At 69.2% G+C, this 112,249-nt stretch carries 100 protein-coding genes and 14 pseudogenes (1 of these 114 running past the window's edge); 53 read left to right on the top strand and 61 right to left on the bottom strand.

Annotated features, from left to right (window positions below):
• Positions 1 to 320, bottom strand: the 5' portion of a protein-coding gene (locus tag ACF07B_RS08330) for an N-acetyltransferase (RefSeq protein WP_392178262.1). Its footprint begins 184 nt before the window's first position; only the first 320 of its 504 coding nucleotides appear in the window; the start codon lies at positions 318 to 320; its stop codon lies off the left edge, out of view.
• Between the two features lie 539 nt (positions 321 to 859).
• On the opposite strand from ACF07B_RS08330, the pseudogene ACF07B_RS08325 reads away from it, so the two are divergent.
• Positions 860 to 1,399: pseudogene (locus ACF07B_RS08325) on the top strand (winged helix-turn-helix domain-containing protein).
• Positions 1,396 to 1,923 carry a transposase gene (locus ACF07B_RS08320; RefSeq protein WP_392178261.1) on the top strand — a complete coding sequence of 176 codons (528 nt, stop codon included), beginning with the start codon at positions 1,396 to 1,398 and terminating at the stop codon, positions 1,921 to 1,923. The pseudogene ACF07B_RS08325 and the gene ACF07B_RS08320 overlap by 4 nt, the downstream one beginning before the upstream one ends.
• Before the next feature lie 65 nt (positions 1,924 to 1,988).
• Here ACF07B_RS08320 and ACF07B_RS08315 read toward each other — a convergent pair whose 3' ends face one another.
• Positions 1,989 to 2,453: a DUF4279 domain-containing protein gene (locus tag ACF07B_RS08315; RefSeq protein ID WP_392178260.1), complete on the bottom strand. Its 465-nt coding sequence runs from the start codon at positions 2,451 to 2,453 to the stop codon at positions 1,989 to 1,991.
• 217 nt (positions 2,454 to 2,670) lie between these two features.
• Entirely contained in the window at positions 2,671 to 2,997 is a 327-nt protein-coding gene (locus ACF07B_RS08310) for a hypothetical protein (RefSeq protein ID WP_392178259.1), read from the bottom strand.
• A 91-nt stretch (positions 2,998 to 3,088) separates the two neighbouring features.
• Here ACF07B_RS08310 and ACF07B_RS08305 point away from each other — a divergent pair.
• Positions 3,089 to 3,950 (top strand): annotated as a pseudogene (locus tag ACF07B_RS08305) (IS5 family transposase).
• 9 nt (positions 3,951 to 3,959) lie between these two features.
• On the opposite strand, the gene ACF07B_RS08300 reads toward ACF07B_RS08305, so the two are convergent.
• From ACF07B_RS08300 to ACF07B_RS08275, 6 genes and pseudogenes are all read right to left on the bottom strand, one after another.
• The gene (locus tag ACF07B_RS08300) at positions 3,960 to 4,280 is read right to left on the bottom strand and encodes a hypothetical protein (RefSeq protein ID WP_392178258.1); all 321 of its coding nucleotides are present in this window, start codon (positions 4,278 to 4,280) and stop codon (positions 3,960 to 3,962) included.
• A gap of 279 nt (positions 4,281 to 4,559) precedes the next feature.
• Complete coding sequence (locus ACF07B_RS08295; protein WP_392178257.1) at positions 4,560 to 5,012, bottom strand: hypothetical protein; 453 nt, start codon at positions 5,010 to 5,012, stop codon at positions 4,560 to 4,562.
• Positions 5,013 to 5,047: 35 nt separating this feature from the next.
• Positions 5,048 to 5,464, bottom strand: a complete 417-nt coding sequence (locus ACF07B_RS08290) for a hypothetical protein (protein ID WP_392178256.1) — start codon at positions 5,462 to 5,464, stop codon at positions 5,048 to 5,050.
• Positions 5,465 to 5,473: 9 nt separating this feature from the next.
• Positions 5,474 to 5,653, bottom strand: a pseudogene (locus ACF07B_RS08285) (NUDIX hydrolase); the annotation flags it as partial.
• A gap of 597 nt (positions 5,654 to 6,250) precedes the next feature.
• Complete coding sequence (locus tag ACF07B_RS08280; RefSeq protein ID WP_392178255.1) at positions 6,251 to 6,523, bottom strand: hypothetical protein; 273 nt, start codon at positions 6,521 to 6,523, stop codon at positions 6,251 to 6,253.
• 176 nt (positions 6,524 to 6,699) lie between these two features.
• Positions 6,700 to 7,008, bottom strand: a complete 309-nt coding sequence (locus ACF07B_RS08275) for a hypothetical protein (RefSeq protein ID WP_392178254.1) — start codon at positions 7,006 to 7,008, stop codon at positions 6,700 to 6,702.
• Positions 7,009 to 7,309: 301 nt separating this feature from the next.
• Here ACF07B_RS08275 and ACF07B_RS08270 point away from each other — a divergent pair, with 301 nt between their 5' ends.
• A complete protein-coding gene (locus ACF07B_RS08270) occupies positions 7,310 to 7,825 on the top strand; it encodes a DinB family protein (protein ID WP_392178253.1) in 516 nt (171 codons plus the stop codon).
• A gap of 119 nt (positions 7,826 to 7,944) precedes the next feature.
• Here the strand turns inward: ACF07B_RS08270 and ACF07B_RS08265 are convergent, their stop codons facing one another.
• The 4 genes from ACF07B_RS08265 to ACF07B_RS08250 form a co-directional block, all read right to left on the bottom strand.
• Positions 7,945 to 8,361 carry a DUF6234 family protein gene (locus tag ACF07B_RS08265; RefSeq protein ID WP_392178252.1) on the bottom strand — a complete coding sequence of 139 codons (417 nt, stop codon included), beginning with the start codon at positions 8,359 to 8,361 and terminating at the stop codon, positions 7,945 to 7,947.
• A gap of 376 nt (positions 8,362 to 8,737) precedes the next feature.
• A complete protein-coding gene (locus ACF07B_RS08260; RefSeq protein ID WP_392178251.1) occupies positions 8,738 to 9,181 on the bottom strand; it encodes a hypothetical protein in 444 nt (147 codons plus the stop codon).
• A 225-nt stretch (positions 9,182 to 9,406) separates the two neighbouring features.
• On the bottom strand, positions 9,407 to 9,748 hold the full coding sequence (locus ACF07B_RS08255; protein WP_392178250.1) for a hypothetical protein: 342 nt from the start codon (positions 9,746 to 9,748) through the stop codon (positions 9,407 to 9,409).
• Positions 9,749 to 10,016: 268 nt separating this feature from the next.
• Positions 10,017 to 10,544: a hypothetical protein gene (locus tag ACF07B_RS08250; protein ID WP_392178249.1), complete on the bottom strand. Its 528-nt coding sequence runs from the start codon at positions 10,542 to 10,544 to the stop codon at positions 10,017 to 10,019.
• Positions 10,545 to 10,883: 339 nt separating this feature from the next.
• Here ACF07B_RS08250 and ACF07B_RS08245 point away from each other — a divergent pair, with 339 nt between their 5' ends.
• Both ACF07B_RS08245 and ACF07B_RS08240 read left to right on the top strand, forming a co-directional pair.
• Positions 10,884 to 11,093 (top strand): hypothetical protein, encoded by a 210-nt coding sequence (locus ACF07B_RS08245; protein WP_392178248.1) that lies wholly within the window; start codon positions 10,884 to 10,886, stop codon positions 11,091 to 11,093.
• Positions 11,094 to 11,163: 70 nt separating this feature from the next.
• Complete coding sequence (locus ACF07B_RS08240; protein ID WP_362406998.1) at positions 11,164 to 11,814, top strand: HAD family hydrolase; 651 nt, start codon at positions 11,164 to 11,166, stop codon at positions 11,812 to 11,814.
• A 631-nt stretch (positions 11,815 to 12,445) separates the two neighbouring features.
• On the opposite strand, the gene ACF07B_RS08235 is transcribed toward ACF07B_RS08240, so the two are convergent.
• The 5 genes and pseudogenes from ACF07B_RS08235 to kdpB (ACF07B_RS08215) all read right to left on the bottom strand — a co-directional run bounded on the left by ACF07B_RS08235 (position 12,446) and on the right by kdpB (ACF07B_RS08215) (position 19,983).
• A complete protein-coding gene (locus ACF07B_RS08235) occupies positions 12,446 to 12,904 on the bottom strand; it encodes a TIGR03618 family F420-dependent PPOX class oxidoreductase (protein ID WP_392178735.1) in 459 nt (152 codons plus the stop codon).
• A gap of 334 nt (positions 12,905 to 13,238) precedes the next feature.
• A pseudogene (locus ACF07B_RS08230) lies at positions 13,239 to 14,470 on the bottom strand (IS701 family transposase).
• 1,274 nt (positions 14,471 to 15,744) lie between these two features.
• Positions 15,745 to 16,521, bottom strand: a complete 777-nt coding sequence (locus tag ACF07B_RS08225; RefSeq protein WP_392178247.1) for a GNAT family N-acetyltransferase — start codon at positions 16,519 to 16,521, stop codon at positions 15,745 to 15,747.
• A gap of 169 nt (positions 16,522 to 16,690) precedes the next feature.
• Positions 16,691 to 17,500 carry an SDR family NAD(P)-dependent oxidoreductase gene (locus ACF07B_RS08220; RefSeq protein WP_392178246.1) on the bottom strand — a complete coding sequence of 270 codons (810 nt, stop codon included), beginning with the start codon at positions 17,498 to 17,500 and terminating at the stop codon, positions 16,691 to 16,693.
• Between the two features lie 335 nt (positions 17,501 to 17,835).
• Positions 17,836 to 19,983, bottom strand: a complete 2,148-nt coding sequence (kdpB, locus tag ACF07B_RS08215) for a potassium-transporting ATPase subunit KdpB (RefSeq protein WP_392178245.1) — start codon at positions 19,981 to 19,983, stop codon at positions 17,836 to 17,838.
• 720 nt (positions 19,984 to 20,703) lie between these two features.
• On the opposite strand from kdpB (ACF07B_RS08215), the gene ACF07B_RS08210 reads away from it, so the two are divergent.
• Positions 20,704 to 22,098: a hypothetical protein gene (locus tag ACF07B_RS08210; protein ID WP_392178244.1), complete on the top strand. Its 1,395-nt coding sequence runs from the start codon at positions 20,704 to 20,706 to the stop codon at positions 22,096 to 22,098.
• 140 nt (positions 22,099 to 22,238) lie between these two features.
• Positions 22,239 to 22,355, top strand: a pseudogene (locus tag ACF07B_RS08205) (MerR family DNA-binding transcriptional regulator); the annotation flags it as partial.
• An 837-nt stretch (positions 22,356 to 23,192) separates the two neighbouring features.
• On the opposite strand, the gene ACF07B_RS08200 reads toward ACF07B_RS08205, so the two are convergent.
• The 3 genes from ACF07B_RS08200 to ACF07B_RS08190 form a co-directional block, all read right to left on the bottom strand.
• The gene (locus ACF07B_RS08200) at positions 23,193 to 24,128 is read right to left on the bottom strand and encodes a GNAT family N-acetyltransferase (protein ID WP_392178243.1); all 936 of its coding nucleotides are present in this window, start codon (positions 24,126 to 24,128) and stop codon (positions 23,193 to 23,195) included.
• A 216-nt stretch (positions 24,129 to 24,344) separates the two neighbouring features.
• A complete protein-coding gene (locus ACF07B_RS08195) occupies positions 24,345 to 24,854 on the bottom strand; it encodes a helix-turn-helix domain-containing protein (RefSeq protein ID WP_392178242.1) in 510 nt (169 codons plus the stop codon).
• Positions 24,855 to 25,013: 159 nt separating this feature from the next.
• Positions 25,014 to 26,606, bottom strand: a complete 1,593-nt coding sequence (locus ACF07B_RS08190; RefSeq protein WP_392178241.1) for a Na+/H+ antiporter — start codon at positions 26,604 to 26,606, stop codon at positions 25,014 to 25,016.
• Positions 26,607 to 26,840: 234 nt separating this feature from the next.
• Between ACF07B_RS08190 and ACF07B_RS08185 the strand changes: the two genes are divergently transcribed.
• Positions 26,841 to 29,426 carry an ATP-binding protein gene (locus ACF07B_RS08185; RefSeq protein ID WP_392178240.1) on the top strand — a complete coding sequence of 862 codons (2,586 nt, stop codon included), beginning with the start codon at positions 26,841 to 26,843 and terminating at the stop codon, positions 29,424 to 29,426.
• Positions 29,427 to 29,509: 83 nt separating this feature from the next.
• Complete coding sequence (locus tag ACF07B_RS08180) at positions 29,510 to 30,262, top strand: DUF4118 domain-containing protein (RefSeq protein ID WP_392178734.1); 753 nt, start codon at positions 29,510 to 29,512, stop codon at positions 30,260 to 30,262.
• Between the two features lie 73 nt (positions 30,263 to 30,335).
• Here the strand turns inward: ACF07B_RS08180 and ACF07B_RS08175 are convergent, their stop codons facing one another.
• On the bottom strand, positions 30,336 to 30,893 hold the full coding sequence (locus tag ACF07B_RS08175; RefSeq protein ID WP_392178239.1) for a hypothetical protein: 558 nt from the start codon (positions 30,891 to 30,893) through the stop codon (positions 30,336 to 30,338).
• 394 nt (positions 30,894 to 31,287) lie between these two features.
• On the opposite strand from ACF07B_RS08175, the gene kdpF (ACF07B_RS08170) reads away from it, so the two are divergent.
• From kdpF (ACF07B_RS08170) to ACF07B_RS08135, 8 genes are all read left to right on the top strand, one after another.
• Complete coding sequence (gene kdpF, locus ACF07B_RS08170; RefSeq protein WP_055544543.1) at positions 31,288 to 31,377, top strand: K(+)-transporting ATPase subunit F; 90 nt, start codon at positions 31,288 to 31,290, stop codon at positions 31,375 to 31,377.
• Positions 31,378 to 31,385: 8 nt separating this feature from the next.
• A complete protein-coding gene (kdpA, locus tag ACF07B_RS08165; RefSeq protein ID WP_392178238.1) occupies positions 31,386 to 33,050 on the top strand; it encodes a potassium-transporting ATPase subunit KdpA in 1,665 nt (554 codons plus the stop codon).
• On the top strand, positions 33,047 to 35,176 hold the full coding sequence (kdpB, locus tag ACF07B_RS08160) for a potassium-transporting ATPase subunit KdpB (RefSeq protein ID WP_392178237.1): 2,130 nt from the start codon (positions 33,047 to 33,049) through the stop codon (positions 35,174 to 35,176). The genes kdpA (ACF07B_RS08165) and kdpB (ACF07B_RS08160) overlap by 4 nt, the downstream gene beginning before the upstream one ends.
• 5 nt (positions 35,177 to 35,181) lie before the next feature.
• A complete protein-coding gene (locus ACF07B_RS08155) occupies positions 35,182 to 35,850 on the top strand; it encodes a potassium-transporting ATPase subunit C (protein WP_392178236.1) in 669 nt (222 codons plus the stop codon).
• Positions 35,851 to 35,974: 124 nt separating this feature from the next.
• Complete coding sequence (locus ACF07B_RS08150; RefSeq protein WP_392178235.1) at positions 35,975 to 36,658, top strand: response regulator; 684 nt, start codon at positions 35,975 to 35,977, stop codon at positions 36,656 to 36,658.
• Between the two features lie 99 nt (positions 36,659 to 36,757).
• Positions 36,758 to 39,382 carry an ATP-binding protein gene (locus ACF07B_RS08145; RefSeq protein ID WP_392178234.1) on the top strand — a complete coding sequence of 875 codons (2,625 nt, stop codon included), beginning with the start codon at positions 36,758 to 36,760 and terminating at the stop codon, positions 39,380 to 39,382.
• A gap of 120 nt (positions 39,383 to 39,502) precedes the next feature.
• Positions 39,503 to 40,258, top strand: a complete 756-nt coding sequence (locus ACF07B_RS08140; protein WP_392178233.1) for an APC family permease — start codon at positions 39,503 to 39,505, stop codon at positions 40,256 to 40,258.
• Positions 40,258 to 41,307 (top strand): amino acid permease, encoded by a 1,050-nt coding sequence (locus ACF07B_RS08135; RefSeq protein ID WP_392178232.1) that lies wholly within the window; start codon positions 40,258 to 40,260, stop codon positions 41,305 to 41,307. Before ACF07B_RS08140 ends, ACF07B_RS08135 begins: the two co-directional genes overlap by 1 nt.
• A 31-nt stretch (positions 41,308 to 41,338) precedes the next feature.
• Here ACF07B_RS08135 and kdpA (ACF07B_RS08130) read toward each other — a convergent pair whose 3' ends face one another.
• The 7 genes from kdpA (ACF07B_RS08130) to ACF07B_RS08100 all read right to left on the bottom strand — a co-directional run bounded on the left by kdpA (ACF07B_RS08130) (position 41,339) and on the right by ACF07B_RS08100 (position 49,082).
• Entirely contained in the window at positions 41,339 to 42,988 is a 1,650-nt protein-coding gene (gene kdpA, locus ACF07B_RS08130; RefSeq protein ID WP_392178231.1) for a potassium-transporting ATPase subunit KdpA, read from the bottom strand.
• Positions 42,989 to 42,990: 2 nt separating this feature from the next.
• On the bottom strand, positions 42,991 to 43,851 hold the full coding sequence (locus ACF07B_RS08125) for a potassium-transporting ATPase subunit C (protein ID WP_392178230.1): 861 nt from the start codon (positions 43,849 to 43,851) through the stop codon (positions 42,991 to 42,993).
• Between the two features lie 2 nt (positions 43,852 to 43,853).
• Positions 43,854 to 46,022 (bottom strand): potassium-transporting ATPase subunit KdpB, encoded by a 2,169-nt coding sequence (gene kdpB, locus ACF07B_RS08120; protein ID WP_392178229.1) that lies wholly within the window; start codon positions 46,020 to 46,022, stop codon positions 43,854 to 43,856.
• Positions 46,022 to 46,111, bottom strand: coding sequence for a K(+)-transporting ATPase subunit F (kdpF, locus tag ACF07B_RS08115; protein ID WP_392178228.1), 90 nt, complete (start codon positions 46,109 to 46,111; stop codon positions 46,022 to 46,024). The genes kdpB (ACF07B_RS08120) and kdpF (ACF07B_RS08115) overlap by 1 nt, the downstream gene beginning before the upstream one ends.
• Positions 46,112 to 46,252: 141 nt before the next feature.
• Positions 46,253 to 47,653: a diaminopimelate decarboxylase gene (gene lysA / locus ACF07B_RS08110; RefSeq protein WP_392178227.1), complete on the bottom strand. Its 1,401-nt coding sequence runs from the start codon at positions 47,651 to 47,653 to the stop codon at positions 46,253 to 46,255.
• Positions 47,654 to 47,662: 9 nt separating this feature from the next.
• Complete coding sequence (locus ACF07B_RS08105) at positions 47,663 to 48,079, bottom strand: SAV_915 family protein (RefSeq protein ID WP_392178226.1); 417 nt, start codon at positions 48,077 to 48,079, stop codon at positions 47,663 to 47,665.
• Between the two features lie 760 nt (positions 48,080 to 48,839).
• Positions 48,840 to 49,082, bottom strand: coding sequence for a hypothetical protein (locus ACF07B_RS08100; protein WP_392178225.1), 243 nt, complete (start codon positions 49,080 to 49,082; stop codon positions 48,840 to 48,842).
• A 58-nt stretch (positions 49,083 to 49,140) separates the two neighbouring features.
• On the opposite strand from ACF07B_RS08100, the pseudogene ACF07B_RS08095 reads away from it, so the two are divergent.
• Positions 49,141 to 49,305 (top strand): annotated as a pseudogene (locus ACF07B_RS08095) (IS5/IS1182 family transposase); the annotation flags it as partial.
• A 91-nt stretch (positions 49,306 to 49,396) separates the two neighbouring features.
• Here the strand turns inward: ACF07B_RS08095 and ACF07B_RS08090 are convergent.
• From ACF07B_RS08090 to ACF07B_RS08080, 3 genes are all read right to left on the bottom strand, one after another.
• Positions 49,397 to 49,723 carry a hypothetical protein gene (locus ACF07B_RS08090; RefSeq protein WP_392178224.1) on the bottom strand — a complete coding sequence of 109 codons (327 nt, stop codon included), beginning with the start codon at positions 49,721 to 49,723 and terminating at the stop codon, positions 49,397 to 49,399.
• Between the two features lie 34 nt (positions 49,724 to 49,757).
• Entirely contained in the window at positions 49,758 to 50,714 is a 957-nt protein-coding gene (locus ACF07B_RS08085; protein ID WP_392178223.1) for an IS481 family transposase, read from the bottom strand.
• A gap of 263 nt (positions 50,715 to 50,977) precedes the next feature.
• Positions 50,978 to 51,817 carry an IS5 family transposase gene (locus ACF07B_RS08080; RefSeq protein ID WP_392178222.1) on the bottom strand — a complete coding sequence of 280 codons (840 nt, stop codon included), beginning with the start codon at positions 51,815 to 51,817 and terminating at the stop codon, positions 50,978 to 50,980.
• Between the two features lie 487 nt (positions 51,818 to 52,304).
• Here ACF07B_RS08080 and ACF07B_RS08075 point away from each other — a divergent pair, with 487 nt between their 5' ends.
• The 3 genes from ACF07B_RS08075 (at position 52,305) to ACF07B_RS08065 (ending at position 54,510) form a co-directional block, all read left to right on the top strand.
• Entirely contained in the window at positions 52,305 to 52,967 is a 663-nt protein-coding gene (locus ACF07B_RS08075) for an adenylate kinase family protein (RefSeq protein WP_392178221.1), read from the top strand.
• Between the two features lie 75 nt (positions 52,968 to 53,042).
• A protein-coding gene (locus ACF07B_RS08070; RefSeq protein WP_392178220.1) for an IS5 family transposase occupies positions 53,043 to 53,860 on the top strand; the annotation gives its coding sequence in 2 pieces (ribosomal slippage) (positions 53,043 to 53,391 and positions 53,391 to 53,860; 819 coding nt in all).
• Between the two features lie 113 nt (positions 53,861 to 53,973).
• A complete protein-coding gene (locus tag ACF07B_RS08065; RefSeq protein WP_392178219.1) occupies positions 53,974 to 54,510 on the top strand; it encodes a 2'-5' RNA ligase family protein in 537 nt (178 codons plus the stop codon).
• A 20-nt stretch (positions 54,511 to 54,530) separates the two neighbouring features.
• Here the strand turns inward: ACF07B_RS08065 and ACF07B_RS08060 are convergent.
• A pseudogene (locus ACF07B_RS08060) lies at positions 54,531 to 55,389 on the bottom strand (IS5 family transposase).
• A gap of 41 nt (positions 55,390 to 55,430) precedes the next feature.
• On the bottom strand, positions 55,431 to 55,904 hold the full coding sequence (locus ACF07B_RS08055) for a hypothetical protein (protein ID WP_392178218.1): 474 nt from the start codon (positions 55,902 to 55,904) through the stop codon (positions 55,431 to 55,433).
• 318 nt (positions 55,905 to 56,222) lie between these two features.
• Here ACF07B_RS08055 and ACF07B_RS08050 point away from each other — a divergent pair, with 318 nt between their 5' ends.
• Positions 56,223 to 56,438: a DUF742 domain-containing protein gene (locus tag ACF07B_RS08050; protein WP_392178733.1), complete on the top strand. Its 216-nt coding sequence runs from the start codon at positions 56,223 to 56,225 to the stop codon at positions 56,436 to 56,438.
• Between the two features lie 265 nt (positions 56,439 to 56,703).
• Here the strand turns inward: ACF07B_RS08050 and ACF07B_RS08045 are convergent, their stop codons facing one another.
• From ACF07B_RS08045 to ACF07B_RS08035, 3 genes are all read right to left on the bottom strand, one after another.
• Complete coding sequence (locus ACF07B_RS08045; RefSeq protein ID WP_392178217.1) at positions 56,704 to 57,750, bottom strand: sporulation-delaying protein SdpB family protein; 1,047 nt, start codon at positions 57,748 to 57,750, stop codon at positions 56,704 to 56,706.
• Positions 57,678 to 58,157 carry an SdpA family antimicrobial peptide system protein gene (locus ACF07B_RS08040; protein ID WP_392178732.1) on the bottom strand — a complete coding sequence of 160 codons (480 nt, stop codon included), beginning with the start codon at positions 58,155 to 58,157 and terminating at the stop codon, positions 57,678 to 57,680. The genes ACF07B_RS08045 and ACF07B_RS08040 overlap by 73 nt, the downstream gene beginning before the upstream one ends.
• A gap of 122 nt (positions 58,158 to 58,279) precedes the next feature.
• On the bottom strand, positions 58,280 to 58,894 hold the full coding sequence (locus ACF07B_RS08035) for a hypothetical protein (RefSeq protein WP_392178216.1): 615 nt from the start codon (positions 58,892 to 58,894) through the stop codon (positions 58,280 to 58,282).
• A gap of 1,168 nt (positions 58,895 to 60,062) precedes the next feature.
• On the opposite strand from ACF07B_RS08035, the pseudogene tap reads away from it, so the two are divergent.
• Both tap and tpg read left to right on the top strand, forming a co-directional pair.
• Positions 60,063 to 62,185, top strand: a pseudogene (tap, locus tag ACF07B_RS08030) (telomere-associated protein Tap).
• A 4-nt stretch (positions 62,186 to 62,189) separates the two neighbouring features.
• Positions 62,190 to 62,746 (top strand): annotated as a pseudogene (gene tpg / locus ACF07B_RS08025) (telomere-protecting terminal protein Tpg).
• A 207-nt stretch (positions 62,747 to 62,953) separates the two neighbouring features.
• Here tpg and ACF07B_RS08020 read toward each other — a convergent pair.
• The 6 genes from ACF07B_RS08020 to ACF07B_RS07995 are packed head-to-tail and all read right to left on the bottom strand — an operon-like array spanning position 62,954 to position 67,820.
• Positions 62,954 to 63,721, bottom strand: a complete 768-nt coding sequence (locus ACF07B_RS08020; protein WP_392178215.1) for an SDR family NAD(P)-dependent oxidoreductase — start codon at positions 63,719 to 63,721, stop codon at positions 62,954 to 62,956.
• Between the two features lie 48 nt (positions 63,722 to 63,769).
• Positions 63,770 to 65,029 (bottom strand): MFS transporter, encoded by a 1,260-nt coding sequence (locus ACF07B_RS08015; RefSeq protein WP_392178214.1) that lies wholly within the window; start codon positions 65,027 to 65,029, stop codon positions 63,770 to 63,772.
• Positions 65,030 to 65,072: 43 nt separating this feature from the next.
• Positions 65,073 to 65,621, bottom strand: coding sequence for a cyclophilin-like fold protein (locus ACF07B_RS08010; protein ID WP_392178213.1), 549 nt, complete (start codon positions 65,619 to 65,621; stop codon positions 65,073 to 65,075).
• 20 nt (positions 65,622 to 65,641) lie between these two features.
• Complete coding sequence (locus ACF07B_RS08005) at positions 65,642 to 66,307, bottom strand: SDR family NAD(P)-dependent oxidoreductase (RefSeq protein WP_392178212.1); 666 nt, start codon at positions 66,305 to 66,307, stop codon at positions 65,642 to 65,644.
• A gap of 45 nt (positions 66,308 to 66,352) precedes the next feature.
• Positions 66,353 to 66,763 (bottom strand): cupin domain-containing protein, encoded by a 411-nt coding sequence (locus ACF07B_RS08000; protein WP_392178211.1) that lies wholly within the window; start codon positions 66,761 to 66,763, stop codon positions 66,353 to 66,355.
• A 40-nt stretch (positions 66,764 to 66,803) separates the two neighbouring features.
• On the bottom strand, positions 66,804 to 67,820 hold the full coding sequence (locus ACF07B_RS07995) for a zinc-dependent alcohol dehydrogenase family protein (protein WP_392178210.1): 1,017 nt from the start codon (positions 67,818 to 67,820) through the stop codon (positions 66,804 to 66,806).
• A gap of 212 nt (positions 67,821 to 68,032) precedes the next feature.
• Between ACF07B_RS07995 and ACF07B_RS07990 the strand changes: the two genes are divergently transcribed.
• On the top strand, positions 68,033 to 68,914 hold the full coding sequence (locus ACF07B_RS07990) for a helix-turn-helix transcriptional regulator (RefSeq protein WP_392178209.1): 882 nt from the start codon (positions 68,033 to 68,035) through the stop codon (positions 68,912 to 68,914).
• 148 nt (positions 68,915 to 69,062) lie between these two features.
• On the opposite strand, the gene ACF07B_RS07985 is transcribed toward ACF07B_RS07990, so the two are convergent.
• From ACF07B_RS07985 to ACF07B_RS07975, 3 genes and pseudogenes are all read right to left on the bottom strand, one after another.
• Entirely contained in the window at positions 69,063 to 69,623 is a 561-nt protein-coding gene (locus ACF07B_RS07985) for a histidine phosphatase family protein (RefSeq protein ID WP_168532219.1), read from the bottom strand.
• 22 nt (positions 69,624 to 69,645) lie between these two features.
• Positions 69,646 to 70,766: pseudogene (locus ACF07B_RS07980) on the bottom strand (IS630 family transposase).
• Between the two features lie 174 nt (positions 70,767 to 70,940).
• On the bottom strand, positions 70,941 to 71,486 hold the full coding sequence (locus ACF07B_RS07975) for a S1 RNA-binding domain-containing protein (RefSeq protein ID WP_392178208.1): 546 nt from the start codon (positions 71,484 to 71,486) through the stop codon (positions 70,941 to 70,943).
• An 82-nt stretch (positions 71,487 to 71,568) separates the two neighbouring features.
• Between ACF07B_RS07975 and ACF07B_RS07970 the strand changes: the two genes are divergently transcribed.
• Positions 71,569 to 71,913: a hypothetical protein gene (locus ACF07B_RS07970; RefSeq protein ID WP_392178207.1), complete on the top strand. Its 345-nt coding sequence runs from the start codon at positions 71,569 to 71,571 to the stop codon at positions 71,911 to 71,913.
• Here ACF07B_RS07970 and ACF07B_RS07965 read toward each other — a convergent pair.
• Positions 71,904 to 73,142, bottom strand: a complete 1,239-nt coding sequence (locus tag ACF07B_RS07965) for an IS701 family transposase (RefSeq protein ID WP_392178731.1) — start codon at positions 73,140 to 73,142, stop codon at positions 71,904 to 71,906. The genes ACF07B_RS07970 and ACF07B_RS07965 overlap by 10 nt on opposite strands.
• Before the next feature lie 181 nt (positions 73,143 to 73,323).
• Between ACF07B_RS07965 and ACF07B_RS07960 the strand changes: the two genes are divergently transcribed.
• The gene (locus ACF07B_RS07960; RefSeq protein WP_392178206.1) at positions 73,324 to 73,548 is read left to right on the top strand and encodes a hypothetical protein; all 225 of its coding nucleotides are present in this window, start codon (positions 73,324 to 73,326) and stop codon (positions 73,546 to 73,548) included.
• A 367-nt stretch (positions 73,549 to 73,915) separates the two neighbouring features.
• On the opposite strand, the gene ACF07B_RS07955 is transcribed toward ACF07B_RS07960, so the two are convergent.
• Positions 73,916 to 74,095: a hypothetical protein gene (locus tag ACF07B_RS07955; RefSeq protein WP_392178205.1), complete on the bottom strand. Its 180-nt coding sequence runs from the start codon at positions 74,093 to 74,095 to the stop codon at positions 73,916 to 73,918.
• 369 nt (positions 74,096 to 74,464) lie between these two features.
• Entirely contained in the window at positions 74,465 to 74,623 is a 159-nt protein-coding gene (locus ACF07B_RS07950) for a hypothetical protein (protein WP_392178204.1), read from the bottom strand.
• Positions 74,624 to 74,952: 329 nt separating this feature from the next.
• Here ACF07B_RS07950 and ACF07B_RS07945 point away from each other — a divergent pair, with 329 nt between their 5' ends.
• Positions 74,953 to 75,309 carry a hypothetical protein gene (locus ACF07B_RS07945; RefSeq protein WP_392178203.1) on the top strand — a complete coding sequence of 119 codons (357 nt, stop codon included), beginning with the start codon at positions 74,953 to 74,955 and terminating at the stop codon, positions 75,307 to 75,309.
• Positions 75,310 to 75,706: 397 nt separating this feature from the next.
• Here ACF07B_RS07945 and ACF07B_RS07940 read toward each other — a convergent pair whose 3' ends face one another.
• On the bottom strand, positions 75,707 to 76,327 hold the full coding sequence (locus ACF07B_RS07940) for a hypothetical protein (RefSeq protein ID WP_392178202.1): 621 nt from the start codon (positions 76,325 to 76,327) through the stop codon (positions 75,707 to 75,709).
• Between the two features lie 180 nt (positions 76,328 to 76,507).
• On the opposite strand from ACF07B_RS07940, the gene ACF07B_RS07935 reads away from it, so the two are divergent.
• Together ACF07B_RS07935 and ACF07B_RS07930 are read left to right on the top strand one after the other, a co-directional pair.
• Complete coding sequence (locus ACF07B_RS07935) at positions 76,508 to 76,741, top strand: hypothetical protein (protein WP_392178201.1); 234 nt, start codon at positions 76,508 to 76,510, stop codon at positions 76,739 to 76,741.
• Between the two features lie 746 nt (positions 76,742 to 77,487).
• A complete protein-coding gene (locus ACF07B_RS07930) occupies positions 77,488 to 77,676 on the top strand; it encodes a hypothetical protein (RefSeq protein WP_392178200.1) in 189 nt (62 codons plus the stop codon).
• Between the two features lie 116 nt (positions 77,677 to 77,792).
• On the opposite strand, the gene ACF07B_RS07925 is transcribed toward ACF07B_RS07930, so the two are convergent.
• The 3 genes from ACF07B_RS07925 to ACF07B_RS07915 all read right to left on the bottom strand — a co-directional run bounded on the left by ACF07B_RS07925 (position 77,793) and on the right by ACF07B_RS07915 (position 78,848).
• Positions 77,793 to 78,026 carry a hypothetical protein gene (locus ACF07B_RS07925; RefSeq protein ID WP_392178199.1) on the bottom strand — a complete coding sequence of 78 codons (234 nt, stop codon included), beginning with the start codon at positions 78,024 to 78,026 and terminating at the stop codon, positions 77,793 to 77,795.
• Entirely contained in the window at positions 78,023 to 78,250 is a 228-nt protein-coding gene (locus ACF07B_RS07920) for a hypothetical protein (RefSeq protein WP_392178198.1), read from the bottom strand. Before ACF07B_RS07920 ends, ACF07B_RS07925 begins: the two co-directional genes overlap by 4 nt.
• Positions 78,251 to 78,575: 325 nt before the next feature.
• Complete coding sequence (locus ACF07B_RS07915; RefSeq protein ID WP_392178197.1) at positions 78,576 to 78,848, bottom strand: hypothetical protein; 273 nt, start codon at positions 78,846 to 78,848, stop codon at positions 78,576 to 78,578.
• A 621-nt stretch (positions 78,849 to 79,469) separates the two neighbouring features.
• Here ACF07B_RS07915 and ACF07B_RS07910 point away from each other — a divergent pair.
• The 3 genes from ACF07B_RS07910 to ACF07B_RS07900 all read left to right on the top strand — a co-directional run bounded on the left by ACF07B_RS07910 (position 79,470) and on the right by ACF07B_RS07900 (position 81,492).
• On the top strand, positions 79,470 to 79,946 hold the full coding sequence (locus ACF07B_RS07910) for a hypothetical protein (RefSeq protein WP_392178196.1): 477 nt from the start codon (positions 79,470 to 79,472) through the stop codon (positions 79,944 to 79,946).
• A gap of 182 nt (positions 79,947 to 80,128) precedes the next feature.
• A complete protein-coding gene (locus ACF07B_RS07905) occupies positions 80,129 to 80,605 on the top strand; it encodes a hypothetical protein (protein WP_392178195.1) in 477 nt (158 codons plus the stop codon).
• A gap of 152 nt (positions 80,606 to 80,757) precedes the next feature.
• A complete protein-coding gene (locus ACF07B_RS07900; protein ID WP_392178194.1) occupies positions 80,758 to 81,492 on the top strand; it encodes a hypothetical protein in 735 nt (244 codons plus the stop codon).
• 232 nt (positions 81,493 to 81,724) lie between these two features.
• Here ACF07B_RS07900 and ACF07B_RS07895 read toward each other — a convergent pair whose 3' ends face one another.
• Together ACF07B_RS07895 and ACF07B_RS07890 are read right to left on the bottom strand one after the other, a co-directional pair.
• On the bottom strand, positions 81,725 to 82,516 hold the full coding sequence (locus ACF07B_RS07895) for a hypothetical protein (RefSeq protein ID WP_392178193.1): 792 nt from the start codon (positions 82,514 to 82,516) through the stop codon (positions 81,725 to 81,727).
• Between the two features lie 616 nt (positions 82,517 to 83,132).
• Positions 83,133 to 83,258, bottom strand: a pseudogene (locus ACF07B_RS07890) (XRE family transcriptional regulator); the annotation flags it as partial.
• A 351-nt stretch (positions 83,259 to 83,609) separates the two neighbouring features.
• Here ACF07B_RS07890 and ACF07B_RS07885 point away from each other — a divergent pair.
• Positions 83,610 to 84,125, top strand: a complete 516-nt coding sequence (locus tag ACF07B_RS07885) for an SMI1/KNR4 family protein (protein WP_384238312.1) — start codon at positions 83,610 to 83,612, stop codon at positions 84,123 to 84,125.
• A 678-nt stretch (positions 84,126 to 84,803) separates the two neighbouring features.
• On the opposite strand, the gene ACF07B_RS07880 is transcribed toward ACF07B_RS07885, so the two are convergent.
• Both ACF07B_RS07880 and ACF07B_RS07875 read right to left on the bottom strand, forming a co-directional pair.
• Positions 84,804 to 85,355 carry a hypothetical protein gene (locus ACF07B_RS07880; RefSeq protein ID WP_392178192.1) on the bottom strand — a complete coding sequence of 184 codons (552 nt, stop codon included), beginning with the start codon at positions 85,353 to 85,355 and terminating at the stop codon, positions 84,804 to 84,806.
• A gap of 460 nt (positions 85,356 to 85,815) precedes the next feature.
• Positions 85,816 to 86,415 (bottom strand): annotated as a pseudogene (locus tag ACF07B_RS07875) (IS5 family transposase); the annotation flags it as partial.
• Between the two features lie 127 nt (positions 86,416 to 86,542).
• Here ACF07B_RS07875 and ACF07B_RS07870 point away from each other — a divergent pair.
• Positions 86,543 to 87,334, top strand: a pseudogene (locus ACF07B_RS07870) (IS110 family transposase); the annotation flags it as partial.
• Here ACF07B_RS07870 and ACF07B_RS07865 read toward each other — a convergent pair.
• Both ACF07B_RS07865 and ACF07B_RS07860 read right to left on the bottom strand, forming a co-directional pair.
• Positions 87,327 to 87,695: pseudogene (locus ACF07B_RS07865) on the bottom strand (transposase); the annotation flags it as partial. The pseudogenes ACF07B_RS07870 and ACF07B_RS07865 sit on opposite strands and share 8 nt — an antisense overlap.
• A gap of 295 nt (positions 87,696 to 87,990) precedes the next feature.
• Positions 87,991 to 89,022, bottom strand: a complete 1,032-nt coding sequence (locus ACF07B_RS07860) for a ScbA/BarX family gamma-butyrolactone biosynthesis protein (RefSeq protein ID WP_392178191.1) — start codon at positions 89,020 to 89,022, stop codon at positions 87,991 to 87,993.
• Positions 89,023 to 89,304: 282 nt separating this feature from the next.
• On the opposite strand from ACF07B_RS07860, the gene ACF07B_RS07855 reads away from it, so the two are divergent.
• The 5 genes from ACF07B_RS07855 (at position 89,305) to ACF07B_RS07835 (ending at position 93,876) form a co-directional block, all read left to right on the top strand.
• Entirely contained in the window at positions 89,305 to 90,504 is a 1,200-nt protein-coding gene (locus tag ACF07B_RS07855) for a hypothetical protein (RefSeq protein WP_392178190.1), read from the top strand.
• 32 nt (positions 90,505 to 90,536) lie between these two features.
• On the top strand, positions 90,537 to 91,271 hold the full coding sequence (locus tag ACF07B_RS07850; RefSeq protein WP_392178189.1) for an SDR family NAD(P)-dependent oxidoreductase: 735 nt from the start codon (positions 90,537 to 90,539) through the stop codon (positions 91,269 to 91,271).
• 686 nt (positions 91,272 to 91,957) lie between these two features.
• Complete coding sequence (locus ACF07B_RS07845; protein ID WP_392178188.1) at positions 91,958 to 92,614, top strand: ScbR family autoregulator-binding transcription factor; 657 nt, start codon at positions 91,958 to 91,960, stop codon at positions 92,612 to 92,614.
• Between the two features lie 370 nt (positions 92,615 to 92,984).
• On the top strand, positions 92,985 to 93,638 hold the full coding sequence (locus tag ACF07B_RS07840; protein WP_392178187.1) for a ScbR family autoregulator-binding transcription factor: 654 nt from the start codon (positions 92,985 to 92,987) through the stop codon (positions 93,636 to 93,638).
• Between the two features lie 4 nt (positions 93,639 to 93,642).
• A complete protein-coding gene (locus tag ACF07B_RS07835) occupies positions 93,643 to 93,876 on the top strand; it encodes a CbrC family protein (protein ID WP_392178186.1) in 234 nt (77 codons plus the stop codon).
• A 382-nt stretch (positions 93,877 to 94,258) separates the two neighbouring features.
• Here the strand turns inward: ACF07B_RS07835 and ACF07B_RS07830 are convergent, their stop codons facing one another.
• Positions 94,259 to 95,137 carry a metallophosphoesterase gene (locus tag ACF07B_RS07830; protein ID WP_392178185.1) on the bottom strand — a complete coding sequence of 293 codons (879 nt, stop codon included), beginning with the start codon at positions 95,135 to 95,137 and terminating at the stop codon, positions 94,259 to 94,261.
• Between the two features lie 587 nt (positions 95,138 to 95,724).
• On the opposite strand from ACF07B_RS07830, the gene ACF07B_RS07825 reads away from it, so the two are divergent.
• From ACF07B_RS07825 to ACF07B_RS07780, 10 genes are all read left to right on the top strand, one after another.
• Positions 95,725 to 96,666, top strand: coding sequence for a BTAD domain-containing putative transcriptional regulator (locus ACF07B_RS07825; protein ID WP_392178184.1), 942 nt, complete (start codon positions 95,725 to 95,727; stop codon positions 96,664 to 96,666).
• A 99-nt stretch (positions 96,667 to 96,765) separates the two neighbouring features.
• On the top strand, positions 96,766 to 97,893 hold the full coding sequence (locus ACF07B_RS07820) for an SRPBCC family protein (RefSeq protein ID WP_392178183.1): 1,128 nt from the start codon (positions 96,766 to 96,768) through the stop codon (positions 97,891 to 97,893).
• Between the two features lie 455 nt (positions 97,894 to 98,348).
• The gene (locus ACF07B_RS07815) at positions 98,349 to 99,614 is read left to right on the top strand and encodes a hypothetical protein (RefSeq protein WP_392178182.1); all 1,266 of its coding nucleotides are present in this window, start codon (positions 98,349 to 98,351) and stop codon (positions 99,612 to 99,614) included.
• Positions 99,608 to 100,843, top strand: a complete 1,236-nt coding sequence (locus ACF07B_RS07810) for a 4'-phosphopantetheinyl transferase family protein (RefSeq protein WP_392178181.1) — start codon at positions 99,608 to 99,610, stop codon at positions 100,841 to 100,843. Before ACF07B_RS07815 ends, ACF07B_RS07810 begins: the two co-directional genes overlap by 7 nt.
• Before the next feature lie 122 nt (positions 100,844 to 100,965).
• Positions 100,966 to 103,068: a condensation domain-containing protein gene (locus tag ACF07B_RS07805; protein ID WP_392178180.1), complete on the top strand. Its 2,103-nt coding sequence runs from the start codon at positions 100,966 to 100,968 to the stop codon at positions 103,066 to 103,068.
• Between the two features lie 517 nt (positions 103,069 to 103,585).
• The gene (locus ACF07B_RS07800; RefSeq protein WP_369486431.1) at positions 103,586 to 103,795 is read left to right on the top strand and encodes an acyl-CoA carboxylase subunit epsilon; all 210 of its coding nucleotides are present in this window, start codon (positions 103,586 to 103,588) and stop codon (positions 103,793 to 103,795) included.
• 380 nt (positions 103,796 to 104,175) lie between these two features.
• On the top strand, positions 104,176 to 105,039 hold the full coding sequence (locus ACF07B_RS07795; protein WP_392178730.1) for a BTAD domain-containing putative transcriptional regulator: 864 nt from the start codon (positions 104,176 to 104,178) through the stop codon (positions 105,037 to 105,039).
• Positions 105,040 to 105,265: 226 nt separating this feature from the next.
• The gene (locus ACF07B_RS07790; RefSeq protein WP_392178179.1) at positions 105,266 to 106,081 is read left to right on the top strand and encodes a phosphopantetheine-binding protein; all 816 of its coding nucleotides are present in this window, start codon (positions 105,266 to 105,268) and stop codon (positions 106,079 to 106,081) included.
• A 123-nt stretch (positions 106,082 to 106,204) separates the two neighbouring features.
• Positions 106,205 to 107,056: a 4'-phosphopantetheinyl transferase family protein gene (locus ACF07B_RS07785; RefSeq protein WP_392178178.1), complete on the top strand. Its 852-nt coding sequence runs from the start codon at positions 106,205 to 106,207 to the stop codon at positions 107,054 to 107,056.
• Positions 107,057 to 107,320: 264 nt separating this feature from the next.
• Positions 107,321 to 108,142, top strand: coding sequence for a BTAD domain-containing putative transcriptional regulator (locus ACF07B_RS07780; RefSeq protein WP_369486588.1), 822 nt, complete (start codon positions 107,321 to 107,323; stop codon positions 108,140 to 108,142).
• Positions 108,143 to 108,263: 121 nt separating this feature from the next.
• Here the strand turns inward: ACF07B_RS07780 and ACF07B_RS07775 are convergent, their stop codons facing one another.
• Positions 108,264 to 108,512 carry an acyl carrier protein gene (locus ACF07B_RS07775; RefSeq protein ID WP_362395477.1) on the bottom strand — a complete coding sequence of 83 codons (249 nt, stop codon included), beginning with the start codon at positions 108,510 to 108,512 and terminating at the stop codon, positions 108,264 to 108,266.
• A 798-nt stretch (positions 108,513 to 109,310) separates the two neighbouring features.
• Here ACF07B_RS07775 and ACF07B_RS07770 point away from each other — a divergent pair.
• Both ACF07B_RS07770 and ACF07B_RS07765 read left to right on the top strand, forming a co-directional pair.
• Entirely contained in the window at positions 109,311 to 109,706 is a 396-nt protein-coding gene (locus ACF07B_RS07770) for a hypothetical protein (protein ID WP_392178177.1), read from the top strand.
• 317 nt (positions 109,707 to 110,023) lie between these two features.
• Positions 110,024 to 112,249: condensation domain-containing protein (locus tag ACF07B_RS07765; RefSeq protein ID WP_392178176.1), on the top strand; the 2,226-nt coding region annotated here is incomplete at its 3' end.

Below are 112,249 nucleotides of genomic sequence, written 5' to 3'. Positions count from 1 at the left end.
CCGGCCCTCTCCGGTGGGTCGATGTAGACACAGCCGAGCAGAGCTGTCTCCGCCGCATCGAACAACGCGTAGTTGAAGGACTGGTGCGCGGCGATCTCCTTCTCGTGCCGCAACAGGTCGGCCTGGTCGGCCTCGTAGGTCATGGTGGCCGCGGGCCAGCCCCAGGCCGGACCGAAGAGGGTCCACAGCCGCTCGCGCGAACCCATCACAGCCGGATAGTCGAGCGGGGTGTCCGCCTCCCGGATCGGCCGCAGGTGATGACCACCGCCCGGCAGCGGTACCAGGACGGGATGGACGAAGTCATCGGGAAGCCAACTCATGGCGCCCGACCGTAGCAGCGCGCGGCCGTTCGCTCCCCTGGATTTTCCCCGCATACCGCCAGGCCCTGCTCTCATGCTGGGCAGGGCCCGCGATCACCCGATCGAGACTCCCGTTCGATCGACAGACTCCATGATCGGTATGGCAACGGCTTCTGATTCGCTGCACAAGCGCGACTGCCTCCGCTCGACTCGTCTCCACAGCACTCGCCCGGTCCCTTCGCTGAGCACCATAACGGGACGTGAGATCGCCTGGACAGGTCCTGACATCGCTCCCCGAGCCACGGGAAGCGCTGACTTGTCTCATCGAAGCCGGGGCACGTCTCAGTGAAGGTGGGGACGACGGTTTGTCTCAGTGAAGGTGGGCCACTGCCCTATCCGTCTCATCAATGACGGGCCGAACTGTCCGGCCTCAGTTGGCCTGGGCTGCATCTGCCCGTACGCCTCGCCCCTGGCGGTTGAGCAGTCGCTACTGAACTTGATTGGGTGATGTCGGGGCGTTGGGCTGAGCCGGAAGCCGTGTGCGCTGTACTGCTGTCAGCGTGAGGTACGCGCAGGGCGGTGGGTTGACCGACGCCGAGAGGGCAGCCCGGGAGCGGGTGCGGCTGGACGCCGTGGCTCAGTTCCAGGCCGGGGAGACGAACAAGGCTGTCGCTAGCATGCTGCGAGTGTCGGAGCGGTCGGTTGAGCGGTGGCGACGGCTGTGGCGCGAGGGCGGGGTGGCCGGTGTCGCCTCGAGAGGGTCCCCTGGCCGCCCAAAACTCTCCAATGCACAGATCACTCGGCTGGAACGGGAGTTGGAACGTGGACCGCTCGCGCATGGCTGGGCTGACCAGCGGTGGACGCTGGCGCGCGTCAAGAGGCTGATCGGGCGGCTCTTCCACGTCTCCTACACAGTGGAAGGAACCTGGCGGCTGCTGAAGTGACACGGCTGGTCGTGGCAGCAGCCCGCTCGGCGGGCGATCGAGCGCGATGACGACGCGGTGGAGCTGTGGAAGAAGGAGGTCTGGCCGCGGGTAAGAGCACCGCTGCGGCGTGCGGCGGTTGGATCGTCTTCGAGGATGAGGCCGGCCAGTCGATGACGCCGCCGCGTGCCAGGACCTGGGGCCGGATCGGCCGGACTCCGGTGGTGCGGGTGCGGGGCCGGGGCTCGGGCAGGGTCTCGATGGCCGGTATGGCCTGCTACAAACCGGGCGAGCGGTCCCGGCTGATCTACGCGGTGCGCGAGTACAGCGGACGCAAGGGCCAACCGAAGGGCTTCGGCTGGCAGGACTTCCGCGACCTGCTGGTTCGCGCTCGCATCCAGCTGGGCGGGCCGATCGTGCTGGTTTGGGACAACGTCCGCATCCACCTGACCGCACCGCTGCGTGAGTTCATCGCCGCGAACACCAGCTGGCTCACGGTGTTCCAGCTGCCCACTTACGCACCCGACCTGAACCCGCAGGAAGGAGTGTGGTCCCTGGTCAAGCGTGACCTCGGCAACCTTGCCGCAGCCGACCTCGGACAGATCACCTGGGCCGTCAAGCGCAGGCTCAAGACGCTGCAGTACCGGCCTGAAGTGATCGACAGCTGCCTCCACGGCACCGGCCTTCTCCTCGACGGTTGACCTGCCGGGACCGTCCGCTCGCCCGCAACCGTCGCCGCAATGATGACGGGTGACACCAGAGGTGTTCATTCCGCCGTAGAGGACACGTCGTCGGGCGTCGGCGGATACAGGTCCAACACCACATCGATCCCGAGCAGGCCGACCTCCTTCAACAGGTCAGCGGGCAGAACGCATCCGCCCTGACCGTTCTCGCTGCCGAAGCCGAGGCACAATTCCACCTCGCAATCGGCGGCCAGCCGATCCAGTGCCTCGCGGCGTCCCTCCAGCAGCTTGATCAGCGACGCAGCGTGCTCATCAGGCCAGCGGTCACTGCCCAGGCCGCTTGTGAGGATCCACACGCTGGACTCCCGCCGGAAGCTGTCCGGATTGCAAGGGATGACCAAACTGCCCTGCTCGAACTTGTCGTGTGGATCGAGCCCCAACGCCTCTGAGATCTCCTCCGCGCTGATCGTCCGACTCGTGATCCGCAACGACCCAGCCGACCACTTCGCATCCGGCATCGGTGGCTGCGTCGTCAATTCATCTGGCACACGATCACCATGGCAGACCACCCGTCACCGGACCAGCGAGTTCTCCAATGCGGCTCCGAGGGGCCCGACCCACCGACATCACAAGTTCAAGTTCAGTAGCCTGCAGCCTCATGTGCCTTCGCCGCCTCCGAAGTCCATTCTGAAAGATCAGTATGGTGCGCCAGCCGAAATCGGCCGCAGGGTAGCGAAGTCGGGTTCCTGCCCTTGGGGGCTGAACTCAGGTGAGGTCGAAGGTGACGCTCACGGAGCCGTTCCAGTCCGGTGCCTCCATGAGCGTGAGGGCTCCATCCTTTGCCTCGACGACTCGCACCGTTATGCCGCCGCGATCCTCACCGGGAAACGCGACGGAGAAGTGGGGATCCATCTCCATGAGGAAGTCCCAGCCCTCGCGCTGGGTCGTGTCGAGTGCATTGGCATGCCGGCCGGTTGCCTGCCACGTGCCGGCCGCGTCGACAGTGACGGTGACGTCGATGTCGTACATCTCAAGGCACGTCGAGTGATTAGCCCACCATTCGAGGCGGGCCTGACCCACGAATCGATCCATGAGGACACTATGCACGGCGCATAGGCCAGACGGGCTAGGTCGTGTCCGATGGGTCGTGTGATGCTCCCGCTGGGAGCTCGTTCCGTGGGACATGGGGCGGGGAGATCTTTCGGATGAAGAGTGGGCTCCGCTGAAGCCACACCTACCGGCGAATCGCGGGTGGGGTGGACGCCGGCAGTACCACCGCCGTGTGATCAACGGGATTCTGTTCCGGCAGCGGGCCGGCCTCCCCCGGCGCGATCTGCCTCCCTGCTTCGGCAGTTGGAAGACGGTTCACGACCGTCATCGAAGGTGGTGTCGGCGGACGGCACGTGGGAGAGCATCCTGCGGGCCGTCCAGGCCGACGCCGATGCCGAAGGCCGCATCGACTGGAGCATGGTCAGCGTCGATTCCACGACCTGCCGCGCTCATCAGCACGCTGCCGGCGCCTCCACTCGTGCCCCGAAGATCCCAGGTCGGCGCAGGACTCCGGCGGGTCAGCGCTCCGATGAGGGCCTGGGACGCTCGCGAGGCGGGCTCACAAGCAAGATCCACCTCGCCGGGGAGGGCGGGTGCCGCCCGCTCGGGTTTGTCGTCACGCCCGGCCAGTGGGGGGCGCACCGCAGATGATTCCCGTCCTGGAAAAGATCCGCGTGCCCCGGCAGGCTGGCGGACGACCGCGCCCCCGGCCCGACCACGTCGGGGGGACATAAGGCTCGTCACGGCGTCACCTGCGCAGACGCCAGATTGAGCACACGATCCCCGAGCCGAGAGACCAGCGGGCCAACCGCCGGCGCCGCGGCAGACCCACAGGGTTCGACAGGACGATCTACCGCCGCCGCAACGAAGTCGAGCGGACCATCAACCGGCTGAAGAACTTCCGAGCCATCGCCACGCGCTTCGACAAGCGGGCGTACGTCTTCTACGGGACGGTCACCGTTGCCGCGATCCGCCTGTGGCTACGTCCGGAGTGAAGCGCCCGTTCAGAGGTCCTCGGCCCCCGGGTAGTGGTGGCGAAGTTCGCTGAGTACGCGCGCGTCGACAGCCCTGACGTCCCACCAAGAACTGTCGCATTCGCTCAGGACGAGCACCAGCTTGTCGTCGGCGAACCCACGTGCTTCGGCGTCGATCAACTGGAGGAAGGGGGTCGTCAACGACAACAGTGTCAACGTGTCCATGCCTGCGTCAGCAGACCTTCTCTCCATCTCGACACAGCGAGGGTCGACGATCTCGTCGAATTCAACGCGCCACGTCAGGTCCAGGCCGAAGCTACCGAGGCGAACCAGTAGCTCAGCCAGCGTCACATAGTGCTCTCCGTGCCAGGCACGAAACGTGATCCCCTTCATCCCCGTCTCTGCTTCAGCTGTAGCGCGTGACATGCGACCCCCTTCGTTCAGCGAACACTAGGCCACGGCCCTGATCAGCTCACAGGACCCATCGGACAGGCCCTAGTCCGTGCGGCTGCCGGTCGTCATGGGTCAGGCGCGCGAGACAGAGCTGCAGGGGACAGACCGGACGGATCCTCGCCTCAACCAGCTGCGCCTCACAGGCCTTCGCCGCCACCGGACCTCATTCTGAAACCATCAGTTAGTTGTGTCCGTCTCATTCGGGGCTGTCTGAGGCCAGTTGGCGATGCGGGTCCCGGCCGCTTCGGCGATCACGGACCAGGGGTCGCCCGTCAGGCGGAGCACCGCACTGCGCGGGGAGCGCCGATGGGTGGCGACAGTGTTGCGGACGGCGTCGTGGGGATCGTCAGCCAGTTCCTCCAGCAGTTCGGCCGGGCAGTTGCGACGGCTCGCCACTCTGTTGCGAACACGCCAGTCGTCGTCCTTGATCAGCTCGGCAAGGATTTCCAGCGGGCAACTGCGGTTGTGGGCGGCCCAGAACCGCATGTCCGGGTGTTCACGCACCAACTCATCCCAGGCCGGCATCGGCATAGCTGCCCACGCCGAGCGGTCCCTCTCCGCTGGATCCTCGCTCAGGCGCAGTCGGATGAACTCATCGACGGAGGTGATCTCAGGAAACCGGTCGGGCATGGCAGGACCGTAACGCACCAAGTGCAGGGGAAGGGTCAAGCATTACCCGACGCCAACCCGTCAATCAGCAACCGAGTCTCGACAGGCTGACTGCGCTCGGCGCGGTACTCGTCCAACAAGCTGAAGAACAGCTCGACCGCTGGTGTGTCGGAGTCTTCAGCCTCGCGCTCGATCTCGGCTGCCCATCCCAGGGAGCTGTGCCGGCCCAGCCGCTTCCACAGCCACTCGGCGAATGGCCCCTGGCAGTCAGGGCTCCAGAAGTCGAAGTCCTCTGCGATGCCGTGCACTGCCAACGCGACTCGGTATCCGGCAAGCATGGAGTCGAGATGCTGCAGGGAACTGTCACGCAGCCACATCCCGGGGCGTAGGCGGACCTCGTCAAGGAAGTCGTGTACGTCGCCCAGCTCGGTCAGCTGCCTTGGCTTCTTCCGTGTTCCATCTGGTGCAGTCATCGGGGCACCTCAGCGGCACAGCAGCTGCTTGCCATCGTGGCTCCGCACGTGCGGGCCGTTGCCGTCCAAGGCGTCCAGGAGCCCGGATCGCGAAGACCTCGGCCATGCGCTCGCTGACCACTTCGGGCGTGAGCCATTCGACCGCGGTCGATTCGCTGGCCGTGCGCTCGGTGCCCCGGAGGGCTTGCACGACGAGGAGGGGCCGTTCTCCACTGTCGTCGTCACTCCACCCTTGCAGGGGGTGGCCTCTGGTCGTCGGACCGTACTTCGGGCTGCCCTATCCACGGCAGACGGCGCACCACAATGAGGAGAATGGCGGGGAAGCATGGCTGGTCGTCGAATGAAGACGGATCATCCGGCGTTGGATCAGTGAGTTCCCGGCGCTCGCCTTGGGTGAACCGTTCGGTGTCGAGCGGCAGCTCCTCGATGCCTATGGCATCAAAGGCAAGTCAGTGGATCTCGACCCCAACAGTGACCTGGCCGGCGACTGGGCAGCGGCCTGGGGGAGTGCTGGGCTACGACGGTTGCAGATGAATGCAGCATCAGCCCCACCACAGCCACCGCGGTTACGGGCAGTCTGCTGGTCGCAGCGGCTCCGTCCTTCGAGTAGCCGCACCGTCTGCCTCGAAGGGGTTGCCGCTGACCACCCCTTTAGGAGTTCGGTCAACGGGGGCTTCACGTTGGTTGGACACAAGGGCGGGAGGCCGTGAGGCGCCGCTCGTGGCCGCTGCCGTCTGCCATCGTTGATGTCACGTGTGGATGTCAGGAGGCGGACCTGGCGAAGGTTCAGCTCCTCATCGTCATCGCGATGGACACGGGTATCGCGACCATCCCGCACGCCACGAGGACACCGCCGATGAATCGCGTAAAGCTCAGCGGCACAGCCTGTGCTCGGGCTTGCTGCGTCGGCTTCGTGGCCAGGCCCTCGGCAATGAGGGTGCGGAAGCGCTCTGAAACCTTGCGGGTTACCAGCGCTCCACCGCCGATGAGGGCGAGCATGCCCCATATGAACAGAAACGGAGCGGGGCTTGGCCCGTCTTGGCCGGCGATGGTCACCACCTCTGCATGATCCACTGGTGACGGGACCTGGTCAACGGACGCGGATCAACCTCGTAGGCAATCCGGACTGCCGACCAACGGCGCTCTCAGCTTGGGAAGCTGCGGGCATTTGAGGCCAACTCGGTTGCTGACCTGGGTGAATGGCCGAGGCGAGGGCTCACCTGCCTCGGCTGCATTCACTGTGGCTCCCTGCTGTTTCCCGCTCCATCTGGTGCGCCAGTGGTGCGGCCTGCTTCAGCACGGAACTCGGGTACTGGTTCGATGACGTCGGCCCAGACGCGGTCGGTCCACGGGTTGCCCTCCACGCCCAGGCGTGCCGCGACGACGTCGTCGAGGAAGTGCGCCCGAGCAATCTCGGCTGTCTCGTCGGGCCACCACAGCGAGTCGCACTCAGTGCACAAAAAGAAGAAGGCCCCATCGGCTTTAAAGCGGTAGCGATGGACCCGGTACGGTTCACAGCGTGGACAAACACGCTCGACTGACATGACCAGAAGGTACCTCGGCATGAAGCGCACGCTTTCCAACTGTGTTGGCGTGGCGGTGGGCTGTGTACCGGAGCGTTCACCTGCGTTCATCGGCGGCTGGGCTTCGGTCGGCCCTCAGGCCTTGGTCCCGTCTGAACGACGTGAACGTTGCTGAATGAGACGGAAACTGAGACGGCGGCACGCGGCTTGGGGCCGGCGGATCTTGCCGGGCTCTCCCTGAGCACAGCCGGTGCTGTGGCGCTTGACGCCGCTCATGATCAATTGAGTCGACACCCGTTCCGATCTGCGGGATACTCCCGCGATGCTTCAACGAACCGACACGCCTCCCTCGTGGGACGAGCGTACGCAGCTGGCCACCTTCCTGGACTACTCCCGTGACACCGCGCGAGCCAAGTGTGAGGGCGTGTCCGCCGAAGACGCCCGCAAGGCCCCACTCCCGAGTTCACCGCTGATGACCTTGTGCGGACTGATCAGCCATCTGCGGTGGGTCGAGTACCACTGGTTCCAGGTGATGTTCCTGGGCGAGGAGCCCGCGGGACCGCTCGCCGAGGCGACCGATGACGATCCCGACCCTGAGATGCGGACAGCAGTCGACATCCCGCTGTCCCAGCTTCTCGCCGAGTACGAGGAACAGAGTGCCCGCTACCGTCGCCTGGTGTCCGACCACGAGCTGAACTCGACGGCCAAGCGTCCCATCAGCGACGGCCGCCACGTCGATCTCCGCTGGGTGATCCTCCACCTCATTGAGGAGACGTCCCGCCACAACGGCCACCTCGACGTCGTGCGTGAACTCGTCGACGGGTGGACCGGCGCCTGAGACCTGTCGTGCGGGTCACGAGCGGAGCCAGAGGCGGATCGAGGCGAGGGTGACAGTGCCGTGGAACACGTAGGTGCGCTTGTCGAATCTGGTGGTCACATGATCCGCCGGACAGGCCCTTAGCCACGGTCCTTGCAACTGGCCGCTGACGGCACGTCGTGGCACAGCTGATCCTGGTGAGACTGGACCTCACCCCCGCCCAAGAAGATCATGAAGATCAAGACGGCCATAACCGCTTGGGTGACAACCGTCACGACGGCGTCGGCCCATGCGGCTGTCACGGCCGCCGCAATGGCGAGGAGTCCGACTCCGCCGGCGGCGGCCAGGTAGCCCCACAAGGGATCGGTCGTGACGGTCTTTTCCGGGTCGAGATCGAATCCGGACAGGAACCAGAGTCCGAAGATCACCGCCAGGGCGATCAGCTCCAGGAGCACGAGACCGCACCCGGCTGCGATGTCGGCACCCCGGTCCACACGGCGCCGCTGCCTGGAGCCGGTGGTGGCATCGAAGGCCGGAGGGGCAACAGGTAGGTCCATACTCGCCACCCTGCCCACGTGCCTAAGGCGGCACATGAGTACGGGTACTCAGTTCCGCACCAGATGGGTCCCATGATCCGCCAGGCGCCTTCCCATCGATCCTGCGGCAGCTCCTCTGGAGCGGTTGCCGTCAACCACTGCCGTCAACACAAGAGCCAGAGGCCCCGTGGATTCCTCTGGATTCCTCCACGGGGCCTCTGGCCAGCTGTGCACTCGGCAGGATTCGAACCTGCAAGCTTCTGATCCGTAGCTCTATAGAGATCAGTCGCTGACGGTCATACCAGCCCATCCACGGCCTTTGCAGGGCGCTGATGGTTCGGGTCGGTTGCTGTGGTTGCTGTACTTCGCTGCGGTACGGCAACTGCCTGGGCCTTGCTCATCCATGTAGCGGCAAGCTCGCTTCGTCGTCGCTCATCGCGGTGTAGACGGTGAGGCAGGATGCGACGACATCGACCTCCGAAGGCCCTGCGATCCGGAGCCGCACCAACTTGGGGAGATCGGAAGAGCGGTCGATGAGACCGATGGCATCTTCAGGCCATGGGTGTGGCAGCGGCGGGAGGTACTCCACCAAGATCTCGTCAATGAAGGAGCCCTGGACCGCGATCGAATCTCCTGTCTTGACGTGGTGCAGATAGGTAAGCGAGATCACGACGTCTGGCTTGTGCGGACCCTCCCTGAGGAAGACATCCACACAATCAGCGTTGTCCACGGCCCCGAACGAGACCCGTTCGACGAAGTAGCTCACGCATGGGGCAAGCGTGCGGGCTGCTCTCAGGTAGCGGTTCTTGACGGCATCCTCTGCCTCGACTGCGTCAGTCATGGCGTGAGGCTAGGGCTCGCTGCTGGCCGCGTCGACTTCAACAATCAGTTCTTCTAGAAGTGATGCGCCGGTTCGGCAGCACGGTCGCGCGCAGGCTTTGAGGTTGGCGCGCATCCTTATCAGGTCGATGACGGGGCGCTTCCGGTGCCGGTCCACCCACCCGGTGCCTCGACTGGCTGTCGGCTGACGTTCAGCGTCGACCACGGCCGGTCGCCCTTGTTGGTGTCAGGCATTGATGTCAGGAGACTCATCGGGCTTGACTGCCCGCCGCAAGAATGGCCCGGGGATTCGCCGGTCGTAGCGCTGGTGTCCACACTCCAACGGGTTGCCAGACGTATCGAGTACCTGGGATTCCGAGACAACCCTGTCGGGATCACCGTTCTCGAAAAGCCACACGCTCAGCAGCTCGGCCGCGACGGTCACCGCGAACTGGACGTTGGAGCCGTCGCAACCCGCGGAGACGGTGACGGCCTCCCCCGGCTCAAGCCAAAAGTCTTCGCCGTACGGTTCGACGAAGAGGCACAACGGGACGCTCCCCGCATTCTCAACCGGCAGACCTTCGTGCACTGGATCACCCCACTCTGAACCCTAGAGGCCAGTCGCCCACGCTCTGGCCGGCACTTGCGAACGGCGCCCCTTCCATCTCCGTCCGCCACCGCTCGAGGTCCGGCCTCCCTACCCCTCGATGCGAACTATGGGCATGATGGTCACTGCGGTCTGCCCGGCTGGTCGTGAGGTCCGTCAAGGTCGCTGTGGGACGGTGGCGGTTGACATGGTTGCTGTACTTCGCTGCTGTACAGGCGGTCGCGTGGCCCGAAGGTTGAAATCGCGTCGCCTACTCTCTACGCCATGACGGACCCAGAAGCCTTTCGCGCAGCAGTTCTAGCCAGTTCGGCCAGCGGCGGTCATTCTGGTCGCATCGAGGCCTCTGAGGGACGGCAGCGGCCAGGGTCAGTTCCTGGGGTTGCGGTACTGCGCTGCTGTACGGCTCGCTTCGCTGCCGTGTTTCGTGCGTGAGCTTCGCGTCGTAGTCGGCGATCTGACGGGTCACGGGGACGCTGGTGGCAGTTCGGATCAACCGCTCGTTTTCACGATCCACCAGGAAAGGACCGTTGCCCCCCAATCGAGGGCGCTGTCCCTGACCGTCCCAGACGGCTCCCCAGTAGAAGATCCACCCGAACGGCAAGGCCTCCACGCGCAGGATCTGAAGGTCGTACTCGACGTTGCCTCGCTCGCCGTCGATCTTGGCGAGCACCGTCGGCTTGAGGAGGCGGCGTTGGCCCGCGACGCGGACACTGCGGCCGAGTTGCTGGTCCAGCACCTGACCCAGACCGCGGCCGTGCTGACCGGCTGCGTCCATCATGAACCCTCGGCGGAAGCCTGATGTGCCTCGCCGGCTTGACCGGACGACTCACCTGATCACCGACACCGGGGCTGTGGACGTCGCCGACGCCAGTGAGGCTCCGCCCGTCCGAGCCGCTGCGCGACAAGTTCCAGTCTCTGGGCGGGGTCTGTGTCGGGGTTGGCCGTGGTGCGGTGGGCGGGGGTGAGGTGGTCGGCCAGCGTGGCGTTGGATGGGTAGTGGTGGACGCGATTGTGGGAGGCGGGCTGTGGTGGTGAGCTGACCGGCTGTGTGTTGGACGCACAGGGTGTGTAGGCCTCCGCGAATGTGCCCGCGGCCGGTCAGGGCATCGATGCCCGCATGAAGATCGCAGGCCGCAAGTGTCATATCGGGGTTGGCATCCGCGGTCTGCTTTTGGCTGTCTGGGTTGCCGCGGTGAGTGCTTTTGGCAGCGTCGGCGGTATACGTCTGATGTCCTGCATCGCCTTCGCCTGCCTCCCGCGTGAGCATGGCCTGGTTCGGCATCGGTTGCCGCATCACAGCCGCATGATTCGCCTGCCTCCCGCGTGAGCATGGCCTGGTTCGGCATCGGTTGCCGCATCACAGCCGCATGACCGGGCAAGCCGCCTATGCTGCGGGAATGATCAAGCCGATTGAACTCGTCATATTCGACTGTGACGGTGTGCTCGTCGACAGTGAACGCATCGCCGTGCGCATCCAGATCGCGTTGGGAGCAGAGCTCGGCTGGCCGCTGACTCAGGCGGACGTCATAGACCGATTCATCGGGCGCTCACGGGAATCCATCTGCGAACAGATTGCCCAGCGGCTGGGGGAGGAGATCGCCGCCTTCTGGTGGAAGCAGCTGATTCAGCGCCACCGGGAGGCGGTGGACGCAGGCCTTGAGGCCGTGGACGGACTGCCCGAGGCACTGGCCGAGATCACCCTGCCGGTCTGTGTCGCCTCCAGCGGCTCCCACGAGAAGATGCGCCACACTCTCGGCGTCACCGGACTCTACGACCGGTTCACGGGCCACATTTTCAGCTCTACCGAGGTCTCCCGGGGTAAGCCGGCCCCCGACCTCTTCCTGCATGCGGCACGGCAGATGGGCATCGATCCTGCGGCCTGCGCCGTGGTCGAGGACAGCTACCCTGGCGTCCAGGCCGCCCGCGCCGCCGGGATGCACGCCTTCGGCTACGCGGGCGGGCTCACCCCGGCCGAACGACTCGAAGGCCCCGGCACCATCGTCTTCCACGACATGCGCAAACTCCCCAACCTCATCAACGAGCAGTAGCCCCGCCGTCCCTCTTGTAGCCGAGCATCCGCACGAATTGACAATTTCTCTGCCCTACGGCAAGGCTGAGGAAGTGTCCGAGTACGCCGCTGCGCTGGTTCGTGAGCACGGACGCGTCTGCTTCGATCCGCAGGGAGAATGCCTCCGGCCGTGATGTGCCTGTTCGTTCAGCGGGCGGACCAGAGTCAGATGTCCGCGACGAGGAGGCCGGCGCGATAGCCCCGGCCCGGCCAGCTCTCCGGCGCTGGCGGCAAGGTCGCCGCCGCTGGGCGAGGTAGTCGGTCATGGAGTCACGGTGGATAGCGTCGGCTCGCTCCAGCAGCGCACCGTTCACCGCCTGGTCCAGAGTGCGGCCCTGCGCGGCGCTGAGGGCCTCGACGCGGCCCACGCCAGAACTGGAAGCTGAGAGGTGGGGCAGGTCAAACCTGTCACCCAACGCTGCGGCAGACCCGTATCGAGTGGTGCTGTTTCTTGTGCCTCTCTGGATCGCCGACCTGCGCAACCTCGTCGGCGACTCAAGCGCCACAGGGCCGTGGCAACGAGATACGACGAGCTCGCCGTCCGTTGCGAAGCGACCGTGCTGGTCGCAGTCCTCGACGAGGGACTGCGACCAGCACGGGCCTGATATCTCCTAGTCGTCGATGTCAAGCACCGTGCCGTACAGTCGGTCCACCTTCAGGCGGATGACCACGCGGCGCTCGGCGACCAACTCCTCCAGGTACGTATCTTCGTCCTCGGGCCTCGCGGCCTGCGGGATCATCCCGAGCAGTTCCAGCCCGACCGCGTCTCCGGGAACTGTCGTGCTCTCGGAGACCACGGTCTCGCCTTCGGCGACGGCGAACGACCACACGTCGCCGCCCGACACGTGCAGCGCCGCGCGTGGATTGCGCCGCAGGTGCCGGACCTTGACCCGATCCGCCGTGGTCGAGAACCGCACAATGCGGGCTTCGGGGTCCCAGCTGTACACCATGGTTGTCAGGTGGGGGTGGCCGCTGCGTTGGATGGTGGCGAGCGTGCCGAACTGCTCCCGGCCGAGCAAACTGCAGAGGGTTTCGTCGGACAGGGAGCGGGGCTCTGGTCGGTGAGTCATGAAGTGACCAACGTCCCTGGCTGTCCAGTAATTTCGTGGACTCCCTGCCACCTCCGCCCGAAGGTTTTCGCAGAGGAATGCCGTGATCTCCGCATGCCGCGTCCGTAGCCGGTGTTCCAGCAGCGGCTGCAGTGGCGGGCGGATGGTGAGACGGCGCTGATACTCCAGCAGCACTTTGACGTTTTCCCTGTTCAGGGGCGGTTTCGGTGAGTGTAGTGGGCTGATTGCCGGCCTGTGTTCTCTTTCCCGGGCCGCCCCTCGATCGTGTGCAGCCGCCGTCGGTAGTGGCAACGTCGGGCGACGGCTTGGCGTCGTCTGCGTCAGTGCGACCATCTCAGTGCGCGTGCGTTGATGGGGGGCTGGTGAGCCGTGGGTGAGTGGACAGTTGCCAGGAGCCGCCGAACTTCTGCCACGGTGAGGGGTGCGAGGCAGGAACCGCTTCTGCTGCCCCTTTTGCCGCGGCGTCGGCGGCCATGACGGCCAGGAATGCATGCGCCGGCATGGCCAGGGTGACGTGCCGCATCCAGCCCGTGCAGCGGCGGACTTCGTACTGATCCAGGCCGCATTCGTTCTTCGCGGCCTGGAAGGCTTCCTCGATGGCCCAGCGCATCCCGGCGACACGGACCAGGGACTCGATCGTGGTGCCGAGCGGTGCATGGGCGAGGTAGTAGGCGATCTCGTCGGGCTTGTTGATGCTGGGGCGTGCCAGTGCCCATCGCTGGTGGGTGGGCATGTCGCCGTCGAAGTCCTCGATGGACGTGATCTGCAGGGCCAGTGTTAGAGGCGCGGGCCCTTTGCGCCGTCACCGCACGAACGTCTCTCCCATGCCTCGCCCGGTGCCTGGGAGAAGAGGTGATCGATGCGTCCGAAGTGCGGCACCTGCTGGGACTTCGGGACGGCCAGGACGTAGCCGTTGGCGGTCTCTTCCAGCAAGCGGCGAAAGCGCCACTCCTGGCCGTAGGCGGAATCGGCGGTCACCCAGGCGATCGGCAGCGGAGAGGCGATCGCCCGCAGCACCATGGCCTTGGCCAGGTCAGGCTTGGTGGCGAAGGTGCGCTCGTCAGGAATGTGGGCGGCGCGGCAGCGGTCGCGGTCGTCGGTCCAGGACTTGGGCAGATACAACTCCCGGTCCACCAGGGCGCGTCCGCGCGTAGTGGCGTAGGCGGCGAACACGGCGATCTGGCAGTTTTCGGTGCGGCCGGCGGTGCCGGAGTACTGCCGTTGCACGCCGGCCGAGGTGGTGCCCTTCTTCAGGAAGCCGGTGTCGTCGAGGACGAGCATGCCGTCGGGCTCGCCGAGTCGTTCGGCTACGTAGTGCTGGAGGTCGTCGCGGAGCTCGTCGGCGTTCCAGCGGGCGCCGTTGAGGAGCCGCTGCAGGCGGTCAGGGGTTCGGTGTCCAGCGTATTCGGCCAGTTGCCAGCCGTTCTTTCGGCCGACCGGGCCCAGCAGTCCACGGATGTAGTCACGCATCCTGCAACGCGGCTCGACGCGCTTGAAGCGGTGTCCGGTACGCAGGAACAATTCCTCGAGCTCGTCGTTCCAGATCTCAACTGCACGCTCGTCGATCACGCCCGAAGGCTGCCCAGAGCGTTGCCACTACCGACGGCGGCTGCACACGATCGAGGGGCGGACCAGGAAAGAGAACACAGGTCGGCAATCAGCCCACTACACTCACCGAGACTGCCCCTGAACAGGGGAAACGTCAAAGTGCTGCTGGAGTAATAGGACTCCAGCCGTAGATCGTGAGCACGAGTTGAGTCGTGGCGGTAAGGGCCGTGCGGCTATCAGTCATTGCAGGGGAAGGCTTACTGCCCGCCGAGTCGGACTCCAGCAACCACGTACAGGCTCACGGACACCGTCGTAAGCAGAAAGGCGAGAACCGTGTGGACGACGAGCCCTCGCCCTGGGGCAAGGCCCAGATGTGCCCGGGCCGCACGGCTCACGCGGGGCCCGGGGACACCTCGCGCGGTGTCCGCGTCTGCCTTCTCGATCGCTCGGCGTAGCTTCCTGCGGCTTCTCTCGGTCGTGATACCCAGTCGTACACCGTGGGCGTCGCGCACCAACAGGGTCCGGTACGTGCTGCCGTACGAGAAGGTCGTCAGCAGCCTGACGGTGGTGATTCGGTTGAGGTCGACGGACCGTTCGCCGGTCAAGGTGTGTGCAGCCAGGTGCGACGATGAGTGCCGTAACGGGGCTCGCTCCTCACACAGTGCCGGTAGCAGGACGGAGCTGGCGATCACGGACAGCAGGCCGAGCACGATCGGTGCGCCTTCGGGGACTACCCCCTCCCTGGCCAGCCCGTAGACGCCGAAAGGCAGCAGAAGAACCGTCACCGCCAGGGTCGATCCCATGCGTGCACGCGCCACGCTGCGAGTTGTGGTTGCTTCCACTGATGCCCTCCGTTTCTGCTTGCAGAAATCAGCATGCGTGCGCGGCGGATCTCTGCGCATTGCCGGTGTCCGGCAATCTTCGGCTAGGGATCCAGCGGGTCCATGCCCCAGTACCAGCAGGACTCCGTGACCTCGTCGTTCGTCGCGGAACAGGACGGCCATTGCGTGATCTTGGTGGAGTGTGAGGACTCTTCAAGATTGTGCGGTGGCGGCGAGCCGCAGCGTAGACCTCGCCCGCTGGCAGGGGCCGTTCGAGGCCCTGGTGAGCCAGGTAGCGGGCGGCTTCGCGCGGGTTGAACCCCGGTGCCGGGTACGGGACTTGGTGCTGGGCCGTCAGAGTCCGATCAGGCCCATTGATCCAGGTGTCCCGCCACTGGCGTCGCACCGGAGCGCTGGTCACCTCGGATCTCATTCCCGCACGGTCTCTGGGGTCGTGCGGTGATGCGGCGGCTATGCGGTGAGGCGGTCGTGCCGTCTGGGACTTCCTGCCGCGTAGTGGACGTACTCGCGTTCCAGCCTGAAGCCGGCGGTCCAGGCGAGTAGGCGGCTGGGGCGGTTGTCGCGGGCGCAGGACCAGCTCGCGGTGTGACCGCGGGCCGCGATGTCTGCCAACAGGGCGGTGAGGCAGGCCACTGCCAGGTGTTCGCGCCGGTGCTCGGGGATCGTGACGCAGGCGATGTCCGCGTATGTGCTGCCCAGAAAGTATGCGCAGGCGATAGCCAGAACGCGGTCCTTGTGGAAGGCGGCCCAGCAGAGGCCGGAGGCCGCGAGAGCGGCCGGACCTCCCCATGTGCCGTGGATCCAGACCGCGTCGGTGTCGAGTTCGGCGAGGGCCGGGGCATGCTCCGGTGCGAGTCGTCGTACCGTCACGCCCCAGGGGAGGCGGGCTATCGAGGAGGGCGGCGTGCGATGTACGTACACCATGCGCTCCCAGGGGGTGACCTGGTCGAAGGCGTCGGCGAGGGCTGGGAGGAAGCGGTGGGGTGCGTCGATGTAGCAGTCGGCCAGCGGTGTGAGGGCTCCGGTGGCGAGGGCGGTCGGGTCACCGCGTAGCGGGGCGTGATCGGCGCAGCGTACGGCGACGGTGCGCGGATGTACGGCCCGGTCGGCCCACCACTGCCCGGTTCCGGTGGCCAGGGCGTGCTCGGCGAGAGTGACGGGGCCGGGTGCGGCGGCGGGAAACCACCGGGAGAGGGAGGGAAGTTGGTGGGGAAGGAGCTGGATCACGAGGTCACCTGTCACTGGGAATGGGGCGACCCAGGTGTGTGACGGGGTCGCCCCTGGGGCTCAGCGTTGACCGGCCCTGCGGCCGTGGTTCGCCTTTCTCTTGCGGCGGGCCTTCTTCTTGCGGGCGCGCTTCGACATGGGCATCAACTCCGTTGTGTGAAAAGAAACTTCAACCGGTACGGCCGACGAGTAGATCGGCGAGCTTGTTGAGGCGCTTGATCGTGCGGTCCTCGCTGGCGGCCGAGGCCGGTTCGACGTGCTCGGCGCGGTCGTAGTAGGCGCCGTTGACGATCTCGACGGCCGGGTCGCACAGGCGGACCACGTTCGCCGCGCCCTCGGCCGGCGTGACGCCTTCGTGCGCGTACAGGGGCAGCAGCGCCGTGTCGCAGATACCGGGGTGGACGGATACCGCGGTCACGCGTGGGTCGGCGGCGAAGACGGTGAGTGCCAGCTGCGACTGGGCGTAGGCGGCGAGCCGGGAGTAGCGGCGGGCGCGGTTGGGGTCGTTCCACTGGATGTTCGCGGTGCGGTGCAGGGAGGAGGAGACGTTGACGACCCGCCCGCCGGGGTCTGTGGTGAGCGCCGATTCCAGCAGGCACGTCAGGAGATAGTGGGAGAGGAAGTTGACCTGGAGGGCGATCTCGTTGCCGTCCGCGGTGACGGTGTGCCGCTCGGGCGCCGCGATGCCCGCGTTGTTGACGAGGACGTCGAGGTGCGGGTGCTCGGCGACGACGCGGCTCGCCATGGACTCGACCTCGTCGAGGTGAGTGAAGTCGGCGGCGTACGTGCGCAGTCGGCCCGCGTCGACACCGGCGGTGGCGATGAGACGGTCGGCGGCGGCGCGCGCCTCTTCCGCGGTGCGGCCGTGCAGCAGCACGGTGGCACCGCGTTCGGCGAGCTGCCGGGCGGTCTCGTAACCGATGCCTGAGGTGGCGCCGGTGACGAGTACGGTTCGGGAGGAAGGGGTGGAGTCGGGCATCGTTCATCCAGGTGTACAAGCACGCCCACAGCCCCGGCGAGGGGCGGCGCACGTGCGGGCAGGTGAGGAGGGGAAAGGGGCGTCGGATCGGATCGCGACGCCCCTCGGTTCGCGGACGAGCGCGTCAGAAGGACGCGGACGTTTCCGCGCAGCGCGGCGCACGACGGAGCGGCCGAGCGGGACTCGGCGGCCGGTCGAAGAGGAGCCAGGCGCTGTTCACAGACTCCATGGAAGCGGTTGCGAATGTCCCGGGCAATCCGGAAGGCCTTTCTCTGATGTGCTCCTGACGTGCGCATACACGTCCTTGACGGCCGGGGTGCGGGAGCGTGCGCGGCTCAGCCAAGACCCGGCACCCTGGAGATCAGCAGGTCGATCAACTTGATACCGATGAAGGGCAGGACGAGGCCGCCGAGGCCGTACAGCATGAGGTTGCGGCGCAGCAGGTCGTGCGCCGACAACGGCGTGTAGCGCACCCCTCGCAGTGCGAGCGGGATCAGGGCGACGATGATGAGCGCGTTGAAGATGATCGCCGAGGTGATCGCGGACGTCGGGCTGTGCAGGCCCATGACGTTGAGTGATTCCAAGCCCGGGTAGGCACCCGCGAACATCGCGGGGATGATCGCGAAGTACTTCGCCACGTCGTTCGTGATGGAGAAGGTCGTCAACGCGCCCCGGGTGATCAGCAGTTGCTTGCCGATCTGGACGATCTCGATGAGCTTGGTGGGGTTGGAGTCCAGGTCGACCATGTTCCCGGCCTCCTTGGCGGCCGAGGTTCCGGTGTTCATCGCAACGCCGACGTCGGCCTGTGCCAGCGCCGGCGCGTCGTTCGTGCCGTCCCCGGTCATGGCGACGAGTTTGCCGCCCTCCTGTTCCCGTCTGATCAGCGCGAGCTTGTCCTCGGGGGTCGCCTCGGCCAAGTAGTCGTCCACGCCCGCCTCTTCGGCGATGGCGCGGGCGGTGAGCGGGTTGTCGCCGGTGATCATCACCGTGCGGATGCCCATGCGGCGCAGCTCCGTGAAGCGTTCGCGGATGCCGTCCTTGACGATGTCCTTCAGATGAATCAGGCCCAGTACCCGCGGCCCGTTCCAGTCGTGCACGGCCACCAGGAGCGGGGTGCCGCCGGAGGAGGCCACGGAATCCGCCGACCAGCGCGCCTCGGGCGGGACATGGCCGCCATACATCTCCACCCACTCGACGACCTGTTGGGCGGCGCCCTTGCGGATCGCGCACACCGCGCCGTTGTCCCAGCTCAGGTCGACGCCGCTCATCCGGGTCTGCGCGCTGAAGCTCACCCACCTGGCATGGCTCAGCTCGCCCTCGGCAGGCGCCCGTAGTCCGTACCGCTCCTTCGCCAGTACGACGACGGAGCGGCCCTCCGGCGTCTCGTCGGCCAGGGACGACAACTGGGCGGCGTCGGCGAGTTGGCCTTCCTCGATGCCCGGCAGCGGCACGAACGCGGCGGCCTCGCGGTTGCCGAGGGTGATGGTGCCGGTCTTGTCGAGGAGGAGGGTGCCCACGTCGCCGGCGGCCTCGACGGCACGGCCGGACATGGCGAGGACGTTGCGCTGGACGAGTCGGTCCATGCCCGCAATGCCGATCGCGGAGAGCAGGGCGCCGATGGTCGTGGGAATGAGGGTGACGAGGAGGGCGACGAGGACGGTGGTGGACTGGGCGGCGTCAGCGTACTCGGCCATCGGCTGGAGGGTGATGACGACCAGGAGGAAGACGATGGTGAGCGCGGCGAGGAGGATGTTCAGCGCGATCTCGTTCGGGGTCTTCTGCCGGGAGGCGCCTTCGACGAGCGCGATCATCCGGTCGAGGAAGGAGTGTCCCGGGCGGGCGCTGACGCGGACGATGATCCGGTCCGACAGTACGGTCGTGCCGCCCGTGACGCCGCTGTGGTCGCCCCCCGACTCCCTGATGACCGGCGCGGATTCCCCCGTGACCGCCGACTCGTCCACCGCGGCGACACCGTCGATGACGTCGCCGTCGGCGGGGATGAGCTCGCCGGCCTCGATCAGCACGACATCGAGGGGTTTGAGGTCGGTGGCGGCTACGGCCTCGGTGTCGGCGTGGCGCAGATCGGTGCCGTAGCTCCAGTGGCGCAGGCGCAGCGCGACCGTGTCCGTACGGGCCTTGCGCAGCGCCTGTGCCTGCGCCTTGCCGCGGCCCTCGGCGACGGCCTCCGCGAGGTTGGCGAAGATCACCGTCAGCCACAGCCAGGCGCTGATCACCCAGGTGAAGACGGCGGGGTGGAGCACCGCGGACAGGGTTGTGAGGACGGCTCCCACGGAGACGACGAACAGCACCGGGTTCTTCACCAGGACCCGAGGGTGCAGTTTACGAAGTGCCTCGGGGAAGGACTGCACGAGTTGCGCGGGCTCGAACAGACCGCTCGGTGCCCGGCGTTTCGCTTCTCCCCTCGATTGGGGGGCGCGCTGTGGTCGGGTCGGCGGAGCCTGCTGGGGAGCGGCGGGAATCATCGGGACCTTCGAGCCTCGGTGGGGAACCGGCACGAGCGCACCGGGGCGCGCCGACGACCGGTCGAGCTGACATGGGAACTGGTGGCCGGCGGGCTCTGCGGTGCCTGGATCCCGGCACCGCAGAGCTGCGCACGGGCATCGGCGGCGCGATGACGACGACAACGCCGCCGCGTGCTCGGCCGCCGGGGAGGCCATTCGGACGCCCTCGGGCGAGGAAGGCGTCCGCGGGTGCTTCCGGGAGGGAAGCGGTCAGGCCACTGACGTCCGAGGCCTCTCCGGCGACCGAGGGAAATCTAGCCCGGCCGCACCTTCGAACTGTCCTGTCGAGCAAGGAATTTGCGCCTCTCTTACGGCCGGCCGGTGGGTGACGTCAAGGCGTCGTCAAAGCCACCTGAGAAAGCGTCAGGACATCGTCAACGAACGGCACAGGTGCCCGAGACCGGTCCCAGACTGGGCGACACCGGGGACACGGGCGATCGTCCGTGGCGTGACGCCGGAGAGCTGTGGCCTCCCCAGGGTTTCGGCTTCGCTGAACAGGGGGACCCCATGGCCGTCACCACGCGCAGTCCTGAGGCGGCGGCCGGGACCGGCGCACAGCCGCAGCACGGACCTGTCGCCCGGCCCGGGGGTGCACCCGGCCCGCGGCCCGGAGGGGGTCCGCGGCCGGGTGTCCCGGGGCGTCATCGCCTCCGGCGCCGGGCCATAGCAGCCTGGGCTGCTGTGCGCCGCCGCTACTGGGCCACCCTGCCCGCGCGGCTGCGTCTCCTGCGTATGACCACGGTCTCGCTCGCCGTCGCCCTGGCCCTGCTGCTCGCGTCGGCCGGGGTCGCCGCCATCAGTACCTGGGACGCCGTTGCGGGACGGGACGCGCCCCGAACCACCAGCGCCGCCGACCTCGACCTCGCCCTGAACGACATGGACGCGCAGGCCGCCAACATTCTTCTGTCCAGCGGTAACGCGGGCCAAGGGCGCCTGGCGACGCCGTACGCGAAGGCGGTCGGCTTCTACGGCGACGCCCGCCGCACCATCGGCCACGACCTGCGCACACTCGCCGTCGCCGCCCAGGGCGACCGCACCGACGAGCACACCGTGGAGTCCCTGACCGACGACTTCGCCGAGTACCAAGAGCTCATCGGGCGAGCCCTGGAGAACGACGGCCGAACCGGGGGCAAGCCGGCCGCCCTTGTGGACTACCGCAAGGCCACCGACCTGCTACGCAATCAACTCCTCCCAGACGCGCGGAAGTTGGTGGACTCCAACGACAGCGCGTTCAACACGCGGTACGCACAGGCCCGTTCGGCCCTGGCGACCCAGCTCACCTCCGCCATCGTTCTCGGCGTACTGCTCCTCCTCTCCCTCGGCGTTCTCCAGTGGTACCTGGCCCGCCGTTTCCACCGGATCCTCAACCCCGGCGTCCTGGCCGCCACGGTCTGCGCGCTGCTCGCCGTCCTCCTCGGCGTCCAGGCGCTGTCGGCCACCGCCGAGCATCTGCGCGGGGCACGGCGTGACGCGTTCGACTCCGTCGTCGCGCTCTCCCGCGCCCGCGCGATCGCCTACGCCGCGAACGCCGACGAGAGCCGCTATCTCCTCGACCCCGAGCGCCGGGAGCAGTACGCGCAGACCTTCCTCGCCAAGTCGCAGGAGCTGTACGGGCTCAAGGGCGCCACCCTCGCCACCTACGACGACGAACTCGCCACGACATGGCGGGCATACCGCTCCGACCACGGCGACCTGCGCTTCACCGGCGAGTTCCGGCGAGAACTCGACAACGTCACCTTCGCCGGCGAGCGAACCGCGGCGGAGAGGACGGTCGAGACGTACGCCGTGTACCAACGCGACGACCGCAAGATCCGTGCCCTGCTCACGCAGGGCAGGGAACGCGAGGCCGTCGCGTTCTGCATGGGCTGGGAGGCGGGCACGTCCAACGCGCACTTCGGGGCCTGGATGACGGCGCTGGACAAGGTGACCGACATCAACCGCCGGCACTTCACCGCGTCGGTCCAGGCAGGCCGCTCCTCAGTGGAAGATCTACTGCCGGGGGCCCTGGGAGCCTTGGCATCGGTGGCCGCGCTCACCGCCCTCGGGCTGCGGCCACGGCTCGCCGAGTTCCGCTGAGACGCTCGGGGCGTTCGTCGCTGACGGTATGGATGCGAGAGAAGTCGCGCGTCCCCAGCCGGCGATCCCGACGCGGTGCAGGGCAAGCAGGCGAACGACGCTTGACATTCGAGTCGGGTCGAAGGTTTACCGTCGGCGGTGTGACGACCTACCGCATCTCCCAGCTGGCCGAACGATCCGGCGTTCCGGCCACGACGCTGCGTTTCTACGAGGACGCCGGGCTGCTGCTCGCCGAGCGGACCCCTTCCGGACCCCGTCCGTCCCGCTCTTGGGGCATTCTCGGCGTCGGCGCGGCCACGATCGCCGCCTGTGCGGTGTGCTGCGGGGGACCGATCCTGGTCGTCCTCGGCGGCATCGGCGTCACCTCCGCGATCGGCGCACTGTGGATGCCGGCCCTCGCGGTGCTCACCGTGGTCGCCGGACTCGGTGCCCTGGTGGTGCGCCGCCGCACCACCAGGACGGCCTGCCGAAGGGGCGCGGCGGTGGCCGACCTCGGCATGCCGACCCTTGGCCCGCACCCGGTCGAGGAGGGCAGCAAGGCCGCTCGCCGAGAGGCCGGGCAGGGGGCCTGTGAAGATGGATCCGGCGGTCGCCACGCGGCGGGAACAGCATGAAGGAGCAGTTCGGGTGTCGCAGCAGGGACCGCAGGGCCTGGTCGAGCAGTCCAGCCAGAAGTCGCTCGACTTCGCCAGCATCCGGATGACCCGCTTGACCAGGCCGAGCGGGGACCGCAGCGGCTTGTTGTAGCCGGACTGCTGAGGGAGGTACGGGAACATCCCGGTGAGGTGCTTGCCGGCGTAGCGCAGCCAGTGCGTCTCGGACGTGAAGCCGAGCAGCGACTGGGCGAGCGCGAGGCACACGAGCTCGGAGTCGGTCAACACCGGGGGTCTGCCCAGCCGTCGTGGTCCCGCCGGCTCGTCGTCGATCTTCACGTACAGGGCGGTCAGAAGGGTCTCGCTGTCGTTCGTCACACAACGATCAACGAGACCCTTCTCCTTTACGCCCGCAGGACTTCGGACCTACTCGTCCAGCCCTACCAACCGGGGTGGGGAGGGGCCGCTCAGCATTCGTTACGGCGCGGGAGCGGCCCCCGCTCACAACCGGCGGGTGAACTCCTGGCGGTCGGCGAAGTTCTCGTAGCCTGCCCGTTCGAAAGCCATGATCATGGCGGTGTTGGCCGCGTCGCAGTCGCCGCGGATCTCCTCGGCGCCCGCTTCGACCAGCAGTCGCGTGCCGCGGGCCACCACCGCCGTCGCGTAGCCGTTGCCGCGGCAGGCGGGAGACACCGCCACCAGGCCGATCACCGCGGTCGAGGGGTTTCGGGCGGGAAGGCTGAGGGCAGCCGGCGTGCCGTCCGGAGCGTAGCCGAGTTCCCACCACGAGGGCTCGTACAAGAACTCCTCCATGTCCGCGAAGAGGCTCTCCGCGGCACGCCGGGCGCCATGCCGGGCGACCTTGGCGGCGAGTTGGGCGTCGGCGCTGGTCGGCAGCGCCTCGGCGAGGAGAGCGATGAACGGCTCACGGCCCAGACTGGGCAGGGAATGCCAGGTCAATCGGTCATCATGCGAAGTGAGTTCTGCCCCGGAGCGGCGGCGGAAGCGGCGACCGTCACGGGCCCGCTCGAAGCCCGCCAGACGGAGAAGCTCGGCGCGCCGTTCCGGCTCCGCCTGGTACTGCGGCGGCTGCGTCGGCGAGTCGGTGACGTGCTCCAGCTCCGTGGCGCCGAGCGAGTCGGCCAGGGCGACGGCCTCGGCCAGCAGCGCCTGGCCGGTGGCCAGGCCGGGTTCGTCCCACGGTGTCTCAAGGAGCACCAGGGCCATCGGGACGTCGTTCCCGGGGAGGGTCCATAGCGCGGTGGCCGCGGTGAGCCGACCGGCCTCGTCCTCCGCGACCAGGCACCACTCCGGCCGGGTGCACTTCTTGGCAAGTAGGTCGGTGAGGTAGGCGGCTGTCCCGGCGTTGCGCTCGGGCTGGTCGGGGTGCTGGACGAGGGCAGGTAGTTCGTCCGGGCGCGCTATACGTATAGGCATGTACTGGGATCATCCTGTCTCTCGATGACGTAGCTGGCTTTGCATGAAATCACCACCCAATAGCCCCGGCAGGCCTGGCTGTTCCTGCCCTTGTCAGACCGACCATCAGACCCGGGACTACGGACTGGATGCTGTCGGCCTCCTGCCGCAGCGGTGGATCCCACGGCCGATCGGCGGTGGTCGTGGCCTGGCGCAGGGCGGTGCGGCGCAGGAATCTCATTCCACCGGGTAGCGCACCACCAACACCCCCTCCACATCCCTCCCCACCGCCTCGTACTGATGCGGTACATCCGCCGCCCACCGGGCATGGCCGCCCGGGCCCACCTCGATCGGGGCGGAGGCGGGACCAACCCGCGCCGTGCCGCTGAAGACCAGCAAGTGCTCCTCCGTGCCCGGCACATGAGCGGCCGACCGCTGCACCGCGCCGCTCTGAATGCGGATGCGATACACCTCCGACACCGCAGCCGCGTCCTGCACGCGGTCCGTCAGCACCGCGTGCACCGCCGCGCCCTGCACCGGGGCGGGGCCGACGACCGTGCTTAGCGGCGCCTCGAGGGCCGTGGTCAGCGCGTACAGCGTCTCCAGGGTCGGATTGCGCCGGCCGGTCTCCAGTTCCGAGAGCGTGCCCTTGCCGACGCCGGAGCGGCGGGCCAGTTCCGACAGCGAAAGGCCGCCGTCCTGGCGCAGACGGCGCAGCCGCTCGCCCACCTCCTGGGCCAGTTCCATAGCTTTCCGCCCCTACCGCGCCGGTGATGCATTGTCGTGACGCGACTAGCGTTCCATAAACAGAACGTTCTGTAAACGGAACGATCGGATGCACACGCACCGCGGCTCAGGCGGGGTTCGGACTTACTCGTCTAGGCGATCGACTGCCCGCGCTCGGCCTCAATCTCGGGTCAGCCCGTGCGCGTCCGCGAGCCGGGCTTCCTCCAGGTCCAGCGAGCGTTGCAGGCGGCGGCGGGTCGTGTCGCTGATGCGGTGTCGGTCGTAGAGGCGCTGGAGCTCGGCCTCCTCCACCGTGATCAGGTCACGTCGTAGCTGGCGGTAGGTGAGATCAGCGGATTCCGCCGGAGTGCCGTCGCCGTCGGCCTGCCCCAGGCGATCGCTCGCGTCGTCGAGGCGGGCCGTCAGGCCGCGGCGGAGCCGGTCGAGGACGACGTCGGGGACAGCTTCCAGTTCGGATATCTCGTCCAGCCGGCTCAGGCCCGCGTTCGCCAGGCTGCAGCGGGCGGCGGCCTCCTCGCGTTCGGTGTGGTCGGGTTCGAGGGCGATGCCCGAGCGGCGGACGACCGGAACCAGCGTGAAGCCCTGGACGACGAGCGTGACGACCACGACCGAGGTGGTCAGGACGAGGACGAGGGGGCGTTCCGAGAGCGTGGAACCGTCCTCCATGGTCACGGGGATGGACAGGGCGGCGGCCAGGGGGACCACGCCGCGGGTGCCGGCCCAGGTCAGGACGACCGGAACCCGCCAGTTCATCCGCTGGATCCCGCCTTTGCGCTGTACCACGGCGGACAGCGGCGCCAGCCACAACAGGCGCATGGCGACGAGCGTTGCGGCGACGGCGAGCGCGTACAGGGGCCAGGCGCCGTCGGCGTCGGACAGCGCCTGCACCTGCGCCGGCAGGGCGAGCCCGATGAGGCTGAAGACGACGCTCTCCAGCAGGAAGACCACCGTGCCGTAGACGGCGTGGAGTTGGAGGCGGATGCGGGCGTTGGTGAGGCCGTCGCCCCGTCCGCCCAGGACGACTCCGGCGATCACCACCGAGGTGACACCCGAGGCGTGCGCGGCCTCGGCCAGGACGTAGGCCGCGTAGGGCGTGACCAGCGCGATCACCGTCTCCAGGACCGGGTCCTCGGTTCGGCGCCGGATCAGCGTCACCACGCCCGCGACCGCGGCACCGATGACCATGCCGCCCCCCGCCAGCAGCGCGAACTCACTCGCTGCCGCACCCCAGCCGGCCGCTGCCGATGCCACGGCGACGCTCACCGCGACCCGGAAGAGGACGAGAGAGGTCGCGTCGTTGAAGAGGCTCTCGGCCTGCACCAGCACCTGCACCTTGGGCGGCAGCGCCAGCCGTCTGCCCAGCGCGGTCACCGCCACCGGGTCGGTGCTCGCCAGCACGGCTCCCAGCACGAACGCCATCTGCCACGACAGCGGCGTGACCAGGGAGGCGACCGCCCCGACCGCGGCCGCCGAGGCAAGGACCAGGCCCGTGGACAGGACTCCGACCGGTTTCCACACGGCGCGCAGGTCGCGCCAGGGCAGTTCCTCGGCGCTCGCGTACAGAAGGGGTGGCAGGACGACGAGGCCGATGATCTCGGGGCTGATCTGGATCTCCGGGGTGCCCGGCAGCAGGGCGACGGCGAGGCCTGCGATCACGAGCAGGGAGGGCGCGGGGATACGCCAATGGCGAGCGAAGGTGGCCACCACGGTGGCGAGGACCACGAGAGCCAGAACTGTCCCTACCGCGCGCATGGCATCCCTCTGGTCATGAGAAGGAGACCTTGTGGCTCCCCGCCGACCAGACTTCCCGGCACACCGCTTTCACCCTATCGGGCCGGTGCCCGTCAAAGCAGTGTCAATTCCACGTGACCGGCGCCAAGGATGCGTCAGGGAGCGCGCCGAGCGACGCGCGCAAGAGGTTCGGTAGGGGAAGCAACCCTTCCCTCCGGGGAATCGATCGCCAGTGAGTGGAGCGCGTCGGCTGCGATGAGTGACGTACGGACCGATATGAGCGACGTACGGACCGGCGGGGGCGAGGTACGGCCCGTCGCAGGGGGTGTACCCCCTGATGCGGGCGAGGTACGGCCCGGACGGTTGAAGGTCTATCTCGGCGCCGCACCCGGGGTCGGCAAGACCTACCGCATGCTAGACGAGGGGCGACGCCGGGCGGCGCGCGGCGCGGACGTGGTGGTCGGGTTCGTGGAGTGCCACGGGCGCCCCGGCACGGAGATGATGCTCGACGGCCTGGAGGTCGTCCGGCGTACGCCCTGCTCCTATCGCGGCGGGGACTTCGAGGAGATGGACCTGGCAGCCGTCCTCGCGCGCCGCCCGCAGGTCGCGCTGGTGGACGAGATCGCCCACAGCAACGTGCCGGGCGGCGGCCGCAATCCCAAGCGGTGGCAGGACATCGAGGAACTGCTCGCCGCCGGGATCGACGTCATCACGGCGCTGAACATCCAGCACTTGGAGTCCCTCAACGACGTCGTCGAGAAGATCACGCGGGTGCCGCAGCGCGAGACGGTGCCCGACGAGGTCGTACGACGGGCCCAGCAGATCGAGTTCGTCGACATCCCGCCGGAGGGACTGCGCCGCCGGATGGCGCACGGGAACATTTACGCCCCCGAGAAGATCGACGCCGCTCTCGCCAACTACTTCCGCCCCGGCAACCTGACCGCCCTGCGCCAGCTCGCCCTGCTGTGGGTCGCCGACCGGGTGGACGAGGCGCTCCAGTCGTACCGCTCCGAGCACAACATCGGCGGGGTGTGGGAGACGAGGGAACGGGTGGTCGTGGCCCTCACCGGCGGGCCGGAGGGAGACACCCTTATCCGGCGGGCCGCACGGATCGCGGACAGGTCGGCGGGCGGTGACCTGCTCGCCGTGCACGTGACCCGCAGCGACGGTCTCGCCGCGGGTGCCTCGCACGCCTCCCTGGCCCGGCAACGGCGGCTGATCGAGGACCTCGGCGGCAGCTACCACTCGGTCGTCGGCGACGACGTCGCCACGGCGCTGGTGGACTTCGCCCGCGCCGAGAACGCCACCCAGCTCGTCCTCGGCACCAGCCGCCGCGGCCGCATCGAACGCTTCGTCACCGGACGCGGCACCGGTGAGACCGTGGTCGGACTCTCCGGCGACATCGACGTCCACACGGTCACCCACGAACGTGCCGGGCGCGGCACCTTGCTGCCTTCCCGCCGCCGCACCCTCTCGACCGTACGCAGGATCGCGGGCCCGGTCGCCGGACTGCTGTTGCCCGTGGCACTCACCCTCCTGCTGAATCCGGACACGGCCCGGGACCGGCTCAACCTCACCAGCGAGGCCCTGCTCTTCCTGCTCACCGTGGTGGGCGTTGCCTGCATAGGTGGGGTCGTGTCGGCGGTGATCGCCTCGGTCACGGCGTCCCTGCTGCTCAACTACTGGTTCATCCCGCCCATCGGCCGGTTCACGCTGAGCGACCCGAACGCACTGCTGGCGCTGGCGGTCTTCGCGGTGGTCGCCGCCGTCGTGGCCACCGTCGTGGACCGCTCGCTGCGCCTGTCACGGCGCTCGGCGCGGGCCACGGCGGAGGCGGAGACGATGTCCTCGCTCGCCGGCAGCATCGTGCGGGGCGGAGCGACGATCCCGGCGCTGGTGGAACGGACGCGCGAGACCTTCGGCATGGACTCCGTGGAGCTGGTGGACGAGCCGCCCGGAGACGACGGCGCCACGGTCGTGCCCGCGGGACCCGGCGCCTTCCTGGTTCTGCGCGGTCGCAGCCTTCCGTCGTCGGAGCGGCGCGTCCTCGCCGCGTTCGCCGCGCATGTGGGCTCGGCCGTCGAACGGGCCAGGCTCGCCGAGGCCGCCGCCGAGGTCGAACCGGTCAAGGCCGCCGACCGGATGCGCACGGCGCTGCTGCGGGCGGTCGGTCACGACCTGCGTACGCCTCTCGCGGCGGGCTGGGCCGCGGTCTCCTCGCTGCGCAGCCGGGACGTCGACTTCTCCGACGAGGACCGGGACGAACTCCTCGCCACCGCGGACGAGTCCATGGCCAGACTGAACCGGCTGGTGGAGAACCTCCTCGATCTGAGCCGCCTCCAGGCCGGGGTCCTTACCCTCAATCTGCGGGCCACCACGCTGGACGAGGTCCTGCCGGCCGCGCTGACGGACACCCCCGAGGTCGAGGTGGCGGACCTGGAGAACGTTCCGGCCGTGCTGGCCGATCCACCGTTGCTGGAACGGGTGATCGCCAACCTTGTCGCCAACGCCGCCCGGCACAGCCCGGTGGACCGCAAGGTGCTGCTGACCGCCAGCGCGCACGTGGGCCGCGTCGAAGTGCGTGTCATCGACCGTGGACCCGGCCTGCCGACCACGGACCGCGACCGGCTCTTCGAACCCTTCCAGCGACAGGGCGACACCGACAACACCACCAGCCTCGGACTGGGCCTGGCCCTGTCCCGGGGGCTGACCGAGGCGATGGACGGCACTCTCACCCCGGAGGACACCCCCGGCGGCGGCCTGACCATGGTGCTGTCCCTGCCGCTCGCCGAGCGGGCGGAGCACCCCGGTGATCCGCAGAGCGTAGGAGGCATCGCATGAACACCGAAAGTGGCACACCAGGACTCGTGAGCGCCAGGGCACAGGGGCTCGGAGCCGTCGTGACGAGCGCAGGAGGTGGCGGCATGACGACCGGATATCCGATACGGGACCGGCTCGCCCTGGTGGCGGGTCTCCTGGGCCCGTTCGTGGTTGCACTCGCCCTCGTGCCCTTCCGAACGGATCTGTCGCGTACGAACGAGGCACTGATCCTGGTCGTGGTGGTCGTCGCGGTCGCGGCGATCGGCAGCCGTACGGCGGGGGTGCTCGCGGCGCTGTCGGCGGCGGCCTGGTTCGACTTCTTCCTCACCCGTCCGTATCAGACCTTCGACATCGCCGCGTCCGCGGACATCGAGACGGCCGTTCTGCTGCTGATCGTCGGCCTGATCGTGTCCCAGCTCGCGGCCCGCGCCCGCCGCCTCGAAGTGATCACCGTGACGGACGCGGGATACCTGGCCCGGATTCACGAGACGGCCGAGCTCGCCCAGTCCGCGAAGTCCTCGGACACCGTGGTCGACCACGTCCGGCGGGAGCTGACCGAACTCCTCGGCCTGCGCGGCTGCCGCTTCGAGTACGGCACCCTGATGGGGCAGCCGCCGCGCCTGGAACAGGACGGCAACCTGGCGGTCGGGCGGCGGCGCTGGGACCTCGACGCGAGCGGATGGCCGGACGGCGAGATCGAGCTGCGTACCCACGGCAACGGCCACTACCTGGGCCGCTTCATGCTGACCCCCGGCCCGGGCCCCGTACCGCCGCACCAGGCACGCCTGGTCGCGGTCACCCTCGCCGACCAGACGGGTGCGGCCCTCGACACGGCTGGGCCGGTGATGGACGGCTGACAACTTGCTGGGCATCCTCATGTCCGGGGTGCAGCCACATTCGGTGGGCAGGCGAGTCCGACGGAGCGTGCGCTCAGTCCAGGCCGGAGACTTTGAAGACGGTCAGGGCGGTCTCGCGGTCGATCCGCTCCGAGACCCGGCGAAGCGCGGTCGCCCCGCACATGAGTGATCCGGACGCCGCCGACTTCTGGGCGTCCTCCTCCAGGCGGTGCCACAGGTCGGGGTTGTCCACCAGGACCTGGGGGTTGATCTCGACCCGCACACCGGACGCATCCCGCAGGAGGAGCCGCTGCGAGACGCCGTCCAGACAGCGCACCGACACCAGCAGGTCGGTGCGAACCCGCCGCTTCCGCAGCAGTCCGCGTGAGGCCAGCCAGCCCTTGCCCACGCTGACCCTGGGCGGGTACAGCACCAGGAACAGGAGCACGCCGAGACCGACCCACAGCGCGCCGCGCAGGGGGGTGAACGTGCCCGCCCCCCAGTCGAGCAGCAGGAGAGTGGTGAGCAGTACGGCCGCGCAGCGGATCGAGCTGCGCAGATTCCTTGCCCAGAGGCGGTCCCACGCCACCTCCGCAGGCGGCTCTGGAGGAGTGTGGACCGCGTCGTGTCGCGCGTCGTGGTGGCGTTCCATGCTGCCGAAGGTAGAGACCCGGGAAGCCGGAAGCGCCTGCCTTGACGCGACTCTGATGGGCACCCTGCTCGCTCTTGACGCCAGGGCGTGGCATGGGCTGCCGGAAAGGGAGATTCCCGCACCTCGACGGCGCCGACCGTCGATGTCTCAGGCGGATGGGCGAGCGTTTCCGGCAGATGGATGACCCGGACGTAAGAGTTCCGTCAAAGGTGTCCGAGCCTCCGTATGGGAGCCGTCAACGACGCTCGAATTCGGCCAGAGAGACGGTTACCTCTAATCGTCCGTTCGATCCGAACCTCTTCTAGGAGCTCACGATGGCCGACCTGGCCTTCGTCGTCACCACGATCGCGGTGTTCGCGCTGGTGGCCCTCGTCGCCAAGGGGGTGACGAAGCTGTGACCGCCGAAAACATTGTCGGCCTGATCGTGGCCGTCGCCCTGCTGGGTTATCTCGTCCTCGCCCTTGTCTTCCCGGAGAGGTTCTGAGCCGCGATATGAGTCCCGTTCTCGCCGGCGTGCTCCAGCTGCTCGCTCTCATAGCGGCACTGGCACTCGCCTACCGTCCCCTCGGCGACTACATGGCCCGGGTCTACTCCTCCGACAAGCACCTGCGCGTCGAGAAGTGGATCTACAAGGGCATCGGCGCCAACCCGAATGCGCAGATGCGCTGGCCCGCGTACCTGCGCGGTGTCCTCGCCTTCTCCGCCGTCAGCGTCCTCTTCCTCTATCTCCTTCAGCGCCTGCAGGGGCATCTGCCTGGGTCACTGGGCTTCACGGCAATCGATCCGGACCAGGCGTTCAACACCGCCGCGTCGTTCGTGACGAACACCAACTGGCAGTCGTACTACGGCGAGCAGGCCATGGGCCACGTCGTGCAGACGGCCGGTCTGGCCGTGCAGAACTTCGTCTCCGCGGCCGTCGGCATGGCGGTGGCGGTGGCTCTCGTCCGCGGCTTCGCTCGATCGCGGACGGGTGAGCTGGGCAACTTCTGGTCCGACATGGTGCGTGGAACGGTCCGTATCCTGCTGCCGCTGTCGGTGGTCGCCGCGGTCGTGCTGGTGGCGTGCGGCGCGATCCAGAACTTTGCCGGCATCCACGAGGTCGGACAGTTCTTCGGCAGCTCGCAGCAGTGGAACGGCGGTGCGGTCGCCTCGCAGGAGGCGATCAAGGAGATCGGTACCAACGGCGGCGGCTACTTCAACGCCAACTCCGCCCACCCCTTCGAGAACCCCACCCCGTTCTCGAACCTCTTCGAGATCTTCCTCATCCTGGTGATCCCGTTCGCGCTGACCCGCACCTTCGGTGTCATGGTCGGCTCGGTCCGCCAGGGCTACGCCATCCTCGCCACCATGGTCACCATCTGGATCGGTTTCACCGCGCTGATGATGGCGACCGAGTTCCATCACCACGGTCCGGCCTTCGACCTCGCGGGCGGGGCGATGGAGGGCAAGGAGACGCGCTTCGGTGTCGGCGCCTCGTCGATCTTCGCGGTGGCGACGACGCTGACCTCGACGGGCGCGGTGGACTCCTTCCACTCCTCGTTCACCGGCCTCGGCGGCGGCATCACCATGCTGGGCATGCAGCTCGGCGAGATCGCGCCCGGCGGCACCGGATCCGGCCTCTACGGCATGCTGATCATGGCGATCATCGCGGTGTTCATCGCCGGCCTGATGGTCGGCCGCACCCCCGAGTACCTGGGCAAGAAGATCGGCACCCGCGAGATCAAGTTCGCGGCCTGCTACATCCTGATCACCCCGGCACTGGTGCTGATCTTCACGGCGGCGGCGATGGCCCTGCCGACCCCGGGCAACTCGATGACCAACAGCGGCGCGCACGGATTCTCCGAGATCCTCTACGCCTACACCTCGGGTGCCAACAACAACGGTTCGGCGTTCGCGGGCCTGAACGCGGACACGCAGTGGTTCAACAGCACGATCGGTCTGGTCATGCTGCTCGGCCGATTCCTGCCGATGGTGTTCGTCCTGGCGCTGGCGGGTTCGCTCGCCGAGCAGAAGCCGGTCCCGGCGACCGCGGGCACCCTGCGGACCGAGAAGCCGCTGTTCACCGGTCTGCTGGTGGGCGCGGTCCTGATCATCACCGGTCTGACCTACTTCCCGGCCCTCGCGCTGGGCCCGCTGGCCGAGGGGCTGGCGTCATGACCACTCGCATAGACAACCAAGAGGACGCTGTGTCCACGACTACTCCTACTCGGGCGCCGCACAGCGATGTGCCGACCGGCCACAAGGACGAAGGAAAGGTCGGCGCGGGTCTGTTCGACCCCAGGCAGCTGATCAGGTCGCTGCCGGACGCGTTCCGCAAGCTGGACCCGCGGGTGATGGTCAAGTCGCCCGTGATGTTCGTCGTCCTGGTCGGCTCCGTGCTGACGACGGTGTTCTCCTTCAAGGACCCGGGCGACTGGTTCGGCTGGGCGATCAGTGCCTGGCTGTGGCTCACCGTCGTCTTCGCCAACCTGGCCGAGGCGGTGGCCGAAGGGCGCGGCAAGGCGCAGGCGGACACCCTGCGCAAGGCCAAGACCGACACGGTGGCCCGACGTCTGGTGGGTGACCGCGAGGAGCACGTGCCCGGCACCGAGCTGAAGATCGGTGACCTGGTCGTCTGCGAGGCGGGCGACATCATCCCCGGCGACGGCGATGTGGTCGAGGGCGTCGCGTCCGTCGACGAGTCGGCCATCACCGGCGAGTCCGCCCCGGTCATCCGGGAGTCCGGCGGCGACCGGTCCGCGGTCACCGGCGGCACGAAGGTCCTCTCCGACCGGATCGTCGTCAAGATCACGACGAAGCCCGGCGAGACCTTCATCGACCGGATGATCGCCTTGGTCGAGGGCGCGGCCCGGCAGAAGACGCCCAACGAGATCGCGCTGAACATCCTGCTCGCCTCGCTCACGATCGTCTTCCTGCTCGCGGTGGCCACTCTGCCGCCGTTCGCGGACTACGCCGGCACCCACCTCACGATGGTCGTGCTGGTGGCCCTGCTGGTGTGTCTGATCCCGACCACCATCGGCGCCCTGCTCTCCGCGATCGGCATCGCGGGCATGGACCGCCTGGTGCAGCGCAATGTCCTGGCGATGTCGGGTCGTGCGGTCGAGGCCGCCGGTGACGTCTCCACCCTGCTCCTCGACAAGACCGGCACCATCACGCTGGGCAACCGGCAGGCGTCGGAGTTCGTGCCGGTGACGGGGACGACCGAGGCCGAGGTCGCCGACGCGGCCCAGCTCTCCTCGCTGGCCGACGAGACACCCGAGGGCCGTTCCATCGTCGTCCTGGCGAAGGAGAAGTACGGTCTGCGCGAGCGCCACCAGGGCGAACTCGTGGGCGCGGAGTGGATCGCCTTCACCGCCCAGACCCGCATGTCCGGCGTGGACGTCGACGGCCGGAAGATTCGCAAGGGCGCGGCCGGTTCGGTCATCACCTGGGTCAAGGAACAGGGCGGTACTGTCTCGACGGACGCCGACACCCTGGCCAACCGGATCTCCGAGGCGGGCGGCACCCCGCTGCTGGTCGCCGTCGAGGATGAGCAGGGAGCCCGGGTCCTCGGGGTCATCCACCTCAAGGACGTCGTCAAGGACGGCATGCGGGAGCGGTTCGAGGAACTGCGCCGCATGGGCATCAAGACCATCATGATCACGGGCGACAACCCGCTGACCGCGAAGGCGATCGCCGAGGAGGCGGGCGTCGACGACTTCCTCGCGGAGGCCACCCCCGAGGACAAGATGGCGCTCATCAAGCGGGAACAGGCCGGCGGCAAGCTCGTCGCGATGACCGGCGACGGCACCAACGACGCCCCCGCGCTCGCCCAGGCCGACGTCGGCGTGGCCATGAACACCGGAACCTCGGCCGCCAAGGAGGCCGGGAACATGGTGGACCTGGACTCCAACCCCACCAAACTCATCGAGATCGTCGAGATCGGCAAGCAACTGCTGATCACCCGGGGCGCGTTGACGACGTTCTCCATCGCCAACGACGTCGCCAAGTACTTCGCGATCATCCCGGCGCTGTTCGCCGCCGTCTACCCGGGCCTGGACAAGCTCAACATCATGCACCTGTCCTCGCCCGACTCCGCCATCCTCTCCGCCGTCATCTTCAACGCGCTGATCATCATCGCGCTGGTGCCGCTCGCCCTGCGGGGTGTGCAGTACCGCCCGGTGAGCGCCGACAAGTTGCTCCGCCGCAACCTCGGGATCTACGGACTCGGCGGCCTGGTCGCCCCGTTCATCGGCATCAAGATCATCGACCTGCTCATCTCCCTCATCCCCGGAATCGGCTGATCCCCATGAACAACTCGGTAACCAACACGGCCCGGTTGCTCTGGGCCGGCCTGCGCGCACTGCTCGTCCTGACCGTCGTGTGCGGTGTGCTGTATCCGCTCGCCGTCACCGGTATCGCCCAAGGGCTCCTCCCCGGCAAGGCGAACGGCTCGGAGATCAAGGCGGACGGCAAGGTGGTCGGCTCCTCGCTCATCGGGCAGGTGTACAACCTGCCGCTGAAGAAGGGCCAGGAGACCCCGGAGCCGGACCTGAAGTGGTTCCAGGGCCGTCCGCAGAACGGTCTGGGGACCAACAGTGTCAACGCCCAGTACAAGCTGATCCTGTCCGGCGCCACCAACCGGTCCGGTGACAACGCCGACCTGGTCAAGTGGGTCAAGGACGCCAAGGCCGCTGTCATCAAGGACAACTCGGTCCCCGGTTACACGGTCAAGCCCGCGGACGTGCCCGCCGAGGCGGTCACCTCCTCCGGCTCCGGTCTGGACCCGGACATTTCCCCGGAATACGCGGACATCCAGGTCCACCGTGTCGCCGAGAAGAACCACCTGCCTGTCGCCCAGGTGCGGAAGCTGGTCGACGAGCACACCGACGGCCGGACCCTCGGCTTCATCGGCGAACCCCGCGTCAATGTCCTCGAACTCAACATCGCGCTCAAGGAACTCGTGGCGAAGAGCTGATGGCCTTATGCGCACCGCGCGGGAGTTGGCGACCGGGGAAGACACCCCGGCTCGTCGACTCCCGCGTTCACGAAACCGGTTCCACAGGATCCGGCCCTCCGTCCCACAGGGAAGGCACACACCGATGACCCGGGTACTGGTGGTGGAGGACGACCCTCAGCTCGTCCGGGCCCTCGTGATCAACTTGCAGGCCCGCAAGTACGGCGTGGAAGCGGCCCCCGACGGCACCACCGCCCTGCGCATCGCAGCATCCCGGCAGCCAGACGTGGTCCTGCTCGACCTCGGGCTGCCCGACATGGACGGCGCGGACGTCATCAAAGCCCTCCGCGACTGGACACGCGTACCGATCCTGGTGCTGTCCGCGCGCAGGGCCTCCGACGAGAAGGTCGCCGCGCTCGACGCGGGCGCCGACGACTACATCACCAAACCGTTCAGCATGAACGAACTGCTGGCCCGGCTGCGCGCCGCCGTCCGCCGCACCGGGGACATTCCCCTGGCCCCCGAGACGACATTCGTCACGACGGACGCCTTCACTCTCGACCTGCTCGCCAAGAAGGCGACTCGCGCCGGGCACAACGTACGCCTCACACCGACAGAGTGGCATCTGATGGAGATCCTGGTCTGCAACCCCGGCCGGCTCATCACGCAGAGGCAGCTGCTGCAGGAGGTGTGGGGGACCAGCCAGAGCGACAAGAGCAACTACCTGCGGGTCTACATGGCCCAACTCCGCCGCAAGCTGGAGACAGATCCTGCCCACCCCCGTCACCTCATCACCGAACCCGGCATTGGTTACCGCTTCGAACGCTGAGTCCCTGGCTGCAACTCCCGACGTGATCCCGGCCGGATTCCTTTCGAGACCACCCTTGGCACCCCACGGCCTCGCCCATAGAGACGAAGAGACGAGAAGATGGCACGCGGCAAGCTTCGGATCTACCTCGGTGCGGCACCGGGGGTCGGCAAGACGTACGCGATGCTCTCCGAGGCGCACCGCCGCGTCGAGCGGGGCACCGACTGCGTGGTCGCGTTCGTGGAACACCACCACCGGCCGCGCACCGAGGTGATGCTGAACGGGCTGGAACAGGTTCCGCGCAAGGAGTTGGAGTACCGCGGCACCGTCTTCACGGAGATGGACGTGGACGCGGTGCTGGCCCGGCGCCCACAGGTGGCCCTGGTCGACGAACTGCCCCACACGAACATCCCCGGTTCTCGCAACACCAAGCGTTGGCAGGACGTCGAGGAACTCCTCGCCGCAGGTATCGACGTCATCTCCACCGTGAACATTCAGCACCTGGAGTCCTTGTGCGACGTCGTCGAGTCCATCACCGGCATCCGGCAGCAGGAGACGGTCCCGGACGAAGTCGTACGCCGGGCGGACCAGATCGAGCTGGTCGACATGTCGCCGCCCGCGCTGCGCCGCCGGATGGCGCACGGCAACATCTACAAGCCCGACAAGGTCGACGCGGCCCTGTCCAACTACTTCCGGCCGGGCAATCTCACGGCCCTGCGTGAACTCGCGCTGCTGTGGGTCGCCGACCGGGCAGACGAATACCTGACCGAGTACCGCAGCGAACACCGGGTCTCCAAGATCTGGGGATCCCGGGAGCGGATCGTCGTCGGACTCACCGGCGGTCCCGAGGGCCGCACGCTGATCCGCCGCGCCGTAAGGCTCGCAGAGAAGGGTGCCGGCGGCGAGGTACTGGCCGTCTACATCGCCCGCAGCGACGGACTGACCAACGCCTCGCCGAAGGAACTGGCGATCCAGCGCACCCTCGTGGAGGACCTCGGCGGCACCTTCCACCACGTCATCGGCGACGATGTCCCCACCGGGCTCCTCGACTTCGCGCGCGGGGTCAACGCCACCCAGATCGTCCTCGGGGTGTCTCGTCGCAAGACCTGGCAGTACGTCTTCGGGCCGGGCGTCGGCGCGACGGTGGCCCGCGACTCGGGTCCCGACCTCGATGTCCACCTGATCACTCACGACGAGGCAGGCAAGGGACGCGGACTGCCCGTGGTCCGGAGCAGGCGGCTCGGCCGGTCCCGCGTCATCTGGGGCTGGCTCGTCGGCGTGACCGGCCCCGCACTTCTCACGCTGTTGCTCACCAGCGCGACACCCGAAGTCGGCCTCGCCAACGACATGCTGCTGTTCCTGGCGATGACGGTGGCCGCGGCCCTGCTGGGAGGCCTCTACCCCGCACTGGCCTCGGCCGTTGTGGGCTCCCTGCTGCTGAACTGGTTCTTCACCCCGCCCGTCCACACCCTGACGATCGCCGACCCCGAGAACATCGTCGCCATCGCGATCTTCGTCGGGGTCGCCGTGTCGGTGGCCTCCGTCGTGGACCTGGCGGCCCGGCGCACGCACCAGGCGGCGCGGCTGCGGGCCGAGTCGGAGATCCTCTCCTTCCTGGCGGGCAGCGTGCTGCGCGGCGAGACCAGCCTGGAGGAGCTGCTGGAGCGGGTCCGGGAGACCTTCGCCATGGAGTCGGTCGCGCTCCTGGAGAGGGAGAGTGACGTGGCTCCTTGGACCTGCGCCGGCAGTGTGGGCCCGCGCCCGCGTGTCGAGCGGCCGGAGGACGCGGACGTCGACATGCCGGTCGGCGACCGTATGGCACTGGCCCTGTCGGGGCGGGTCCTGCCGGCCGAGGACAGACGCGTACTGGCGGCGTTCGCCGCCCAGGCCGCGGTGGTCCTGGACCGGCAGCGGCTGCAGTCCCAGGCCGACCAGTCCCGCACGCTGGCAGAGGGCAACCGCATCCGCACCGCACTGCTCGCCGCCGTCAGCCACGACCTGCGCACACCGCTGGCCGCGATCAAGGCAGCCGTCTCCTCTCTCAGGTCCGACGACGTGGCCTGGTCGGAGGAGGACCGGGCCGAGCTGCTGGAGGGCATCGAACAGGGCTCGGACCGCCTCGACCACCTGGTGGGCAACCTGCTCGACATGTCCCGCCTCCAGACCGGTACGGTCACCCCGCTCATACGCGAGATCGACCTCGACGAGGTGGTTCCGATGGCGCTCGGCGGGGTCCCCGAGGACAGCGTGGAACTGGAGATCCCGGAAACCCTGCCCATGGTCGCCGTCGACCCCGGCCTGCTGGAACGCTCGGTCGCCAACCTCGTGGAGAACGCGGTCAAGTACAGCCCCTCCGGCGAGCGGGTCCTGGTGTCCGCGAGTGCCATGGCCGACCGGGTGGAGGTGCGCGTGGTGGACCGGGGGCCGGGTGTCCCGGACGAGGCCAAGGACCGTATCTTCGAGCCGTTCCAGCGGTATGGAGACGCCCCCCGCGGCACCGGAGTGGGCCTAGGCCTGGCGGTGGCACGCGGCTTCGCGGAGGCGATGGGCGGCACGCTCGACGCCGAGGACACCCCCGGCGGCGGACTCACCATGGTGCTCACCGTCCCGGCCGCACCCGATCCCCTGCCCGTCCGCCCGGACCTCCCGGCGACCGCCACCCCCCAGCCGGCTTCGACCCGGCCGGGCGGCCCGCACGGCTCCGACCCGACTTCCGGCAAGGGGGCTTCCCCAGCACAGTCATGAAGCATTCCCTGACGAGGTGCGAAGCCTTGGCGCGTCCTTGACGCTCCTCGTCGTGATGGCGTGGTCACACTGGCCTCGAACAGCCCTGATCCCCCCACACTCTGCACCGCGAGGTCCCCGATGGCGTACGGTCTGGCCCGCCGCGAACTGCGGCCGAAGGTTCCGTTGCTGCCAGGAGAGGGCGAACGGCACCACCTCACCAGTCTTGAAGGGCTCGCCGCCCTGTCCCTGGACGCGTTGAGCTCGGTGGCGTACGGGCCCGAGGCGATCGTGCTCGTCCTGATCGCCGCCGGGACCGGGGCGCTGACCGCGACACTGCCGGTGACCTTGGTCATCGCCGCGCTGCTGGCGGTGCTCGTCGTGTCCTACGGGCAGGTGATCGCCGTTCACCCGGACGGCGGTGGCGCCTACGCGGTGGCCAAGAAGGATCTCGGCCCCAGGACGAGTTACCTCGCGGCGGCCAGTCTCGTCGTGGACTACGTGCTCACCGTGACCGTCAGTCTCGCGTCCGCCTTCCCCTCGCTCGGCTCGTATCTGCTCGAACTCTGCCTCGCCGGGCTCGCTCTGCTCACGGTCGTGAACCTGCGGGGGGTGGCAGAGAGCGCGCGGGTACTGATGCTGCCCACGGTGTTGTTCATCGTGAGCATCCTCGGCATCGTCGTGCTCGGGCTTTTGCGCCCGCACCCGGTGGCCGTCGTCGGGACCGACCAACCCGTCCACGCCACCGAGGCATTGGGCGTGTTGTTGCTTCTGAAGGCGTTCTCCTCGGGCTGCTCCGCGCTGACCGGAGTGGAGGCCATCGCCAACGGGGTACCCGCCTTCCGCGAGCCGCGAGCCGCGAGCCGCGCGTCAAGCGGGCGCAGCGCACCGAGCTGATGCTGGGCGCGCTGCTCGGGCTGATGCTGATCGGTCTTGCCGTGCTGATCCGCCGTGACCACGTGGCCCCCCGCGGCGGCGTAACTGTACTCGCGCAGCTCACGGCGGGTTCGTACGGGACGGGCTGGGCGTACTACGCGACCAATCTCATCGTCACAGTCGCTCTTGCGTTCGCCGCGAACACCAGCTTCGGTGGACTGCCCGTCCTGATGAGCCTGCTGGCCAAGGACCACCGGCTGCCGCACCTGTTCGGGCTGCGCAAGGAACGCCCCGTCTACCGCTGGGGAGTGGTGGCCCTCGCCCTGCTCGCGGCGCTGCTGCTGATCGCCGTGAACGCGGACACGCACCGGATGATCCCGCTGTTCGCGATCGGGGTGTTCATCGGCTTCACGATCAGTCAGATCGGGCTCGTACGGCACTGGAGGCAGGAGCGGTCGCCCGGCTGGCTGCGGCGCGCGGTGCTGAACGGGATCGGCGCGGTACTGACGGCCGTGGCGGGCATCGTCCTGCTGGCCACCAAATTCCTGGAGGGAGCCTGGGTGGTGGTCGCCATCCCGCTGCTCATGCTGTTGTTCGCCCGAGTCCAGCGGTACTACACGGAGGCCGGCCGGGAACTCGGGCTGGGGGAGATCCCGCCGCCGGTGCGGATCACCGACTCCCTCGTCATCGTGCCGGTCGGTGAGGTCAGCAAGCTCACCCAGCACGCGCTGACGGCCGCCCGCGCGCTCGGTCACGACGTCGTCGCGGTCGCCGTACACGGAGATCCCGCCAAAGCCCTTGCCCTGGAGGAGAGTTGGGCCCGCTGGAATCCCGGCGTACGCCTGGACGTCATCGACAGCCCGCAACGCTCCCTCGTGGAACCGATCATCGACTACGTCCGCCGGGCGGAGAAGGAAGGACGGCAGATCGCCGTCCTCATCCCCGAGGTCGAGCCGCGCCACCGCCGCTACCAGATCCTCCAGAATCAGCGCGGCCTCCTGCTGGCCGCCGCGCTGCGCGCCCGTACCGACGTCGTCGTCTGCGTCGTGCCGTACCGGCTGAGTCTGTGAAGTCCCGCAGGCTCAGCCGGTGCCCGGGCGGCTACAGCAGGCCGTCGGCGATGGTACCCAGGGACAGCGCCGGCAGGAAGTTGAGCAGTGCCAGGACGACGGCCGTGGCAGTGGCAAGGACGACGAAGTTGACGCCCTGGGCACGCAGCGTGCCGACCGTGACGATGCCCGGCTGCTGCCTGGCGAGCCGTCCGGCCAGCGCCAGCACGGCGACCATCGGGAGGTACCGCCCTGCCAGCATCGCGACCACCATCAAGAGGTTGTGGAAGTCGGTGGCGCCGTTGAAGCCCGCCATCGCGCTGCCGTTGCTGTTCGCGTTGCTGGTGTAGGCGTAGATCAGCTCGGTCAGACCGTGCGCCCCCGGGTTGCCCATCGAGGTCCGCCCGTCGCCGAAGGCGAGCGCGATACCCGTGCACGCCAGGATGACGGTGGGCGCGATCAGCGCGTACACCACGACCCAGCGCATCTCCCCGAACCCGATCCGCTTGCGCAGGTACTCGGGTGTGCGGCCGACCATCAGACCCCCGATGAAGACGGCCACCAGGACCACCACGATCAAACCGTAGAGCCCGCTGCCGGTGCCGCCGGGTGCGATCTCGCCGAGCATCATCGCGGACAGCAGCACACCGCCGCCGAGGCTGGAGTAGCTGTCGTACGAGGAGTTGGCCGCGCCGTCGGCCGATCCTGTGGCCCCCACCCCGAACAATGTCGAGCCGGGAATGCCGAAGCGGGTCTCCGTGCCCTCGTACTGGCCGCCGACCGCCTGGGTGACCGTGCCGCTGTGCGCGGACTGGGCCAGCGTTCCGGCCGCGAGGAGCAGGCCGAACAGGATGCCGACCACCGTGAGCAGGGTCCAGCTCTGCCTGAGGCTGCCGATCAGCCGGCCGAACATGCGGATACAGGCTGTCGGGATCAGCAGCATGAGCACGATCTCGAAGGCGTTGGTCCAGGCACTCGGGTTCTCGAAGGGGTGGGCGCTGTTGGCGTTGAAGACGCCGCCGCCGTCACCCGTGAACAGCTTGATCGGCTCCCAGGATCCGACCGGTCCGTCGAGGATCGTCTGCTTGGCGCCCGCGACCGTGGTGATGGTGTGGCCGGCGCCCAGGCTCTGGATCACACCGCCCGCCATCAGGATCAGGCCGCCGACGACCGCCAACGGGAGCAGGACGCGGACGATCGTGCGCAGCAGGTCGACCCAGAAGTTGCCGAGGTCGTCGGTGCCGCGCCGGACCAGGCCCCGGACCAGGGCGAGGGCCACGCAGAGGCCGACCGCCGCCGACGCGAACGCCTGGACGCCCAGGCCCGCCATGACCGCGAGGTGACCGGTGGCCGACTCGCCGGCGTAGTTCTGCCAGCTGGTGTTCGTCGTGAAGGAGACGGCGGTGTGCAGCGCGAGCCGCCACGGCATGCCCTCGTGACCCGTCGACCAGGGCAGCTTGCCCTGGAGGGTGAAGAGGGCGAAGAGCGCCGCGACGCTCATGACGGAGAAGGCGAGCAGGGCCGTGAGGTAGTGCCGCCAGGTCTGCTCCTTGTCCGGGTCGATGCCGCACACGCGGTAGAGGGCTCTCTCACCGCGCCGGTGCCTGCCGCCGTCGAGAGCTCGGGCCATGTAGTCACCGAGCGGAACGTGCAGTCCCGCCACCACGGCGAGGACGAGTGATGCCTGGATCCAGGCCGCCATGATCAGGCTCCCTGCTGGGGGTAGGTACGGTCGAGTGCGATGTTCAGCTCGACGACATTGACGCCCGGCTCGCCGAGCACACCGAGCCCGCGGCCGGTGGTGTACTTCGCGATCAGCTTCCGCACGGTGGCCACGCTCGCACCGCGCTCGTGCGCGACCCGCGGTGCCTGGAGCCTTGCGTACGCCGGGCTGATGTCCGGGTCGAGCCCGCTGCCGCTCGCGGTGACCGCGTCGGCGGGGACGACGGGGTGCGCCGGGGCGTCGCCGCGTACGGGGACGGTCACGGCGCGGCTGTAGTCCGCCCCGGGCTCGGCGCACGTGACGCGAACACCTTTGTACGTGGCGAGGAACGGCTTCGCGGGGCAGGCCTGGTTGAGGCTGACGGCCCGGGTGACCTGGCCGCTTGTACCGCCGTCGTAGAAGACGCCGAGGACCGCTCCCACGCCCTCCGGTGTGCAGAACGGGCGGGAGCCGTCAACGCCTTCGAGCTCACCGACCGCCTTGCTCCGCCCGCACACCAGGGTGAGCAGGCTCGGCTTGTCTTTTGTGTCGACGACGGACTCGGGGCCCTGGTTTCCGGCCCCGGACGCCGTGGCGTCGTACCCCGTACCGGCGTTGGAGGGCCGGGACTGGAAGTACCGCTTGAGCGGGTTGCCCTTGGAGTCCGTGAAGGACTGGCCGATCAGGGAGGAGCCGGCGTCCTTGCCGTTGGCGGCGGTGACCTCGGACTTGCCGTCCAGGAAAGGGACTTGGGCGAAGGCGGTCATGGCCAGCGGATAGGCCAGGCCGGTCAGGAGAGTCAGCACGAGGACCACCCGGAGCGCCGCGAGGTGCTGGGCTAGCCAGTGCGGGATGCGTGTCATGGTCAGATCCCCGGGATGAACTGGACGAGGGCGAAGTCGATGAACTTGATGGCGAGGAAGGGCGCGACGACGCCGCCGAGCCCGTAGAGCCACAGGTTGCGGGTGAGCAGGGCGGAGGCGGAGGAGGGCCGGTAGCGCACACCGCGCAGGGCCAGCGGGATCAGCGCCAGGATGACCACCGCGTTGAACACGACGGCGGAGAGGATCGCGGACAGCGGCGAGTGCAGGTCCATGACGTTGAGCCGGTCCAGCCCCGGATCCACGGCGGCGAACATCGCGGGCAGGATCGCGAAGTACTTGGCGATGTCGTTGGCGATCGAGAACGTCGTCAACGCGCCCCGGGTGATGAGGAGTTGCTTGCCGATCTCGACGATCTCGATGATCTTCGTGGGATCGGAGTCGAGGTCGACCATGTTGCCGGCCTCCTTGGCGGCCGACGTGCCGGTGTTCATCGCGACGCCGACGTCCGCCTGGGCGAGGGCCGGGGCGTCGTTCGTCCCGTCGCCGGTCATGGCGATGAGGTGACCGCCCGCCTGTTCCCGTTTGATCAGCTCCAGCTTGTCCTCGGGAGTCGCCTCCGCGAGGAAGTCGTCGACGCCCGCCTCCTCGGCGATCGCCTTCGCGGTCACCGGGTTGTCGCCGGTGATCATCACCGTGCGGATACCCATCCGGCGCAGCTCGTCAAAGCGTTCGCGCAGGCCGGGCTTGACGACGTCCTTGAGGTGGACGACACCGAGCACTTCGGCCCGGCCGTCGCACGTGGACCGCGCCACGGCCAGCGGCGTACCGCCCGACGCGGAGACCTGCTGCGCGGCACTTTCCAGCGCGAGCGGAACCTCGCCGCCCTGCTCACGCGCCCATGCCGCGACCGACGCCGCAGCGCCCTTGCGCAGTCGCTCCCCGTCGGCAAGGTCGACCCCGGACATCCGGGTGGCGGCGGTGAACGACACCCACTCGGCGCCGTTCGCGACCCGCTCGGTCAACTCGTACTTCGCGTAGGCGAATTCGACGATGGAGCGGCCCTCTGGCGTCTCGTCGGCCAAGCTGGAAAGGAGCGCGGCCCGCGCCAGCCGTTCCACGGGGACCGCTCCGACCGGGAGGAACGCGCTCGCCCGCCGGTTGCCGAAGGTGATCGTGCCCGTCTTGTCGAGCAGCAGGGTGCTGACGTCACCGGCCGCCTCGACCGCCCGGCCGGACATGGCCAGGACGTTCCGCTGCACCAACCGGTCCATGCCCGCGATGCCGATCGCCGACAGCAGCGCGCCGATCGTCGTCGGGATCAGGCAGACCAGCAGTGAGACCAGCACGATGGCGGTCACGCCGTTCGCGTCGAGCGCCGTGGTGTCGTGCGCGGCGGCCATCGCGTCCTTGGAGAAGATCGCCATCGGCTGCAGGGTCACGACCGCGACCAGGAAGACGAAGGTCAGCATGGCCAACAGCAGGTTCAGCGCCAGCTCGTTGGGGGTCTTCTTCCGGTTGGCGCCCTCGACCAGGGCGATCATCCGGTCCAGGAAACTCTGCCCGGGCTCCTGGGTGATCCGTACGACGAGGTGGTCGGAGAGCACCCGGGTACCGCCGGTGACCGCGCTGCGGTCGCCGCCCGACTCACGGATGACCGGCGCGGACTCACCGGTGATCGCGGACTCGTCGACGCTCGCGGCGCCGTCGACGACATCGCCGTCGCCGGGGATCAGCTCTCCGGCGGACACGGACACGATGTCGCCCCGCCTCAACTCGGAGGCTGCGACGGCCTCTTCGAGGCAGGCGTCCTGAGTCGCCCCGGGCTCCCAGCCGGCGAGGCGCCAGGCGGTGGTCTGCTGCCGGGTCCTGCGCAGCGAGTCGGCCTGCGCCTTGCCACGGCTCTCGGCCACGGCCTCGGCGAGGTTGGCGAAGACCACCGTCAGCCACAGCCAGCCGGTGATCAGCCAGCCGAAGAGGCTGGGGTGGACGACGGCGATGCCCGTGGTCAGCGCGGCGCCGACCTCGGTCACAAACATGACCGGGTTGTGGAACAGGGTCACCGGATTCAGTTTGGTGAACGCCTGCGGGAGAGCGCGCCACAGTTGCGTCGGATCGAGCATTCCGGCGCCGACCCGGCGCGGCGGCCGGCCGGTTCCAGGAGGAGGCGAGTCCGGCACGGGTGCGGGCAGGGTCTGGGCGGGGGCGGACATCAGAACTTCTCCGGCTTGATCAGCGCGAGGATCAGGTAGGCGAGCAGGGCGACGGCCACGATCAGGCCGACGGTGTTTTCGACGGTCATCGAGACCTCGTCTTCTCAGGGCAGGGGACGGTTCGGGGGATTTTCGTGATCCTTCGGGCATGCGTGGCGCGGGATCTCCGGCGTGCGTCCTCCGCCGGGCGGAAGCCTCGGCGCGGCGGAGGACCGGGGCGGGACCAGGGATTACAGCCCGACGTCGCGCCGGCTCATGTCGTCCAGCGACTCACGCCGTACGAGCACACGCGCGATGCCGTCGGAGACCGCGACCACCGGGGGGCGGCCGACGAGGTTGTACCCGGAGGCCATGGAGAGGTGGTAGGCGCCGGCTGCAGGCACGGCGAGGAGGTCACCGGGGCGCACATCGCCGGGGAGGGCCACCTCGTCCGCGAGAATGTCGCCCGCCTCGCAGTGCCGGCCCACGACGGTGACGAGGCGGGGCGGTGCGCAGGAGGGGCGGCCGGTGAGCCGGGGCGCGTATCTCACTCCGTACAGCGCGGGCCTGGGGTTGTCGCTCATGCCGCCGTCGACGGCGACGAAGGTGTGGGCGCCGGTGCGCTTGACGGCCAGCACCCGGTAGACGGCGACCCCGGCGGGGCCGACGATCGCCCGGCCGGGTTCGAGGGTGAGCCGGGGCACGGGCAGCCCGGCGCGGGCGCAGCCGTCCTCGAGCTCGGCACGGACCCTCCCGGCCAGGACGGAGATGTTGAGGTGCTCCTCGCCGGGGCGGTAGGCGATGGCGTGGCCGCCGCCGATGTTCAGCTGGGGGAGGGCGATGCCGTGCTGGCCGTGGATGCGGGCCATCAGTCCGACCATGCGGCGCACGGCGGCGACGTACGGTTTCGCGGTGGTGACCTGGGAGCCGATGTGGCAGTGCAGGCCGACGAGTTCGAGGTGCGGCTGGTCGAGTATCCGGGTGACGGCATACTGCGCGGAGCCGTCCGCGACCGACAGGCCGAACTTCTGGTCGTCCGTGCCGGTGCGCACCTTGGCGTGTCCGCCGGCCACGATGCCGGGCACCACGCGCACCATGACCGGCTGGCGACTTCCGGCGGGAGTGATCGCGGCCAGCCGGGCGATCTCCGAGGTGCTGTCCACGACGATACGTCCGACACCGAGCCGGAGAGCTGTACCGAGGTCCTCGGGGCTCTTGGCGTTGCCGTGCAGCACGATCTTCTCCGGCGGGAAGCCGGTGGTGACGGCGAGTGCGAGTTCTCCGGCGGAGCAGACGTCCAGACCGAGGCCCTCTTCCTGGACCCAGTGGACCATGGCCCGGCACAGGAAGGCCTTGGCCGCGTAGACGATGTCGGCGTCCGGGAACGCCGTACGGTAGGCGCGACAGCGCTCCCGGACCTCCTTCTCGTCGAGGACGTAGACCGGGGTGCCGAAGCGGTCGGCGGCCTCGGTCAGGGAGACACCGCCCACGGAGACGTCCCCGTGGGGTTCGGGGCGGGCTGAACGGGGCCAAACGGAGAAGCCGTCGGCGTCTCGCGCGTCGGCGTGGGGTCCTTCGCCGGAGCGGCCGGCTTCGCGTGCCCACCGTTGCTGAACGGATGGTTCCTGAACAGGGAGTTCCTGGATGGACATGACGTCTCCTCAGCCGATCAGCGGGTTCAGGCTCGCGACGGCGGCCGCGGTTTCGGTCACCCGCAGGACGACGGCGTGCTGGGGATGCCAGCGGTGCCAGGAGTTCTCGCGCTCGCGGACCGTGGCCGTGGTGCGGTCGGTCGTGGGGGCGGAGAACTGCGGGTCGACGGTGAGGGCGGTGACGCCCAGAGGTGCGGCGAGGGCGCGCAGGGCCGGTTCGGAGAGCCGGATGGAGGTCTGGTCCGGGCCGAGCGTGGCGGTCAGCCTCGCGACCGAGGTGAAGCCGACGGCCGTACGGCCGCCCAGCGGAGTGCGGAAGAACCGGGCCGTACAGCCCGCCGGCCCCGACCGGACAGGGACGAAGAGAAGTCCGGCCGGGAAGGGTTCCGAGGGCTCGGGGTCCTCGGAGTACTCGACTGGAGACATGGTGTTGCTCCTCGCGGAAGGCGACGTGCGCCGCCCGGCCGGATCGGCCGGGCGCTGCGATGAAGCTATGCCCGCCCCACCGGGGTCGGGGCCCATCACTGACGGATGCTTGACGGCAAGCCCCGCACCCGTAACGCGATGCTGACGGACGCGGGAACACCTGGTCAGAGCGGCGGCAGAGCCATCAGCCGAAGCCGCGCCGCTGCCGGCCCCGACCAATGATGGACAGGACGGAGCGGCCTGAGGCGAGGAGCGTACGGAATGGTGGATCCGGACGTTATGCGGAGACGGCCGTAGGGGGGTGCCCCTACGGCATCGCCAAGCAGATCACCGAGGCGACGCGGCCCGACAGCGGAACCGCCGCGGTGGTCCGCGGCGCAGTCGGATCGAGCCGCCGGATAAATCGCCCCGGAGCGCTGGGTGGCATAGGGCGCCGGCTGTGCCTACTTCCTGCGCAGCGGACGGCTTGCCCGACGCGGGAATGGCGGCGCCCTCAGTCGCCGACGTGCCCGGTTGGTCAAGGACAAGCCGGGGCGGCGCGGTTTTGAGCTGAACTTTGCTGCCGTCGACCTCGGCGAGCTCACTGAAGGTGCAACCGGTCGCAGCGACGAGGGAGGCGAGCGCCGCGGTGCGGATCCACGTGGGTTCGTACGTGGTCCGGGACCGATGCACGGCGAGCCTGCGAGTGATCTCGGCGGCCTCGGCCGGGTCCAGGTGCTCGCCCGTCGGGTCCGGGGGACTTCGAGGCGCCACGGGGTGCTCAGGAAGTCGGCGAACCGTTGTAGGTGATGAACCGGCTGTGTTTGGTCGCGGCCGCGGACGCGGCGCGCATTTCCGTGCAGGGTGCCCGCCGGCGGGTGTCCCCGGCGGCGGGCCGCGCCGACTCCGGCATCGGCACCCGCCACAGCGCGAGCCCGTCGCGGTTGAGCACGCCGGAGAGCCTGACGATGGCGATGATGCTCCGCTGAGCGGCCCGCACTTCCGGAGGCAGGGTTGGTGCCATCGGTTGACTTCGTCTCGTTGCAGTGCCCACGGTGGGCACCGTACTGGGCAACGATCAGACGGTCCGTCGGAATCGGCGAGGACGTCGCATCGGCCCTCACGCCCGCTGGGCCGTCGAGCGCGCCTTCGCCTGGCTCAAGCGGCTCCGCATCCGTTACGAACGACGCACCGGTCTGCACCAAGGCCTGCTTGAACTGGCCTGCAGCCTCATGTGCCTTCGCCGCCCCGAAGGCCATTCTGAAAGATCAGTATGGTGCGCCAGCCGAAATCGGCCGCAGGGTAGCGAAGTCGGGTTCCTGCCCTTGGGGGCTGAACTCAGGTGAGGTCGAAGGTGACGCTCACGGAGCCGTTCCAGTCCGGTGCCTCCATGAGCGTGAGGGCTCCATCCTTTGCCTCGACGACTCGCACCGTTATGCCGCCGCGATCCTCACCGGGAAACGCGACGGAGAAGTGGGGATCCATCTCCATGAGGAAGTCCCAGCCCTCGCGCTGGGTCGTGTCGAGTGCATTGGCATGCCGGCCGGTTGCCTGCCACTTGCCGGCCGCGTCGACAGTGACGGTGACGTCGATGTCGTACATCTCAAGGCACGTCGAGTGATTAGCCCACCATTCGAGGCGGGCCTGACCCACGAATCGATCCATGAGGACACTATGCACGGCGCATAGGCCAGACGGGCTAGGTGTTTTGACCCGCAGCGTTGTTCACACGGCTGATGGGTGGCTGGCCTCCGAGGGCGGTGTGGCAGCGATGGTAGTTGTAGCCGTGGAGGAAGTCGTCCAGGGCGGCCGTGCGTTCGTCGTTGCTGGTGTAGGGCCGCAGGTAGGCCCATTCGTCGAGCAGGGTGCGGTTGAAGCGTTCGACCTTGCCGTTGGTCTGCGGCCGGTAGGCGCGCGTCAGCTTTCCGGTCGCGCCGATCTCGGCGAGGGCCTGTTTCCAGGCCAGGCCCTTGCGGTAGGCCCAGGCGTTGTCGGTGAGCACGCGTTCGATGCGGGTGATGCCGTGCGTGTGGAAGAACGCAGCCGCGCGGGTGAGGAAGCCCGCGCAGGTGGCGACCTTCTCGTCCGGGTGGATCTCGCTGTAGGCGAGGCGACTGTGGTCGTCGACGGCGGAGTGGACATAGTCGAAGCCCATTTTGCTGCGGGTGGCCCGGCCGGCCTGGCGGCCCAGCACCTTGTGGCCGCCGCCGTCCGGGATCCGGCCGAGTTTCTTGACGTCGACGTGCAGGAGCTCGCCGGGCCGGTCGCGTTCGTAGCGGCGGATGACCTGGCCGGTGGGCCGGTCCAGGTGGGCCAGGCGGTTCAGGCCGTGGCAGGTCGGGATCCGGTGGATGGTCGAGGCGGGCAGGCCCAGGAGCGGGCCGAGCCGTGCGGGACCGAGTTTGCGGGCCTGCCGCAGCTGGCAGACCCGGGCCTCCAGGGCCGCAGGTGTGCGATGCGGTGTCGTCCGGGGCCGGCTGGAGCGGTCGGCGAGGCCCGGTTCGCCCTCGTCCCGCCAGCGGCGGACCCACTTGTGGGCCGTGGCTCGGGAGACGCCCATCTCGGCCGCCACATGAGCGACCGGGCGGCCCGCGCAGACACGTTCGACCAGCAGCCGCCTGCCATGAACGGTCAGCCGGGCATTACGGTGGGACACGAAGACCTCCGTGCGGTGCAGTCCTAGACAGCTCCACCACATCGGAGGTCTTCGCCATGTTCAAGACCCGCCAGTGTCAACAACGCTCGTGATCAATACAGCTAGGGCGTGTCTTACGGATCTTGCCCTCAGCATGTCAGGCTTGCCCTCAGCATGTCAGGGCGGTGGTCCCGACTTCCCGTGCTGCAAAGGCCCCCGCGCGCTGCCTGCGGTCTTTAGCCTCAAAGAGCGTTTTGTCCCGGCGAGGTTGTTTGGTTCGAGGTTCAGGTGTCGCGCCAGTTCGGGGTGGATGCGCGGGTGAGTCTGCGGCTTATGAGGTCGATGATCGCGACGTGGATTATGGCTTCGGAGCGGTGGGGGTGGGTTTCGTAGTCGCGGGCCAGGCGGCGGTGGTGCATGAGCCAGCCGAAGGTCCGCTCGACGACCCAGCGTCGCGGGATCACCTTGAAGCCTTTGACGCCCGGCTCGCGTTGGACGACTTCCACGTCGATGCCGAGGCGGGCGCCGTGGTCGATGGCTTTGGTGCGGTAGCCGGTGTCGGCCCATGCTTTGGTCACGCGAGGGTGAGTGGCGGCGATGTGGGACATCAGGTGTATGCCTCCGACGTTGTCGGGGACACTCGCCGCGGTGACCCAGACAGCCAGGAGCAGGCCGAGGGTGTCGACCCCGATGTGGCGCTTGCGACCTGCGATCTTCTTGCCGGCATCGATACCCTGGCCTGCCGCGGGCACGTTCGCGGAGGTCTTGACGCTCTGCGCGTCCAGCACGCAGGCGGTTGGCTCGCCGCCGCGGCCTTCGGCCTCCCGGAGCAGGCGCCGCAGGAGGCCGTTGAGTTGGTCGAAGACGCCTTCTTTTTGCCAGGCGGCGAAGTAGCCGTAGACCGTCTCCCATGGCGGGAAATCGTGGGGCAGGTAACGCCAGGGGATGCCGGTGCGGTCGACGTAGAGGATGGCGTCCATGATGCGGCGCAGGTCGTGCTCGGGCGGCCGGCCGATGTCCAGGCCCTTGCCTCTGCGGTCGGCCCGCCAGATGGTGAGGGTGGGCCCGATCAGTTCCCAGCGCGCGTCGGAGAGGTCGCTGGGATACGGGCGTTGTCGCGTCATGTATCGGTAGTACTGGCGGCCGGCCCGTCCCTGCAGGGCGCAAACGGAGCCAAGCGGGGGCGCTCTGGGATCAGATAGGAGCGGACCGACGGAAACGGGCGACTGAAGGGCGACATCCGCCCCATCCATCACATGGAACACCCTCGCCCCAGCAGCCTTCTCAACTCGTCCCGGTGAAGCACCACCAAACAACCTCACCGGGATAAAACGCTCTTTCAGAAGCTGTTTTCGATCCCGGGGCTATGCGGGCGGTCTGGTGTGAGGGCGTGCGATGGGGCAGTGGATCAGCGGTTGCTGTGCCCTCGTGGAAGACGTTGGCGGGCTCCGGCTGGGGCATGGCAGGATCACTTCTCGCGGAAACCAGCTCGATCTGGATCGGGCAGCAGGCTCCGTCGTTCCAGATCGGGGGGCGTCTGCGTCTGCATGGCCAAGTGCCTGGCAGGCCAGTAGATCTGAGATCGGAGCCAAGCTGAGGAGTGATGGGCTGATGCGCGTCGTCGTCTTCGAAGCGCCAGGGGGCGGGCGGGATGCCACGGTGAGTTCGCTGGCTCGGGCCCTGGCAGTCCCGCAGACCTCTCTCGGCGATCTTATGCGCGCGCACCTGTCTCAGGGCACGGAGCTGGGGATCCGCGTCTCCGAGATCATGAACTCCGGCAGCCTGGTCCCCGACGAGATCCTCACTGCGGTCATCCACGACGGCCTGTACCGAATGGCGCATGCGGGCTTCCTCCTCCTCGGGTACCCGCACAGGGCTTCTCAGGCGCTCGCTCTGGAAGAGCTGCTCCGCGAGCTCGACGCGCCTCTCGACAGCGTGTTACACCTGCATCTTCCCGAGGCGGAGGTGGAGCGCCGCATCCGCCTCCTGGCGGCTCGTCGCCGCTGCCGCAACGACCGGACCCACCGCTTCGAACCTGAGGTGGACCATCTCCTCGTCGAAGGCGCCTGCAACGTCTGCGGAGGTGAGCTCTATCAGCACGGGGACGAGGCAGAGATCAGCATTCGCGGACGATTCATGTCCTACGAAGCGATGCTGGAGCCCATCACCCAGCACTACGCCAGGCAGGACCTCCTCGTCACAGTCGACGCTGTCGGCCCGTCCGACGAGATCCTCAGGCGCGCGCTCGCTGCGCTCCAGGAGCGCAGCCCTTGACATCGGCTGACTGGTGGTGCCACGTCGCTGGTCTAAGACCGTGTCCTATGTGGTGCTGGGTCGTTGGACTTGATTATGGGGCGGGGTACGTGGAGTTGGATTGTTCCGGACGGGCTGTGGGAGATCGCGGAGCCGCTGATCCCACCGTCGAAGGTGCGGCCGCAGGGTGGCGGAACACAGGACACACCTGATGAGACGCTGTTCGCGGCCATCATCTACGTGCTGGTCAGCGGGTGCGCCTGGCGGGCTTTGCCACCGTGCTTCGGCATATCGAAGTCGACCGCGCATCGCCGGTTCCTGATCTGGTCCCGAGCGGGAGTGTGGGGTCGGCTGCACGAGGAGATCCTGCACCGCCTGGACGACGCCGGCCTGCTCGACCTCTCCCGAGCAGTCCTCGATTCCGCCCACGTGAGGGCGAAAAAAGGGGCGAACTCACGGGCCCGAGCCCCGTGGACCGAGGCAAGCCGGGTTCCAAAATGCACATCCTGTCGGACGCGAACGGACTGCCCCTCCTCGTCGGCGTCTCGGCCGCCAACACCCATGACAGCCTCGTGCTCAAGCCCATGATCACCGGGCACCAAACGAGACACGCCCCCTGCGGGGGCCGCTACTTCAAGCCTCAGCGTCTCCACGCCGACAAGGCCTACGACATCCCCCACCTGCGAAAATGGTTACGCGGCAGGCGCATTGGCGTTCGGATCGCCCGCAAGGGCATCGAGTCCGGCGAACGACTGGGACGCCGAAGGTGGGTCATCGAACGGACCATGTCCTGGCTGACCGGATACCGCCGGCTCAATCACCGCTACGAACGCCACCCCCGCAACCACCTGGCGTTTCTCGGCCTCGCCGCAGCCCTCTGTTGCTACAAACGACTCGCCTGCCTCACCACGTAGGACACGGTCTAAGAACTCTAAGTGCGTGTTTTTGGAGGTGCCGGTAGCTGGTTCAGGTGCTCGATGGCGATTATTCGGTCGCAGTCGCCAGGGCTCGTTGGTAGACAGATGCGGTGACAGACGACGGCTCCCGCGAGTTTCCGGCAGGACAAACGGGACTCATCGTGAAGATCCCCGAGGCCGAGTCTGCTGTTCGCGCGTGGCGTGAACGGCTTGACCCCTCAGCCCGAGCGGGTGTTCCGGCCCATGTCACCGTGCTTTTCCCGTTCCTCGAAGAGAGCCGTATCGATACTGCCGTGCGCTCTGCTATCGGTGAGGTGCTGGAAGGCCACCGGGCGTTTGACGTTCGGTTCGAGAGCTGTGGACGGTTCCCGGAGGTGCTGTATCTCGTTCCCGCGCCGGACAGGCAGTTCCGGCATCTCACGCAGGCGATCGCCGATCGATGGCCGGAGACCCCGCCGTTCGGTGGCCAGTTCACCGACGTCATCCCGCATCTGACTATCGCCCAAAACCAAGAAGACGCTGTGCTGAAGAAGGTTGAGGCCGACCTCTTGGGCTGTCTCCCCATCATTGCGCACGTTTCGTCCGTCGAACTCATGGTTCACGACGGCACGAGGTGGCACGAGCGAGCGTCCTTCGCGCTCCGGTAAGGTCCCGGACCTGCCGGCGGTCAGCTGGTGGGCTTTGGTTTCTTCGTCCAGCTGTCGGTTCGGGGGCCTTTGCGGGTGAGGCGCCGGCTCATGAGGGTGATGAGTGACCAAGTCAGGTGTGCTTCGCTGTGCTGGGGAAGGCGTTCGTAGTCCCTCGCGTTGCGACGGGCGCGCATGGTCAAGCCGATTGTCCGCTCGACCCGCCAGCGGCGGGGCAGGACCAAGAATCCCTTGGCACCCTTGGGCCGGGAGACCGTTTTGAGGGTGATGTGGAGGAAGTCGCGGGCCCAGTCGACGAGCTGGCCGGCGTAGGCGGAGTCCGCCCAGACCTGCGTGATCTGCGGATGGGCCAGACGCAGTCGCCAGAGCAGTTCGCGGGCGGCGTCCCGGTCGGTCATGTCGGCGGGCGTCACCAAGATCATCACCGGGAGTCCTTTGGTGTCGACCGCGAGGTGTCTCTTGCGGCCGTTGATCTTCTTAGCGGCGTCGTAGCCGCGGATGGCCTTGCTGACGGTCTCGGCGGCCTTCACGGACTGGGAGTCGACGATCAGCGTCACCGGGTAGGGGCACCGGCCCAGGTTCGTGCGGATCCGGCGGCGTAGCTGGTCGCGAATTCAGGCCACCACCCCGGCCCGGTTCCACCTCGCGAAGAACCCGTAAACCGTCTCCCATGGCGGGTAGTCCGCAGGCAGAGCTCTCCATTTGGCTCCGTTGTCGGTGATGTAGCGGATCGCGTCGACGATCCCCCCTCGGGTGCTTCTCCGGCCGGCCGCCCTCCTTGGTCTGGCAGGCCGGCAGCGGCAGCAGCGGTTCGATCAGGGCCCATTCGGCGGTGGTGGTGTCGGAGGGATAGCGCCGGCGGCGCCTGGCGGTGGGCATAGCGGGCTCGGCAGACGGGGTCGGGCCCGGCGGTGACCGGGCTATTTGGTGAGCTGGGCGAGCGTGGCACGAACGCCGGTGAGCTGGGCGACGGCGAGCTGGGCCCATTCGTCGGCCGGGTAGCGGGCCAGGTGGGGGTCGAGCGTGCCCGTGATCACCCGGGTGAGCCGGCCGAGGATCTCGCGGAACTGGCGCTTCTCGTACTCGATCCAGTCGGCGGGGTCGTCGGAGAACAGATAGCCGTCCTTGCGGTGCCAGATGATCGGGGTGAGGTGCTCGGAGGCGCCGACGTCGCGCAGGTGGCGGACGCCGCGGGCGATCTGGGAGGGAGACAGACGGGTGGCGGCGACGAGTTGTTCGGCAGGCGCGCAAGCAGGGCGCGCGAGGCTCCAACAGCACGAAGTCCGACCCCCTGCACAACAGACGGGTCTGCTGAGCCGCAGGCGGCGTTCGGCTATGGCGTCACCGTGACGGAAGGCCGTGACACCTTCCCCCGCCAGGCCCGCGTGCGGCACCGCGAAGAACAGAACACTGCCGAGCGTCGATGTTCAACCCCCACCGTCCAGCGACGGCCGCAGACCGGACATACCATCTCGTCCCCACACTGCATTGCCGTCACCCGCCGACGGGTCTGTTCCAGGACTCGCCACCGCCGTGACCTGCACCTACCCGAACAGAACACCGCTGCCGCCGACATCGTCGGCGGCAGCGACACCCCACACTCCCTGCAATACCTTCGAACCACCCCACCAGAGGCCATACCCCCCAGCAACCCCGACCGTCAGCCCCCTCGACCAGGGATTTCAGACAGGCACTGACGCAGCGCCCGCTCGCTGGCCGAGGTCTTCGCGACCCTGGCACTCCCGCTCGGCACCGCTCGCCTCCTCGTCTCCGTGCTTGCCGAGAGCGGCGTCGTACACATCGTGCGTCCGGAGACCGAGCCGGACGGAGCCGCCCGCATCGGAGTGGTTTTGGACGTACTCGCCGGGCTGCGGCGCCTTGAAGCTGGTGCGCCGCAGGATGAAAGGTGCGTGGCATGGGCTGATTAGCGGCTCCGCGATCTCCCGCAGCCCGTCCGGAACAATCCAACCCCACGTACTCCGCCCAAAACTAAGTCCAAACGACACCGCTCCACATAGGACACGGTCTTATATGCCTTTCCCATCGAACCGTCCCATCGCCTCGCGGTACTGAGCCTCACCGATATCCTGGCGCGAGACTTTCTCAACCATGCGGAAACGCCCACATGCGGGGCACTTCTGATAGCGCCTTCGCCCTAGCCTTATTGCTTTGAACGAAGCAAGGTTGACCCACTCAGTCGAGAACAAGTGGCCTATCGTGCACCGCACTACTACTCGAGCCATTTTCGCTCTCCTTCTCTGCTCTACCATTTCGAATGAGGCGGCGTAAGTCAAGGTCGAGGTCGACGTTCGGATCGTGCAGCACCAAAACCAGCGCACCAAACATGGTCACCGCGAAACTGAAAAGCCCCATAAAGAGTGCTATCCCGGCATGGAGCAGGATGCCCAGCCAGAACACACGTTTACGCACTCCGATATTCCAGAATAGCGCAAACGCCAGAGTCAACTCGACGCAGATGGTTCCCCAAGTGAGGGCCGTGACTGTGTACTTGTTTTCTAGGAACGGTTGCAAAACCGGCTTCCACGGACCGAGGAGGCCGAAGGTGGGATCATTCAGCCAGTAGTAGAGTGCCGTACCGTCAGCCCATTCCCTGACGCCGAATTTTGCCACGGCTGACTGGAAGTAGATTCCTGCCACCTGAATGCGTATAGCCCAATGGGTGACATAGCAGAAGGCAGCTACTGAACTTCTCAACGCTTTCTTTTCATCCTTAACGAGCCAATGCCATTTCCGATCGTCCGCCAGCCCGAAGGGGATGATGGCCAGCGTCAGGATCAAGGCGACATTGTCACCACCGTCCGGCAAGCTGAGGGAGTCGGCGATACTGAATGCAACCCACCAGTGCCAGATGACGAAAATCCTGGGGCGCCAGCCAATAATGGATGGCACCAGAAGCAGGGCCAGCAGGTATCTGCGTGCGTCTGGGCTCAGCCCGTCCTCACCGATGCAGAATCCCGATACGGCGGACACTCCATCGCAGTAGGGTGCACGGCTCATGCCGATGACCGGATGGAAAAGTGCCATAGCCGGCGTGAACATCAGGGTTGCGAACATCCCTGTCGCTAGCAGGGTGCGCGCCAGTCCGTACACATTGGTACGGGGATCGAATCTCTCGGCAGTCACAGGGGGCTGCCAGCTGGCCGGTTTCAACACTGGATGTTCACCACCGCGGTCTTCGTGATCCGGTACTGATGCTTTGCGATGGTGCGCCATGCCCATGGCACGGGTTCCTCGGAGGTCAGGATGACCTTTCCGCACAACGTCGGGATGGGAGAGCTGTTTACCACCCTGGAGGCCAGGGTGAAGTCATCGGCCTCACACTCGGTGATGACATATGCCTCGCACTTCTTCCACGCACGTTCCGGGAGGGAGTGAAGAAGGGTGGCTATCTCAGGACCCTGGGCCCGTGCTCTGCTACTGGCCCCGAATAGGTTCGAAGGGGAAGCGTTGGGGCCGATCAAAGCATTTTTTGGCGCGTCACCTTCCGTAATTTTGTAGGCCACATTCGCTGGGGTTCTGGGACTCTTAGTAAAAAACCCCCAGCCCTGCGGCCAAATTCTACTGACTGTCTGACGTGAACTTCTGATTCCTGGCGAAGATGCAGCCGCATCAGGAAGCGCAGCCATTACAGAAATCACGCCGACAGCGCCCCACAGGGCGGCACCGCCAAAGAAGCCTATGCGAGACATCATCTTTCATACTCCCCGTAAGCGTCCGCTGTCGGCGGAGCCGCCCCTTCCGGAATGCGTCAGCCGGCCAGTCCGGTCGACAGTGCCGCCACTGCCTTGTCGGTTGTCAGATTCTGGTGCTCCGGCGAGACGGCCAGCACAATGACCACGACCGCTGCGGCTTCGGCTGCGACCGCCCCCGTAGTCGCGAAACTCCAGTGCTGCACCGCTACGGCGTCCACCGCGACGGTGTCATTGGTGAAGAACCAGCCAGCGGAGGAAGCCGGGCTGATCGCCGTGCGCTTCTCGGCAACGTCCGAGGCCACGTCCCGAGACATCCTGTCCAGCAACTGAAGACCCTTTTGAACTTTGTAGGGGTCGCCCGAAGTGACATCACTGTGGAACTTCTCCGCGAACCCAGGATCCTTCACCGATGCCAATTGGAGGAAACCAGCAACGGCCTTGTTGTTGACTCCCTTGGCCTGGTTCGCGGGTATAAGGGAGACCTCGGGGTGTTCATGGGCGACGATTCCCTTGCCCATGATTCCCAGAATTATCTCTGTCGTCGAGTACTTCGGCTTCTCCTTCGAACCCGATGAGGACGCCCATGAGACACCGGCCGAGGCTCCCAGGACGACCACTGCGGCGAGAGCGCTTACTGCGCTTCTCTTGCTTAACGATCCGAGCTTTCTCATTTCCCTCACTTCAGTTCGTCGTACATTGATGTACGGGATTCACGCTAGTCACAGGGGAGCATTACCACACCACTTCTTTTCAGACGTCATCGATCAAGGTGTTTCATGGCGCCCCCAGAGGGATCCGAAGCGGAATACTCCGCTCCGATGAATGATGTGAGCTTGGATTTTTTCCCACGTTTTGCCTGCGATTGACGAATAGGTTGCAGATACCCAGGCTGGTTCGATTGCCCCGGGCCGCAGGGGCAGAGCCATCGCGATGGCTGAATCTGAGACGCCGCACCCCGCCTATTGCGGGCCGCCCCGGCATAGACCACCGTCCAGTGCCCCATGGGGCGACGCCCACGAGTCTCGGCCCCCAGGCACAGGAACCGTTCTGCTCTACGCCGAGGCCGCGATCCCGTACTTCTGGCGTCTGGAGTTCGAACCCGCCCCGCGTCTGATCGGCAGCGAGCTTCAGGGCAGCCGCTACGTGGAACGGTCACCGCTCTCGTCGGCGCCACCACGCGCATCGACGCCCCGTTCGCGGTGGACATCGACCCGGCCGGCCTGGCCCGCCAGTAGCGGTCGAGGGGCGCCGATTCCCTACCGGCTGCCCTACCGATCCCCCTACCAAGTCCCCTACCGGCACTCTCGTGACCCCCTCACGATTCGTGCAGGTCAGACCCCTTGACCAGGCCCAACCAGGTCTCCCGACAACCCTCTTGCCTCTCCTCGTACCTGTCTGCCCCCGTTGAAAATAGGGGGTGGGCGTGGACGCAGAACAGGTACGGAGGAGAGGTAAGAGGGCCCGAGCCGGCCTGGTGGGTGTCGCGCGTCGGGCGGCGGCCCTCCGCGCTCGCGCCGGACAGGAAGCCAGCGCACTGGCGAGACGAGAAGCGCCGAAACGGTGGCCGATGCCGACCGCCACATGCAGCACAGTCCGAGTGACGACATCCACGGAGCAACCGACCAATGGAACTGTCCCGTGACGCCGTCGAGGCGACGTCCTGCCCGTGGTGAAGGCGGAAGGGTTCGCCACTCCCAAGCACGAGACGATCTGGTGCGGCTGGTCGGCCCGCAGAGGCGCGTGCAGAGATCCAACCGGATCAGAATCCTGAGCGGGTTAAACAAGTTGGATAAATCTGAGGCTAAATACTGATAGTGCCTGGAGTGGAGGTAACCCGAAATGGCATCTGAGGAAGAGCTGTTCGCGTCGGTCGACGCCCTGCTGGAGGCGGAGCCGGAACTCCCGCTCCCGGCGGAACGGGCCCGGCTGCGTGGGGCCGCCGGCATCACCCAGGCTCGTCTCGCCACGGCGTTGAAGACGACGACGCAGTCGGTGAAGAACTGGGAGAACGGCCGCTCCGAGCCGAAGTCGCCGCGCCTGGAGGCGTTTCAGCGGCTGTTGAACGGCTGGGCGGCGAAGTACCCCGCCCACAGCGCCCCTCCCGTTCCCGCCCCCACACCTGCACCGGCGGTCACCCTGCAGCCGCAGGTACCGAAGACGTTCACCCCGGCCGCGTCCGACGCGCAGAGCGCGCCGCCGGCGGAAGCACCTGCTGCTCCCGCACCCGCGGCAGTCGCTCCGGAGCGGCCGGCCCGCGCGGGGACGTCACGGCGCCCGGCCGCGCAGAAGGCCGCAGCGCCCCCGGTCGACCCGCGGTTCCCGCACGGTCCGCTCGCGGTCCTGGACGGCGACGGCTCCGCCTACGGTGTCGACGGCATCGTCCTGGACTGCCCGGCGACCAGCATCGTGGAGCTGGTGGAGTGGACGCTGCGCGAGTCCGGCCTGGGTGCCGCGAAGTTGAACCGCTACGGCAAGGACTCCGACCCCCTCATCGTCCTCACCACCGAAGCGGTCGTGAAGTTCGGGCTGCCGGAGCGCCTGGAGGACCGCCGCGGTCTGCGTCTGGAGGAGGGCCACCCGGTCCTCAAGCAGATCGGCAAGGCGAAGTGGCAGCTCACGCAGCGCGGGTTCGGGCCGTGGGCGCGGGTCTACCGCAAGGCCCAGGGCGCGCAGCGCCAGTGCGTGCAGCTCGCGATCCTGCTCTGGGACGCCCTCGATGCCCGGGCATGGCCCGGTGTCACGGACATGGAGCCGGCCGACGTTGCCCGCGTCCTGGGCGTGTACGCGCAGCGGGTCATCACCCCACGCGGGTCAACGGCCGTCTCGGGGCTGGAGCTGATGACCGCGCTGCGCCCGCCGACACGGCCGGTGCAGGACAAGGAGACCGGCAACTGGGTCTCCGGCTACAACCCCGGTTCGCTGGGCACGGAGGCTATGGATCCGGCGCCGCCGGAGGGCCAGCCTGAACACCCCGCGGTGTTCCATTCCGGCTGGAAGGGCGGTTTCCTGCGGGAAGAGGCGTATCAGTGGGTGCGGTCGGTGGACCTGCTCAGTGATGAGGAGTGCACGCTGCCGTTCGCGGTCGGCCTGGACCTCAACACCGCGTTCCTCGCGGCCGCCGCCCGGCTGACGGTCGGCCTGTCGGAGCCGGTGCACTTCGTGAACCCGGCGTTCAACCCCAAGGTGCCCGGCTCGTGGCTGGTCGACCTTTCCACGTCGAGGTCGATCCGCGACTGCCCTCGCCGTTCACCCCGGACGGCACCCGCCCGATGGGGCCAGCCTGGTATCAGACGCACACGGTGGCCTACGCGCAGGAGCTCGGCTTCAACGTGGCCCCGCTGGAGGCCTTCCTACGCCGGGAGACCGGCGCGTATTTGGACCCGTGGCACGACCGCCTCAAGACGGCTTACGTCGACACGCTCGCCGACCTCGGCGTCACCAAGGACCTCTCGGACGCGGAGTTCCTGGCGGCGATGGAGCGGCATAAGCAGGTCGACCCCGCCATGGCCGCAGTCCTCTCCGCGATCAAGGCGACGGTCAAGGGCGGCATCGGGAAACTGTTCGAGAACCCGCAGGGCAAAGGCTACAAGGACGGCGATCCGTGGCCGGCCATGCAGCGCCCGACCTGGCGCCCCGACATCCGCGCCGCGGTCATCTCCAAGGCCCGGGTCAACATGCACCGCAAGCTGCACAACATGGCGAAGATGACGGGCCTGTTCCCCCTCGCCGTGCTGTCCGACTGCGTCGTCTACCCGAGCCCTGGCGAGAGCCCCCTCGACTTCCTCCCGTACGCGGCGTCCGGGAAGCCGCAGCCGGGCGGTTTCCGTCTCGGCCCGACGCCGGGGCTGGCGAAGCTGGAGGGTGTGCAGTCGATGCTGTGGGCGGTGGATTTGATGGAGCAGCGCTATAACCCGGCCCGTCACATCAAGGGTGGCGACGCCGTCCTGGACGAAGGGGAGTAGCGCGGTGGGGGAGATCGAGGACGCGATCGAGCGCGCCGACCGGGAAGCCTTTACCAAGGAGCCGCCGAAGCCCCTCAAGGGCCGGATCGGCTTCTTGATCAAGCAGTACGGCAGCGCGAAAGCCGTCGCCGCGGAACTCGGCGTCACCGCCGACAGCGTGAACCGCTACCGGCGTGGCGCCCGCAAGCACGCTCGCCCCGACATCGCCGCGAAGATCGACGACGTGGTGAAGCAACGCTGGCAGCCACTGATGCGTAAACGCCGGCACCGCCAGGCCGCCGCCACCCGCGGCATCACCGTCGAGACCCGGGCCCGCTTCGGCTACACCGCAGCCGTCGGCAGTACTGACGACGGCCGCTTCCGCCGCCTCACCGTGCACCTCCTCCTGAGTACGCGCAGCGTCTGTTCGATGCCCGCGACACAGGGGCCAGCGACCAGGAGATGCGCGGAATCATCGCCGAAGGATTCAAGGAAGTTTATTTCCAGGACGGTAGAGCACGCGCACTGGGGCTCTCAGACGTCGAAATCAACGACATTGACTACCTCGACATAGATTTCTGAGAAGAGGCATAAAGATGGATTCCTGGTCAGCCGAATGAGCCGAAGCACGGTAGTTGTCACGGAGGCAGGCGGGTTGTCACCGACTGTGTTGTAGGCGGTGGCTGTTGTGGCTGAGCATCACCAGTAGGCGGCGCACGACAACTGCGATGGTTTTCTTGACGTCTCGGGACTGGCGCAGCACTTATCCGGGCTGGCACGAGTGGGCTGTTACTGAGCGGTATAGCCGCCGTCGACAGGCAGGGCGATGCCGGTGACGTAGCTGGATCCGGGGCTGCACAGCCACAGGACGGCTTGGGCGATCTCGTCGGCGGTGCCGAGGCGGTCGATGGCCTGGCCGGATTCGGCCTGGGTGCGGTCGAGTTCTCCGCCGTCGATCATGGCGTCCACCATGGGGGTGGCGATCGTGCCGGGGCAGACGGCGTTGATGCGCACGCCGCGGGAGCCGTATTCGAGGGCGGCGCTCTTGGTCAGGCCGATCACGCCGTGCTTGGTGGCGTGGTAGGCGGCGCGGCCGGGGTTACCCACGAGGCCGCCGAGGGAGGAGCAGTTGACGATGGTCCCGCTGCCCTGGTCGCGCATGTGGCGCAGTTCGTGCTTCATGCTCGCCCAGATGCCGCGCAGGTTGATGCCTTGGACGCGGTCGAATTGCTCGGCGCTCTCGTCGGCGGCGTCGGTGGGCGGAGGCATGATGCCGGCGTTGTTGTAGGCCATGTCGAGCCGTCCGAAGGTCTCCACCGTGCGGTCGACGGCGGCGGCGACCTGGTCCTCGACGGTGACGTCGCAGACCAGGGCGAGGGCCTTGTGCCCGGCGTCGGTGAGCTCCCTCGCCGCCTTGGTGACGGCGTTCTGGTTGATGTCGGCGAGGGCGACGGCGGCGCCTGCTTCGGCGAAGGCGCGGGCGGTAGCCAGGCCCATGCCGGAGGAGGCACCGGTGACGAAGGCGACCTTGCCGGTGAAGTCGTAGGCGGGGTTCATGTCGTTCCTCTTCCGTCGGGGTGGGGAGCTGGTGGATGCCGGTGTGGGTCAGCGACGGGAGGACGCCGGAGTCCGCTCATTGCCCATGACGCCGGTTGCCGGATCGGTGCGCTGGGCCACGATCCGGGCTTGGCGTCGGGTGCCGGTGAGGGCGAGGGCGGAGAGCGGCAGGAGAGTGAGGGCGGCGGAGACGGCGCCGACCAGGGCCGGTCCGGTCAGGCCGAGGGAGGTGTCCAGCGCGGTCCCGGCCAGGGCGGAGCCGCCGGCGATGCCGGTGTTGTAGGCGGAGGTGGTCAGCGCCGAGGTGAGGGTGGGGGCGTCGCCGGCGAAGCCGACGGCGAGCGCGGTGACCACGGGGTTGACGGTGAACCCGGCCAGAGCCATGAGAAAGACCAGGGCGACGGCGGTGACCAGGCCGGCCGACAGCGGGATCAGCAGGCACAGGGCCAGGGCGGTCATGGCGGCGGCGGTGATGGTGGTGGCCATCGGGCGGCGGTCGCCGAGCCGGCCGCCGATGGCGGTGCCGCCCAGGGCCCCGAGCCCGAAGACGATCAGGACCAGTGGGACGGCCCCGGCCGGGATACCGGCGCGGTCGGTGAGCAGCGGGGTGATGTAGGTGTACGTGGCCAGGACCCCGCCCATGATCAGGACGGCGGCGGCCAGTGCCAGCCACAGCGGGCCCTGCCGCAGGGCCCGTACCTCGGCCCGCACCGACACACCGGCCTGTTGCTGGCCGGCGGGGATGAACCGGTCGACGAACACGGCCGCGAGCCCCGCGAGGAGGGCCAGCGCCCAGAAGGGGCCGCGCCAGCCGGTGTACTGGCCGACGAAGGAGCCGATCGGCACGCCGACGACGTTGGCCAGGGTCAGGCCGCCCATCATGACGCCCACGGCCCGGGTGGCCCGGGCCGGGCCCGCGGCGGCGGTGACGATGACGAAGCCGACGGCCCAGAACGCCCCGGTGGCCAGCGCCGTGATCACCCGGGCCGCCAGGACCACGGTGAAGGAGGAGCTGAGCGCGGCGACGACGTGCCCGAGGGCGAAGACCGCAAGGGCTGAGACGAGGGTCAGACGCCGGGGCAGGCGCAGCGTGGCCAGGGCCATGGTCGGCCCACCGACGATCATGCCGATCGCGAAAGCGGTGATCAGCAGGCCCGCGTGGGAGACGCTGGTGCCGAGGTCACCAGCGATCTCCGGGAGCAGTCCGGCGATGACGAACTCGGTGGTTCCCATCAGGAACGTGCCAGCGGCGAGCACCCACACGACGAGGGGCAGTTTGTCCGCTCGGGTGCTGGCTGCGGAAGGCATACAGGTACTTCTCTTCCTCTAGGGATTCAGGTGGTCGCCCAGGTCAGGAGGCGGCTTCGATGGTGATGCGCGTTGCGCCGCCGAGCTGGTCGGCGCTGACGTCGAGGTGGCCGAGGATGAGCATGTCGGCGGAGGGGGCGGGCCCATCCTGGTAGAAGAGGGCCACGTTGCCCCAGGGCGCGTAGTAGGCGATGTCGCCGACCTTGGCTGCAACCGGCTCGGGGGCGCCGGAGGTCTCCAGCTTGCGCGGCAGGTCGGCGACCCGCTCCGTGCCGTGGAAGTCCTGAAGGTCCAGGGTGAGCGGGAACAGCTCGGCGAAGTCGCGGGCGGCGGGGCTGTCGTTCAAGGTGGCCGCGACGGGGCGGCCAGCGAGGGTGTCCCTGACCTTCGTCTCCATGGGGGTACTCCTTTCGGAGGGGGCGGGCGGGGTGGAGGCCGTCGTCTGCTGCTGCCCCGGTGACGCGGGCGCGGAGGCGGAGGACGGGGTGGCCGGGCCGTTCTCCTGCGCGTTGCTGGAGCAGGTGGTCACGGCCAGCAGCAGGGCGGCTGCCGGGGTGGCGCGGACCAGAGCGCGGAGGACTGCGGAGTTCATGAGGAGGGTCCCGACGGTCGTTATGCGGGCATGGGCTCGGCATAGTGCCGGAAGGCGCCGCGATCGGTGTGGATGGCGTACAGGCGCTCGGCCAGTGTGTCGGGGCTGGAGTGCTCTGCATCCGGGCGGATCGCGCCGGGGACGATCAGCTGCGCGACGTGGATGTTCTCGGGCGCGAGGGCGTCGTGGAGCATCGCCGCGTACGCACTCTCGGCAGCGAACGCGACCGAGGTCCCGGCCACCTTGGGGTTGGGGCGTACGGCGCTGCCACCGTTGACGAACAGCAGCGTGCCCCGGCCCAGCTCCCGCATCCCGGACAGGACGGCGTGCACGCAGGTCACCGGGCCCTTGACGGAAAAGGCCAGCGGGTCGTCCAGATCAGCGGCACCGGTGTCCAGGAGCGGCTTCATGAAGTCGCCGCGAGGCACCGGGCTGAACTGGAGGACCTCGATCGTCCCCAGTTCCTCGGCTGCTGCGGCCAGGGCTGCGGTCAGGGAGGCAGAGTCGAGCACGTCGGCGGTGAAGCCGCGCGCCCGGATGCCGTCACCGCCGAGTTCGGCTGCGAGAGCGCCGAGGTGATTGGCGTTGCGGGAAAGGAGGGCGACGTGGTGACCGGCTCCGCCGAAGCGGCGGGCGGCGGCCAGCCCCAAGCCGGGGCCGGCGCCGATGAGGGCGAACGTGCTCACGGTGAACCTTTCGGGTAGGGACGGTGCGGGCACAGGGCCGCGGTATCAGTCGGTGGCCGGGGTGGCGGTGTATTCGTCGTCGGTGACGGGCTCCAGCCAGTGCACGACGTCGTGGTCGTGGTCGCCCTCGTTGATGGCCACGTGGACCATCAGCCGGTTCGGGGCGGCGCCGTGCCAGTGCTCCTCGTCGGCCTCGAACAGGACGCGGTCGCCGGGTCGGATGACCTCGATCGGTCCGCCGCGGCGCTGGCACAGGCCGACGCCTTCGGTGACGAAGACGGTCTGCCCCAGCGGGTGGCGGTGCCAGTGGGTCCGGGCGCCGGGCATGAAGTGCACCAGCGACGCGGTGACTCGCGACGGTGAGGGGGCGGCGGCAACGGCGTCGATGTAGACGTCGCCGGTGAACCACTCGGCCGGACCCTTGACGGTGTCGATCGAGCTGCGGGTGATCTGCACGAAAAGCTCCTTGTACGGGTGGCGGGGTAAGGGGGGCGGATCAGGGCTTGAGGAGCGTCTTGATGGCGCGGCGCTCGTCCATCGCCCGGTATCCCTCGGCAACCTGCTCAAGGGGCAGGGTGAGATCGAAGACCTTGCCCGGGTCGATCCGGCCCGCAAGGACGCGGTGGATCAGGTTGGGCAGGTAGCGGCGTACGGGCGCGGGACCGCCGCGCAGGCCGACGTGGGAGAAGAACAGCTCCTGCCCGTCAACGGCCACCTCGTGCGGGACACCGACGAACCCGACGTTCCCGCCGGGCCGGGCCGAGTGCAGGGCCTGGCTCATGGCCTGCGCGGTGCCGACGCACTCCAGCACGGAGTCCGCGCCGATCCCGCCGGTCATCTCCTTGACCCGGGCGACGCTCTCCTCGCCACGCTCGGTGACGATGTCGGTGGCCCCGAACTCGCGCGCGAGCTTCTGCCGGGACTCGTGCCGCGACACGGCGATGATGCGCTCCGCGCCCATCTCCTTGGCCGCGATCACGCCGCACAGGCCGACCGCGCCGTCGCCGACCACCACGGCGGTGGCACCGGGCTTCACCTCAGCGGCATCCGCCGCCCACCAGCCGGTGCCCATCACGTCGGACACGGCCAGCAAACCCGGCCAGAACTCTTCGCCCGGCACCTCGTCAGTGGCGACCAGGGTGCCCTGGGCGTTGGGGATGCGCACGTACTCGGCCTGGCAGGTCGACATGAACTCACGATTCAGGCAGTTCGACTGGAAACCGTTCCGGCAGTTCACGCAGGTGTTGTCCGAGGTCGCGAAGGAGCCGACGACGAACTGCCCCGGCTTCACCGAGGTGACGTCGGAGCCGACCTCCTCCACGAAGCCGACGTACTCGTGCCCCATGGGGTGCGCCTGCTCAGTCCGCTCCGCTCCCCGGTAGGGCCACAGGTCCGAGCCACACACGCAGGTCACGGCCGTGCGGATGACGGCGTCGGTCGGCTTGAGGATCTTCGCGTCCTCCACGGTCTCGAAGCGGACGTCGCCGGGGGCGTAGATCATTGCTCCGCGCATAAGAAGGGTTCCTTTGCTTGCCGGCGCGCGCGATCCCGGATACCGGGGTCGCCGCCGAGTGCAGGGTCAGGTGCAAGATCCCGTCCTGATGACCGGACGGAAAGCACCACGCCATCCAGGTAACCCGCTCACCGCACCCGTAGCGAGACACCATCAAGGGGTGTACTGCCAGTACATCCCTATGGACGCGGGCGGGACGTACCGTCGAAAGCGTGGACAACCAAGCAGAGGTCCGCGAGTTCCTGACCTCGCGGCGAGCCAAGATCACCCCCGAACAGGCCGGCCTGCCCTCCGGAAACCGCCGGCGGGTACCGGGCCTGCGCCGCAGCGAGGTCGCCGCGCTCGCCGACGTGAGCGTGGAGTACTACGCCAAGCTGGAACGCGGCAACCTCGCCGGTGCCTCACCGGCCGTCCTCGAAGCCGTCGCCCGCGCCCTCCAGCTCGACGACGCCGAACGCGCCCACCTCATCAATCTGGCACAGGCCGCCGACGGCTCCGACGCCCTCACCCGCCCCCGCCGCCGCAGCACCCGGGCCTGGAACGCACACCGGAGCCTGCAGTGGGTCTTGGACGCCGTCACCGCCGGCCCGGCCTTCGTCCGCAACGGCCGCATGGACCTCCTCGCCACCAACCAGCTCGCCCACGCCTTCTACGACGACGTCTACGCCACGGCCGGCAACCAGGCCAACCTGGCCCGCTTCCAGTTCCTCGACCCCGCCTCCCGCCGCTTCTACCCCGACTGGGACCAGACCGCCGACATCGCCGTCGCCATCCTGCGCACCGAAGCCGGACGCAACCCTCACGACAAAGATCTCCACGACCTCGTCGGCGAGCTCTCCACCCGCAGCGACGACTTCCGCACCCGCTGGGGCGCCCACAACGTCCGCCACCACGGCACCGGCACCAAACGCTTCCACCACCACACCGTCGGCGACCTCACCCTCGCCTACGAAGGCCTGGAAATGGCAGCCGAACCCGGCCTCACCCTCACCATCTACACCGCCGAACCCGGCTCACCCTCCGAAGAAGGCCTACGCCTGCTCGCCTCATGGGCGGCTACACCCCAGCCCCTCACACCACACTCCGGCGGCTGACACCGCGCGCCAGAGCAGTGGGCCTCCCGCCACTCTGTGAAACCTGATCGGGATGAGCTGGGCCCTACCCTGCGCGCCAACTATGGCGCTCAGCCGGGCCCCATCCGAGCCCGACGGTGCCACAGGCTAGTGCCGTGACTCAGAAGGTTCACCGGGTTGGGGCAGGCCAGTCGGCGGGAAGCGTATAGCGCCAGCCCGGGCGCCACGCAGGTGGGGCTTCGAGCAGGTCATCCAGCGATGCTCCGGTGAGCAGACAGTCCAGAGCCCATCGGTTGGCCGAGTGGGCGATCAGCAGGATCCGGCAGCCGTCCCAGTCAGTGGCCAGGTCATGGAGGAATGCGTCGGTGGCCGCCAGGACCTGGCGGTAGCTCTGTCCGCCTGGGAAGGGCTCGTCGATCCAGCGGGCCCGTTGGGCGGCGATGAGGATGGCGGATGTTCCGTTGAGGTCGCCGTAGTTGCACTCGCGTAGTCGGATGTCCTGATGGATCGCGGGCTTGCCGCCGGGGAACGCGATCCGGGCGGTTTCCACGGCGCGGTGAAGGTCGGAGGTGAACACGGCCGCGAGCGCGTCGCCGCGTCGGCGCTCGCCCAGTTCCCCGGCCTGGCGACGGCCCAGTTCCGAGAGCCGGCCCGGGAGCCAGCCGGTAGCGATGCCCGCCTGGTTGTCGGTGGTGGTGGCGTGAGTCTCGTAGATGATCTCTACTGCCATCGGAGGCTCTCTTCTCGGTGGGTCAGGCCGCTTCGGCGAGTGGGCGGCCTCCCCAGCGGATGCCCTTCTCGCTTCGGATACGGGCCCGCTCGCGGCGCTGGGCTGCCAGCACGTCGGGGTGACGGGCATTCATATTGCGCCAGCGCAGATAGGACTGCAGGGCCCGGGTCTGCACGGTGTGGTTGCGGTGGTCGGAGTTCGCGATGGTGAACTGCCGCAGCGGCCCGAAGTGCGCCTCGATCGGGTTAGCCCAGGACGCGTAGGTCGGCGTGAAGCACAGCTCGACGCGGTTCTTCTTCGCCCAGCGGCGGATCGTCTCACCCTTGTGGGCAGACAGGTTGTCCAGGATGACGTAGATGGGGGCGCCGTCCGGGCGGGCGGCTCGGATCGACCTGAGCGCGGCCAGCGTGTTCGCGGCACCCTTCTTCCGGCGGTTGATGCCCCAGAGCGTGTCGTCGCCGATCGAGTAGCACCCGTGGAAGTACCTGACGCCGTGGGTGCGATGGTAGGTCGCCGGGTGCCGCTCGGGTGACTGGCGGGGGCCCAGCCCGCACCGCCGGTGGGGCGGATGCCGAGCGGGCCGAACTCGTCGAACGCGAAGACCCGGTCCGGGAAGCGCTCCAGAACATGCTCGATGCGGTCCAGCTTCGCCTCACGGGCGGGGTCCGGGGACTCCTTCCACGTCTTGGTGCGCTGGAAGGTGATGCCGCGGCGGGCCAGCAGGCGGCGTAAGGCCTGGCGGCCGATGCGGATGACCCTGCCATGGAATTTCCGCAGGTAGGCGGCGAGTTTGCGGATGGACCAGCGGGTGAAAGGCTGGCCAAGCTTGGTCGGGCGGGTGGTGGCCGTCTGGACGACGAAGTCCTCGTCGTTAGTACTGAGAAGGCGGGGACGGCCTCCCGCCCATCGAGGGTCCAGGCAGGCCAGGCCGATCTCATTGAACCGGTGGATCACATCCCGGACGGTGTCCTCGTCGGCCTGCACCAGTTGGGCGATCACCGGGACCCGGTTCCCGCCGGCAGACGCCAGCAGCATCATCGCGCGTCGGAAGCGCACCGAACTGGTGCTGCCCCGGCGCACGATCTGCTGCAGCTTCTGCCCCTCCTGGTCAGTCAACCTGCGCACGCGGACAGGCTCAGCCACCGCACCCCCAGCACTCCGATCGGACGTCACCGCACATCCAACCGCCCCGACCACCAACCCGGCGAACCAATGTGGTCAGAGCACTAGTGTGGACGATCACGTAATTCCCCAAGGTTACGGTCACGCAATTCCCCAGGGGCTGTCCGGCTGAGGCGGCCCAGGCGAGCCGCCGTGTCAGTCCGCTGCCGTGTGCTCGGTCGGGAGTGAGAGGCGGATGCGGCGCCGTGCCGGGTCTACTTCGGCGATCCGTGCCGTCAGCTCGTCGCCGACCTGGATGTCGCGGTCGCCGCCCAGCTGTGACAACTCGGAGTTGTGGAGTAGACCGTCCATGCCGTCATCAACGCTCACGAACACTCCGAAGGGGACCAGCCTCGTGACGCGTCCCCGCAGGACGCTGCCGACCTGATCGACCCATGCCAGCCAGGGGTTCGGCTGGAGGGCGATCAGGGACAGGACAGCCTGCCCGCGCATCTCGGCGTCCACGCCCAGGACTGCCGCGGTCACCCGTTGGCCCATCGTCACGACCTCTCCGCAGGAAGAGATCCACTTCCACGAGACCTCCGATGGAGGAATGAAGCCCACCGAAGGCTCCGGGGCTCCATCAAGGTCCACGAAGACGCCGAAGTTCTCGATCGACGTAACCACTCCCGAGCGTTCGTCCCCGCGACGGAGCGTCGCCAGGAACTCTCTCAACACCGGGGAAGGAAGCGGATGGGTCATGGCTGCGACCCTATGCCACCCCTAGGGTGCCTCTTTTGGATCTTCGCCTTTAGGGTCCTGGGCGAGCGATACAGTGCGCGCCGTGCACATACCCGATTGGTTCGACTGGATCTTTCTCGGCCTGGCCGTCTTGCAGGCCGTCGCCCTCGTCCCCGTCATCCGCCGACTGCGCGGACTCGACTCCGCGGTGCGCCTCAAAGGGCGCCTCGACGTGCTGGAAACGGTCGGTAGCCTGCTGCTCCTCGGCGGCCTGCTGCTGGGTTCAGTGGTGGCGGAATCCTGGTTCTGGCTCACCTGCGCCGGCTTCGTGCATGTCCGCCGTCTACGCCGTGAAGGGCGTCCACTGGCTCCGCGCCCGCCGCCACCCCACGGCCTGATCCAGAAGACAGGTCCTAGTACGGCAGCTGTAGATCGTGATCATGGATGAGCTGCTGTTTGTCGCAGGTAGTGGCTGTCGCGGGCTCGGGCTTGGTGGCGTCGTCGCCAGTGGGACCAGCGGAGGCGGTGCGCTGCAGTGTGGGCGGGCCGCACGATCAGAGTGTTGAACAGGTGCGCGATCTCGTTGCTGGTCAACAGGATCAGTCCGTCTGGTGCGGGCCTATGGGTGCGGTCGTCTGCGGTGGCGACGGCAAGGAAGGCGTGCGCGAGCATCGCGAGGCTGACCCAGCGGTGCCAGGACGTCCACCGGCGGAGTTGGTGCTCGTCCAGTCCGGTCAGTGCCTTCCCGGTCTGGAAGGTCTCCTCGACCGTCCACCTGCGCCCGGCTACCCGTACGAGTGTGGTCAGCGGCACGGCGGTGGGTGAATAGCAGCGGTAGAAGGCGAGTTCGCGTGTGCGCCGGTTGCGGCGGACCAGGAGTTGGTGGTGTCCGGGGCGGTCGTCGGCAATGTGGACCACTGCCCAGTCGTAAAAGCGGTGGCCCTTCGCGCCGGTCCCGGCCGAGAGTTTCTGCCAGGCCCGCTTGGGCATCTTCTTGACCAGCGCGGCCGCCCGCAGTCTTCCTCCCTTCGTGGCGATCTGGTGGTCGCATGCGACCGCGAGGATGTAGCCGACCGCACGCTGTTCCAGCGCGGTGCGAAGGGTCGGGTTGCCGCCGTAGACCTCGTTGCCGGCAACCCATCGCGCCGGGACGCCAGAGTCCAGGACGCGGGCGATCATCTGTACGGCCAGAGCGGGCTTGGTGGCGAAGCCGACATCGGCTGGGATGCCGGCCGACGCGCACCGCTGGCGGTCCTGGGTCCAGGAGTGCGGGACGTACAACTCCCGGTCGATGGCGGCGTGTCCGGCCTGCGCGGAGTAGACGAGGTAGACCGCTACCTGCGCGTTTTCGATCCTGTTCGCGGTGCCGGTGTATTGGCGCTGGACGCCGACCGTCGCGATGCCCTTCTTCAGGTCGCCGGTCTCGTCGACGACGAGGACCGCCTCCTCGTCGCGCAGGTGGTCCACCACGTAGGTGCGGATGTCGTCCCGGACCGCGTCGGCGGCCCACTTGGCACGGCCCAGTAGGTGCTGCATCCCGTGCGGGGTGGTGTCCCCGGCATGCTCGGCGATCGTCCAGTAGTTCTTGCGCGGCAGGTCCGACAGCAGCCCCAACACCAGCGAGCGGGCCCGGCGGCGGGGTTCCACCCGGGCGAACCGACCTGCGACACGGGCCATCAGGCCCTCGAACATCGCCTGCCACCGTTCAACGTCTACGCTGTGACCTGCGGCCACCGCTTGATCCTTCGTTGTCTTCACAAACCACGATGATCTTCGGTGGCCGCGCTGTTGCCCAGCCGAGCAAGATCACGGCTCCCGGCCCTGGACTACCGGGCTCCGCCCAAGGATGGAAAGCCTGATGAGTCGCTACGAGTTGAACGAGCGCGAGGCCTTCGTCGCCATGTCGCGGTTCGTGTGGCAGTTCGCGAACCGCGCTGGGGACGACCTTCTCACGCTCCTGGGCGACATCAGCATCGAGGCAGACGGCGGGACGACAGACCCCGCTGCCTGGGAGGACTGGATGAGGTGCGTTCGTTCGGTCGTCGACGGCACAGAGGACCCAGCAGGCGGGTCGGCAGGATAAAGGCCCGCAGAGGGCCACTCGTGGACAAGATCGCGATCTACAACTGCCGTACTAGCGCCCCTTCTTCTTCACCCAGGCGAAGGCAACGAGAGCTATCGGGAGCCAGGCGACAGCCAACCCGGGGCCCGCGACAAAGGCGGCGAACCTCCACTCCAATACAGTGCCGGTCGGCAGGGTGCTGAGGCAGAAAACACTCTGAACCGATCAGGGTGACCATGTAGAGGCTCAGAAGTATTTTCGCCCAGTCGGGCCAGTGGTCCACGGCGGCAATCTTGCCAGGTCCTGCGGTGAGGCCAGTGCCGGAAGACTGCTTCTGATCATTGTTGTCCAAGGGGGCCCGTATGTTGCCGTAGGGGCCCCTGCGGCCTTAACGCCAGCGGTGCTGGATCCCCAGCACGACCAGGCTCACGCACGCCGAGCCCGAGCAGTACGCCAGGCCGAGCATGAACCGCCGACCCATGAGCCGGAGCGTGCGGCGCCCCCTGGCGCCCAGGACTTTCGTACGGCTTGGCTCCTGCTTGCCGGAGCCGGTCGTGTCACAATGCATGGGAGTTTCCCCTTTCGTGGGAGTCGGAAGAGGGCCCCGTCCCGGCGCTACGGTCGGGAAACCAGCCGGGCGGGGGCCCTTTCGTTTCTGTCGTCCACTCTAGGTGCCCTGTCTCACCCGTAGTGGAGCGATAAACCCGCTCCGCCCGTACTGGGCGCGGAAGTTGGAAACGGGAACATTGTGAACTGGACCTGAGGTTGACCAACCCGGTGATCCACATTTACCCCCGTTGATCATTCGGTGGCCGAAAAAACCTGGCCCGAATTCATCCTTTCCTCAACTGGCAGGGCCGATATTCCGGTTCGTACAGGCCTTTGCGGCGTTACCGGCGGGGGAGTTGACGCCGGGCCGGGGAAGGCGTGTTGGCGGTCACGGCTTCAGGAAGACGGCCAGGGCCGTGAAGGTGGCCAGGGCGACGCCGAGCGCCGGAACGAGGCCCGGGTAGAGCACGGCGATCAGCGCGACGAACGCGGTACCGATCAGCAGGACGGCGACGGTGAGGCGGTCCTGGCGGGGGTCGTTGGGCATGTGGTCCTCCTGTGGATCGAGCGAAAAGGTGGCCCCTCCGGACACCGGGCAAGTGGGGCAGTTCGGTCGATCCGTGTAGTGGGCTGCTCACGGGTGATGGACAGCAGCGGCAAAACGCCAGCGGGCCAGGCCGGCCGCACAGCCGGTCGTTCACCCCTTCCGGGCGCGCGCAATGGCAGCCAGCCGCCTCGCGCGTTGTGCATCCCGGTGGCGTCCCCGATCGGTGGGCCGCGCTGAAAGGCTCACTGACACCAAGTCGCCCCGAAAAGTGACCGCGTCACGCCGGCGCGGGCATGACGATCACTGCCCGAGTGGTGAAGACTGGACAGATGCGTCACGATCCCGGCGGACTCCTGTTCATAGCGCTCGGTCTCGTACTTGTCGCCGCCGGCTTCGTCTGGCGGGGACGTGTCCTGCGCCCTCTCTCGGTGAAACGGGCCCGGGCGGCCGTGATCCGGGACCGTTCCAGAAACCTGCTGCGTTCGTCGGACATGGCGATCGCCGAAGCGCGCCGCCGGGCCGCGCGGGGCGAACCGGCCATCGTCACGGTCGGGGACGTGACCAGGGTGGCGTGCCAGCACTACGGACACCTCTTCGTGGAGCGCGAAGAAGCAGCTGCCGCACTCCGCCAGCGCTATGAGGCCGCCGACTGCCGGGTGGACTGTATGACCGACGCTTTCAACTGACTGCCTCTTCGGCGAGTGCTTGAGACCAGGGGATGCCAAAGCCGTCATCTGATCGGTGGTCACACTGAAAGGGCCCACTGCCTCTTGGATCTTCAGCGCCGTGATCCTGGGCATCGCCGCCCTGCTGACCGGTCTGTCCGTCCGGGGCCCGTACCCGGGCCACCGCCCGGCCATGGCTGCTGACTGACCATCCTGGCGGCGCGGGCGACCCGCCTTGCGACGGGTAGGGCTGGCGGGCCCGCACACCCCCTGCCACAACGCTTGTTGCTGACCGGCAGGAACGACCGCAGCCGTTCCCACTCCGCATCACTCAGATCACCCCGCCCCATGTCCATCCCAACGCCCTTGAGGCGAGGCAGTCACGTGATCGACCCGGCGGGGCCGGTCCAATCTGGGGTTACTCCTGTCGGGGGCCGATGACGGACTCGCCGATCTGCTCCGCCAGCCAGGAGGCGTGCCGTTCCTCAGAATCCCTGTCGTGGTTTCTGCGGAGGACGTGGACGAGCACAGTATGGTCATCGGCGCGCTCGTCGAGACTGGTAGTACGGCAGTTGAAAAGCAGCGAAACCCGGGCGTTGTTGGCTTCGCCGTAGATGTTGCTGTCTGGTGCGTCGGGCCAGGTCAGACCGGAGCACCAGATCTCGCCGATGTTCGACCCCACCAAGGCGGCGAACTCTTCCTCGATGCTGCCCACGGGCCGGTACTCCATCGATGCCCAGAGCGGCAGGTGCGGGGACAGGAAGTCCGGATCATCGGAGAGCTCGGGCGCATGGACACCGACGTGCAGACCCGTCGGGTCGGAGGGATCCCGTGCCCAGTCCTCGACGTCCTCCTTCCTGAACCAGGAATCGGGCAGCGCATCGCGTATCCGCAGCACTTCCCGGACCGTCCGCAGCTCGACGTCCACCGACACCTGCGCATGCTGCGGGTCACCGACCTCCACAAGCTGTCGCGCCACGCGCAAAGCCACTGCCGGGTCGGTGGTACGGAAGACGGGATACGAGGCCGGGTTGGACATGCGAGCACCCTGCCACAACCGAGAGTGGGCGAAGACCCATGAGCAACCCCCCGGATACAGCTGCGCCCGGCCGGGGAGCGTCCGGCCGGCGCGCAGCGGGGTGTGCCCCTATGCGTTTGGTCAACGTCGAAGGCCAGTAGGTTCGTGTGGTCGAGGGCGGGTCGAACCGTAGGGGTGTGCATGGGTGATAGCCAGGTCACGATCAAGCTCACGAGTGACGAGGCACTGGTGCTGTCGCACTGGCTGGAGAAGCTCCAGATGACGGACCTGAGCCAGGTTGTGGACGATCCGGCGGTCTGGGCACCGATCCATAGGATCGCCGGAACGCTGGACAAGGCGCTTCCTGAACTGTTCGCATCCGACTATGACCAGCGGCTTGAGGCGGCTCGTCAGCGGCTTCGGCCGGAGGACTGATCGGGGCTGAACTCCTCACCTGGCTGAAGCGGGTTGGAGTTTGTAGAAGCGTTGGTGTCAGCCGCTGATGTCAGCCCGTGGCGGCCTTGGCCTGATGAGCTGGGGCTGTGTCAGGGATTCCCCTGGAAGCTATGATCCGCTGCCGACCTGCCGCTTCCGGCGTGTCCAGGCGGGTCTTTCGAGGGGATGACGTGATCAAGCCAGTACGCAAGGTTGCCGGGATGGTCCTGGTGGCAGCTGTCGCTGTTTCCGGGTGTGGCGGCGCAGAGTCTGAGGGAGCGAAGTCCTCCTCGGATCCCACGTCGACGGCAAGCCCTGGCAGCAAGGCCGGCACACCCAGCGCTCAGGCCGTCGGAGGCGAGGCTGAACCTCCACTCGATGGCCGTTGGCTCTACCCCGCCTGGGATAACGGCGGAAGCGCCGTCATCCTCCTTATCGACGGCCAACAAGTCGAACTGAACGGCAAACATCACTGTCGAGGCAAAGCCTCCAAAGAGGCTGGACTGTACGTCATCAGACTTAAGTGTGGTGACGGCAATACTGATCGGACTGTAGGGCGGGTGTATGGGCTGTCACGGAAGTCCATGACCGTCGATTGGGAAGGGTTCGGAGCGGACGCCTTCTTTCAGCAGAAGCCCGCGGCCAGCAAGGCGCGCACGGACGCGTAGGGCCACCAGCCTGTGGTCGAAGACGGTGAGGGGTTGTCTCCGAGACTTTGGGCGGGAGTTGCCACCGGGCGAGTGATCATGGCCCCGCAAGGCGTCGACGGCGACACGGTCAGGCCCGGCGCCTGGTTCGCCAAGGCCCGCGCCAAACACCGCGACGGCCGGCTCCCCGAGGCTCACGCCCGCCTGGTCGCCGTGCTCTTCGACGACGACTGGACGACCGAGGGCGCCGTCCCGGCCGCGGGCGGCGTAGGCGCATGCCCACCGTGACTGAGCCCAACGCGACGCCGCTGCTCAGGCCTCGTTTTAGGAGACGCACCGGCAAGGCGGTCAGCGCCCAGTTCGCTCGGCTATGGGGAGGTTGTTGTCACCGCGGCTTGAGACGGTCAGCGGGGAGTGAGGCAGGCTTCGAGGGCGGCTCGCTGTTGCGGCGGCAGATGGTCGTCGAGGGGGACTTTGCGGGGGCTGTGATCGCCCTCGCAGAGCCAGCTCTGTTCATCTTCGTCGAACCACCAGTCCTCGGCGCCCCACATGGGGTGTCCCCGGAGCAGGTGTCTGGCCAACGCCTCGCTGGCCTCGGGCGCGCCCTGGGCGACCAGAGCCTCGACCACTGCCGTCACGGACTCCTCCGCAACCGCCGCGTCGCCGAGAACCGGCAGCAGTAGGAGGAGGCGGGCGTGAGATTACACAGCCCCGGGCCGATGCGGTCCTGATCGTCGCTGGACAGCACGAGATCCTGGCTCCAGTCGGGATGGGTGAGGAAGTAGTCCCTGGTCGTGAACTCCTCGCCGCTGTTGAAGTGCACGACGATCGCGAAGCCGCCGGCCAGCGGCACCGTGAACATGGGCCACGCCGACGGGTCGTGGAAGTGTGTCCAGCATGGCGTCCGCATCGCCCGCGTCCGACGCGAAGGCTTCCGGCGTGAACCCCTCAATCAGGCCTGCCAAGTACGCAGGCCAGAAGCCCGGTTCATCCAGGAGTGGGTGTCCGTCCACGACGGGCGACGAGGAGTACCAGTGCCGTGCCATCACCATGACGGGATCCTCTCCAAGCCTGGTCAGAACTGGTCGAAGACCCCGCCCGCCCCTCACAGACGACCAGCTTGAGGGCATAGCGAGGTGTCTCAGCCGCAGTCCGCCGGCCTCGTTGTCCTGCACACCGCTGGGAACCTACTGGGGTTCGGTGCGGGCAGGTTCGGGGAACATTGAGGGCTTCGTGAGTGGCGAGCCCTTCAGGCACGGAGTGTTCGCGAGCACGTTCGTCTCGCCGGAGCCCTTCACGTAGGAGACGAAGATGGTGAATTCCCCGAACTTGCCCGGGGAGGTGTATCGCCTTCTGTTGTCATGGATGCGCCATCCGCCCATGGTCCAGCCCTGCTTCTGGAGGTCGGATCGGACTTCCGGGCCGACGTCCGAAGACCCGGCCCCCGGAAGGATCGACATGGTTACCGTGTGTCTCGCGGTGCCCGGATCCTGGCAGTCAGGAGCGGTCTCCACGGCGGGATGCACGGCGCCGATCGGGGGCCGTCCTGACTTCCACGCGGCCGTGGTCACCTTGAGCAACAGCTCGTGGAGGCGCTCATCCGCTTGGTCGAGCGTGGTGACCGAAGTCAATGACTGCACGGTGGCCGGAGTCGATGACTGCGTGGTGGCCGGAGTCGATGGCTGTGCGGTGGAGGTGGGGGAGGCCTGTGAGTCCGAGCAGGCTGTGACCAGGGCGAGAGTTCCAAGAGCGGCACATATGGATACTCGACGTCGACGCACTGTTTCCCCTAGATGATCGCAAAGAGAGCTGATGGTATCTCCAGAGGTCCGGCCGGGCCGTGGGGCTTCCTGGGGGCCGCCCCAGGCTGGCCATCACTACTCGAACCCGGTGGTTGCCTTGCTTCAGTGGTGACCTGGTCGATGATCGAGTGCCGCACGCCCTCGGCGTAAGCCGACGCCCTGGACGGCATCCTCTTCACCCGCGGCACGGTGATATGGACGGGCCCCAGGACCCGGAAACGGGGCTGAAGCCAGCAGGATCTGCGTTCTCGGTGACGTGAGGGGCCCCAGGTTCCGACGATGGCGGCCTGTCCGAGGACGACGTTCGTTGAACAGGTCGACGGGCTGATCGAGCGCTACCAGCGCAGGACGCCAGCACTGCGGCGGATCGTGGAGGCTGTCGCGGTGGCGCTGGCCGGCTCTGCCGGGGCACGGCTGCTGATGGTGCTGCATCGTCTGGGGCACCTACGCGGCCGAGAGCTCACCGGCTCCGAGAAGATCAAAGCGATCAAAGCGCTGAGGAGTCAGAGCGAGGCCGCCAAGAAGGACGGCACCGCACAGGCCGGGAAGACAGGCCCGTGGCCATCCGTCGCAGAATCCTTCGGAATCGTCGCCACCGTCCTCATCGGCATGCGTGCCCTGGCCTGGGCCGTGTGGGACGTTCCCTTCAACGCCCCACACTGGTCCGACGTGCTCTTCGTCGTACAGCTAGCCTTCGGCGTCGCGCTGGTCTCGCGCGCCTACAAACGCCGGCGGGACGCCTCGCCTCTCAGGTGAAGGCCCGTGCGGGAGGCCGGCCGCCTGGGTGGGGTGATGCTGTGCAGCAAGTCAGCCTGCACCCCTCCTTCGCTTCATGATCGGCAATCCTTTACATTCTCCACACGCTGAAGCCGTGAGCGCACCGCCCGGAGTGGCCGGTTCAGATGTCTGGAACTTGAGGGAATATGGCTAGATCTGACATGGATGACGGGGTGTTGGGGTGCCTTGGCCTCATCGGCATCGCCGTCGCGGCCGCGGTCTGCTGGTTGCTGTACGAGGCCGTCCTGTGGGTTGTCGCGGAGTGGCGGTGGGCCTGGTTCGTCGGGTGCGCAGTGGCGGTTCCTTGCGCTGCCTACCTTCTGGTTCGCGTGTGGGGCGAACAGTGGCCTTTCGATCCCATGGATCACGTCGAGGTATGGGTCACTGCGGTGGCCACCGCTCTTGCCGTGTCGACATCGTTTGTCGTGCTGGTCGAGGGGTGGCCGACCGCGGTCGTTGCTCTCCTGGTGGCAGCGGGTAGCGCGGCGGGAGTCGCCTACCTGCCGTGGTGGCCCGAACTCGTGGGAGGACCTGCCGTGTTCGCCCGCAACGCGGCTTCATCCACAGGTATCCAGGGGGCTGGAGCGAAGGAGCGCAAAGGCCGTACAGCGGCTCGCGAAAACGGCGCCAGGCTGTGAGGGCGGTGTGCTGCCGGTCCGCGGGACGACGGGATGCCCCGCACACTGACCGACTGCGGATGCGGGCCGATGGTGGCCACCGTGCCGCCGCCCACACGTCCCGAACCGAACTGCCGCCTGCCCCTTGGGCCTCGACCCCCTCTGGAGTTTGAGTGTTCCGCATCTCCTTCCCGCCGCCGGGCCGCAAGCGCCGAGTCGGGACACTCCTTGCCGTCGTGTGCGCCAGCACGCTGGTAATCGTTCTCGGTGAGCCGTCCGGGAACGACCCGGCCGCTGCCGCCCCGCAGGCGGCGCGGCCCACCCCCGTCGTTGAGCCTTCCCAACCGTCGGTGGAAGCCAGCCCTGTTGAGCCGTCGGCCGCCCCCACGCCGACTCCGACTCGCACGCCGCCGGAACAGCGGCTGGATGACCTCTGGCATGACAAGGGCTGGGATCTGTCGGACTATTCGGCGTCGGAATTCGTCCAGGACGCCTGTGACATGGCGGACCAGACGGATTTCCTGCCCGAGCAGGTGGGCGAGAGCGTGCCGCAGGCCCTCGCGATGCGCGCAGCCTCCCAGAAATCAGGCGCTGAGGCACTGCGTGCAGGGGTCCCGCTGCTCTGCCCGAAATGGGCCAAAGCCTTGAAGAAGAGTCTGTCCGGCAGGTACGACCGCTGGATCACGGACGACACCTACGACATCGGCACCAGCCCGACACAGATCCCCCCGGGCACCTACCGCACCGAGGGAGACATAGCCGACTGCTACTGGGAACGCACAGCGGCGAATGGCGACATAATCGACAATGGCCTGGCCAACGTAGCCCGCAAAATCACCGTGCACATCAGCGCCACTGACAGCACGTTCACTTCGGAGGGCTGCGGCGTGTGGACGCCGGTCCACTGAACCACGGCAATACCTCCCGCCGCCCGGCCATCGGCGTTCGCGAGGCGGCCAGCACGGCGCGGGATGGCGCCGGCGTTTCCAGGACTGGCGCCCCTACGTGTGGAACAACGACCGTGACAGGGCCACCCTGCGCAACGAGAATGACCGCTGCACTGGGCCGTCGCCAATTCCACCGCGAGCCGAGCTGCGTGGAAGCCTCCGACGATGCCGCCGCTCTCGGAGGCTTCCCCGGCTAGCGGGTGGCGTGTGCTCCCGTGCTCAGTACTTTCACCTGGGCCGTCACGATGTCGCCGGGCACCTTCGGATAGATGCCGGCGCGAGGAATGGTTTCCATGGCGTTGAAGATGGCGACCGTGGAACCCGAGCGGATGACGACGACACTCTCGGGGATCTGGATCGGGTCCTTCCCCGGCGTCTTCATCAATCCGGTGAGGCGGAAGGACACACCCCCGTCCCCGGTGGACGGCTCGCGGGTGGGCGATACCTTCTCAGCACCTCCGGTAAGCGTTGACGAGGTGAAGGCCCTGCAGGTCCGCAGGGCCGTGCGGAGTTCGTCGACGACCCGGACCGCGTCTTGGTTCCGGTAGGAGACCAGGTAGAACGTAGCCAGGCCGTTCTTGCTCTGGGCCATGCGCATCACGCTGGCGACCGGCGTGAACCGGCTGCTGCCGGCGAGAGCACTGTTGACCGGTCCGCATGCCGAGGGCTGTGTGGCACTGTTGGGGACCGCGTGGACCACACCATCGCCCACGCCGTCCGCGCCCACCCCGATCGTGTTGACGCTGACCCCGGGAAGGTCGCGCTCATCGAGGACCGCCTCTTCCAGCCGGTCCTGAACCAGCACCGGAACACGGGCGGCCGACTTCTTCGTCTTCGAGGCCCCCGAACCGTCCGCTTGCTTACCGCTTCCGTCGGCCGGCGCGTGCGCGGCGGCGGAGTCCTCGGCACCACACCCCGTCGCCCCGAGAACCAGAGCCAGGGCCGCAGCACCGGCTGCGCATCTTCGATAAACGGCGTTGATCACTGCCCACTTCCGGATCATGTGTGTGGAGAGGCAGAGTACGGCCTTGACCAGGCGATTCGATCACGAGGTCGGATACTTCGGTGACGACTTTCCAGGGACCGCCTCCACTTCGTGCGCTGCCCCGACTTTGCCAGCCCGCCCCGGGAGTTCTGCTCCCTTGCCGCAGCCGCGCCCAGACCCTGTGCGCCAAGGGCCTGCTGCCCGGCGGCCCTGACCTTCTGCTCCCGCGCCCCGCAGGCAGCGCTTGGACCTCCCTGACGGCGCGGAGATCGTGGATCTCATCGCCCGGTCTCCCGGGTAAGCGGGGTTCGGTGGCAGAGCGCCGGGCGCTGATCTCCGACTCCTGTGGGCGGGCAGGGCAGCCGGTCAGGTCCGTCCGTCTGTCCCGGACTGCCTTGCCTACAGCTCGAACCGGAGGTCGACGAGGTCTTTGAGGTGGACTTCGAGGCCGTGGGCACGGCGGCCCTTGTCGCGGAAGTAGACCTTTCCGAGGGCTCGGCGGAGATCTGGCGGAGGTCGTCCTCGTCGGTGCCGTCCTGCTGGGCCTGGAGGAGGGGGCGGCGTGATGGGGCGGGAGGGGGAGGGTGAGGTGGCGGACGCGGGACTGGGCGGTGCTGCCGGCGGGGGCGGTGTAGCCGAACCGTCCCTGGACGTCGATCATGATGCCGCTGGTGGTGGTGGCGGCCTGCTTGGCTCTGGCCCTGATGTGCGGCTGCCAGCGGGCGAGGACCTCGCCCCCCAGCCGGTCGGCGAGCTGCGTCCGGGGGGTTTTGATCTGGTTGGTTCACATAGCGTTCGACGGTGCGCTGGCTGACGCCGAGGAGTAGGGACTTGGCGGCCACGTCCAGGAGCAGACCGCCGACCCCGTAAACCAGTCACCTGCCCGTCCGCGTCGGCATCCAGGAGCAGCAGCGGGCCGTGCCCGTACGCGTGCCCGGCATCGTGCGTGCGCACAGCTGCCTTCGGTACACCCGGACGCCGCGAGGCCGGACCGGACGGCGCGGCAGCGCCGGACGAGGCGACCGGGCGGCAGTGCTGGCTCAGCTATGTTCGTCGTCGTTGGTCAACGCGGCGTGCGAGCAGGGTGGGGTATATGTCAGAGCTTGACGAGCTGAGGCGGCTGTTGGGAGAGCCGGCACCGAGGCCGCACTCGCCGAGCGACTGGGCTGAGGTTGAAAAGTACCTCGGCTCGTCGTTGCCGACTGACTACAAAGCCTTCATGGACGCCTACGGCAGCGGGATCATTTCTGAAGAGCTCGTGGTCTTCCACCCCCAAGGATCCACCCCGCTCCTGCCGCACATGCGTGAGATCCACGAGCGCGCCAGCCGCTCCCGCAAGCGGCGCCCGGACGACTTTCCTCACCCGTTCCACCCTGAGGAAAACGGTCTCATCCACTGGGGGTACGACTTCGGCGGGGATGAGCACTTCTTCCTGCCATGCAGCCCTGATCCGAACCAATGGAAGGTGGTCACAGCCGTCCATGGATCCAGCTGCGTGACCTTCGACGGCGCGTTCCTCGCCTTCATCCTGGACTTCGTCACGAACCTTCAGTTCATGGACGAAGCGGGCAACATCGGACCCGCGACACCTAGCTTCGAGTCCGCCTGACCTTGGCATCCACACTCACGCACGGCAAGCGCCGTAGCCATCACGCAAGTGCGGTCACAGGCCGACCTGAGCTGGGGTTGGCAGAGGTTCAGGAGCCAGAGAGGCTCCTGAAGTGCGAGTTCAGTGATCGTGGGTCGGTGCGCCCCGTCCCGGCATCGCGTTGCCTGCCAGGTGTTCAACCTCGCCCGGCAGATCCGCCAAGGGACCGAATGCGCCTGGCCGATGACCGACCGGCCTTCCTCTGGTCTGACTCGGCAGCCCGCCGTCTGCCCGGCCCCCAGGGGGCCGGGCCCTGCGGGGACGGTCGCTGAACCGTCCTGCTGCACTGCGTAGGGCGGTCACGGCTTCAGACGGCCAGGGGGCCGTGAAGGTGGCCAGGGCGACGCCGAGCGCCGGAACGAGACTCGGGTAGAGCGCGGCGATCAGTGCGATGAACGTGGTACCGATCAGCACGACGGCGGACTGTGTGGGCACCGGGCGTCTTGTCGGGCAGCCTTGCAGCGTTCTCGCTTCACCAACGGGCCAGCGCCTGCAGAGCCTCATTGGGCAGCAGGCGCTTGGCCATCTCCCGGTCCACCGCATCCGCCTGGTCTTGCCTGCTCACGGCCCGCACCCTATGGATCCTGCTCCCTGTACTGCCCCGCAGGGGACAAGGGGCTAGAAGCGGGGCAGTACCTGTCAGAACTGGGCGAGTTCGCTGGCGTAGCAGTCGCTGCACATATCGGTCCCGAGAGCGAAGTTGACGGCCCGCTGGCAGTAGCCGCAGATGCCTTCGAGCCGGTGTACGCCCCACAGGCAGAGCCACACCTGACCGGCAGGGTCGTCGGCGGTCTGGGTCAGTACGACGCAGTCCTCATCGGCCAGGCACTCGGAGCATTCGTAGGCCGGCGGCGGGCCGCCCTGGGTGACCGCTTCGTAGCGGCTTCCCATGCCGTGGGCCTCCAGCGCGTCTGTGAAGCTGTCGTACGTCTTGCCGCACAGCAGGCAACTGCCGAGCGAGCCGACTCCGTCGGGGCCAGCGGCGAGAATCGTCGCGAAGTGGCCGCAGGACAGGCAGCGCAGCGTGTGAGTGCTGGCGGCCTCCAGATGCTCGGTCAGCGGGCCGAGGCGGCGCTCGACCAGGCCGCGGACCCGGACGACCAGCGGTCGGATGGCCTCCCGCAGCTTCCACGCCTCTGCGGCCGCATCACTGGTCTCGTTGGGCAGCAGTTCCTCGTCGATGAAACGCATCAGAAGGTCGAGAACCGGTATGGCCCGTGCCTCTACAGCCACCGCGGTGTCGGAGGCACCGAAGTGGGTGAGACGGTTGCGCAGCTTGACTAGAGCCTGTCTCTTTGACGGTAGGAGACCACACTCAGTCCAGGGTTCTTGAGCTCCGCTGCGATAGTTGCGCAGCAGCGTGACCCGTGTGAAAGGGGGTAATTAGTGGTTGTGTGCACTCGATGCAACGCAGGCAAGGTATCGGCGTTCCATCTGGTCAAAGACGGTCGCCGCCTGTGGGTATGCCACGAATGTGATGCCGTGTGGCTCGGTAGCGCCCCGCCCACGGGTTCTCCGGACGGCACGCTTTACCAGTTCGTCGAAGCCTATGGAGGGCCGGGCACTCCCACGGACTGGGAGCAGATAGAGGTTGTTGGTGAGTGATCCGGAGCAATGGAGTTGAGCCCAGAGCTACTACTTTGGGGATCCACTATTGGTCTGGACGCGGCCGCGTCCAGATGAGGATGGCGGCGAGGTGTAGTGCGCCCTGGTAGGCGATGGCGAGCTTGTCTGTTCGCATGGCCAGGCCGCGCTATTGCTTGAGACGGTTGATGCATCGTTCGACGGTGTTCCGCTGCTTGTATGCCTCGGCGTCGAAAGCGGGTGGTCGGCCGCCGTTTCGACCTCGGCGGAGACGATGGCCGACCTGGTCGGAAGGTTGGGGGATGACGGCACGGATCCCGCGCCGACGAAGATGGCTCCTGATCGCACGGGATGAATACGCACGATCGGCCAGGACGGCATCCGGCCGAGTCCTCGGTCTTCCGGGCCCGCCCCGCGGGACGCGGATGCCGGCCATGACGGCCTCGAAGGCCGATGCGTCGCCTGCCTGGCCTGCGGTGATGCGAACCGCGAGCGGCCGGGCACGGATGTCGCTGGCCAAGTGGACTTTCGTGCTCAGACCGCCTCGGGAGCGTCCGAGTCCGTGATCTTCGGGTTCGCCTCGTTCCGGTGCCCCCGTTACCTTCTTCGTGGCCTCGCGATGAGGCTCCCGGCCTTCGGCCCCGGCATGACTTCGCCCCCTCGTCGACGATGATCGAAAAAGTGGTGTCACCGGGATCGAAGGCATTGGCAGACCGCTGATTAGAGGCTCGAGCGCCGAACCCGGACCGGGGAAGGCAGTCTCTTCGTAACGTGGATGCCGACACGCTGATGCCATGATCGCAGGGTTCGACGACGACCTGGCGGGCGAGTCCACCCGGACCGCAAACCGGCTCCGCGGCCTGCTCACCCAGATCCACCCGTCGCTCGAGCGTGTCCTAGGCCCACGGATCCAGCACCCGGCTGTGCTCAGGCTGCTGGACCAGTTCGGCTCACCGGCCCAGATCCGTAAAGCCGGAAGGCGACGGTTGATCGCCCTGATGCGGCCGAAGGCACCGCGGATGGCCGAGCGGCTGGTCGAGGGCATCTTCACCGCACTCGACGAACAGACTGTCGTCGTTCCGGGCACCGATGCTGCCGCACTGATCGTCCCCAGCCTCGCCAGCTCTCTCCAGTCCGTCCTTGACCAGCGCAAACTCCTCGCCGCCCGGATCGAGGAACTCCTGGAGGCCCACCCTCTTTCCCAAGTCCTGATCTCCATGCCCGGCATCGGGGTCAGGACCGCGGCCCGCATCCTCATCGACGTTGGCGACGGCAGCGGCTTCGCCACCGCCGGACATCTCGCCGCCTACGCCGGCCTGGCACCCGTGACCCGGAACTCCGGATCGTCCATCCGCGGCGAACACCCCTCCAAGCGCGGCAACAAACAACTCAAACGGGCCTTCTACCTCGGAGCGTTCGCCTCGCTCTCCCAGCCCGAGTCACGCGCCTACTACGACCGCAAACGACGCGAGGGGAAACACCACATCGCCGCTCTCATAGCCCTGGCCCGACGCCGCATCGACGTCCTCTTCGCCATGCTCCGTGACGGCACCTTCTACCAACCGCCCACACCAACTACGGCTTGACGAAAGCCATAGAGGCACTTTTTCTGGCTCCGGCAGCGTGCTGGTGGGCTCGGCAGACAGTGAGGTCCACCGCCACGATCCAGCCGACATCGTCGCTGCCGTCCGCTGTTGACAAGACGGCGGCAAAGATCCGTTCCCAAGTGCCGTCCATGGCCCATCGGATCAGCCTTTTGTGGGCGGTCTGGAAGGGGCCGAGCTCGTCCGGCAGATCCCGCCAGGGTGAGCAGGTGCGGTACTTCCAGGCGATGGCCTCAAGGGTGCGGCGATGGTCTGCCCACCGTCGGCCACGAACCGGATCGGCCGGCATCATCGGCTCGATCCGGTCCCACATCGCATCAGTGATCACTAAACGGACGGACACATCCGATCAACCGGCCAACCGATCAAAGAGACACGCTCTAGCGGTGGTTGACCCGAGGGTGGGTCAGGGGGCTGCGCTCCAACTTGTCGCTCTGCTTGGCGACTTGTTGCTTGCTGAGTTCCGGCGGTCCGGGTGAGGCCTTCGTGTGTCGGTCAGCGGCTCGGGGGATCCAGTGGTCCGGTGATGGGGGCGAAGCGGTGGGGTTGGGTTCTGGTGTGTTGTTGGTGGTGGGTGTGGTTGGCGTTGTTGCGGGGTGTGATGTCTGGTCTGCCGGGTGCGGGTGCGGGTGCGGGTGTTAGGTGGTGGGTCCGGTGATGGTGGTGTTGAAGACGGTGTGGTTTTGCTGGGTGCCGGTGATGTGGAGGGTGGTGGTGGTGTTGTTGTCGGGTTGGGTGTGGGTGACTTCGATGGTGCAGGGGTGGTGGTGTTCGGTGTAGCGGGTGAAGTGGGTGGTGGTGTTGGTGGGGGTGAAGTGGGGGGTGTTGGTGGTGGCGTGGGCGGCTTGGCGGGCGGCTTCGAGGAGGACCATGCCGGGGATGTGGTCGCTGGTGTGGTCGAAGAGGACGGGGTGGTTGAGGTTGGGGGTGAGGAGCCATTGGCTGGGGTGGTTGGTGGGGGTGAGGACGACGTCGGTGGGGGAGTGGCGGCCGACGGTGGCGGGTGGCATGGGGGCTCGCGGCCGGGCGGGTGGTGTGGTGCCGGCGGTGGGGGTGCCGGGTGTGATGCCGGCGGCCGTGCCGGTGCCGGTGTGGGGGTGGGGGTGGGTGGCCGGGCCGTCGCCGGTGGTGCTGGTGGTGGTGCCGCGGAGGCGGGTGTAGACGGCGGGGCTGATGGTGGAGAAGGTGACGGCTCCGTGGGCGATGTGGGTGTGGTCGCGGTGGAGGGTCATTTCGATGGTGGCGCGGTTGATGGTGGTGCGGCGCTGGAGGAGTTCGGTGCAGCGGGCGTGGATGGTGAAGTCGGTGGGGCGGTGGGTGATGTGCAGGGCGGCGGGGTCGGTGGTGTAGCTGAGGGACCACATGACGAAGTGGTGGCCCAGGGGGACGCCGAGTTCGGTGTGGGCGATGAGGATGCCGGCCTGGCGCAGGGTCTCGGCGACCTGGAGCGGGTCGTGGCTGCGGTGGTCGGGGCCGGTGAAGTAGGTGTGGGCGCGGGGCCACTGCCCGGTGAGGGTGAAGTCGAGGCCTGAGCGGGGGGTGCAGGAGCTGAGGAAGACCTCGGCGAGGCTGGCGCGGTGGACGTATTCCCTGGGGACCGTGGTGGTCAGGCGGGGTAAGTCCTGCACCTGTGCTGTTGCTGTGGCGCTCTGGGCGGTGATCGCTCTCATCGTTACCCCCGTCTTGAAGCCGCGTCCGACGAGTCCATAAGATACGGACCTACCGGTTTTGTTGGCTGGGACTATTAGGTAAAGACTTAACCAAGAATGTGGCCGAAACATGAATAAGTGACTCCGTTTTGCGGTGTCACGGCGAAAAATTCCACTCGACCGTGAGGTCGTCCCCGGTGGAAACCTGCTTGACGGTTTTCTTTGTCTCCGTGAGGCGGGGGCGTTGTGGAGGAATGCCGGTCGTGCGGGTGCCGGGTCCGGGTCTGTGACAGGGAGTCCTCGATGCCCGTTGTTCTGCGGACGCTGCGGGCGGCCGCCGTCAATATCGACGGTGTGCTGCTCAGTGACACGTTCAGTCCGGTGATCCATCGTTTTGTCACGGGGCGCGGGGTGGCGTACACGCCCCAGCTGGAGCGGGCGGTGCTCTCGCAGCCGCGTGAGGTCGCGGCGCGGGTGCTCGCGGAGGCGACCGGGACGGCGGGGGATGCGGGGGGTGTGGGGGAGACGGTGCGGGCGTATTTCGCGTTGCGTGAGCGGTATCTGCGGGAGCATCCGGTGCGGGTGAACGAGGGGGCGCTGGAGCTGGTGGGGCGGCTGCGCGGGCTGGGCCTGGAGGTGGTGTGCTACGGGGGGCTGGGGCGGGGGCACTTCGAGCGTCATCTGGGTGCCTGGCGGTCGCGTTTCACTGCTCCCGGCTATGTCTGCACCGATGGTTTCCGGCCGGGTATCGGGGAGATCGTCGAGGGGTTCGGACTGGGGTCCGCGCAGGTGCTCTTCATCGACGACGCGGCGCGGTTCGCCGAGCACGCGCGCCAGGCGCGGGTGCCGTTCATCGGGCATCCCAGTGCGTTCCGGCACGGGTTCCAGCGGCGTGCGATGCGGGAGAACGGGGTGCGGCACCTGGTGGACCGCCTGGCCGGCATCGACGAGGCACTGCTGCACACCGTGGACCAGGAAGCCGGACACGACAGCGTGTGGCTCCCGGACGGCCGACCGGACAGCACGTCCCGCCCGGACGCCGGACAAGACGGCATGCGGGACCGGGCCTTGGACAGCGTGCGGGACGGTGTGCGGCCCCGGGGCGGCGGACAAGACGGCATGCCGGACCGGGCCTTGGACAGCGTGCGGGACGGCGTGCTGGCCTCGGACGGCGGACAGGACGGTGTGCGGCCCCGGGGCGGCGGACAAGACGGCATGCCGGACCGGGCCTTGGACAGCGTGCGGGACGGCGTGCTGGCCTCGGACGGCGGACAGGACGGTGTGCGGCCCCGGGGCGGCGGGCAAGACGGTGCGCGGGACCGGGTCTTGGGCGGTGGGCGGGAGGGTGTGCGGGTCTTGGACGGTGGGTGGTCCCCGGACGGTGGACAGGATCGTGTGTGGCTCCCGGATGGCGGGCGGGAGGGTGCGGGGCGTCCGGGGGGTGGGCGGCTCGCGGGTGCGGGTGCGGGTGCGGGTGTGGGGTGTGGGGAGGGGTCGGTGTGAGCGGGGAGGCGGGGGGTCTGCTGGCGGGGAAGGTGGCACTGATCGTGGGGGCGAGCAGTGGGATCGGTGCGGGTGCTGCCCGGGTGTTCGCCGCGCAGGGGGCGGTGGTGGTGCTGGCGGCCAGGCGCGGGGAGCGGTTGCGGGAGCTGGTGGGGGAGTTGGAGGGTTCGGGGGCGCGGGCGGGTTTCCGGGTTGTTGATGTGCGCAGTGCCGTGGAGGTGCGGTGTGCTGTGGAGTTTGTGGTGGAGCGGTACGGGCGGCTGGATGTGGCGTTCAACAATGCCGGGGTGGGGCTGGAGCGGTCGCCGATGCATCTGCTGGGGGACGACGCCTACGAGGCGGTGATGGACACCAATGTGCGCGGGGTGTGGAACTGCATGCGCAGTGAGATCACCGCGATGCTGGCGTGCGGCGGGGGAGCGATCGTGAACACCAGCAGTGTCGGCGGTCTGGTGGCGTCCTCGGCGGGTGCGCCCTACATCGCTTCCAAGCATGCGGTGATCGGGCTGACCAAGGCGGCCGCCGTCGAGTACGCGGGGCAGGGGATACGGGTCAACGCCGTCGCGCCGGGGCTGACCCGCTCGGAGATGGTCGAGCACTGGCTCGCCGACCCTGACGCCAGGCAGCGTGCTTTTGGCTCCGCGCCGCAGCGGCGGGCCGCGGAGCCTGAGGAGGTGGCGCAGGCGGCGGCATGGCTGTGCAGCGACCGGGCCGGCTTCGTGACGGGCACGACCCTGTCCGTGGACGGGGGACGCACCGCCTGGTGAACCCGGCACCCGTCCACCCCGGCATCCCGGAAAGACCCGGCACCCTGTCACTTCGGCACCCCGGGTCACGCTGGCCGACCTCCCGCAGCCGCTGGCACTGCCCACCGACCGCCCGTGCCTGCGGGTGATGAGCCCCCGACGGCGACCGGGCGCCCGCCAACTTCTCGCGGGCGCCCAGGCAGTTGGGGCCACGGGTCACCCCGGCGCCCCGGGAAAACCCGGCACCCTGGTCACTTCGGCGCCCCTGCGCACGCCGGGACCTGCCGGGAACCGCGGGGCGGCAACCCGTGACGGCGGCGGCCGCCGGATCTGCCGGGACCGTGGGACGCCGGCCCCGGGAATCGTGAGGCGCGGCAGCCCGGTGCTGCCGGGTGCTGCCGGGAACCGTGGGGTGTGGCGGCCCGGTGCTGCCGGGAACCTCGGGGCGGCGGTCCGTGATGGCGGCGGCCTGTGACGGCGGTCGCCGGGATCTGCCGTGGTGCTGCCGGGATTTGCGGGGTGGTGGCGGTCGGCGGGGGCTGTGGGGTGGCGGCCGTGGGGGGCTGTCGGGTGGGGGGTGTGGGGTGGGGTGGCCGGTTTGTGGGGGGTGCTGGGCAGGTATGGGCGGGTCCTGGTCCGGGTAGGAGCGTAAGGGTGGGGTAAGGTACCTCACGTTCGGTTTTGTTTCTCCTGTCCTGGAGGGTCCCATGGCGCGGCAGGAACGTGCGGTACGGACCCGGCGTGCTGTTGTCGAGGCGGCGGCCGCGGTTTTCGCCGAGCGCGGGTACGCGGCGGCGACGATCGCGGAGATCCTCGAGCGTGCGGAGGTGACCAAGGGTGCGCTCTACTTCCACTTCGGTTCCAAGGAAGCGCTGGCGCGCGGGGTCATCGATGCGCAGATCACGCGTGATTACTGGGTGCCGCGTGAGCTGAAGCTCCAGGAGTGGGTGGACATCTGCATGACGCTGGCGCACCGGATCCCCAAGGACGTGGTCCTGATGGCGGGCATCCGGCTTTCCGGTGATCTCCAGGGGCGGGAGCTGTTCGGCAGTGCCTGGCCCGCGTGGACGGAGCTGGTGGCCGCCAAGCTCGCCGAGGGCAAGGAGCAGGGGGAGGTCCTGGCGCACATCGACCCCCGCGAGACCGCGGAGTTCTTCCTCGGTGCCTGGCTGGGCATCCAGTTCCTGTCGGAGGCCTACGCCAACTGGAGCGACCTGCCCGAGCGGGCCTCCACGCTCTACCGCTACATCCTTCCGGCGATCGCCACGCCCGCCACCCTGGTCAATCTGGACATCGCGCCGGACCGGGGTCTTCGCGTGATCGGGGAAGCCGAGCGTCTGGCGGCCCGCCCGGCGGCCGGCTGAGCCGGCGCCGCCCGGGCCTTGCGGGTGCCGGTCCCGCGGAACAAAACCTTATGGAAGGTTTCTCACCGCGCGCCGTCGCGGCGGGCCGGCGCGGTTTCCGGCGCGTTTTCGCCCCTCCTCTCCTCTGTCTCGCGGTTTCGCCGTGCCGCCACGGCCCGGGCGGCACGGAACAGACCGCCGGAACCGTTCCGCGCCGGCCTCCCGGGGCCCGCGGGGGGTGGGCCGGCGGGGGTGGTTTCCCGCCGAGCTGGGGACTTTCCCGGCTGTATTGTTGAAGCCTTCAAACAGAGCGTCATCTTGCGCTCTTGTAAACCTACCAGGCATGCGGTTTGCTAAAGTGGTTCACCGGATGGGTAGCAGGGAGGGTGCAATGGTCAAGCAGGCGCGGGCGGCCCGTACGCGTGAGGCCCTCATCGTCGCCGCGGCCGAGGTCTTCGCCGACAACGGTTATGCGCTGGCCAGTCTGCCCGCGGTCAGCAGGCGGGCCGGGGTGAGCACCGGGGCCCTGCACTTCCACTTCGCCAGCAAGGAGGCGCTGGCGAAGGAGGTGGAGTCGGCCGCGGCCGACTTCGTGGGGAAGATGGCGGCGGGCTGCCGCGGGGCGCAGGACACGCTTTTGCAGTCGCTGGTGAACGCGACGTGCGGGCTGCTGGACGCGGTGGGCAGTGATCCCGTGGTCAGGGCCGGCTTCAAGCTGAGCCGTGATCCCTCGCGGGCCAAGGGCCAGGACGGGGGAGGGCTGGTGCGGTGGTGGTGCCATTGGGTGCAGGATCTCGTCGCGCAGGCCGCGCGGGAGGGCGAGCTGGCCTACGGGGTCTCCTGCGAGGGCGCGGCGGCGGCCGTGGTGGCCGCCACGGTCGGCTTCGAGACCCTCGGCGACTTCGACCGCCGGTGGGTGTCGCCGGAACGGACCACCCAGTTCTGGACCTTCCTGCTGCCGCTGCTGGCCGCCTCACCCCAGCAGGTGCTCCCCCGGCCGGGCGGCGCGGACGGACCGCACGACGAGGACACGGACACCGGATGACCGGGTGACCGGGCACCGGGTGACCGGGCACCGACGTTTCTGCCCGTGGTGCATCGCGGACGGGAGCGCGGCTGAACGCCTTGCGGGTGAATTCGCTGACTCCTGCGGGCTCGACGGTGTCGGCGAGGACGTCTTGCACGAGGTCACCCGCCGCACCCCTGGTCTCAGCGCCTGGCAGGATCCGCACCGGTTCGTCCACTGCCAGGACGCGGCGGCCTTCGTGGGCGAGGCCGGATAGACCGAGCCGGCGGCGCATCCCGAAGCCCTCGACCAACTGCGCGCCGGCATGCGCCTCGACGGCCGGCGCGACGAGATCCAGCGTGAGCACTTCCTGGCCCGCCCGGGCGACGGGGCGAGCGCCATGCTCTTTCGCCGCACCGTCTGCGGCACCCATCGCGCCTGCGCCGACGCATCCTGGAAGCCCTCTGCCCGGGCGCGCCGCCGGTGGCGGATGAGGGTGCAGGTGATGCTGGTGAAGGCCGGGAAGTGGCTCTCTGGTTGTCCACGAGATGGGGCAGCAGTTGTTCAGCGCTTCGGTCAGCGCCCAGACGGGCTCCCGATTCGAACAGCAAGCAGCCGCGACGAGGGGCAAGTGGGGGCGGTCAAGTGGTGTCCCGGACTCAGGTCGGGCTCGCTGCGGAGGGTCCGAGCCTTCCGATGACCTCGCGCATCTCCTCTTCGTCGGCCTCGTAGATCGTCTGTCCCATTCGTGGATCCCGGGCGTGGAGCGTGTGGATGAGTGGCCCGTGGGGCGCTCCGAGGTGGACGAGGGAGGCCGACGGGCCGTGGACGGCGCGCTCGGTGCCGGGGCGGGCGGTCAAGTCGATGCGGCTCACGACGCCAGGCGTGACCGAGACGGTGGCCTGCTCCAGGCGCCCCAGGATCTGCAGGTGGAAGTGCCCGCAGAGGATGAGCTGGACGTCGGTTCCGCGGATCGTCTCGGCCAGCTCGGCGCTGTTCTGCAGGCCCAGCGCTCGCTGAACGTCGACGTCCAGTGCGACCGGTGGGTGGTGGAAGGCCAGGACGGTGCCCACCGGTGCCGCCGTGGCCAGCAGTTCGCGGAGCCAGTCGAGTTGGCCGCCGTCCAGCCGGCCGTAGCCCTTGCCCGGCACGAGCGTGTCCAGCGTGATCAGCCGCCATCCCTCCACTGTGCTCGCCCCCGCCAGCTCACCGCCCGCTCCCTCATATGCCGTCTCGGGCTGGAAGTGGCCGATGCCGAGCACGTCGGCGAATGCGGTGCGGTCGTCGTGGTTACCGGTCGTGTAGAAGACGTTAGCCCCTCGTCGGCCGGCGTAGTCGGCCAGGAGTTCACGCACCCGTGCGTATGCCTCGTGCGAACCGTCGTCCGCGACATCGCCGGTGACCACCACCGCGCCGAGGTCGCGCAGATGGCCCAGTTCGGCCAGCAGCCCGCGCAGTGCCGCAGTGCCATCCGCGCCGTCGGCGTCAGGGCCGCCGGACCGATCGAGATGCGTGTCGGAGAGATGCAAGATCCGCATGACCTGACGCTAGCCTCCGGCACCCACGCCGAGCCAGGGCCCTTCTCACTGCGCGCTCCCTCCCATCGGCCGACCCCGGCTGCCCCGCCCCTGAAATCGAACGGCGACAGAGCTGGGCGCTGGCCGAAGTGCTGAACAACTGCTGCCCAATCTCGTGGACAAAGCCAGAAGGTGATCGACAAGCCGCTCCCCAACAGCGAGCCGAAGCCGCGAGAGCTGTTCGAGAAGCTGCAGGCCAAGCACGGGACGGTGCTGGTGGTCGAGGCCGGCACGCCGGGGCGGAGGCCGGACGGCGCCGGACGGCAGGCGACACGGCGATCGGCGGTGCGGGGAACGGCTGCGGAATGGGGAGCCCCGGTCCCGGGGGAAGTCCGAGTCCGTCCAGCCGTCCGTCCGTGCGGCCGCCTCTGTCCGGGGCGGTGCGCTCCGCTTTTGGGGCGGTGACACGTGTGTCCTGCGGCTGCCTCGAGTCCGTGTCCAGCGCCGGGCGGGACGGCCCCCGCGGCATTGACATACCGCCCGTGCTGTTTTTTACTGGGTGTGCCGAGGAGTCCGCTCCGGACGGCACCGACGATGGGGGAGACGCTGTGGACATCGATGTGCTCGGCACACTCGCCGTACGGCTCGACAACGTCTCCATCACGCCCACGGCGCCCAAGCCGCGCCAGGTGCTCGCCCTGCTGGCGCTGCGGGCCGGGCAGGTGGTCCCGGTGGGGGTGCTGGCCGAGGAGCTGTGGGGGGCCAGTCCCCCGCGCAGTGCCCGCGCCACCCTGCAGACCTACATCCTGCAGCTGCGCGAACTCATCTGCACCGCCCTGGACCGCGCCGCCAAGGACGGTGGTGCCAAGGACGGCGGCGCTGAGGGTGGTGCTGCCATGGACGGTGGCGTGCTGGACGGTGCCGCCGAGGGCGGTGGTGGCGTGCTGGACGGTGGTGCCAGGGGCGGGAGCGGTGGGCGGCGTCAGGCCAAGGATGTGCTGCTGACCGTTCCCGGCGGTTATCTGCTCAAGAGCGGTGACGGTGTCAGTGACGTACGGGAGTTCGAGCGGCTCGCGGGCAGCGGGTACCGGGCCATGGACGCCGAGGACTATCCCCAGGCCGCCCGTCTGCTGCGCCAGGCCCTTGGGCTGTGGAGCGGTCCCGCGCTGGCCGATGTGCACACCGGCCCCCAGCTGCGGACCGAGGCCAAGCGCCTGGAGGAGAGCCGGCTGTGCGCCCTGGACCAGCGTGTCGAGGCGGACCTGCGTCTGGGGCGCCACCGTGAACTGCTCGCCGAGCTGACCGTGCTGATCAACCAGTACCCCATGCACGAGAGCCTGTGCGGCCAGTACATGCTGGCCCTCTACCGCTCCGGGCGCCGCGGCGAGGCGCTCGACGCCTACCAGCGGCTGCGCGCCATCCTGGTGCGCACCATGGGCCTGGAGCCCTCGCCCGCGCTCGCCAAGCTGCAGCGCTCCTTGCTGATGTCGGGGCCCGAGACCCTCCCGGCGCGTCCCGCGATGAGCGCGAGCGCGGTCCGGGCGGGCTGAGCCACCCCCGCCCCGCACCCCCTCTCCACCAGGAATCGAGCACGGCTCGGCCCCCGGCGTGCAGCGTTGATCACATCCGGAGGAGGAAAGGGGTCGCGCATGCACCGGGCCCGGCACACCGTCGCGGTCGCGGCGCCCCCCGGCGTCGTCTACGGCCTGCTCGCCGACGCCCCGCGCTGGCCGCTCCACCTGCCCTCCTGCCTGCACGTCGAACGCGTCGACTTCGACGGCGCCCGGGACCGCCTGCAGGTGTGGCACCTGCGGAACGGCCGGGTGCGCTGCACCCACGCACGGCGCACGCTGCACCCGCAGGAGCGCCGCATCGACTTCGAACTGCACGACTCCCCGCAGCCCGACTCCCCGCAGGCCGGCGCGGTGCAGCCTGACGCGGTGCAGTCCGGCAGCTGGAGCGTCTCGCCCCAGGGCGCCGGCCGCAGTCTGCTGACCCTGCACCGCCGGCACCCGGCCGCCTGCGGGGCGGCCTGCCAGGAGCCGGGGGCGCTGCAGGCGCAGGTACGCGCCCAGCTCGAGGCCGTACGCGAGGCGGCAGAACGCTGGGACCGCCTGGACGAACTGCTGCTCTCCTTCGAGGACAGCGTCTACGCCTGCGGCTCCCCGGAGATCGTCTACGACTTCCTGTACCGCGTCGCGGACTGGGCCGACCTGGTTCCCCACGTCGAACGCGCCGAGGTCACCGAGGACCGCCCCGGCGTGCAGCGGACCCTCCTGCACACCAGCGACCCCCGCACCGGGGACACCTCGGTGACCAGCGCCGTACGCCTGTGCTTCCCGGCCGCCGGGCGGATCGTCCACAAACAGATCCCGGCCCCCGGGCAGGCCGTCCACGACCAGACCCCCGCCGGGCAGGCCGTCCACGAGCAGGCCCCCGCCGGGCAGGCCGTCCATGAGCAGGCCCCCGCCGGGCAGGCCGTCCGCGAGCAGGTCCCGGCCACCGGGCGGGCCGTCGTCCGCGAGCAGGTCCTGCCGTCCGGCCTTGTCGCCGCCTATTACGGGGAGTGGTACCTGGAGCCCGATGCCTCGGGAGTGCGGGTGGCCTGCGCGCACCAGGTGATGCTCCGCGAGAGCGTGCTGCACGGCGCCCCGGGTTCCGGTGTCCTGCCCGCCGACGCCCGCCGCCAGGTGCGCGAGTGGCTGGGACGCACGAGCACCGAGGCCCTGACCCTGGCGCGCTGGCACGCCGAGAGCGCCCTGCGCCGGCTGCGATGAGCCCGCTGGGCGGCGACCCCGCGGCGAGCGGTATCACGACGAGGAGGAGAGCGGCGATGGCCCCGACCCGGCCGGTCCGGCACGCCGGGCGGCCCCCGGCAGTCCGGACACCCCCGGCCCCCGCCCCAGCACTCCCGGCCCCGGTCCCGGCACTCCCGGCCCCGGTCCCGGCACTCCCGGCCCCGGTCCCGGCACTCCCGGCCCCGGTCCCGGCACTCCCGGCCCCGGCCCCGGTCCCGGCACTCCCGGCCCCGGCCCCGGTCCCGGCACTCCCGGCCCCGGTTCCGGTACTCCCGGACTCGGCCCGGGCGTCCTCGGACCCGGTCCCGGCACTCCCGGCCCCGGCCCGGGCACCCTCGGACCCGGTCCGGGTATCCCAGGACCTCACCCGGGTATCCCCGGACCCGGTCCAGGCGTCCTTGGGTGCGGCGTGGCATGCGGCGCGTCTGGAGGCGTTGCTCGGTGACCCCCGCGATCCCCGTAACCCCTATGGCCGGCGTGCCCTGTGGGCGGCGGAACCCGGCGCGCTGCCCGCCCCGCCGGCCGGCCTGCCCGGCCCCGCCGAGGTGCCGGGCGCCGACCGGCTCGCCCGTGCCCTGCGCCCGCTCTTTCGCCGCGACCTCGCCCTCGCCCACGCCTGGAGCATCCGTCCGCTGTCCCACGCCGCGGTGCCGCACCCGGCGGCCGCGCTGCTGGGCCCGGCGGCACTGCTCGCGGCGGCGGGCGGCGTCCTGCACAGCACGGCCCGCATCGTGGACGGCCTGAGCCGCCACCAGGCTGCCGCCCGCCAGTGGCGTCCGGTCCTGGCCACCGTCTTCGCCGACCTGCTGGCCTGCGAGAGCCTGACGGCCGCGGCCCTGCGCGCCTGCCCGGCCACCCCACAGCACCCCCACCCCCACCCGGACCCGGACGCGGACGCGGATTCCGACACGGTCCCGGCCCCGGACCGGGAGCTGCTCGCTGCCGTCGCGGGCTGTCTCGTGCCCCGGCTCGCCGTCGAACTGCTCGGCGATCTCGAACTGGTGCTGAACGAGTGCGGCTTCGAGGACCACAGCCTCGAACGGCGCACGCTGGCAAGGATCGTGCGGCACCGGGTCCTCGCCGGAGCCGGCCGCGCGGCCACCGGCGCCGCTCAGGCCCGCATCGTGCGCGGGCTGAACACGGCGGGCACCGCGGGGCAGGCCGGGGGAGCACAGCACACAGCGCCGCTGTCCGGCACCGGAACCGCGGAAGCGTCCGGCACCGGAACCGTGGAAGCGTCCGGCACCGGAACGGGGGAGGCGTCCGGCACCGGAACCGTGGAGGCGTCCGGCACCGGAACCGTGGAGGCGGCCGGTGCCGGGATCGGGGAGGTGGCCGGTGCTGCTGCGCTGGCCCGCCTGGGCCGCAGGCTGCGTACCGAGCAGCGGGCGCTGCGCGCCGCCTGCGCGGCCACCGCCGTGCACGATCCCGCCGATCCCGCGGCGCGTGCCCTGGCGGACCGTCAGGCCCTGCTGGTGCTGGCCGCCCGGACGCTCGGCGCGCGGGAGACGGCGGCCGGGGGGTCCTTCCTGGGCGGTGCGGGCTGGGCGCTGCTGGCGCTGGGGCGGATCACCGTGCGGCTCGGGCTGCCGCTGCCCGCCCCGCTGCCCGATGCGCAGCCGATCGTGTGGGAGGAACTGGCCCGGCGCGCGGCGCACGGCGTGGACTGCGACCTGTACGCGAGGAGGACGGCGTGGTGAGCCAGGACGGCGCCCCGCACAGCGTCACACCGGCGCCCGCGCCCGTGCCGTGCCATGTGCCCGGTCCCGACGGGCCGTGGGAGCAAGTCCAGGAACGCATCGAGCTGACCGGACGGGCGGTGGTGCACACCACCTGGGGCCAGTGGCTCACAGCGGCTCTGCTCGACCCCGAGCTGCGCACCCTGCTGGGCCGCGACTGGCCGCGTTACCGGCAGCATCCGGCCCCGGCCGGCCGGCTGATCCTGGCCGTCTCGCGGACCGTGCTCAAGCACACCGCGGCCCAGGTGCTGCAGGTTCCCGCCGGCCGGCTCGACCTGGCCTACCTGCCGGGCGGGCGGCCCGTGCTGCGCGGCCTCGGCGCGGACCTGCAGGTGAGCCTCGCGCACACCGACGAGCTGATCGTGGTCGGCGTCAGCCGCGTCGGACCGCTCGGCGTGGACGCCGAACCCGCCGGGCGCCGGATCTCCCTGCCCGCACTGTGCGAGCACGTGTGCACCGCGCAGGAGGCCCGGCTGCTCGAGGCACTGCCCGAGCAGGAGCGCACCGGGGCGTTCTTGCGCCTGTGGACCCTGAAGGAGGCCTACGCCAAGGCGCTCGGGCACGGCATGCGGCGCCGGTTCACAGCCATCGGCTTCGAGTGGGACGCGACCGGAAGGGCCCGGCTCGCCGGGGACACGGCCGGGCAGTGGTCCTTTGCCACCCACCTCGTCGATGGACGCTACCTGGTGAGCGAGGCCTACCGGCACGACCAAGACCAAGACCAAGACCCCGACCAACACGAACGCGAACACGAGGACGAGGACGAGGACGAGGGCGGGGACGAGGACGAAGCCGGGGACGGGGGCGAAGACGGGGGCGGGGGTGAAGGGCAGCGCCCCGGCCGGGCACACCACCGGGCCGCCGCGCCGGCACCGCCGCAGGAACCGCAGCCGGCGCCGCAGGCGCCGCGCACCCCCTCCGTCCAGGACGCACCGGACAAGCCACCCGCCGTGCAGCAGCAACCGCAGTCGCAGGGGTCGCAGCCGGCGCCGCAGGGCCTACGGGCTCTCTTTGCCCAGGCCGCACCGGACGCCCAGGCCGTACCGGACGCACCGGCCGGGCTGGACGCACCGGCCGGGCCGGACAGGTCGGACGGGTCGGGTGGGTCGGGTGGGTCGGACGGTGCGCGGGGGGCGTACGGCGGCCGGGTCCTGGATTTTTCCGGGCGGCGTGGCGGCCCACCGCGGTGAGCAGAGATCCCCGGTGGGCCGGCCGCGGGCTTGCGGCCGGCTGTGCAGAAACGATTCGAAAAGGGAGGTCCGGGTGAGGGGCAGGGCTGCTGCGGCGGGGCTGTCCGGCATCCCGGGGGCGGATGAGGAGTGATCACTCGCGCGCCGGCGCCGTTGTCGCCGTCGTGCACGAACCGCCGGGCGCCCACGACCGTACGTTCGTCCTGGAACTGTGCGGACTGCCCCGCACGGACGCCGAGGCGGTCGCCGCCCGCGTCGCGCGGCGTCACCGGTCCTACGACGTCGCCCTGGACGAGGCACCGGGCCCGCCGCGGGGCGGGGCGGCCCACGGCGCGCCCGGGACCGGCGGCCCGGGCCGCTACCTTCTGCGGCTCACCCCCCGCGGCCCGGCCGGATCCGGCGCACCGCTCAGCGACGACCTGCTGGCCGACCTGCTGGCGCCGCCCGCCGCGGGCACGCTCGCCGTCAGCGGGCACCAGCGGGCGCTGCTCGCGGCCGCGGTCGCCGGCCAGGGCGGCCCCGGCCGGTACGTGGAGCAGATCCACTGGGAGTGGACGGGCCCGCTCGACCTCACCCGGTTCGTCACCTCCTGGCAGTCCCTCACCGAGCGCGAGGCGGTGCTGCGGGCGTCCTTCGACGGGGCCGGCGCCCCCCGCCTGGTGCTGCACGAGCACGCGGTCCTGGAGGTCGTCCGCCACGCGCACACCGACGTCGCCTGGGACGAACTGCTGCGCCGCGACCGCGACCGCGGCTTCGAGCTGTACCGGCCGGGCCTGCTGCGGGTGTCCCTGCTCGACCGGCCGCCCGCCACCACCGGTGCCACCGGTGGCGGTGGGGGGCGGCCGGTGCCCGTGCGGGTGCTGGTGACCTATCACCGGGCGCTGCTCGACGAGCGCGGGGCGCGCCTGCTGGTGCGCCAGTTCTACCGCTCCTACCTCGCCGGGGGTGTGCTGCCCGGCGCGGACCGGCGGCCCGACATCCGGGACTACGCCCACTGGCTGAGCCGCCAGGACGTGGCCGCGGCCCGGGAGTTCTGGAGGGCCGGCGCACCGCCGGCCGGCGCCGCCGTCAGCCCCGCCCGCCCGGGCGCTCTACCCCGGCGCGGCGAGGGGACGGGCCGCGTCCGGCGCCGGCTCAGGGCGCCGCAGGCCTCACGGCTGCGCTCCTGGGCCGCGGGACGGGGCGCGGGGGAGAGCAGCGCCCTGCACGTGGTGTGGGCCCTGCTGCTGTACCGGGCGGCCGGGACCGGGGGACCGCTGCCGGTGGCCTTCGGCGTGCACCTGTCGGGACGGGACCTGTCGCTGCGCGGGGCCGCAGGCATCCCCGGACTGCTCGGCAACCCGCTGCCGATGACGGTCACCGTGGACCCGGCCGCGCCGCTGGTGGACCTGCTGCTGCGGGTGCGGGACGCGGCACTGGATCTGAGTGCCTACGCCTGGGTCGGCGGCGACCAGGTCCGCCGGTGGAGCGGGCGCGCCCCCGGATCCCCTCTCACCGAGAGCACCGTCCGCTTCGACAGCCGCTTCGAGCCGCCGGTGAACCTGCGGGCCGAACTCGCCGCGCAGGGCATCGGGGCGGGCGTGGCACACAGCGCCGGCGGCGCCACGGCCCTGCCCATCACCCTGGCCGCGCACCACGACAGCGAGGGCTGCCTGGTGCTCAGCGCCCTGTACGACCGGGCCAGGTTCACCGACACCGACGCCTCCGACGCCCTGGCACAGTGCCTGCACCTGCTGCGCGGCCTGCCCGACCACCCGGACCAGACGTTCACCGTCGCCGACGCCCTGCGCCTGCTGGGCACCTCGCAGGTGCCCGCCATGACAGCACCGCCGGCGGCCGGCACCCCCCTGGCACCGGCGGTGCTGCGGGCCGGGGAACCCGGGGCGGACCTCGTGTGCCTGCTCACCGTCCCCGGCGTCACCCCCGGCGCGTACGACACGCTCCTGCGCCAGTACGAGGGGCCCGAACGCATCGTCTCGCTCACGCTCACCGGGGGACAGGTGCCGGCCGGCACCCTGGAAGAACTCCTGGGCGAAAGACGGCGGCTGACCGTGTGCGGCGCCGGGCCGGCCGGCCGGGTCGCCCACGCCGCCGCCCGCCGCACCGCGCGGGAAACGGGCGCGGCCGCGCCCGTGGCCGTGGTCATGACCGGCACCGGCGACGCCGCCGACAGCGCCCGGGCACTGTCCCAGGCCCTGCAGGCGGTACGAGCACGCAGCACCTGACCCCCACCGCCCCCGGGGAGCACCTGACTCCCGCCGCCCCGGGAGCACCTGGCTCCCGGCACCCCGGGGAGCGCCTGCCGTCCGGCGCCCCGGGAACGCCGGGCCCCGCACCGCCTGCACGGGCACCGTGCCCCCGGCTTCCCGGCGCGCCGTGACTCCTTGCCTGCCGGCACACCGGGACCTCCTTGTCTCCCGGCGCGCCGGGGAGCGCCTGCCGCCCGGCGCCCTCGGAGCGTCGGGCCCCGCACCGCCTGTACGGCCCCGGGACTTCCCTGCCTTCCGGCGCGCCGTGACCTCCCCGCCCGCCTGCCTCCCGGCGCCCCGGGACCTTCTTGTCTCCCGGAGCCCCGGGACCTCCTGCCTCCTGACGTGCCGTGACCTCCCTGCCTCCCGGCGTGTCGGAAGGGTCTGCCGTCCGGCGCTCCGGACGGGTTCCGGTGTGTCGGGGTGTCGTCCAGCGGGCCGAGAGCGGTTCTTGAGTGGTGTGGCGAAGGGTGGCGCCAGACAAGGAGGCGCCATGGGCGACCTGGACCGCGGACAGCCGGCTCTGCGTGTCGAGCGCGGCACCGCGACCGACGAGGAACTGGCCGCGCTGACCGTCGTACTGCTGGCCCTGCGCGCCCGGCCGGCCGCACCGGCACCCGGGCGGCAGCCGGTGCGGCCGGCCGGCGGCTCGCGCTGGTGGCTGCGCGGGCAGGACCACCACGGGGCGCACAGCTGGCGGTGAGGCTTCCCGGCGGCGGCGCCCGCAACGAGGAGACTTCCCGGTCTGTTTGAGGGCGGGGCCGGCAGGAGAGCCGGTCCGCTCCCGCGGACGCATTTTCCCCGCCCGGCGGCCACGCACCTTCCGCCCGGCGGCCCCGCACCTCCGGCCCGGCGGCCCCGCGCCGGTCCGCGGACCGGCGTGCGGGGTGCGGAAACGGCCGCCGTTCCAGGAGAGGTGCCACGTGAACGCGGAGGCGCCGCGTGAACGGCCGCCCTCGGGGACCGCTGCACCGCTGCTGGACGGGTGCTCAAAAACAGGGCGACCGGTCTCGTATTGACATACCGCCTGTGCTGTTTTTTAATGTTGGAGTGTCAGCAGCGCACGTGGACAGGGGAGACGGCGTGGACATCGACGTATTAGGTGCTCTGGACGTGAGGGAGAACGGGGTGTCCATCGCCCCGACGGCGCCCAAGCCCCGCCAGGTGCTGGCGCTGCTGGCGGTGCACGCGGACCGGGTGGTGCCGGTCGCCTCGCTCATCGAGGAACTGTGGTCGGGCCGGCCGCCGCGCAGCGCCCGCACCACCCTGCAGACCTACGTGCTGCAGCTGCGTGAACTCATCGGGGCGGCGCTGGAGCGCGGTGGCGGACAGCGGTCCGCCGCCGGGCCCGAACGCCGCACCGCCAAGGACGTCCTGGTCACCCTGCCCGGCGGGTATCTGCTGGCCGCCGCGGGCGGTACCAGTGACGTCCGTGAGTTCGACCGCCTGGCCGGGCTGGGCTACCGGGCGATGGACGCCGGTGACTTCGCGGGCGCCTCCCGCAGTCTGGCCGCCGCCCTGGGCCTGTGGTCGGGATCCGCGTTGGCGGACGTGCAGACCGGGGCCCAGCTCGCCATGGAGGCCAGGCGCCTGGACGAGGGCCGGCTGTGCGCGCTGGACCAGCGCATCGAGGCGGACCTGCGGCTCGGCCGGCACCGCGAAGTCCTCGCCGAGCTCACGGTTTTGACCAGCCGTTACCGCAGCCACGAGAACCTGCACGCCCAGTTCATGATCGCGCTGCACCGCTCGGGGCGGCGCGGTGAGGCGCTCAACGCCTACACGCACCTGCGCACCACCCTCGGCCGCGACCTGGGCCTGGAGCCCTCCCCGCGGCTGCGCCGGCTCCAGCACTCGATCCTGCTGGACGCGCCCGAGACCACCCCGGCGCCGACGGCCCGGGCGGTGCACCGTCCCGACGCCGCGGCCCGGGCCGTCGCCGGCCGGTAGAGGCCCGCCCGCCCGGGGCGGTGCCGCGGACATTCCCGCCCCGCCCCGCCCGGCCGGCCGGAGCCGGTTTCGCCCCGCCTCCGCCTCCGCCCCTGCCCCTGTCCGGCCGGGGTCCGGGTTGTCCCGCAGGCGTGCCCCGCTTGGCCAGAGCCTGGTTTCCCGCGAGCGGGAGACACCCCCACCCCGGCCCGAAGGCCGGGGCGCATCCACGAAGGGACGAGACCTGATGACCAGCGAGCCGACGCCGCCCTGCGACGGCCACGGAGACATCCTCGCCGAGCTCACGGCCGTGCTGGCCCGTGTCGTGCACGCCGACCCCGACCGGGTCGACCCCGGACAGCCCTTCTCCGTCCTTGGCCTGGACTCCCTGCTCACCGTCGAGTTCGTCTCGGCCATCGAGGGGCACTTCGGCCTGCGGATCGCCGGCGCGGACCTCTACGAGTACGCCACGCCGGCCCTTTTGGCCCGCCACCTGGCGGCCCTGCGCCGCGGCAGCGGCGAGGCCTCCGCGGTCCAGGACTCCGCTGCCGTGGCCGCGGTGCTGCAGGTGCTGCGCCACCAGCTGGCACAGATCCTGCACTGCGACCCGTGGGAGATCGACGGCGGCGCCGCCTTCGCCCAGCTGGGCATCGACTCCATCCTGGCGGCGGACTTCGCCGCCGGCGTCAACCGCGCCTACGGTCTGAGCGAACGTCCCCTCACCGTCCACGAGCATCCCAGCCTCGCCTCGATGGCCGCCTACATCGCCTCCCGCACCCGGGGCGCACCGGCCCCCGCGGCCCCCGAAGCCCGCGCCAACCTCCCGGCCGAGGCCGCCGCAGCGCCCGAGGTGCCTGCGGTGCCTGCGGTGCCCGAAGCCTCCGATGTGCCTGCGGTGCCTGCGGTGCCTGGGGTGTCTGGGGTGCTGCGACCGGCCGCGGCCGCGGTGTCAGGGCCGCCCGGGCTGTCCCGGCAGGAGGTGCTCGCGCTCCTCGACGCGGTGCGCGGTGACCGGATCGGTGTCGACGAGGCCGCCGCGCTCCTGGCGAACCGTCCGGCCTGAACGGGGGCCACCACCTGTGGAGCACCGGCAGTTCTGCGCCCCCGGGGGCCTTGGCGGCCCCGGCGCCGCGACGTCCCTTCGTCCATGGCGGGACGGCGAACCGAGACGGACTGAGACGACACCATGACCATCACCGCACCGGAGCCGCCCACCACCCCGCCCGCCCCGCACCGCGAGACGGCGCCCCCGGTGAAGCTGTGGCTGTGCCCCAACGACGCCCTCCCGCCCGCCGTCACCGGCATCCTGGCCGCGCACTGGCTCGACGAACGGGAGAACGAGACCGCGGCCCGGTTCCTGTTCGAACGCGACCGCCGGCAGTACCTCGTCGCCCACACCCTGGTCCGCCGCGCGCTGGCGCTGGAGGCCGGCCTCGGCGAGGCCGAGCTGGTCATCTGGCGCTCCTCCCGCGGGCGGCCCTTCCTGCAGCCGCTGCCCGGCGGCCTGCCCCGGGGCGGCGGCCATCTCGACTTCAACCTCTCCCACGCCGGCGGCTACAGCCTGCTGGGGATCGTCCGCGCCCAGCGCGTCGGGGTCGACGTCGAGTGCCTGGACCGGGAGGCGGGCGCCCTGGAGACCATCCTGACCACCTTCACCCCCAAAGAGCAGCACTGGGCGCGGCAGGCGCCCCCGGGACGGCGGCGCGACCGCCGGGTGCTCAGGCTGTGGACCCTGAAGGAGGCCTACTCCAAGGCCCGCGGACTGGGACTGGGCCTGCCCTTCGACGAGTTCGCCTTCACCCTGGACGACGACCGGGGAGTGCTCGCCTTCCAGCCGCCCGCCGACGACCTGGCCGGACGCTGGAGGCTGCTGGAACTGGAACCGGTGCCCGGCGTACTGGCCGCGGTGGCCCTGCCCGCGGACGAGAACCCCGCCCCGCACCTGGAACTGCACCAGGGATTCCCCTGGGACCGGGCCGCACCGCACACCATCACGCTGCCCGAGCCCGTGGGCGGCGCACCGCACACCCGCACCTGAGGGGCAAAAAAGGAGGAGTGCGGGCGGCGCGATATTGCCCGCCGTCCGGCATCCGGAGGGGAATCCAGAGGTCAATTCCCCTCCGGACGCCGGAGTTCTCGGCGCGGGCACGCATTCGGCGCACCACCTCACGTGGAGCACCGCTGGAGGACCGCTACAGGAAAACGCTCGGGGGGCACGGACACGGCTAGCGTGCCTAGCGGCGGAGATTTCCGGCCATAAAAAGGAAATGGACAAGGAACTCGACGAGGTGGGGAGGCCGCCATGGAGATTCAGGTTCTGGGTCCGTTGAGTGCCGAGGTCAACGGGGGATCAATCGTTCCGACGGCCGGCAAGCCGCGACAGATCCTGTCGCTGCTGGCGCTCTACCCGGGACGGGTCATGCCTGTTCCCACGCTCATGGAGGAACTCTGGGGAACCGAGCCTCCGGCGAGCGCACTGACGACCCTTCAGACATACATACTCCAGCTGCGCAGGCGGCTGGGCACGGCCATGGGCCCGGGCGCACCGTCCGGCGCGAAGGACGTTCTGGCCACCCGGCACGGCGGGTACCTGCTGCAGATCGACAAGAGCTGTGTCGACGTGCACGCCTACGAGGAACTGATCCGCCAGGGACAGACGGCGTTCGTCGAAGGCGACGACGAGGTGTCCGCGGCACGGTTTCGCACGGCACTGGACCTGTGGACCGGCGCACCGCTGGTCGACGTGAGACTGGGTCCCGTCCTGGAGATCGAGGTGATGCGGCTGCAGGAGAGCAGGCTGGTCACCGTCGAACGGCGCATCGACGCCGACCTGCGGCTGGGCCGCCACGCGCAGCTGATCGCCGAACTGACCGAGCTGACCGCCCGCCACCCGCACCACGAGGGCCTGCACTCCCAGGTCATGGTGGCGATGTACCGCTCGGGCCGGCAGGCCACCGCGCTGGAGGTCTACCGCAGGCTGCGCATCCGGCTCATCGACGAGCTGGGCGTGGAGCCCTCCCCGCAGCTGCAGCGCATGCACCAGGCCATGCTGGCCGTGGACCCGCAGCTGGAGCTGCTGGCGGGACCGCGCCACGGCTCGACGTTCGACCTGTTCGCGGCGTGAGGGACGGCGCCGCCCGGCCCGGTGCCGGCGGCCCTCCCGCCCTCCCGTACCGCCGCCGGTCCGTGGCCCAAGGGCCGGACCGCCATCGGGTCCGGCCCCTGGGCCTGCGTGGCAAAAGGGCTCACACGAGCGCCCGCAGCCGGGTCAGCGTCGCCCACAGGACCCCCGGTGTGGCGAAGGTGTCCAGGGAGAGGGCATCGTCCACGAAGTGCACCCCGTAGGCGCCCTCCAGTGAGCCCAGCAGCTCCACCGCGCCCAGCGAGTCCAGACCCGAGAGCCTGAGGTCGGTGTCGGCCTCCAGCGGTTCACCGGCGTCGAGGAACGGCAGGTACTCACGCAGCAGTTCCTCGAACTTCTTGTCCCAGGCCATGGCTGACCTCACCCCTTTTTTTTGTGTGTCGCCTTTTGTGTGTCGTCGTCTCATCGGCCGCTGTCCGCGCGCAAGCCGGCGGCGCGGGCCGTGGCGCAGCACCGCCCCCGCCGGTCCGAAACCCTCGTCGAAGCCCCCGGGCTCCCGGGCCTGTTCGCCGGCGCACCCGCCCACCGCAGTAGGGCCGCGGTGGGGGCCGGGAGGCGCGGAGGCCGGGGGACAGGGGGCGCGCGGAAGCGGGGGGCCACCGCCGCCGGAGCCGCGGACGAACGCGGTGAACGCGGTGTGTCCACGGCACCCGCCCGCCCACTCGATCGGCAGGCGCGAGCGCGCTCCCGCCCCGGCCCGCGGGCCCCTTCGCCGGGAGGGCGCGCGAGCGCTTTGCGGCGCAGTCGGTGAAGGCATCCGTCACGGCGGTGATCACCGCGGTCCTGCCGGCCAACGTCATAGCGGTCCTGTCGGTCGGTCCACCCCCCACCGGGCCAGCCTGGCCACGCCGCCTACAGCGGCGGTGGAGCCGCGGCCGGACGCGGGACGCCACCACGGCCGGGAGGGGCAAAACCCGCGCCGGGCCGCCCGCGCATTGGCCGGGAAATGATTTTCGAAAAAACGCGGAGAAAAGAAAGAACCGGCCGAGGATCATTTCACGGCTTCCCGGAAAAGGACTGTCCCGCCCGTGGGCCGATCCGTGCCGGGATTTACCCGTCCTCCATTCCCGCTCCAGCGCGAACAGCCATGATTTCCGGGCCGGCCGCACGGCCGCAGGGGATGACGGACCACGAGGAAGGGCCTCTCGTCATGACACTGGCACTGACCGAGCCCCTCAGCGGGGCACTGCATGAACTCCTCACCGCGCGCAGCCTGCGCGAGCGCAACAGGGAACTCGTTCTGGCGCTGGTCGCGGCGGGCAACCGGGGCGAGGTCAACTGCCTCACCCGTCACTGGGCGGGCGACGGCGTGACGGGCGGACGTCCGCTGCCCGACGGGCTGGGGCTGACCCTGGAGAGCGTCGTCGCCGACCACGACGTCGTCGCCCTGCGCGCCACCGCCCGTGCCGAAGGAGCGGCCTGGTCGCTGGCCGCCGAGCTCCGCTTCGACGCCGCGGGCCGGATCCAGCAGTGCCACGACCTGCTCGTAGCGAAGACGGCGGCGAGCCGGGACGACAGGCAGCAAGCCGGGACGACAGCGGGCTGAGACGGCGGCGGGCCGGGGCGGCAGCAGGCCGGGACGGCGGCGAGCCGGGACGACAGCGGGCTGAGACGGCAGACAGCAGGCCGGGTCGGCGGCGAGCCGGGTGACAGCAGCCGGGTCGGCGGCAGGCCGTCTGAATCGAGGACCGTTCGCGGGGCGCTGGAGAAAACGGACGGCCCGGACGTGCCGGAGCTAGCGTGAAGTGGCCGCGGCTTCGGCCCTGTCGGCGCGTCCCCCGCCCGCCGGGGCCCGCACGCCGGCCCCCCGAGCCGAGGCGCAGGTGCTCGTTCCGTACGGGGGTGTCCGGAAAGGGGGAGGCGATGAACAGTGACCGGCCCGCCGGCGTGTGCGCGGTGATCGACCCCGAACAGGGGGAGCACACCGCCATGGAACTGCACGGGACACTGGACACCGCCTCCTTCCACCGCGCCCTGCACCGCGTCGCGGAGATCCGTCCCGGTGCCCGCCACCCGGGATTTCGGCTGCTGCGACACCAAGACGGCCTGCACAGCGTCGAACTGTCCGGCACCGAGACCGCGCCCGCGCCCGCTACCGTGGGCCTGCTCGCCGACCTCCTCACCGCCGCCCCCGAGCCCTGCCCCGACGACGGGCCCGGTGCCGCCGTACCGGGCCCGTACTGCCGCACGCTGGCACGCACCGAACCGGTCACCCCCCTGCAGCAGCAGCGGCTCGCCGACGCCCTGGAACGGCCCGGCCACCAGGCCGAGCAGATCCTGTGGCGCTGGCACGGCCCCCTGGACACCGCACGCTTCGAAGCGGCCTGGCACGCCGTCGGCGAGCGGGAGAGCGTGCTGCGCACCGCCTTCGTGTGGGACCCGCGGCCCCGCGCCGTCGTCTTCGAGCGCACCTTCACCGACCTCGTCCGCCACCCCGCCACCACGGCGCTGCGCCGCACGACACTGGCGGCCCGCGAACGCGCCCGCGCCTTCGACCTGCGCCGCCCGGCAGCGGTACGCCTGGCCCTGCTGGACAGCGGCCCCCAGGACACGCCGGCACCCTTCACCGACGTCCTGCTCACCTATCACCGGGCCCTGCTGGACAGCTGGAGCGCGCGGCTGCTGATGCGCGAGTGCTGCCGCGCCTACCTCGCGGGCGGGACGCTGCCCGGCGGCCGGCGCCGTCCCGACCTCGGCGACTGCGCCCGCCGGCTCGGCGCCCAGGAGTCCGCCGTGGCCCACGACTTCTGGCGCGGGCCCGCCCACCGGCCCCCCACACCCGCCCCCGTATCTGCACCCGCCCCCGCTCCCGTATCCGCGGCCGCCCTCACCCCCGTATCCGCGGCCGTATCCGGGGCGGGTGCGGGACGGCCCGCGGGCAGTGGCGGCACCGGCGTGCTGCGCGCCGCGCTGTCCCCGGCCCGCAGCACCCGCCTGGCCCACTGGGCGGCACGCTGGGGCGTCGCGGAGAGCAGCGTCCTGCAGGCGGTGTGGGCGCTGCTCCTCTACCGCGCCCGCCACAACGCACCCGCACCCGTACCCGCTCCCGCACCTGCTCCCGCTCCCGTTCCCGCTCTTGCTCCCGCTTCCGCGGTCGTCGGCTTCGGCGTGGACTTTCCCGGCCGCGGGCTGCTCCTGGAGGGCATCGAGGGCGTCCCCGGCCCCTTCGAGAACGCGCTGCCCCTGAGCGTCGCCCTGCACCCGGCACTCGAACTGCCCCGGCTGCTGCGCACCCTGCGCGACCTGGTGATGGACCTGTCCGCCTACGAATGGACCACCACCGGCGAAGGCACCACCACCGGCGGCTTCGGCCCGCGGTCCGGGGGGCTGCTCGCCTTCGACTGCGGCCCGCGCCCCGAAACCGCCTACGGCGACGAACTCACCACGCACGGCATCCGCCTGGAGGAACAGGAAGCCGCCGGAACATCCGCCGGATACGCCCTGCGCCTGCGCGCCGGTCACGACACCCGCCGCGCTCTCGTCCTGACCTGCGCCTACGACCTGGACCTCGTCGACAGCGGCACCGCCCGCACCCTGCTGGCCCACACCGTGCGCCTGCTGCGCCTGCTGCCCGTCACGGCGAACGCGGCCACCACCGTCGCCGACGTGCTGGCCTGGATGCCCAGGACCGCCACCCCCCGCGTCCCGGACGGCCCCGCCGCCCACGACACGGCCCCCCTGGTGGTGCTGCGCGGCGCATCGGCGCCCACGGCGGCCACCGTGTGCCTGCTCGACGCCCCGGGCGCACCGCACACCGGACACCAAGAGCTGGTACGGCACTACCGGGGACCCGAAGCCCTGACCGCGCTGCGGCTGACCGCCGGCCGGCAGGACGCCCAGGCCGACGTGCTGGCCCGGCTCGCCCGCTCGGCGGGCCGGCTGGTCCTGGGCGGGTACTCCGGAACCGGCGCCCTGGCCTGCGAACTGGCCCGCCAGGTCACCGGACCCGGAGTGCGCACACCGCTGGTCGTGGGGGGGGGGGCCCCCCCCCCCCCCGGGGGGCCCCCCCCCCCGGGGCCCCCCCCGCGGCGGGGCGGCGCCGCCGCCCCCCCGCCCCCGGCCCACCACCCCCCCCCCCCGCCCCCGCCC

Origin of the sequence: Streptomyces sp. NPDC015532, from assembly GCF_043078065.1 — a bacterium.
Taxonomy (GTDB): domain Bacteria; phylum Actinomycetota; class Actinomycetes; order Streptomycetales; family Streptomycetaceae; genus Streptomyces.
This window is presented reverse-complemented; position numbering and strand designations above follow the sequence as displayed.

Bases quoted from the DNA above. Each gene is read 5' to 3' on its own strand.
- ACF07B_RS08320 (WP_392178261.1), top strand. From the start codon at position 1,396: ATGACGCCGCCGCGTGCCAGGACCTGGGGCCGGATCGGCCGGACTCCG.
- ACF07B_RS08310 (WP_392178259.1), bottom strand. From the start codon at position 2,997: ATGGATCGATTCGTGGGTCAGGCCCGCCTCGAATGGTGGGCTAATCAC.
- ACF07B_RS08295 (WP_392178257.1), bottom strand. From the start codon at position 5,012: ATGCCCGACCGGTTTCCTGAGATCACCTCCGTCGATGAGTTCATCCGA.
- ACF07B_RS08290 (WP_392178256.1), bottom strand. From the start codon at position 5,464: ATGACTGCACCAGATGGAACACGGAAGAAGCCAAGGCAGCTGACCGAG.
- ACF07B_RS08275 (WP_392178254.1), bottom strand. From the start codon at position 7,008: ATGTCAGTCGAGCGTGTTTGTCCACGCTGTGAACCGTACCGGGTCCAT.
- ACF07B_RS08270 (WP_392178253.1), top strand. From the start codon at position 7,310: ATGCTTCAACGAACCGACACGCCTCCCTCGTGGGACGAGCGTACGCAG.
- ACF07B_RS08265 (WP_392178252.1), bottom strand. From the start codon at position 8,361: ATGGACCTACCTGTTGCCCCTCCGGCCTTCGATGCCACCACCGGCTCC.
- ACF07B_RS08260 (WP_392178251.1), bottom strand. From the start codon at position 9,181: ATGACTGACGCAGTCGAGGCAGAGGATGCCGTCAAGAACCGCTACCTG.
- ACF07B_RS08250 (WP_392178249.1), bottom strand. From the start codon at position 10,544: ATGATGGACGCAGCCGGTCAGCACGGCCGCGGTCTGGGTCAGGTGCTG.
- ACF07B_RS08245 (WP_392178248.1), top strand. From the start codon at position 10,884: ATGAAGATCGCAGGCCGCAAGTGTCATATCGGGGTTGGCATCCGCGGT.
- ACF07B_RS08240 (WP_362406998.1), top strand. From the start codon at position 11,164: ATGATCAAGCCGATTGAACTCGTCATATTCGACTGTGACGGTGTGCTC.
- ACF07B_RS08235 (WP_392178735.1), bottom strand. From the start codon at position 12,904: ATGACTCACCGACCAGAGCCCCGCTCCCTGTCCGACGAAACCCTCTGC.
- ACF07B_RS08220 (WP_392178246.1), bottom strand. From the start codon at position 17,500: ATGCCCGACTCCACCCCTTCCTCCCGAACCGTACTCGTCACCGGCGCC.
- kdpB (WP_392178245.1), bottom strand. From the start codon at position 19,983: ATGATTCCCGCCGCTCCCCAGCAGGCTCCGCCGACCCGACCACAGCGC.
- ACF07B_RS08200 (WP_392178243.1), bottom strand. From the start codon at position 24,128: ATGCCTATACGTATAGCGCGCCCGGACGAACTACCTGCCCTCGTCCAG.
- ACF07B_RS08195 (WP_392178242.1), bottom strand. From the start codon at position 24,854: ATGGAACTGGCCCAGGAGGTGGGCGAGCGGCTGCGCCGTCTGCGCCAG.
- ACF07B_RS08190 (WP_392178241.1), bottom strand. From the start codon at position 26,606: ATGCGCGCGGTAGGGACAGTTCTGGCTCTCGTGGTCCTCGCCACCGTG.
- ACF07B_RS08185 (WP_392178240.1), top strand. From the start codon at position 26,841: ATGAGTGACGTACGGACCGATATGAGCGACGTACGGACCGGCGGGGGC.
- ACF07B_RS08180 (WP_392178734.1), top strand. From the start codon at position 29,510: ATGACGACCGGATATCCGATACGGGACCGGCTCGCCCTGGTGGCGGGT.
- ACF07B_RS08175 (WP_392178239.1), bottom strand. From the start codon at position 30,893: ATGGAACGCCACCACGACGCGCGACACGACGCGGTCCACACTCCTCCA.
- kdpA (WP_392178238.1), top strand. From the start codon at position 31,386: ATGAGTCCCGTTCTCGCCGGCGTGCTCCAGCTGCTCGCTCTCATAGCG.
- kdpB (WP_392178237.1), top strand. From the start codon at position 33,047: ATGACCACTCGCATAGACAACCAAGAGGACGCTGTGTCCACGACTACT.
- ACF07B_RS08155 (WP_392178236.1), top strand. From the start codon at position 35,182: ATGAACAACTCGGTAACCAACACGGCCCGGTTGCTCTGGGCCGGCCTG.
- ACF07B_RS08150 (WP_392178235.1), top strand. From the start codon at position 35,975: ATGACCCGGGTACTGGTGGTGGAGGACGACCCTCAGCTCGTCCGGGCC.
- ACF07B_RS08145 (WP_392178234.1), top strand. From the start codon at position 36,758: ATGGCACGCGGCAAGCTTCGGATCTACCTCGGTGCGGCACCGGGGGTC.
- ACF07B_RS08140 (WP_392178233.1), top strand. From the start codon at position 39,503: ATGGCGTACGGTCTGGCCCGCCGCGAACTGCGGCCGAAGGTTCCGTTG.
- ACF07B_RS08135 (WP_392178232.1), top strand. From the start codon at position 40,258: ATGCTGGGCGCGCTGCTCGGGCTGATGCTGATCGGTCTTGCCGTGCTG.
- kdpA (WP_392178231.1), bottom strand. From the start codon at position 42,988: ATGGCGGCCTGGATCCAGGCATCACTCGTCCTCGCCGTGGTGGCGGGA.
- ACF07B_RS08125 (WP_392178230.1), bottom strand. From the start codon at position 43,851: ATGACACGCATCCCGCACTGGCTAGCCCAGCACCTCGCGGCGCTCCGG.
- kdpB (WP_392178229.1), bottom strand. From the start codon at position 46,022: ATGTCCGCCCCCGCCCAGACCCTGCCCGCACCCGTGCCGGACTCGCCT.
- kdpF (WP_392178228.1), bottom strand. From the start codon at position 46,111: ATGACCGTCGAAAACACCGTCGGCCTGATCGTGGCCGTCGCCCTGCTC.
- lysA (WP_392178227.1), bottom strand. From the start codon at position 47,653: ATGTCCATCCAGGAACTCCCTGTTCAGGAACCATCCGTTCAGCAACGG.
- ACF07B_RS08105 (WP_392178226.1), bottom strand. From the start codon at position 48,079: ATGTCTCCAGTCGAGTACTCCGAGGACCCCGAGCCCTCGGAACCCTTC.
- ACF07B_RS08100 (WP_392178225.1), bottom strand. From the start codon at position 49,082: ATGGCACCAACCCTGCCTCCGGAAGTGCGGGCCGCTCAGCGGAGCATC.
- ACF07B_RS08090 (WP_392178224.1), bottom strand. From the start codon at position 49,723: ATGGATCGATTCGTGGGTCAGGCCCGCCTCGAATGGTGGGCTAATCAC.
- ACF07B_RS08080 (WP_392178222.1), bottom strand. From the start codon at position 51,817: ATGACGCGACAACGCCCGTATCCCAGCGACCTCTCCGACGCGCGCTGG.
- ACF07B_RS08075 (WP_392178221.1), top strand. From the start codon at position 52,305: ATGCGCGTCGTCGTCTTCGAAGCGCCAGGGGGCGGGCGGGATGCCACG.
- ACF07B_RS08045 (WP_392178217.1), bottom strand. From the start codon at position 57,750: ATGGGCATGGCGCACCATCGCAAAGCATCAGTACCGGATCACGAAGAC.
- ACF07B_RS08040 (WP_392178732.1), bottom strand. From the start codon at position 58,157: ATGGCTGCGCTTCCTGATGCGGCTGCATCTTCGCCAGGAATCAGAAGT.
- ACF07B_RS08035 (WP_392178216.1), bottom strand. From the start codon at position 58,894: ATGAGAAAGCTCGGATCGTTAAGCAAGAGAAGCGCAGTAAGCGCTCTC.
- ACF07B_RS08020 (WP_392178215.1), bottom strand. From the start codon at position 63,721: ATGAACCCCGCCTACGACTTCACCGGCAAGGTCGCCTTCGTCACCGGT.
- ACF07B_RS08015 (WP_392178214.1), bottom strand. From the start codon at position 65,029: ATGCCTTCCGCAGCCAGCACCCGAGCGGACAAACTGCCCCTCGTCGTG.
- ACF07B_RS08010 (WP_392178213.1), bottom strand. From the start codon at position 65,621: ATGAACTCCGCAGTCCTCCGCGCTCTGGTCCGCGCCACCCCGGCAGCC.
- ACF07B_RS07995 (WP_392178210.1), bottom strand. From the start codon at position 67,820: ATGCGCGGAGCAATGATCTACGCCCCCGGCGACGTCCGCTTCGAGACC.
- ACF07B_RS07985 (WP_168532219.1), bottom strand. From the start codon at position 69,623: ATGGCAGTAGAGATCATCTACGAGACTCACGCCACCACCACCGACAAC.
- ACF07B_RS07975 (WP_392178208.1), bottom strand. From the start codon at position 71,486: ATGACCCATCCGCTTCCTTCCCCGGTGTTGAGAGAGTTCCTGGCGACG.
- ACF07B_RS07965 (WP_392178731.1), bottom strand. From the start codon at position 73,142: ATGGCCCGTGTCGCAGGTCGGTTCGCCCGGGTGGAACCCCGCCGCCGG.
- ACF07B_RS07960 (WP_392178206.1), top strand. From the start codon at position 73,324: ATGAGTCGCTACGAGTTGAACGAGCGCGAGGCCTTCGTCGCCATGTCG.
- ACF07B_RS07955 (WP_392178205.1), bottom strand. From the start codon at position 74,095: ATGCATTGTGACACGACCGGCTCCGGCAAGCAGGAGCCAAGCCGTACG.
- ACF07B_RS07950 (WP_392178204.1), bottom strand. From the start codon at position 74,623: ATGCCCAACGACCCCCGCCAGGACCGCCTCACCGTCGCCGTCCTGCTG.
- ACF07B_RS07945 (WP_392178203.1), top strand. From the start codon at position 74,953: ATGCGTCACGATCCCGGCGGACTCCTGTTCATAGCGCTCGGTCTCGTA.
- ACF07B_RS07940 (WP_392178202.1), bottom strand. From the start codon at position 76,327: ATGTCCAACCCGGCCTCGTATCCCGTCTTCCGTACCACCGACCCGGCA.
- ACF07B_RS07935 (WP_392178201.1), top strand. From the start codon at position 76,508: ATGGGTGATAGCCAGGTCACGATCAAGCTCACGAGTGACGAGGCACTG.
- ACF07B_RS07930 (WP_392178200.1), top strand. From the start codon at position 77,488: ATGGCCCCGCAAGGCGTCGACGGCGACACGGTCAGGCCCGGCGCCTGG.
- ACF07B_RS07920 (WP_392178198.1), bottom strand. From the start codon at position 78,250: ATGTTCACGGTGCCGCTGGCCGGCGGCTTCGCGATCGTCGTGCACTTC.
- ACF07B_RS07915 (WP_392178197.1), bottom strand. From the start codon at position 78,848: ATGTCGATCCTTCCGGGGGCCGGGTCTTCGGACGTCGGCCCGGAAGTC.
- ACF07B_RS07910 (WP_392178196.1), top strand. From the start codon at position 79,470: ATGGCGGCCTGTCCGAGGACGACGTTCGTTGAACAGGTCGACGGGCTG.
- ACF07B_RS07905 (WP_392178195.1), top strand. From the start codon at position 80,129: ATGGATGACGGGGTGTTGGGGTGCCTTGGCCTCATCGGCATCGCCGTC.
- ACF07B_RS07885 (WP_384238312.1), top strand. From the start codon at position 83,610: ATGTCAGAGCTTGACGAGCTGAGGCGGCTGTTGGGAGAGCCGGCACCG.
- ACF07B_RS07880 (WP_392178192.1), bottom strand. From the start codon at position 85,355: ATGCGTTTCATCGACGAGGAACTGCTGCCCAACGAGACCAGTGATGCG.
- ACF07B_RS07860 (WP_392178191.1), bottom strand. From the start codon at position 89,022: ATGAGAGCGATCACCGCCCAGAGCGCCACAGCAACAGCACAGGTGCAG.
- ACF07B_RS07855 (WP_392178190.1), top strand. From the start codon at position 89,305: ATGCCCGTTGTTCTGCGGACGCTGCGGGCGGCCGCCGTCAATATCGAC.
- ACF07B_RS07845 (WP_392178188.1), top strand. From the start codon at position 91,958: ATGGCGCGGCAGGAACGTGCGGTACGGACCCGGCGTGCTGTTGTCGAG.
- ACF07B_RS07840 (WP_392178187.1), top strand. From the start codon at position 92,985: ATGGTCAAGCAGGCGCGGGCGGCCCGTACGCGTGAGGCCCTCATCGTC.
- ACF07B_RS07830 (WP_392178185.1), bottom strand. From the start codon at position 95,137: ATGCGGATCTTGCATCTCTCCGACACGCATCTCGATCGGTCCGGCGGC.
- ACF07B_RS07820 (WP_392178183.1), top strand. From the start codon at position 96,766: ATGCACCGGGCCCGGCACACCGTCGCGGTCGCGGCGCCCCCCGGCGTC.
- ACF07B_RS07805 (WP_392178180.1), top strand. From the start codon at position 100,966: ATGAGGAGTGATCACTCGCGCGCCGGCGCCGTTGTCGCCGTCGTGCAC.
- ACF07B_RS07800 (WP_369486431.1), top strand. From the start codon at position 103,586: ATGGGCGACCTGGACCGCGGACAGCCGGCTCTGCGTGTCGAGCGCGGC.
- ACF07B_RS07790 (WP_392178179.1), top strand. From the start codon at position 105,266: ATGACCAGCGAGCCGACGCCGCCCTGCGACGGCCACGGAGACATCCTC.
- ACF07B_RS07785 (WP_392178178.1), top strand. From the start codon at position 106,205: ATGACCATCACCGCACCGGAGCCGCCCACCACCCCGCCCGCCCCGCAC.
- ACF07B_RS07780 (WP_369486588.1), top strand. From the start codon at position 107,321: ATGGAGATTCAGGTTCTGGGTCCGTTGAGTGCCGAGGTCAACGGGGGA.
- ACF07B_RS07775 (WP_362395477.1), bottom strand. From the start codon at position 108,512: ATGGCCTGGGACAAGAAGTTCGAGGAACTGCTGCGTGAGTACCTGCCG.
- ACF07B_RS07770 (WP_392178177.1), top strand. From the start codon at position 109,311: ATGACACTGGCACTGACCGAGCCCCTCAGCGGGGCACTGCATGAACTC.